General features: G+C 63.5%; 104 protein-coding genes (2 of these 104 cut by a window edge). 51 read left to right on the top strand and 53 right to left on the bottom strand.

The annotated features are described in order from the left end of the window. The 7 genes in view from IQ25_RS12555 to IQ25_RS12525 are tightly spaced (at most 55 nt apart) and all read left to right on the top strand, a layout consistent with a single transcriptional unit that may run on beyond the window. Positions 1 to 1,079, top strand: the 3' portion of a protein-coding gene (locus tag IQ25_RS12555) for an alpha/beta hydrolase (protein WP_144906306.1). The gene continues 265 nt to the left of window position 1, outside the view; the window shows 1,079 of its 1,344 coding nt (coding positions 266-1,344); its start codon lies off the left edge, out of view; the stop codon is at positions 1,077 to 1,079. Beyond that, positions 1,076 to 2,446 carry a 3-isopropylmalate dehydratase large subunit gene (locus tag IQ25_RS12550; protein WP_144906304.1) on the top strand — a complete coding sequence of 457 codons (1,371 nt, stop codon included), beginning with the start codon at positions 1,076 to 1,078 and terminating at the stop codon, positions 2,444 to 2,446. The genes IQ25_RS12555 and IQ25_RS12550 overlap by 4 nt, the downstream gene beginning before the upstream one ends. Then, the gene (gene leuD / locus IQ25_RS12545; protein WP_144906302.1) at positions 2,443 to 3,048 is read left to right on the top strand and encodes a 3-isopropylmalate dehydratase small subunit; all 606 of its coding nucleotides are present in this window, start codon (positions 2,443 to 2,445) and stop codon (positions 3,046 to 3,048) included. Before IQ25_RS12550 ends, leuD (IQ25_RS12545) begins: the two co-directional genes overlap by 4 nt. Then, positions 3,045 to 3,962, top strand: coding sequence for a hydroxymethylglutaryl-CoA lyase (locus IQ25_RS12540; RefSeq protein ID WP_144906300.1), 918 nt, complete (start codon positions 3,045 to 3,047; stop codon positions 3,960 to 3,962). Before leuD (IQ25_RS12545) ends, IQ25_RS12540 begins: the two co-directional genes overlap by 4 nt. Next, positions 3,959 to 5,152, top strand: coding sequence for a CaiB/BaiF CoA transferase family protein (locus IQ25_RS12535; RefSeq protein WP_144906298.1), 1,194 nt, complete (start codon positions 3,959 to 3,961; stop codon positions 5,150 to 5,152). Before IQ25_RS12540 ends, IQ25_RS12535 begins: the two co-directional genes overlap by 4 nt. A gap of 15 nt (positions 5,153 to 5,167) precedes the next feature. Then, positions 5,168 to 6,073, top strand: a complete 906-nt coding sequence (locus IQ25_RS12530) for a hypothetical protein (RefSeq protein ID WP_144906296.1) — start codon at positions 5,168 to 5,170, stop codon at positions 6,071 to 6,073. Between the two features lie 55 nt (positions 6,074 to 6,128). Next, a complete protein-coding gene (locus tag IQ25_RS12525; protein WP_144906294.1) occupies positions 6,129 to 6,950 on the top strand; it encodes a kinase in 822 nt (273 codons plus the stop codon). Here IQ25_RS12525 and IQ25_RS12520 read toward each other — a convergent pair. The 5 genes from IQ25_RS12520 to IQ25_RS12500 form a co-directional block, all read right to left on the bottom strand. Then, positions 6,937 to 7,614, bottom strand: coding sequence for a hypothetical protein (locus IQ25_RS12520; protein WP_144906292.1), 678 nt, complete (start codon positions 7,612 to 7,614; stop codon positions 6,937 to 6,939). The two genes, IQ25_RS12525 and IQ25_RS12520, sit on opposite strands and share 14 nt — an antisense overlap. Before the next feature lie 71 nt (positions 7,615 to 7,685). Beyond that, the gene (locus IQ25_RS12515) at positions 7,686 to 8,045 is read right to left on the bottom strand and encodes a hypothetical protein (RefSeq protein WP_144906290.1); all 360 of its coding nucleotides are present in this window, start codon (positions 8,043 to 8,045) and stop codon (positions 7,686 to 7,688) included. After that, the gene (locus IQ25_RS12510; RefSeq protein ID WP_144906288.1) at positions 8,042 to 9,259 is read right to left on the bottom strand and encodes a class I SAM-dependent methyltransferase; all 1,218 of its coding nucleotides are present in this window, start codon (positions 9,257 to 9,259) and stop codon (positions 8,042 to 8,044) included. Before IQ25_RS12510 ends, IQ25_RS12515 begins: the two co-directional genes overlap by 4 nt. Before the next feature lie 211 nt (positions 9,260 to 9,470). Then, positions 9,471 to 10,217 (bottom strand): maleate cis-trans isomerase family protein, encoded by a 747-nt coding sequence (locus IQ25_RS12505; RefSeq protein WP_144906286.1) that lies wholly within the window; start codon positions 10,215 to 10,217, stop codon positions 9,471 to 9,473. Between the two features lie 58 nt (positions 10,218 to 10,275). Beyond that, complete coding sequence (locus IQ25_RS12500; protein WP_144906284.1) at positions 10,276 to 11,484, bottom strand: FAD-dependent oxidoreductase; 1,209 nt, start codon at positions 11,482 to 11,484, stop codon at positions 10,276 to 10,278. 209 nt (positions 11,485 to 11,693) lie between these two features. On the opposite strand from IQ25_RS12500, the gene IQ25_RS12495 reads away from it, so the two are divergent. Beyond that, complete coding sequence (locus tag IQ25_RS12495; protein ID WP_158637743.1) at positions 11,694 to 12,920, top strand: serine hydrolase domain-containing protein; 1,227 nt, start codon at positions 11,694 to 11,696, stop codon at positions 12,918 to 12,920. On the opposite strand, the gene IQ25_RS12490 is transcribed toward IQ25_RS12495, so the two are convergent. Both IQ25_RS12490 and IQ25_RS12485 read right to left on the bottom strand, forming a co-directional pair. After that, a complete protein-coding gene (locus tag IQ25_RS12490) occupies positions 12,910 to 14,295 on the bottom strand; it encodes an MFS transporter (RefSeq protein ID WP_144906280.1) in 1,386 nt (461 codons plus the stop codon). The two genes, IQ25_RS12495 and IQ25_RS12490, sit on opposite strands and share 11 nt — an antisense overlap. 35 nt (positions 14,296 to 14,330) lie before the next feature. Beyond that, entirely contained in the window at positions 14,331 to 15,836 is a 1,506-nt protein-coding gene (locus IQ25_RS12485) for an aldehyde dehydrogenase family protein (RefSeq protein ID WP_144906278.1), read from the bottom strand. Between the two features lie 193 nt (positions 15,837 to 16,029). Between IQ25_RS12485 and IQ25_RS12480 the strand changes: the two genes are divergently transcribed. The 5 genes from IQ25_RS12480 to IQ25_RS12460 all read left to right on the top strand — a co-directional run bounded on the left by IQ25_RS12480 (position 16,030) and on the right by IQ25_RS12460 (position 22,957). Next, positions 16,030 to 18,078, top strand: a complete 2,049-nt coding sequence (locus IQ25_RS12480; protein ID WP_144906276.1) for a hydantoinase/oxoprolinase family protein — start codon at positions 16,030 to 16,032, stop codon at positions 18,076 to 18,078. A 14-nt stretch (positions 18,079 to 18,092) separates the two neighbouring features. Continuing rightward, positions 18,093 to 19,952 carry a hydantoinase B/oxoprolinase family protein gene (locus IQ25_RS12475; protein WP_144906274.1) on the top strand — a complete coding sequence of 620 codons (1,860 nt, stop codon included), beginning with the start codon at positions 18,093 to 18,095 and terminating at the stop codon, positions 19,950 to 19,952. Positions 19,953 to 20,065: 113 nt separating this feature from the next. Then, positions 20,066 to 20,926, top strand: a complete 861-nt coding sequence (locus IQ25_RS12470; protein ID WP_144906273.1) for an isocitrate lyase/PEP mutase family protein — start codon at positions 20,066 to 20,068, stop codon at positions 20,924 to 20,926. Next, on the top strand, positions 20,926 to 22,047 hold the full coding sequence (locus tag IQ25_RS12465) for a zinc-binding dehydrogenase (protein ID WP_144906271.1): 1,122 nt from the start codon (positions 20,926 to 20,928) through the stop codon (positions 22,045 to 22,047). The genes IQ25_RS12470 and IQ25_RS12465 overlap by 1 nt, the downstream gene beginning before the upstream one ends. Before the next feature lie 118 nt (positions 22,048 to 22,165). Then, on the top strand, positions 22,166 to 22,957 hold the full coding sequence (locus IQ25_RS12460; RefSeq protein WP_144906269.1) for an IclR family transcriptional regulator: 792 nt from the start codon (positions 22,166 to 22,168) through the stop codon (positions 22,955 to 22,957). Between the two features lie 17 nt (positions 22,958 to 22,974). Here the strand turns inward: IQ25_RS12460 and IQ25_RS12455 are convergent, their stop codons facing one another. The 5 genes from IQ25_RS12455 to IQ25_RS12435 all read right to left on the bottom strand — a co-directional run bounded on the left by IQ25_RS12455 (position 22,975) and on the right by IQ25_RS12435 (position 28,469). Beyond that, a complete protein-coding gene (locus IQ25_RS12455; RefSeq protein WP_144906267.1) occupies positions 22,975 to 23,316 on the bottom strand; it encodes a hypothetical protein in 342 nt (113 codons plus the stop codon). A gap of 34 nt (positions 23,317 to 23,350) precedes the next feature. Beyond that, positions 23,351 to 24,859: an aldehyde dehydrogenase family protein gene (locus IQ25_RS12450; RefSeq protein ID WP_144906265.1), complete on the bottom strand. Its 1,509-nt coding sequence runs from the start codon at positions 24,857 to 24,859 to the stop codon at positions 23,351 to 23,353. Next, positions 24,856 to 26,007 carry an FAD-dependent monooxygenase gene (locus tag IQ25_RS12445; protein WP_144906263.1) on the bottom strand — a complete coding sequence of 384 codons (1,152 nt, stop codon included), beginning with the start codon at positions 26,005 to 26,007 and terminating at the stop codon, positions 24,856 to 24,858. The genes IQ25_RS12450 and IQ25_RS12445 overlap by 4 nt, the downstream gene beginning before the upstream one ends. After that, complete coding sequence (locus IQ25_RS12440; RefSeq protein WP_144906261.1) at positions 26,004 to 26,930, bottom strand: polysaccharide deacetylase family protein; 927 nt, start codon at positions 26,928 to 26,930, stop codon at positions 26,004 to 26,006. The genes IQ25_RS12445 and IQ25_RS12440 overlap by 4 nt, the downstream gene beginning before the upstream one ends. A gap of 63 nt (positions 26,931 to 26,993) precedes the next feature. Further along, positions 26,994 to 28,469, bottom strand: coding sequence for a flavin monoamine oxidase family protein (locus tag IQ25_RS12435; protein WP_144906259.1), 1,476 nt, complete (start codon positions 28,467 to 28,469; stop codon positions 26,994 to 26,996). 198 nt (positions 28,470 to 28,667) lie between these two features. On the opposite strand from IQ25_RS12435, the gene IQ25_RS12430 reads away from it, so the two are divergent. From IQ25_RS12430 to IQ25_RS12395, 8 genes are all read left to right on the top strand, one after another. Beyond that, the gene (locus IQ25_RS12430; protein ID WP_144906257.1) at positions 28,668 to 29,657 is read left to right on the top strand and encodes an alpha/beta fold hydrolase; all 990 of its coding nucleotides are present in this window, start codon (positions 28,668 to 28,670) and stop codon (positions 29,655 to 29,657) included. After that, on the top strand, positions 29,654 to 31,057 hold the full coding sequence (gene leuC, locus IQ25_RS12425) for a 3-isopropylmalate dehydratase large subunit (RefSeq protein ID WP_144906255.1): 1,404 nt from the start codon (positions 29,654 to 29,656) through the stop codon (positions 31,055 to 31,057). Before IQ25_RS12430 ends, leuC begins: the two co-directional genes overlap by 4 nt. Continuing rightward, positions 31,054 to 31,677, top strand: a complete 624-nt coding sequence (gene leuD, locus IQ25_RS12420) for a 3-isopropylmalate dehydratase small subunit (protein WP_144906253.1) — start codon at positions 31,054 to 31,056, stop codon at positions 31,675 to 31,677. Before leuC ends, leuD (IQ25_RS12420) begins: the two co-directional genes overlap by 4 nt. Further along, positions 31,674 to 32,309: an isochorismatase family protein gene (locus IQ25_RS12415; protein ID WP_144906251.1), complete on the top strand. Its 636-nt coding sequence runs from the start codon at positions 31,674 to 31,676 to the stop codon at positions 32,307 to 32,309. The genes leuD (IQ25_RS12420) and IQ25_RS12415 overlap by 4 nt, the downstream gene beginning before the upstream one ends. Then, a complete protein-coding gene (locus IQ25_RS12410) occupies positions 32,309 to 33,070 on the top strand; it encodes an SDR family NAD(P)-dependent oxidoreductase (RefSeq protein WP_144906249.1) in 762 nt (253 codons plus the stop codon). The genes IQ25_RS12415 and IQ25_RS12410 overlap by 1 nt, the downstream gene beginning before the upstream one ends. A 144-nt stretch (positions 33,071 to 33,214) precedes the next feature. Further along, entirely contained in the window at positions 33,215 to 34,138 is a 924-nt protein-coding gene (locus tag IQ25_RS12405) for a DUF1838 family protein (protein WP_144906247.1), read from the top strand. A 138-nt stretch (positions 34,139 to 34,276) separates the two neighbouring features. Next, positions 34,277 to 36,697 (top strand): TonB-dependent receptor, encoded by a 2,421-nt coding sequence (locus tag IQ25_RS12400; RefSeq protein WP_144906245.1) that lies wholly within the window; start codon positions 34,277 to 34,279, stop codon positions 36,695 to 36,697. Between the two features lie 94 nt (positions 36,698 to 36,791). After that, positions 36,792 to 38,342: a carboxylesterase/lipase family protein gene (locus IQ25_RS12395; protein ID WP_144906243.1), complete on the top strand. Its 1,551-nt coding sequence runs from the start codon at positions 36,792 to 36,794 to the stop codon at positions 38,340 to 38,342. Here IQ25_RS12395 and IQ25_RS12390 read toward each other — a convergent pair. The 3 genes from IQ25_RS12390 to IQ25_RS12380 are packed head-to-tail and all read right to left on the bottom strand — an operon-like array spanning position 38,339 to position 41,581. Beyond that, on the bottom strand, positions 38,339 to 39,196 hold the full coding sequence (locus IQ25_RS12390; protein WP_144906241.1) for a formylglycine-generating enzyme family protein: 858 nt from the start codon (positions 39,194 to 39,196) through the stop codon (positions 38,339 to 38,341). The genes IQ25_RS12395 and IQ25_RS12390 overlap by 4 nt on opposite strands. Continuing rightward, positions 39,193 to 40,218 carry a Gfo/Idh/MocA family protein gene (locus tag IQ25_RS12385; protein WP_144906239.1) on the bottom strand — a complete coding sequence of 342 codons (1,026 nt, stop codon included), beginning with the start codon at positions 40,216 to 40,218 and terminating at the stop codon, positions 39,193 to 39,195. The genes IQ25_RS12390 and IQ25_RS12385 overlap by 4 nt, the downstream gene beginning before the upstream one ends. Beyond that, positions 40,211 to 41,581, bottom strand: coding sequence for an MFS transporter (locus tag IQ25_RS12380; protein WP_158637742.1), 1,371 nt, complete (start codon positions 41,579 to 41,581; stop codon positions 40,211 to 40,213). The genes IQ25_RS12385 and IQ25_RS12380 overlap by 8 nt, the downstream gene beginning before the upstream one ends. 319 nt (positions 41,582 to 41,900) lie before the next feature. Here IQ25_RS12380 and IQ25_RS12375 point away from each other — a divergent pair, with 319 nt between their 5' ends. The 6 genes from IQ25_RS12375 (at position 41,901) to IQ25_RS12350 (ending at position 49,935) form a co-directional block, all read left to right on the top strand. After that, complete coding sequence (locus IQ25_RS12375; protein ID WP_144906235.1) at positions 41,901 to 44,465, top strand: TonB-dependent receptor; 2,565 nt, start codon at positions 41,901 to 41,903, stop codon at positions 44,463 to 44,465. Between the two features lie 139 nt (positions 44,466 to 44,604). Further along, a complete protein-coding gene (locus IQ25_RS12370; RefSeq protein WP_144906233.1) occupies positions 44,605 to 45,453 on the top strand; it encodes an alpha/beta fold hydrolase in 849 nt (282 codons plus the stop codon). Further along, positions 45,428 to 46,444, top strand: coding sequence for a phosphotransferase enzyme family protein (locus tag IQ25_RS12365; RefSeq protein ID WP_144906231.1), 1,017 nt, complete (start codon positions 45,428 to 45,430; stop codon positions 46,442 to 46,444). The genes IQ25_RS12370 and IQ25_RS12365 overlap by 26 nt, the downstream gene beginning before the upstream one ends. Before the next feature lie 47 nt (positions 46,445 to 46,491). Continuing rightward, a complete protein-coding gene (locus IQ25_RS12360) occupies positions 46,492 to 47,766 on the top strand; it encodes an MFS transporter (protein ID WP_144906229.1) in 1,275 nt (424 codons plus the stop codon). Between the two features lie 277 nt (positions 47,767 to 48,043). Next, entirely contained in the window at positions 48,044 to 48,994 is a 951-nt protein-coding gene (locus IQ25_RS12355; protein ID WP_144906227.1) for a sugar phosphate isomerase/epimerase family protein, read from the top strand. Positions 48,995 to 49,011: 17 nt separating this feature from the next. Beyond that, positions 49,012 to 49,935: a sugar phosphate isomerase/epimerase family protein gene (locus IQ25_RS12350; RefSeq protein WP_144906225.1), complete on the top strand. Its 924-nt coding sequence runs from the start codon at positions 49,012 to 49,014 to the stop codon at positions 49,933 to 49,935. A gap of 51 nt (positions 49,936 to 49,986) precedes the next feature. Here the strand turns inward: IQ25_RS12350 and IQ25_RS12345 are convergent, their stop codons facing one another. The 5 genes from IQ25_RS12345 to IQ25_RS12325 form a co-directional block, all read right to left on the bottom strand. Beyond that, positions 49,987 to 50,844: a DUF1838 family protein gene (locus IQ25_RS12345; RefSeq protein ID WP_144906223.1), complete on the bottom strand. Its 858-nt coding sequence runs from the start codon at positions 50,842 to 50,844 to the stop codon at positions 49,987 to 49,989. A gap of 231 nt (positions 50,845 to 51,075) precedes the next feature. Continuing rightward, a complete protein-coding gene (locus IQ25_RS12340) occupies positions 51,076 to 52,083 on the bottom strand; it encodes a DUF1838 family protein (RefSeq protein WP_144906221.1) in 1,008 nt (335 codons plus the stop codon). A gap of 1 nt (position 52,084) precedes the next feature. Continuing rightward, positions 52,085 to 53,269, bottom strand: coding sequence for a class I SAM-dependent methyltransferase (locus tag IQ25_RS12335; protein ID WP_144906219.1), 1,185 nt, complete (start codon positions 53,267 to 53,269; stop codon positions 52,085 to 52,087). Between the two features lie 19 nt (positions 53,270 to 53,288). Then, on the bottom strand, positions 53,289 to 53,645 hold the full coding sequence (locus IQ25_RS12330) for a hypothetical protein (RefSeq protein WP_144906217.1): 357 nt from the start codon (positions 53,643 to 53,645) through the stop codon (positions 53,289 to 53,291). After that, a complete protein-coding gene (locus tag IQ25_RS12325; protein WP_246415735.1) occupies positions 53,638 to 54,198 on the bottom strand; it encodes an ureidoglycolate lyase in 561 nt (186 codons plus the stop codon). Before IQ25_RS12325 ends, IQ25_RS12330 begins: the two co-directional genes overlap by 8 nt. 159 nt (positions 54,199 to 54,357) lie before the next feature. Between IQ25_RS12325 and IQ25_RS12320 the strand changes: the two genes are divergently transcribed. Then, entirely contained in the window at positions 54,358 to 55,926 is a 1,569-nt protein-coding gene (locus IQ25_RS12320; RefSeq protein ID WP_258537022.1) for an FAD-binding oxidoreductase, read from the top strand. Here the strand turns inward: IQ25_RS12320 and IQ25_RS12315 are convergent. Together IQ25_RS12315 and IQ25_RS12310 are read right to left on the bottom strand one after the other, a co-directional pair. Continuing rightward, entirely contained in the window at positions 55,915 to 57,102 is a 1,188-nt protein-coding gene (locus IQ25_RS12315) for an MFS transporter (protein ID WP_144906213.1), read from the bottom strand. The genes IQ25_RS12320 and IQ25_RS12315 overlap by 12 nt on opposite strands. 93 nt (positions 57,103 to 57,195) lie before the next feature. Next, the gene (locus IQ25_RS12310; protein WP_144906211.1) at positions 57,196 to 58,239 is read right to left on the bottom strand and encodes a DUF1838 family protein; all 1,044 of its coding nucleotides are present in this window, start codon (positions 58,237 to 58,239) and stop codon (positions 57,196 to 57,198) included. A gap of 180 nt (positions 58,240 to 58,419) precedes the next feature. Between IQ25_RS12310 and IQ25_RS12305 the strand changes: the two genes are divergently transcribed. Continuing rightward, positions 58,420 to 59,649: a class I SAM-dependent methyltransferase gene (locus IQ25_RS12305; protein WP_144906209.1), complete on the top strand. Its 1,230-nt coding sequence runs from the start codon at positions 58,420 to 58,422 to the stop codon at positions 59,647 to 59,649. Positions 59,650 to 59,663: 14 nt separating this feature from the next. Next, entirely contained in the window at positions 59,664 to 60,023 is a 360-nt protein-coding gene (locus IQ25_RS12300) for a hypothetical protein (RefSeq protein WP_246415737.1), read from the top strand. A 96-nt stretch (positions 60,024 to 60,119) separates the two neighbouring features. Here IQ25_RS12300 and IQ25_RS12295 read toward each other — a convergent pair whose 3' ends face one another. Genes IQ25_RS12295 through IQ25_RS12265 form a run of 7 tightly spaced genes read right to left on the bottom strand, consistent with a single transcriptional unit; the run spans position 60,120 to position 66,391 of the window. After that, entirely contained in the window at positions 60,120 to 60,632 is a 513-nt protein-coding gene (locus IQ25_RS12295; RefSeq protein ID WP_144906205.1) for a DUF3237 domain-containing protein, read from the bottom strand. A gap of 19 nt (positions 60,633 to 60,651) precedes the next feature. After that, complete coding sequence (locus IQ25_RS12290) at positions 60,652 to 61,557, bottom strand: alpha/beta hydrolase family protein (protein WP_144906203.1); 906 nt, start codon at positions 61,555 to 61,557, stop codon at positions 60,652 to 60,654. Then, entirely contained in the window at positions 61,557 to 61,931 is a 375-nt protein-coding gene (locus IQ25_RS12285) for a c-type cytochrome (RefSeq protein WP_144906201.1), read from the bottom strand. The genes IQ25_RS12290 and IQ25_RS12285 overlap by 1 nt, the downstream gene beginning before the upstream one ends. A 32-nt stretch (positions 61,932 to 61,963) precedes the next feature. After that, positions 61,964 to 62,980 carry a DUF3089 domain-containing protein gene (locus IQ25_RS12280; protein ID WP_158637741.1) on the bottom strand — a complete coding sequence of 339 codons (1,017 nt, stop codon included), beginning with the start codon at positions 62,978 to 62,980 and terminating at the stop codon, positions 61,964 to 61,966. Between the two features lie 8 nt (positions 62,981 to 62,988). After that, entirely contained in the window at positions 62,989 to 63,948 is a 960-nt protein-coding gene (locus IQ25_RS12275; RefSeq protein ID WP_144906197.1) for a VOC family protein, read from the bottom strand. Next, positions 63,945 to 65,471, bottom strand: coding sequence for a flavin monoamine oxidase family protein (locus IQ25_RS12270; protein ID WP_144906195.1), 1,527 nt, complete (start codon positions 65,469 to 65,471; stop codon positions 63,945 to 63,947). The genes IQ25_RS12275 and IQ25_RS12270 overlap by 4 nt, the downstream gene beginning before the upstream one ends. Next, positions 65,441 to 66,391, bottom strand: a complete 951-nt coding sequence (locus tag IQ25_RS12265) for an alpha/beta hydrolase (protein ID WP_246415739.1) — start codon at positions 66,389 to 66,391, stop codon at positions 65,441 to 65,443. Before IQ25_RS12265 ends, IQ25_RS12270 begins: the two co-directional genes overlap by 31 nt. A gap of 161 nt (positions 66,392 to 66,552) precedes the next feature. Here IQ25_RS12265 and IQ25_RS12260 point away from each other — a divergent pair, with 161 nt between their 5' ends. After that, positions 66,553 to 67,530 (top strand): quinone oxidoreductase family protein, encoded by a 978-nt coding sequence (locus IQ25_RS12260; protein ID WP_144906191.1) that lies wholly within the window; start codon positions 66,553 to 66,555, stop codon positions 67,528 to 67,530. A gap of 47 nt (positions 67,531 to 67,577) precedes the next feature. Here IQ25_RS12260 and IQ25_RS12255 read toward each other — a convergent pair whose 3' ends face one another. Genes IQ25_RS12255 through IQ25_RS12220 form a run of 8 tightly spaced genes read right to left on the bottom strand, consistent with a single transcriptional unit; the run spans position 67,578 to position 75,045 of the window. Next, a complete protein-coding gene (locus IQ25_RS12255; protein ID WP_144906190.1) occupies positions 67,578 to 68,477 on the bottom strand; it encodes a VOC family protein in 900 nt (299 codons plus the stop codon). Next, the gene (locus tag IQ25_RS12250; protein ID WP_144906188.1) at positions 68,474 to 69,229 is read right to left on the bottom strand and encodes an enoyl-CoA hydratase/isomerase family protein; all 756 of its coding nucleotides are present in this window, start codon (positions 69,227 to 69,229) and stop codon (positions 68,474 to 68,476) included. The genes IQ25_RS12255 and IQ25_RS12250 overlap by 4 nt, the downstream gene beginning before the upstream one ends. Next, positions 69,226 to 70,098 carry a polysaccharide deacetylase family protein gene (locus tag IQ25_RS12245; RefSeq protein WP_181447236.1) on the bottom strand — a complete coding sequence of 291 codons (873 nt, stop codon included), beginning with the start codon at positions 70,096 to 70,098 and terminating at the stop codon, positions 69,226 to 69,228. Before IQ25_RS12245 ends, IQ25_RS12250 begins: the two co-directional genes overlap by 4 nt. After that, positions 70,098 to 70,895: an SDR family NAD(P)-dependent oxidoreductase gene (locus IQ25_RS12240; protein ID WP_144906185.1), complete on the bottom strand. Its 798-nt coding sequence runs from the start codon at positions 70,893 to 70,895 to the stop codon at positions 70,098 to 70,100. The genes IQ25_RS12245 and IQ25_RS12240 overlap by 1 nt, the downstream gene beginning before the upstream one ends. 1 nt (position 70,896) lies before the next feature. After that, positions 70,897 to 71,202: an EthD domain-containing protein gene (locus IQ25_RS12235; protein WP_144906183.1), complete on the bottom strand. Its 306-nt coding sequence runs from the start codon at positions 71,200 to 71,202 to the stop codon at positions 70,897 to 70,899. A gap of 13 nt (positions 71,203 to 71,215) precedes the next feature. After that, positions 71,216 to 72,382, bottom strand: a complete 1,167-nt coding sequence (locus tag IQ25_RS12230) for an amidase (RefSeq protein WP_144906181.1) — start codon at positions 72,380 to 72,382, stop codon at positions 71,216 to 71,218. Then, entirely contained in the window at positions 72,383 to 73,759 is a 1,377-nt protein-coding gene (locus IQ25_RS12225) for a phenylacetate--CoA ligase family protein (RefSeq protein WP_144906179.1), read from the bottom strand. It abuts the gene before it with no gap. Further along, positions 73,756 to 75,045 (bottom strand): MmgE/PrpD family protein, encoded by a 1,290-nt coding sequence (locus tag IQ25_RS12220; RefSeq protein WP_144906177.1) that lies wholly within the window; start codon positions 75,043 to 75,045, stop codon positions 73,756 to 73,758. Before IQ25_RS12220 ends, IQ25_RS12225 begins: the two co-directional genes overlap by 4 nt. A 128-nt stretch (positions 75,046 to 75,173) precedes the next feature. Between IQ25_RS12220 and IQ25_RS12215 the strand changes: the two genes are divergently transcribed. Next, positions 75,174 to 75,926 carry a GntR family transcriptional regulator gene (locus IQ25_RS12215; RefSeq protein ID WP_246415740.1) on the top strand — a complete coding sequence of 251 codons (753 nt, stop codon included), beginning with the start codon at positions 75,174 to 75,176 and terminating at the stop codon, positions 75,924 to 75,926. 18 nt (positions 75,927 to 75,944) lie between these two features. Here IQ25_RS12215 and IQ25_RS12210 read toward each other — a convergent pair whose 3' ends face one another. From IQ25_RS12210 to IQ25_RS12190, 5 genes are read right to left on the bottom strand one after another with little or no spacing between them, the layout of a single operon-like run. Then, positions 75,945 to 77,024, bottom strand: coding sequence for a CaiB/BaiF CoA transferase family protein (locus IQ25_RS12210; RefSeq protein ID WP_144906175.1), 1,080 nt, complete (start codon positions 77,022 to 77,024; stop codon positions 75,945 to 75,947). Next, complete coding sequence (locus IQ25_RS12205) at positions 77,024 to 78,232, bottom strand: CaiB/BaiF CoA transferase family protein (protein WP_144906173.1); 1,209 nt, start codon at positions 78,230 to 78,232, stop codon at positions 77,024 to 77,026. The genes IQ25_RS12210 and IQ25_RS12205 overlap by 1 nt, the downstream gene beginning before the upstream one ends. After that, positions 78,229 to 79,419, bottom strand: a complete 1,191-nt coding sequence (locus IQ25_RS12200) for an acyl-CoA dehydrogenase family protein (protein ID WP_144906171.1) — start codon at positions 79,417 to 79,419, stop codon at positions 78,229 to 78,231. Before IQ25_RS12200 ends, IQ25_RS12205 begins: the two co-directional genes overlap by 4 nt. A gap of 12 nt (positions 79,420 to 79,431) precedes the next feature. Continuing rightward, entirely contained in the window at positions 79,432 to 79,941 is a 510-nt protein-coding gene (locus IQ25_RS12195; protein ID WP_144906169.1) for a MaoC family dehydratase, read from the bottom strand. Beyond that, positions 79,934 to 80,758 carry an HpcH/HpaI aldolase/citrate lyase family protein gene (locus tag IQ25_RS12190; RefSeq protein ID WP_144906167.1) on the bottom strand — a complete coding sequence of 275 codons (825 nt, stop codon included), beginning with the start codon at positions 80,756 to 80,758 and terminating at the stop codon, positions 79,934 to 79,936. The genes IQ25_RS12195 and IQ25_RS12190 overlap by 8 nt, the downstream gene beginning before the upstream one ends. Before the next feature lie 270 nt (positions 80,759 to 81,028). Between IQ25_RS12190 and IQ25_RS12185 the strand changes: the two genes are divergently transcribed. Genes IQ25_RS12185 through IQ25_RS12175 form a run of 3 tightly spaced genes read left to right on the top strand, consistent with a single transcriptional unit; the run spans position 81,029 to position 84,543 of the window. After that, complete coding sequence (locus tag IQ25_RS12185) at positions 81,029 to 82,273, top strand: MFS transporter (RefSeq protein ID WP_144906165.1); 1,245 nt, start codon at positions 81,029 to 81,031, stop codon at positions 82,271 to 82,273. Further along, positions 82,270 to 83,799 carry an FAD-binding oxidoreductase gene (locus tag IQ25_RS12180; protein WP_144906163.1) on the top strand — a complete coding sequence of 510 codons (1,530 nt, stop codon included), beginning with the start codon at positions 82,270 to 82,272 and terminating at the stop codon, positions 83,797 to 83,799. The genes IQ25_RS12185 and IQ25_RS12180 overlap by 4 nt, the downstream gene beginning before the upstream one ends. 18 nt (positions 83,800 to 83,817) lie before the next feature. Further along, on the top strand, positions 83,818 to 84,543 hold the full coding sequence (locus tag IQ25_RS12175; RefSeq protein WP_144906161.1) for a hypothetical protein: 726 nt from the start codon (positions 83,818 to 83,820) through the stop codon (positions 84,541 to 84,543). Between the two features lie 91 nt (positions 84,544 to 84,634). On the opposite strand, the gene IQ25_RS12170 is transcribed toward IQ25_RS12175, so the two are convergent. After that, complete coding sequence (locus tag IQ25_RS12170) at positions 84,635 to 87,208, bottom strand: TonB-dependent receptor (protein ID WP_246415741.1); 2,574 nt, start codon at positions 87,206 to 87,208, stop codon at positions 84,635 to 84,637. 209 nt (positions 87,209 to 87,417) lie between these two features. Here IQ25_RS12170 and IQ25_RS12165 point away from each other — a divergent pair, with 209 nt between their 5' ends. Continuing rightward, the gene (locus IQ25_RS12165) at positions 87,418 to 87,825 is read left to right on the top strand and encodes a MarR family winged helix-turn-helix transcriptional regulator (protein WP_144906157.1); all 408 of its coding nucleotides are present in this window, start codon (positions 87,418 to 87,420) and stop codon (positions 87,823 to 87,825) included. Between the two features lie 10 nt (positions 87,826 to 87,835). Here IQ25_RS12165 and IQ25_RS12160 read toward each other — a convergent pair whose 3' ends face one another. After that, positions 87,836 to 89,269 (bottom strand): methyl-accepting chemotaxis protein, encoded by a 1,434-nt coding sequence (locus tag IQ25_RS12160; protein WP_144906155.1) that lies wholly within the window; start codon positions 89,267 to 89,269, stop codon positions 87,836 to 87,838. 170 nt (positions 89,270 to 89,439) lie between these two features. Then, complete coding sequence (locus IQ25_RS12155) at positions 89,440 to 89,850, bottom strand: nuclear transport factor 2 family protein (protein WP_144906153.1); 411 nt, start codon at positions 89,848 to 89,850, stop codon at positions 89,440 to 89,442. A gap of 107 nt (positions 89,851 to 89,957) precedes the next feature. Here IQ25_RS12155 and IQ25_RS12150 point away from each other — a divergent pair, with 107 nt between their 5' ends. The 5 genes from IQ25_RS12150 (at position 89,958) to IQ25_RS12130 (ending at position 93,115) form a co-directional block, all read left to right on the top strand. Next, on the top strand, positions 89,958 to 90,977 hold the full coding sequence (locus IQ25_RS12150) for an NADP-dependent oxidoreductase (protein WP_144906151.1): 1,020 nt from the start codon (positions 89,958 to 89,960) through the stop codon (positions 90,975 to 90,977). After that, a complete protein-coding gene (locus tag IQ25_RS12145; protein WP_144906150.1) occupies positions 90,977 to 91,714 on the top strand; it encodes an SDR family NAD(P)-dependent oxidoreductase in 738 nt (245 codons plus the stop codon). The genes IQ25_RS12150 and IQ25_RS12145 overlap by 1 nt, the downstream gene beginning before the upstream one ends. Then, a complete protein-coding gene (locus tag IQ25_RS12140; protein WP_144906148.1) occupies positions 91,711 to 92,244 on the top strand; it encodes a VOC family protein in 534 nt (177 codons plus the stop codon). Before IQ25_RS12145 ends, IQ25_RS12140 begins: the two co-directional genes overlap by 4 nt. A gap of 10 nt (positions 92,245 to 92,254) precedes the next feature. After that, a complete protein-coding gene (locus IQ25_RS12135; protein ID WP_144906145.1) occupies positions 92,255 to 92,605 on the top strand; it encodes a Rieske (2Fe-2S) protein in 351 nt (116 codons plus the stop codon). A gap of 81 nt (positions 92,606 to 92,686) precedes the next feature. Continuing rightward, positions 92,687 to 93,115 carry a nuclear transport factor 2 family protein gene (locus IQ25_RS12130; RefSeq protein WP_144906143.1) on the top strand — a complete coding sequence of 143 codons (429 nt, stop codon included), beginning with the start codon at positions 92,687 to 92,689 and terminating at the stop codon, positions 93,113 to 93,115. A 123-nt stretch (positions 93,116 to 93,238) separates the two neighbouring features. Here IQ25_RS12130 and IQ25_RS12125 read toward each other — a convergent pair whose 3' ends face one another. Further along, positions 93,239 to 95,725, bottom strand: a complete 2,487-nt coding sequence (locus IQ25_RS12125) for a TonB-dependent receptor (RefSeq protein ID WP_144906141.1) — start codon at positions 95,723 to 95,725, stop codon at positions 93,239 to 93,241. Between the two features lie 148 nt (positions 95,726 to 95,873). Here IQ25_RS12125 and IQ25_RS12120 point away from each other — a divergent pair, with 148 nt between their 5' ends. Continuing rightward, entirely contained in the window at positions 95,874 to 96,881 is a 1,008-nt protein-coding gene (locus IQ25_RS12120) for an NADP-dependent oxidoreductase (protein WP_144906139.1), read from the top strand. Continuing rightward, complete coding sequence (locus tag IQ25_RS12115; protein WP_144906138.1) at positions 96,881 to 97,675, top strand: ThuA domain-containing protein; 795 nt, start codon at positions 96,881 to 96,883, stop codon at positions 97,673 to 97,675. Before IQ25_RS12120 ends, IQ25_RS12115 begins: the two co-directional genes overlap by 1 nt. A gap of 120 nt (positions 97,676 to 97,795) precedes the next feature. Here the strand turns inward: IQ25_RS12115 and IQ25_RS12110 are convergent, their stop codons facing one another. Both IQ25_RS12110 and IQ25_RS12105 read right to left on the bottom strand, forming a co-directional pair. After that, entirely contained in the window at positions 97,796 to 98,560 is a 765-nt protein-coding gene (locus IQ25_RS12110) for an SDR family NAD(P)-dependent oxidoreductase (protein WP_144906136.1), read from the bottom strand. 103 nt (positions 98,561 to 98,663) lie between these two features. Then, positions 98,664 to 101,027 (bottom strand): TonB-dependent receptor, encoded by a 2,364-nt coding sequence (locus IQ25_RS12105; protein WP_144906134.1) that lies wholly within the window; start codon positions 101,025 to 101,027, stop codon positions 98,664 to 98,666. 165 nt (positions 101,028 to 101,192) lie between these two features. Here IQ25_RS12105 and IQ25_RS12100 point away from each other — a divergent pair, with 165 nt between their 5' ends. From IQ25_RS12100 to IQ25_RS12090, 3 genes are read left to right on the top strand one after another with little or no spacing between them, the layout of a single operon-like run. Next, positions 101,193 to 102,215 (top strand): NADP-dependent oxidoreductase, encoded by a 1,023-nt coding sequence (locus IQ25_RS12100; protein ID WP_144906132.1) that lies wholly within the window; start codon positions 101,193 to 101,195, stop codon positions 102,213 to 102,215. After that, positions 102,205 to 102,921: an SDR family NAD(P)-dependent oxidoreductase gene (locus IQ25_RS12095; protein WP_144906130.1), complete on the top strand. Its 717-nt coding sequence runs from the start codon at positions 102,205 to 102,207 to the stop codon at positions 102,919 to 102,921. Before IQ25_RS12100 ends, IQ25_RS12095 begins: the two co-directional genes overlap by 11 nt. After that, the gene (locus tag IQ25_RS12090) at positions 102,896 to 103,900 is read left to right on the top strand and encodes a helix-turn-helix domain-containing protein (protein ID WP_144906128.1); all 1,005 of its coding nucleotides are present in this window, start codon (positions 102,896 to 102,898) and stop codon (positions 103,898 to 103,900) included. The genes IQ25_RS12095 and IQ25_RS12090 overlap by 26 nt, the downstream gene beginning before the upstream one ends. A gap of 214 nt (positions 103,901 to 104,114) precedes the next feature. Here the strand turns inward: IQ25_RS12090 and IQ25_RS12085 are convergent, their stop codons facing one another. Both IQ25_RS12085 and IQ25_RS12080 read right to left on the bottom strand, forming a co-directional pair. Further along, a complete protein-coding gene (locus IQ25_RS12085; RefSeq protein ID WP_144906126.1) occupies positions 104,115 to 104,294 on the bottom strand; it encodes a hypothetical protein in 180 nt (59 codons plus the stop codon). Between the two features lie 118 nt (positions 104,295 to 104,412). Beyond that, positions 104,413 to 105,171, bottom strand: coding sequence for an SDR family NAD(P)-dependent oxidoreductase (locus tag IQ25_RS12080; RefSeq protein ID WP_144906125.1), 759 nt, complete (start codon positions 105,169 to 105,171; stop codon positions 104,413 to 104,415). A 141-nt stretch (positions 105,172 to 105,312) separates the two neighbouring features. Between IQ25_RS12080 and IQ25_RS12075 the strand changes: the two genes are divergently transcribed. Next, positions 105,313 to 106,131 carry an SDR family oxidoreductase gene (locus IQ25_RS12075; RefSeq protein ID WP_144906123.1) on the top strand — a complete coding sequence of 273 codons (819 nt, stop codon included), beginning with the start codon at positions 105,313 to 105,315 and terminating at the stop codon, positions 106,129 to 106,131. A 2-nt stretch (positions 106,132 to 106,133) separates the two neighbouring features. Here IQ25_RS12075 and IQ25_RS12070 read toward each other — a convergent pair whose 3' ends face one another. After that, on the bottom strand, positions 106,134 to 106,754 hold the full coding sequence (locus IQ25_RS12070; RefSeq protein WP_144906121.1) for a TetR/AcrR family transcriptional regulator: 621 nt from the start codon (positions 106,752 to 106,754) through the stop codon (positions 106,134 to 106,136). An 87-nt stretch (positions 106,755 to 106,841) separates the two neighbouring features. Between IQ25_RS12070 and IQ25_RS12065 the strand changes: the two genes are divergently transcribed. Further along, positions 106,842 to 108,173 (top strand): aromatic ring-hydroxylating dioxygenase subunit alpha, encoded by a 1,332-nt coding sequence (locus tag IQ25_RS12065; protein WP_158637740.1) that lies wholly within the window; start codon positions 106,842 to 106,844, stop codon positions 108,171 to 108,173. Positions 108,174 to 108,192: 19 nt separating this feature from the next. On the opposite strand, the gene IQ25_RS12060 is transcribed toward IQ25_RS12065, so the two are convergent. Continuing rightward, positions 108,193 to 109,815 carry an AMP-binding protein gene (locus IQ25_RS12060; RefSeq protein ID WP_144906117.1) on the bottom strand — a complete coding sequence of 541 codons (1,623 nt, stop codon included), beginning with the start codon at positions 109,813 to 109,815 and terminating at the stop codon, positions 108,193 to 108,195. A gap of 148 nt (positions 109,816 to 109,963) precedes the next feature. Here IQ25_RS12060 and IQ25_RS12055 point away from each other — a divergent pair, with 148 nt between their 5' ends. The 3 genes from IQ25_RS12055 to IQ25_RS12045 are packed head-to-tail and all read left to right on the top strand — an operon-like array spanning position 109,964 to position 112,291. Continuing rightward, a complete protein-coding gene (locus tag IQ25_RS12055; protein WP_144906115.1) occupies positions 109,964 to 111,142 on the top strand; it encodes an aromatic ring-hydroxylating oxygenase subunit alpha in 1,179 nt (392 codons plus the stop codon). A gap of 13 nt (positions 111,143 to 111,155) precedes the next feature. Continuing rightward, the gene (locus IQ25_RS12050) at positions 111,156 to 111,947 is read left to right on the top strand and encodes a sugar phosphate isomerase/epimerase family protein (protein ID WP_144906113.1); all 792 of its coding nucleotides are present in this window, start codon (positions 111,156 to 111,158) and stop codon (positions 111,945 to 111,947) included. Further along, the gene (locus tag IQ25_RS12045) at positions 111,944 to 112,291 is read left to right on the top strand and encodes an EthD domain-containing protein (RefSeq protein ID WP_144906111.1); all 348 of its coding nucleotides are present in this window, start codon (positions 111,944 to 111,946) and stop codon (positions 112,289 to 112,291) included. Before IQ25_RS12050 ends, IQ25_RS12045 begins: the two co-directional genes overlap by 4 nt. A 15-nt stretch (positions 112,292 to 112,306) precedes the next feature. Here the strand turns inward: IQ25_RS12045 and IQ25_RS12040 are convergent, their stop codons facing one another. Further along, positions 112,307 to 113,061, bottom strand: partial view of an NAD(P)/FAD-dependent oxidoreductase gene (locus IQ25_RS12040; protein WP_144906109.1) — the 3' portion only. Its footprint extends 160 nt past the window's final position; 755 of the gene's 915 nt are visible here — the last part of the coding sequence; the start codon falls outside the window, past its right edge — the gene reads right to left on this strand; its stop codon occupies positions 112,307 to 112,309.

Below are 113,061 nucleotides of genomic sequence, written 5' to 3'. Positions count from 1 at the left end.
AGGTTCTTGGTTTAAACCATTGTCATGCGTACGGTTTTCACTCAGGCGGGATCATCCTTGCACATGCAATGAAGCAGCGGCCGAGCCGCTTCATTGCGCTCGCCATCGGCGGCTATCCGGTATGGACTGCGGCAGAGATGGAGTTGTTCGGCGAACGCTACACGGTGCCGTTCAATCCCAGTGCCTTTGGCGAGCACCTGACCTGGCTGTGGAACCGGGTTATGGAACAATCCTGGTTCTTCCCATGGTTCGACGTGCGCGACGAGACGCGCATGAGCGTGGCGCACGCCGATCTGGCAAGGGTGCAGGCCATCGTCATGGAAATGCTTGATGCGGGCGACGCCTACCGCTCAGGCTATCGTGCGGCGCTGTCGGCTGCGCCATGGATTGCCCCTGAGCACGTAGCAACAGGGCCCGTCCTCATCAGTGCCTACAATGGCGATCCGCTGCAAGGCCACATCGATCGACTGCCTCCGCTTCCCGCAGGCTGGCGGACCAACAAGGCGACGAGCCCAGCGGCCCATCATGCGGATTGCCTTGCCTTCCTTCTTTCGCATGCCGGCGAGGCTTGCCCGAACCTAGCCGAAGACGACAGCGAGGGTTTCATTGTCGCAGGCGGCGGGCTGGTTCACTGGCGCGGGAAGATCGGGGCAACACACCTCGTGCTTCACGACCCCGGCGCAGAGCTCTCCAATCCTGGCCCAGGTGGCATTGCCATCGACGTACCGGGCCACGGCCTCTCCGATGCCGCAGACAATCTTGCCATCGTGGTTGAAGAGGCTGCATGCAAGCTCGGGACCCACGAGATAATCTGGCCGGAAGTTCCCATAGGCGACCCCGTGCTGCTCAATCCCGATCTGGCACCGCAGCGCTTTGGCGAACATCTCCAGCGCGCATGGGGGATCTCGCGCGCCGAAGCGTTCTTCCGGCCATGGTACGATGCGCGAGCGGCAGCCGCCATTCCAGTCGTCCAATCCGAAATCACCCCCGAAGCTATCGCTCTTCGGACACGCGCACGGTTGCGGGCTGGCAACGCGGCACGGCAGTGGCACGAGGCCTTGGTGAAAGCCAGAGCATGACCCAACCCCGCACACTCCTTGCCAAGATCTGGGACGCCCACCATGTTGCCGATACGGCAGCAGGCGCAACGCTTATCGCCATAGACCGCGTCTTTCTGCACGAGCGCACCGGTGCCTCGGCGCTCAAGTCGCTGGCTGCCGCCGGGCGCCCCGTGCTCGATCCGGCGCGGGTCTTTGCCGTGATGGACCACATCGTCGATACCCGCCCAGGACGCGGCGACCAGACGCTGATGCAAGGTGGGCAGGCTTTCATCACCGAAACCCGCGAAGCCGCGCTGGCCGCCGGGATCAGGCTGTTCGATGTAACCGACCGCGATCAGGGCATCACGCATGTCATTTCGCCCGAGCTGGGCATCGTACTGCCCGGCGTCACGCTCGTCGCGCCCGACAGTCACACCTGCACGCAAGGAGCGCTTGGCGCACTGGCCTGGGGCATCGGCTCCAGCGAGGCCGAGCATGCGATGGCAACCGGTGTGCTGCGCCTTGCCCGCCCGAAAACGATGCGAGTGACTTTCAAAGGGCGGCTCTCCCCAGGCGTCACCCCGAAAGACATGGCGCTGACCCTGCTCGCCACGCACGGCGCAGCTGGCGGCTCAGGCTATGTGGTGGAGTTTGCCGGAGAGGCTGTAGGCGCGCTCGATATCGAAGGGCGCATGACGCTGTGCAACATGGCGACGGAGTTTGCCGCCATGACCGGCATCATTGCTCCGGACGAAAAGACCTACGCCTACCTCGCCGGTCGCCGCTACGCGCCTGCGACGTTCGACGATCCCTACTGGCAGACACTGCGCACCGATGCCGGGGCGGTCTTTGACAGGGAAATCATCATAGACGCCAGCACTATCGCTCCGATGGTCAGCTGGGGCACCAGCCCGGAACACTGCGTCGCCATTGACGGAACTGTGCCGCAAGGACCGGCCCGCGCCCATGAGTACATTGCATTGGACGCAGGTGCGCCGATCAAGGGCACGCCCATCGATGCCGCCTTCATAGGGTCCTGCACGAACGCCCGCCTGTCAGACCTGCGCCGCGCGGCGGCAATTCTCAGGGGCAGGCGAGTTTCCCCCGCAATCCGCAAGGCGCTTGTCGTCCCCGGCAGCATGGCTGTGAAACGCGCAGCCGAAGCTGAGGGATTGGACAAGGTGTTCATCGACGCAGGCTTCGAATGGCGGATGAGCGGCTGTTCGCTGTGCTTCTACGCCGGTGGCGAAGGGTTCGAACCAGGCAGCCGGACGATCAGCAGCACCAATCGCAACTTCGAAGGCCGCCAGGGCCCCGGCATTCGCACCCACATCGCCAGCCCCGAAACGGTGGCCGCCAGCGCGCTGGCCGGAGCCATCGCCGATCCACGGGAACGGCTGGCGTGACCCCGTTCATCACCCTCGCATCGCGCGCAATTCCGCTGCTGCGCGACAACATCGACACCGATGCCGTGATCCCAAGCCGCGAGATGAAGACCACCGGGCGCACCGGCCTTGCAGACGGTCTGTTCGCACCCTGGCGCTATGGCGATGCAGCGGCCCGCACACCTGATCCAACCTTCGCACTTAACCAATCCCAAGCAGTCGGCCAGCGCATCCTGCTGGCTGGCGAAAACTTCGGCTGCGGGTCCAGTCGTGAGCACGCCGTCTGGGCGCTGATGGAATGGGGCATCGCCTGCGTGATCGCACCCAGCTTCGCGCCGATTTTCAAGGCCAATGCCCTGCGCAATGGGCTGTTGCCCGTGGCACTGTCTGGCGAATTGATCGCGCCGCTCGCGTGGGAAGAGATCACCGTCGACCTCCCCTCGCAGACAGTGACCTGCGGCGATGCAATCCACCGCTTCGAAATCGAAACAGAGCCCAAGGAAATGCTGATCGAAGGCCTCGACGCCATCGACCTGACCCTGAAATCGCGCCCCGAAATCGATGCCTGGACGGAGGCCGACAAGGCGCTTCGCCCGTGGATCTATCTGGAGAAGCACGCTTGACCCGAATTCTCGTTTCCGAAGTCGGCCCGCGCGATGGGCTGCAATCGATCAAGCAAGTCATGCCGCTGGAAGCCAAGAAGGCCTGGATCGCGGCCGAGGCCGCTGCAGGCGTGCAGGAGATCGAAGTGGGCAGCTTCGTGCCCCCTGCCCTGTTGCCGCAGATGGCCGATACCGCTGAACTCGTCGCCTTTGCCCGCACCCTGCCGGGCCTGAACGTGGTGGCGCTGGTGCCCAATGCCAAGGGTGCCGCCCGCGCGGTGGAAGCGGGCGTCCACGGCATGTCGATCCCCTTTTCGATGAGCGAGACCCATTCGATCCGAAATGTGCGCAAGGATCACCCCGCGATGCTCGCAGAAATCCGGGCGGTGGCCGAAATCGCGAGCGCGGGCGGCGTCCACTTTGCCGTAGGCCTGTCGACAGCCTTCGGCTGCACGCTGGAAGGCGCGGTGAGCGAGGATGCAGTCGTTCACCTTGCCGAAGCAGCGGCAGAAGCTGGTGCGCAAGAGTTCAGCCTGTCCGACACCACCGGCTATGCCGATCCCGCACAGGTCCGCCGCCTGATCCGCAAGGTGCGCGGCGCGGTGGGCGATATGCTGACCTCGCTCCATCTCCACAACACCCGCGGCCTTGGCCTTGCCAATGCGCTTGCCGGGCTGGACGAGGGCATCACCACGCTTGATGCGTCGCTCGGCGGACTTGGCGGCTGCCCCTACGCGCCAGGGGCTTCGGGCAATCTGGTGACCGAAGATCTGGTGCTGATGCTCAATGCCATGGGCTTGGATACCGGGATCAACCTCGAAAAGCTGCTCGAAGTGCGCACCATCCTAAGGGACGCGCTGCCGGACGAGCCGCTCTACGGCTTCACGCCCGACGCCGGGCCTATGCTCGATTACAACGAAAGGATCGCGAAGTGAGCGCGGCTGAACCGACAACACCGCAACCCCTGGCCGGCATCAGGGTCGTCGAGTTCACGCACATGGTCATGGGGCCGGCAGTGGGCCACATCCTTGCAGGCCTCGGCGCAGAGGTCGTGCGAATTGAACCCATCGGCGGCGATCAGACGCGGCGGCTGCTGGGTTCAGGCGCAGGCTATTTCCCCATGTACAACCGCGGAAAACAGTCGATCTGCCTCAACCTCAAGTCCGCTGAAGGTTTGGCCGTAGCGCGCGATCTGGCCGCGAATGCCGATGTCCTGATCGAGAACTTCCGCCCCGGCGCGCTTGATCGGCTCGGCCTGTCGTATGATGCGCTGAGTTCTGAAAATCCCCGACTTATCTATTGTTCTGAAAAAGGATTTCTTCCGGGTCCTTACGCGGATCGCACCGCGCTGGATGAGGTAGCGCAGATGATGGGCGGCCTTGCCTACATGACCGGTCCCCCTGGCCGCCCCCTGCGTGCAGGATCCAGCGTTATCGACGTGACCGGTGGCATGTTCGGCGTGATCGGGATTCTGGCGGCGCTGGAGGAACGCCACCGCACAGGGCGCGGCCAGAAGGTCGTCGCCAGCCTGTTCGAGACGACGGTCTATCTCGTCGGCCAGCACATGGCGCAGTACGCGGTGACCGGCAAAGCCGCGTCACCAATGCCCGCCCGCATTTCGGCCTGGGCAATCTACGACGTGTTCGAAACGCAGGACGAGCCGGTGTTCATCGGCGTCGTTTCAGACAGTTTGTGGGAAAAGTTCTGCAAGCTATTCGAACTGCACGATCTTTGGGCTGATGAAGCATTGCGCGCCAACAATCAGCGCGTGCTCGCACGTGACCGCATCCTGCCGCAGATCCGCGCCCTGATCGGCGGAATGACCCGCGCCGAGGTGATTTCGAAGCTTGAGGGCACGGGACTTCCCTTCGCGCCGATCGGCCGTCCGGAAGACATGTTCGACGACCCGCAGCTTGCCGATGGCGGGCTGGAACCCGTCACGCTGGATAACGGCGGCGAGACCCGCCTGCCGACGATCCCGCTGCAGTTGGATGGCAAGCGCCCCGGCGCACCGGTTGTCCTGCCGCAGCCGGGTGCAGACACCCGCACCGTGCTGGAAGCTCTCGGCTACGAAGCCGTGCAGATCGATCAATTGTTTGAAGCAGGGGCTGTGGGTGCTGCCTGACGTGAAAGGATGACCATGGCTGGAGATTCCACCGACGAGATGGCATTGTTGAGCCGACGCATGCTGCTTGGTGGAGGCATGGCCATGGGTGCGGCAGCCGCGCTGCCCGCCTTCGCCGCGTCCACGACCAGCGCTTCAAGCCTGCCACGTGAGACCGGAATCCCGGCCGACGAGAAAAGCCGCATCGACATCATCCGCCGCGTTCGTCTGCGCACGGATCCCGGATTGGTCTGCTGGTTTTTTCGTGGCCGGAACTATGCGCAGCAAGGTGCAAACCTGATCCCGTTGTGCGAACTGAACTTCGGCGCGGTCATGATGGTTCAGCCCAATGCCGATGGCACAATGGACGTCACCCAGTATGAACTGGGTTTTCGCACGGCACCGGGCAGCGCCACGTTCGCCGAAAAGCTGCACAATCCGATTACCGGTGAGATGGTCGATACCTCGTTTGCGCCTGTCGGCCCTACCTCGGTGCATTACGATGCTCACAACGTCCTGCAACTGCCTGAAACCATCGGCGGCAGCAGCTTCACGCTCGAGCATGTGCCGGAACTGTTCTACCACGTTGGCGATACCATCGCCTTCCAGACCCACAGCCGCGCCCGAGCGGTAACGCCGGGCAAGCCCGACCGGGTGCTCAACGACATGAGCATGATCTGCAGTCCGGCAGTCGAGGCGCTGAACCCGAAGGTGCACTTCGCCAGCGCCAACGCCCACGGTACCGATGTGACCGACTATGCCCGCTGGTGGAAGATGCCCCCAGGATCGGGCACGCAGACGCTGCGTTCGTTCGGCCAGAAGGTCGCAAGCTTTGCCGAAATGCCCGAGGACTGGCGCACGATGCTGGCCCGCTTCGATCCGGTCATGGCCGCTGATCCCGTCGCCGGGCTGAAACGCAAGGCGCTTGAGTACCGCAACTGAAGATTGCGCTGCCGCTTGCCTCACCTGATAACAAAGGTCCGCACAAGGACCTTCGATGGCAAGCACCACAGAAACGATCGCCAACCATCTGCTGCCTCGCATTGGCAAGGCGCAACGCCATCCGTTCGTTCTTGGCCTTTGTGGTGCGCAAGGCAGCGGCAAGACATGGACGACTCGCGCCCTTGCCCGCCGGCTGGAAATCGAGGGCCTGCGCGTGGCGTCGCTGTCTCTTGACGATCTCTATCTATCGAAAGCTCATCGGCAGGCCCTTGCCCGGGATGTGCATCCCCTGTTCGCCGTGCGTGGTGTTCCGGGAACGCATGACGTTCAGCTTGGCCTCTCGCTCTTCGATGATCTGCGCCATGAAGGCGAAGTAAGGATCCCCGCGTTCGACAAGGCAACGGATGACCTTGTGCCGCAGGATGCCTGGCACCGCATTCCCGCCCCGGTCGATGTGGTGCTGTTCGAAGGCTGGTGTGTTGGAGCAAAGCCGCAGGCCGATTCCGACCTGGTTAAACCCGTCAATGCGCTCGAACGAACCGAGGATACCGATACCAAATGGAGGGCTTACGCGAATGCCTGCCTTGCCGGAGAGTACAGCAGACTTTTCGCCCGAATCGACATGCTCGTCCTGCTGCAGGCACCGGTCTTCGAAGTCGTGGCAGATTGGCGATTCCAGCAGGAAGAAGCCCTGCGCCGTGAGCTTGAGCAAAAGGGCGAGGAAGCCCCCGCCCTGATGGATCGTGCAGCGATCCGGCGCTTCGTGATGTTCTACGAACGCCTTACGCGCCACATTCTGGCAGAAATGCCATCGAGGGCAGACCTTTCGATCGCCCTCGATGCGAAGCGCCATCCGGTTTCGTTCAGAACGGCTTGACCGTGCCGAGGAAACAGATTCCCGAGATCGTGATCCAGTAGACATAGGCCAGGCAGCGGCCGATCACGATCTCACGTTCCAGCGCGGCCTCCTGAACCGGATCGGGCCCGGCTGCCAGTGCGCGGAAACGCATCGTCCAGAGCCGCATGATCCAGCGCAGGCCAAGGCCGATGCACAGCGTAAAGCCATAGAGCGTGAACTTCGTGGCGTACCAGCGCGAACCCTCGCTGGCTTCGAAGGGGCCATTGCCGAGCAGGGAGGAGATACCGAGGACGAAGATGGTTGGGATCAGCACATAGCGGATCGCCTCATCCAGCTTGGTCAGGCGGATACCGAGGTCGGTTTCGCGGGTGAAGAACGCGCCCCAGCAAAGGCCGAGCCATCCAGCCACAAATACCCACATCGCGGTCAGGTAGCCATCGCCATAAGGCTGAAGGCCATAGATATTGCCCATGTGGAGGCCCAGCGGCAGCAGCATGATAATGCCGGTGCGCGCAAGGATATCAATGCGGTAGGCGGTTTCCATGTGCCGCTTGCGCTCTTCGAGCGAAAGGTTGCGATTGATGATGTTGTAACTTGACTGGAAAACGCCCCATTCACCGCCAAGCCAGTAGACCATGGCAATAATGTGGACCCAGCGCAGGACGAGCACTTCTTCGATCATTGTTTCCCCCCGGGGATTCTTGTGCTGCCGGTCAGGGCCGGGCCTTTGCAGCTCCGGCCCCACAGGCAACGTCAGGGCGTTGACAGTTTCTCGACCCAGTCCATGATCGGCGGGTCGGGGTTTTCCATGGCTTCGACTTCCTGCTGGAAGCCGCGCATGATGCGGGCGATGTAGGCGCGGGTGCTTTCCCCGCGCTCCTCGCCCGCCGCACGATCAGGAGCGTAGGCTTCGATGTCTTCGCGGCGCAGTGTGCCACCGGTTTCGAGCAGGCGCTCCACCGTATCGAGACGTTCCCGCGTGGCGGACAATTCCGATGCCAGCGCCAGCGTCAGCGAATAGAGCCGGTCGAGCGCAGGCTCATCGAAGAAGGCGGGGCGACGGCCCTTGGCGCGTGCTCCCGAGCGGGCGATCCAGTCGATACCCTCGGTCATGCTGCGATCTCCTTAGCGGGCGCGACTTTCCATGCGCCATAGGCGTTCCACACCGCAGCGCGGCCAAAGTCCTCAGCCTCACCTTCCGGCGATGGCGGGAAAATCGTCGGGTCAACCACCGCGCGCACACCGACGACGAACTGTTCGGCATGGGTGAAGCCGGCATCGGCCATCACGTCTTCCAGCTCGACGCCGTGCATGGCCGACCAGAATGGCTCGTTGTTGTTGAAGGCATCCCAATCGCGCATGAACTGTTCGAACAGCGGCATGTCGGGGCCGTACTGCGGCTGTTCGACGTGAAGGATCAGCCCGCCCGGTTTGAGCACGCGGTGCGCCTCGCGCAGGATCCTCGGCATGGACGAGGCCGACAGTTCGTGCAGGAACATCGTGGTCTGCACCCAGTCGAAGTGGTTGTCGGGGAAGCGCGAGAGATCTTCGCCATTGGCCTGAACAAACTTGATGTTCTTCACGCCAAGCCCGGCGGCACGCGCGGCGGCATAGCGTAGTGTTGCGCCTGCGGTGTCTATGGCGATTACCTCGGCATCGGGGAACCCCTGCGCCAGCGGCACCGCATTGTGACCCACCGTGCAGCCGATATCGAGAATGCGCTTCGGCTTCCAATCAGGCTTGTTCGCCTTGGCCCAGGCGACCAGCGCCTGCCCGCCGCCATCGTTCAGCGCGCCAAGCGCACCGCCAACCGTAGCGAAGAGGCCGACATCGTAGTTGGCACCTACCGTGACATCGCCCGGGCGCTCCTCGGAATGATAGCCGCCGGGCTGGCAATGGATATCGACGCAGGTCTGGTAAAGCGGTTGTTCGATGCTGGCATCAAGCTCCAGCAGGCCGGAATGTTCATTGAACTGACGGGCCTGTGCATCCAGTTCGTCGAGCTGGCGCAGCACCGCCTGCCGCCCGTTCATCTGGCGCATTTCCATCGAATTGCGCTTCAGCGCAGACCACATGCGGTGGAACGGATCACGGTTCATCGCATCGCGGATTTCGTAGCGATGCTCCGGATCGCGGCCATGCTCGGCACGGAAGGCCGGCAGCACGCGGGTCTCATAGGCAAGCTTGTTGCCCGCGCCGAGGGTGCCCGAGAGATAGCGGTTGAAGTGCGTCAGGAAATTGAACCGCGCGGATTCATCATGTTTGGTGCGCGGCATCATCGGATGGCGCGTCAGCGCGGTGTAGGGCGGTGGCAGGTCTTTCTTCATGCGTTTCGTCCTCTAGCGCGCTGCAGGCGGGATTCGGCCGATCTAAATGTCCGGACAAATTTTCAGACCTGCTGCGACACTGTCAAGCCGGGGTGGCGGTATATTTGTATGGACAAATGTGCTGTGCATCCCTTGATGCAGGTCAACCCCGGCTGAAAAATCGAAGAGGGTGCGCACTAACGGGGGGAGGACCGTGCACGCACCCACGGCCTCAGTACTCCGAAAGGAGTCGACCGAGGCCTTCGATCCGGTCAGTGATTCCCAGCGTTCGCAGCGCGTGCCAGTAAGTCGCGGTGTTGATCGCGATAACCGGCTTGTCGAGCTTGAGCTCATACTCGGCTGCAAGGCTGACCATCGAGAGATTGGTGCCGACCTGCACGATTGCGTCGACTTCGCTACCGTTGAGATGGTCGATCACCTCGCGCAGTTGCTGGGGCGTTACCTTCGCGATGTCGGTCCAGCGCTTGCACTGCAACGGCACATCGCGGACGACCGAGAAGCCCGACTCCTCAAGGAACCGCCGCACTTCGGCGTTTGCGACCGGGTAATAGGGCGAAACGAAGCTGACGGTCTTGATGTTGCCATAGGCGTGCAGCGCGGCAGCGACCGATTCCGAGCCCGTGGAAGCGCCTACCCCTGCCAGTGCCTCGACCTCGGCCTTGAACTTCTTGCCGCCTTCGACCCCGCCATAGAACGTGATCGCTGACATGCCGAGCACGAGATACTCCGGCCGCAGCGTCATCGCCGAACGCACAGCGTCCATGGTGTTCTCGGCAATCGCCGTGGTGCCGGCAATGAAATCCTCGTTCGACAGTGCCACCGGGTCTTCCACGAAGATGCGCGAAAAGTGGTTGGTCACGCCGGCGGGGCGCATGCGCTCCATGTCGGGCTGGACAGTGGTGTTGGTGGAAGGGGCAATCACGCCAAGACAGGCGCGGTAACCCTGGACGTCAACCATCGGACTTATCTCCAGAAGAAGCCGCGCCGCAGTCCCACCACCACGGCGCCACTTCGGATCAAACGATCGCAGCCGCCTGGGCGAGGCTGTCGAACATGGCTTGCCGCATCAGGTAGTTGCGACGGGTTTCATCGTTATTCTTGATTTCCAGCATCTTGGCGCGGCGCGCTTCATGTGCGCCGTCTTGCCCGCCCTTGATGAAGGCCATGTTTTCCTTGGTCTGCATCTGGGTGAAGCTGTGTGTCACCTCGCGACGCTGGCGATCGTAGAGCGCGAGGTTTGGCTCCATCGCCGCCTTGCCCTTGAGCACCGGTTCGAGTTTTTCGAACAGGTTGAAGGCATCGTGCACGCCGGAATTCATGCCAAAGCCGCCAAGCGGGTTGTTCAGGTGAGCAGCATCGCCGACGAGCATGACCCGCCCTTCGCGGAACGACTTGGCCACGCGCTGGTGCACACGATAAAGCGTGCGGTGCTCGGTCTTGACGGCAGCGCCATCGCCCACCAGCCGGTCGAAAATGCCGTTCTTGATCTTGTCTGACCGCAGTTCGTCATCGCTTAGCGAACCATCTGTCGGCACCAGGACGCGCCAGAGCGAGGGCACGCGCAGCAGGACAAGCCACTCCTTCGGATCGGAGACATAATTCACATAAGCCAGGTTCGGCAGGTGATCGGCCAACTCAAGATCGGTCGAGAGACACAGGAAGCGTTCGGGGTAGGTAAACCCGTCAAACTCGATGCCCAGCCACTTGCGGACGATGGAATTGGCACCATCGGCCCCAATGAGAAATTCCGCGCGAAGCTGATTGACGCCGTAAGGTGTCTCTGCCCAAAGATCGACACCACTCTCGTCCTGCTTGAAGGTCAGCAGGCGCGTGCTGAAGTGCATCTTCGCGTTCGAGAACTTCTCCAGACCCGCTGCCAGCGCCCGCGACAGATGATACTGTTCGCACTGGATGCGGAAGGGATAGCGCGTGACATCGTCAATCTCGCTCAGGTCGAAATCAATGACTTCGCCACTGGTACGGTCACGCCAATGGTAAACCGGTGCCTTTAGGCCCTTTTCCAACAGCATCGGCGTAATGCCGATAGTGTCGAGCATTTCGAGCGTCGGCGGATGAAAGGTCGAGGCGCGCAGATCCTGTGCGCAATCCTCGCCTGCTTCCAGCACGACGACATCCACCCCCGCCTGGGCCAGCAGCGTGGCCAGAACCGTCCCTACGGGACCGGCTCCGACAATCGCCACCTGGCACCGATCAACCCCTGTCATATCCAGCGGACTCCAATGTAACTTCTGTTACAGGATATGGACTGGGTAACTGTTCGAGTTGGGCAAAGCCGCCAAACTATCCGCCTTGCGGTGATAAAGGGCTCGGAGGCAGGAAAACGGGTGAGGCTGCCGCACAAATTCGGGCAGCAATGACCATGACCGAACCGGCAGCAGCCTTCGTGGCTGACCGTCAGGCGGGGAGAACAGCAATGAATTCTATCCGTGGCGCGCTTTGCTTCACGCAAACCAGCCTGCTTGCCATCCTTCTGTCCACGAATGCGGTTGCGCAGACCGATTGGTCGGATCCGCGCAGGGTCTTCGAAGAGCGGCTTGCGACCTTCATCAAGGACCCCGGCAACTTCCCATATGCACCGATGGAGCCGATTGCCGGCGCATCGAAATGGAAGCCCCTGCCCCTTGCCCGACCGGCAAAGCGCGGCGTTTCTGCAGATGCGCTAGAGAAGGCGCGTGCCTATGCCGAGATGATGAACAGTAGCGCGTTCATCGTCTGGCGCGATGGGCGCATCCAAAGCGAATGGCACGGCAAGGGTGTCGATGCGCGGAAGCCGCTCGTTTCCAAATCGCTGTCAAAGCCGCTGTCTGCCATCGTCATTGGCCGTGCGCTGGCACTAGGCAAGATCCGGTCGCTTGACCAGTCGATCGCCGATTACGTTCCGGCAGCCAAGGGTACGCCCAAGGAAAAGATCAGGATCCGTCATATCCTCGACATGCGCTCGGGCATGCTCGACCAAGGCTTCAGCACCGATCCTGCCCATCCCTATAACGCGGCGCTGCTCGATGCCGATTTTGGCCAGAAGATCATTGAGAGCTACCCGATGCCTTACGAGCCAGGCGCGCGCTATTCCTATGCGCAGGCGCCAAGCGACATTGTCGCCATGGTAATCGAAGGCGCAACGGGCATGCGCTATGGCGATTTCGTCAGCCGCGAGGTCTTGAAACCACTGGGTGCGCAGGGTGGGACGATCTGGGTCGGGAAACCCGGCGGCCTCGCACACTCGGGTTGCTGCGCGACCTTCCCCGCCGAGACTTACCTCCGTTTCGCAGTGCTGTTGCTGGAAGACGGCAAGTGGCAGGGCAAGCGCCTGCTCCCCAACGGCTATGTTTCCGAAATGCGAAAGGGCACGGTGCAAAACCCAAATTTCGGCCTCGGCGTCTGGCTGGGGGAACCCTACCATCAGCGCCGTGGCTTCGGCGCTCCTGGGACGGCCGGCCCGCAGGTCCTCCACTCGGAACCCTTTATCGACCCTGACCTGTTCATGTTCGACGGCAATTCCAACCAGCAGGTTGCGATCAGCCCTAAGCACCGGCTGATCGTGCTGCGCTTGGGACCGACCCCTCCAGCGCCCAAGGATGGCAAGCCCGAATGGGACAACGCCTTCCTGCCCAACACGCTGATCCGCGGGATCAGGAAGTAGCGGGCAACCGATAACGGCTGAAGATCGCCAGCGCCGCAAGCTGCAGCGCTGCCGGGATTGCACTGTAGAGCAGGACGATCCCGGTAATGGCGCTGGCGCTTTGCGCGGCGGCCCCGCCGGTGGAGGATACGAAGCCAAACGCGCTCATCACGATCCCGGCGATGACTGGCCCCAGTGCGAAGGCCAGCTTCTCCATCGCCGAGAACAGTCCGGCAAAGACGCCCTCGTTCGCGACGCCCTGCGTGCGGCGCTGGTAGTCTACAGTGTCGGTCATCATCGAAAGCGCAAGGAGGATGAAGCCGCCGTTGACCGATCCGATAACCACGGCGCGCAGCAGGATCAGCAAGTGCTCGGTGTTGACCGGCTGTCCGCCCGGAAGCGTGGCGACATCGGCGCCGCCCTTGCCGACCCACAGCCATGTCACGGTCACCGCTGCCCATATGACCGACGCCAGGACATATGCGCGGGGCTTGCCGATGCGGCGCGGCAGCCAGAGCCACAGCGGCTGGGCGGCAAGGCTTGCTGCAGACATGCACAGGATGAACACCGGAATCAGCCAGATCGCCTGCACCACATAGAGGAACACGAAGCCGATCACGGTATAACTCGCTGCCTGCCCGATGTTCGAGGCGAAGCTGGTAGCAAGCAGCATCAGAAACGGACGGTTGCGCGATACGACCTTGAGCTGCTCGCGCAATGACCCGGCGACTGCACCTGCCTGAATCAGTGGCACCTTGCGCAAACCGCTGGCCGTGGTGAGCATCGAGACAAGGCAAAGCGCGCCGAACAGCCAGCTCATTGCGTGCCAGCCTGCAGCACCCCCGCCGAAATGCAGGATGACAGGCTGCGCAAGACCTACGCCTACCAGCACGCCCAGAGTCGCAAAGAACATCCGCAACACCATGATGCGGTTGCGCTGGTGCGGATCACCTGAAAGTTCGGCGGCAATGGCGAGGTAGGGCACCGAGTAGATGCTGAACGCGGTCGATGCGAGGAAGAACAACGCGCAGATGGCCGCTGCCGCGATGTAGGGGCTTGGGTAGCTGGTAACGGCAAAGAGCGCGATGAAGCCCAGCGTCGTCCCCACTGCACCGCCGATCAGGAATGGCGTGCGACCGATGGCGGCCTTCATCCTGTCCGACCACGCGCCCACCAGGGGATCGCAGACGATCAGCCACAGCTTCGGCACGAGCACGACCAGTCCCGCCAGCCATGCCGGAACGCCCAGCATGGTCGTCATGAACAGGGGCAACAGGACTGCAGGCGTATCGCGGAATACCTGCGCGCCAAGCTGGCCCACGCCATAGCGCAGGACGACCCCGGTCGGCACCTCGTCGGGAATGGTGGCGGATGCGGCAGCAGCGGTTGCGGTCATGATGGTTCCGGGGATCGAGGAATGCGTTTAGACGATCAGACGCAGGCGCAGATGGTCTTCCATTCGAGGTAGTTGTCCATCGCCTGCCGACCGCTGTCGCGGCCCCAACCCGATTGCTTCACCCCGCCAATGGCGAGGCTGGCATCGTACATTGCGTGGCAGTTGATCCACACCGTGCCCGCGCGGATATCGGCCGACATGCGGTGCGCGGTGGACAGGCTTTCGGTCCAAACGCTGGCAGCCAAGCCATATTCGCTGGCGTTGGCTGCGGCGATGACTTCTTCCTCGTCCTCGAACGACTGGACAACGAGAACCGGCCCGAACACCTCCTCGCGCACGATTTCCATGTCGGGCTTCACATCCACCACCACGGTCGGCGTGATGAATGTTCCTGCATCGCCCATGCGCTCGCCGCCGGTCAGCATGGTTGCGCCTTCGGCCTTCGCTCTCTGGAGAAACCCCTCAACCCGCTCGGCATGGCGGGCAGAAACGACCGGGCCCATCTGCGTGTCGGGCAGCAGGCCATGGCCAATCTTCAGGCCCTTGGCATAGGCAGCCACGCCTTCGACCACCTGGTCGTGGACCGAGCGATGCACATAGAGCCGCGACCCGGCAATGCAGACCTGCCCCCCGTTGAAGAAGATAGCGTTGGCAACGCCCGGCACCGTGATTCCCATGTCGGCATCGGGAAACACGATCGAAGGCGATTTGCCGCCCAGTTCCAGAGTGACCCGCTTGAAATTCGTCTTGGCCGCATCGAGCACTGCACGGCCGGTCGCGGTCGATCCGGTAAAGGCGATCTTGTCGACATGGGGATGGGCAGCCAGCGTCGCCCCTGTCTGCCCGCCGAGGCCGGTGACGACATTGAGCACGCCTGCTGGGACGCCCGCCTCCACCATCAGTTCGGCAAGGCGCAAGGCCGTAAGCGAGGTATCCTCGGCCGGCTTCAGTACCACGGTGCAGCCCGCCGCCAGTGCAGGCGCAAGCTTCATCGCGGTCAGCACCAGTGGCGAGTTCCATGGCACGATCGCCGCCACCACGCCAACCGGCTCACGCACCGTCCACGTGCGCATCTGGCGGCCTGCGGGCTGGTAGTTGATCGAGCTTTCGAGCGAATTGCCCTCGATCGCCATGGCCTGTCCGGCGAAGAAGCGGAACTGGTTGACCGCGCCCGGAATCTCCGCCCAGCGGCCAACGAACAGCGGCTTGCCCTGATCAAGCGTTTCGAGTTCGGCCAGATCGTCGATATTGGCTTCGATCAGGTCGGCAACCTTCCACAGGATGCGTGCGCGTTCGACCGGTACGGTCGCCTTCCAGCGGCCCAGCGCGATTCTTGCCGCTTCGACTGCAGCGTCGACGTCAACAGGACTCGCCGCCGCTATTTGCCCGATTTCCTTCCCGGTCGCAGGATCGAGCGTCGCGAAATCTGCGGCTCCTTCCGCCTTGCGCCATTCCCCACCGATCAGCAGACCCTCCCCCCGCGCACGGCGAGCCAGGAATTCGATGTTGCCAGGGCGAAGGGTAACGGGATCAAAAGCCATGAGTCCGGGATGCTCCTTTGGATGCGGCCTGACTGCCCCTTGGACCTTGCCTCAGCCAGAGCGCCATACGCGAAAAGCCGCTTGGCGGATAAGTCTGTCCGAAAACGACCGTGCGGCGATCGTCGCGAATAGCAATCACCCTCGCAATCCAAGACGGCGATTCCGCCGCAAGATAGAAGCGATCGGGGTAGACATGACCTATCGACTGGGCGTGGACGTGGGTGGCACGTTCACCGACCTCCTGCTGTTCAACCAGAGCACTGGCGAATTCTGGCGCAACAAGACGCCGTCGACCCCGCACGACAGTTCGGAAGGTATTCTGAACGGCGTCACCGCGATCTGCGAGAAGGCCGGGATCAGCCCGTCCGACGTCGAATTCTTCCTCCATGGCACGACCGTGGCAACCAACGCCGTGCTCGAAGGCAAGGGCGCCCGCGTCGGCCTCGTCACCACCGACGGCTATCGCCAGGTCATGCAGATCGCGCGTTCGTTCGTGCCGGGCGGGCTTGCCGGATGGATCGTCTGGCCAAAGCCGGTGCCGCTGGCAGCGCTGGAAGACACCGTCGAAGTGCGCGGCCGCATGGATGCACAGGGCAACGAGCTTGAACCGCTCGACGAAGCGCAGGTCCGCGAAGCGCTCGTCGCCCTGCGCGACAGCGGCGTCGAAGCGCTGACCGTCAGCCTCGTCAACGCCTACCTCAACGGCGCGCACGAGAAGCGCATCGGCGAACTCGCGGCAGAGATCATGCCGGGTATCCCGATGTCGCTGTCCCACGAAGTCCTGCCCGAGATGCAGGAATACGAACGGACGCTGACCACGGTGGCCAATGCCGCGGTGCGCCCGGTGATGCGCAAGTATATCCACAACCTGCGCGATAGCCTGCGCGGCGCCGGCATGGCCGGATCGCTCTCGCTGCTGCGCTCCGACGGCGGCCTCATGTCTTCGGAAAAGTCCGAAGAGCATCCCGTTTCGCTGCTGATGTCCGGCCCGGCGGGCGGCGTCACCGGCGCGATCTGGGTGGGCCGCAACGCGGGCATCAAGAACATCCTGACGCTCGACGTCGGCGGCACGTCGACCGACGTTGCCCTGATCGAGAACCTCGAGGCCCGCCGCCAGCGCACCACCGAAGTCGGCCACCTCTCGGTCCGCGCCTCAGCGCTTGACGTGAAGACGGTTGGCGCGGGCGGTGGCTCGATCGCCTATGTCCCGGAACTCACCGGCGCGCTGCGTGTCGGCCCGCAGTCGGCAGGCGCGGTCCCCGGCCCGGTGGCCTACAGCAAGGGCGGCACCCTGCCGACCGTGACCGACGCCAACGTGGTGCTCGGCTATCTCCCTGAGAACCTGCTCGGCGGCACCTTCAAGCTTGACCGCGATGGCGCGAAGAAGGCCGTGCAGACCATTGCCGACGCACTCGGCATCGGCCTGATGGAAGCGGCGCGCGGCATCATCGACATCGTCAACGAGAACATGTTCGGTGCGCTGCGCATGATCTCGGTCCAGCAGGGCTATGACCCGCGTGACTTTGCAGTGATGGGCTTTGGCGGGGCGGGTCCGCTCCACGTGAACGCTGTCGCCAGGCTGATGGGTTCGTGGCCTGCCGTCTCCCCGGTCAGTCCCGGCGTGCTTTGCGCACTGGGCGATGCCACCACGCGGATGCGCACCGAGACTGCCCGCTCGTTCAGCCGCCGCGTTGACGAGACCGACGAAGCCGAAGTGCTGGCGCTGCTCGATGACATGGCCGCGCAGACCCGCGCCGAACTGACCGCCGAAGGCATCAGCGAGGCCGACGTCACCAGCCTGTTCGAACTCGACATCCGCTATGAAGGCCAGGCCTTCGAAGTGCCGCTGTCGATCGACGCCGAAGTGCTGCGCCGCGATGGCCTGAAGGGCGTGACCGACCGCTTCGATGCCGAGCACAAGCGCCTGTTCACCTTCAACATGGACTCCGCGCACGAACTGGTGAACCTGCGCGCCGTGGCCATGGGCCCCGCGCTCGATCTGCCCGCCCCGCCGCTCGAGCAGGGCAACGGCGATCCGATCGCCGCCAAGGTGCGCGACCACGAACTCTGGGCCGATGGCGCCATGGTCCCGGCGGTGATCTATGACCGATCCAGGCTGCGCGCAGGGGACGTGATCCCCGGCCCTGCCATCGTGACGGAAATGGATTCCACCACGCTGATCGAGGCCGGCTGCACCGGCAAAGTCGACCATGTCGGCAACATCCTGATCAATCTTGCCTGAGAACGGATAAGCACATGCCCGCACAGATCATCCAGGCCAACACCACCCCCTTCACCGCCGTGGCCGTAGATCCGGTCACGCTCGACATCATCGAGAACGCGCTGCGCAACGCGCGCATCGAGATGGACGCAACGCTTGTCCGCACCGCCATGTCTCCGGGCATCCGCGAGCAGGGCGATGCCTTCCCGCTCATCGCCGATCACACCGGCAAGATGATCGTCGGCCAGTTCGGATCGTACATCGGCCCGTTCCTCGATGGCTATGACGGCACGGTCGAGGACGGCGACCTGATCTTCCTGTCCGATCCCTATTCGGTGCAGGGCGCAATCAGCCACTCCAACGACTGGCTGGTGCTGCTGCCCGTGTTCAAGGACGGGCGCCTGATCGCCTATACCTCGATGTTCGGTCACCAGAGCGACATCGGCGGCATGGTCCCCGGATCGATGCCGATCCACGCCACCTCGATCTTCCAGGAAGGCGTGCGCATCCCGCCGGTCAAGATCTGGAAGAAGGGCGAATACAACGAGGACCTGATCAAGCTGGTCATGCACCAGACCCGCACGCCGGACTGGTGCAAGGCCGACCTCAACGCCCTGATCGCCTCGTGCCGCGTCGCCGCGCGCCGCGTTTATGAAATGGCCGAGCGCTTTGGCGACGACGTGTTCACCTCGGCCACGACCATGCTGCTCGAACGCAACCACCGCGCGATGAAGCAGTTGATCCAGACCTCGATCAGCGAAGAGCGCGTCAGCTTCGAGGACTACATCTGCGACGATGGCATGGGCTTCGGGCCCTACAAGATCAAATGCACGATGTGGCGCGAAGATGGTCGCGTCGTGCTCGACTTTGCCGGCACCGACCCGCAGAGCCAAGCCTCGATCAACATGCTGCTGAACGAGAACATGATGCGCATGTTCTTCGGCATCTACATGATCATGATCTTCGATCCGCAGATCCTGTTCAACGATGGCTACTATGACCTGATCGACGTGCGCATCCCCGAAGGTTCGCTGCTCAAGCCGAAGTTCCCCGCAGCGCTCTCGGGCCGCACCCACGTGCTCGGCCGCCTGTTCGATATCCTCGGCGGGTTGCTTGGCCAGAAGACGCCCGAGTTCCTCAATGCCGCCGGGTTCTCGTCCAGCCCTCACCTGTTCTACGCGGGCACCGACAAGGCCGGAAAGTGGTTCCAGCTCTTCCAAATCGGCTTTGGCGGCATCCCCGGACGCCCCTTGGGCGATGGTCCCGATGGCCACTCGCTGTTCCCCGGCTTCACCAACGTGCCCAACGAGTTCCTCGAACGCTACTTCCCGCTGGTGATCGAACGCTACGAGACCGTTCCCGATAGCGGCGGCGCGGGCCTGCACCGTGGCGGTAACGGCATCGACATGGTCTACAGGTTCCTCGAGCCCGGCACCATCGCCATCCACGACGACCGCTGGTTCGTGCCGCCCTGGGGCGTCAACGGCGGCGAGCCCGGTGCCCGCGCCCGCAAGGTGCTGGTCAAGGCCGATGGCACCGAAATCGTCGTCGGCAACAAGATCGAGGACTATCCGGTCGAACCCGGCGATCGCCTGCACTTCGTCACCTGGGGTGGCGGTGGCTGGGGCGATCCGCTGGAGCGCGATCCCGAACTGCTGGCCATTGAGCTGGCACAGGGCCTCGTCACCGAAAAGGGCGCGCTGCGTTATGGCGTGGTGCTGAAGGACGGCGCGGTCGATGCCGCCGCCACCGAGGCGCTGCGCACGAAGATGCGCGCCGAACGCGGCGAAATCGGCGTCTTCAACTTCGGCCCCGACATCGAGACCCTACGCGCCAACTGCCTCGCCGAGACGGGCCTCCCCGCTCCCAAGGCGCCGCGCTGGGCGAACGTTTAACAGGAACCCACCCCCAACCCCTCCCGCTTGCGGGAGGGGAGCGAGACTTACGGTGCCGAAGGCGGAGTTAGTCGCAGCGGGGTGGGCATGCACAACGCATAAGGACCAAAACAGTGGCCAATCCCATTCTCCGCGAGAAGCTGAACTCCGGAAAGTTCTTCGTCGTCCCCGGCATTCAGGACATGATCACCGCGGTGATCGCCAACAAGGTCGGCTTCGATATCGTCTATGGCACGGGCTACTGGCTCACCGCCTCGGCCTGGGGCCTGCCCGATGCCGGCATCGCCACCTACACGGAAATGCGCAACCGCATGGAGACGCTGGCGCGCACCAGCAATGCTGCCGTCATCGCCGATGGCGATACTGGCTATGGCGGGCTGCTCAACGTCCATCACACCGTGAAGGGCTATGAAGCGTCGGGCGTCACCGCGATCCAGATCGAGGATCAGGAATTCCCCAAGAAGTGCGGCCACACGCCGTTCAAGCGCCTGATCTCGACCGAGGACATGGTCGAGAAGATCCAGGTCGCCGTGGACTCGCGGACAAGCGAGGATTTCGTCGTCATCGCCCGCACCGATGCGCGTGAAAGCGAAGGCCTTGATGGCGTGCTTCGCCGCCTCGAAGCCTATTCGAAGGCGGGTGCCGACGTGCTCTTCCCCGAAGCGCTGCACAGTGAAGAGGAGATGCGCAAGGCCTGCGCCGTGCTCGACAAGCCCTGCATGGCCAACATGTCGAACCACGGCAAAACGCCGGTGCCACCCGCCGAGGTGCTGGCCGAGATCGGCTATGCCTATGCCATCTACCCCTCGCTCACCAGCCTTGCCGCCTGTGCCGCGATGGAAAAGGTCCTGCGTGATCTCAAGGACAACGGCGTGGGCCAGCCCGATGGTCTTTTCGATTTTTCCGAATTCTGCTCGCTGATCGGCTTTGAGGACGTGTGGGCGTTCGAAAAGAAGTGGGGCAAGGCTGGCTGATGACCACACGCCGCATTGCCGCCGCCGTCCTCAGCCAGAGCGGCAACAACCCTGCACCCTATGCGGTGAACAAGCCGCTCGAGGTCAAGACGCTCGAACTCGCCGATCCCAAACCCGGCGAAGTGCTGGTGCGGATTGACGCTGCGGGCCTGTGCCACTCCGATCTCTCGGTCATCAACGGCGACCGACCGCGCCCGATGCCGATGGCGCTGGGCCACGAAGCTGCCGCCACCGTGCTGGCGCTGGGCGACGAAGGCGATGGCAGCCTTGCCGTGGGTGACCGCGTCGTGCTGGTATTCCTGCCCTCGTGCGGGCACTGCGTCGCCTGTGCCTCGGGCCAGGGCTATCTCTGCGCCAACGCCGCTGCCGCCAACGGCAAGGGCGAACTGATGCAGGGCGGCTCGCGCCTTTCCTGCGAGGACGGCCCGGTGCATCACCACCTCGGCGTGTCGGCCTTCGCCACGCAGGCCGTGGTTGATCGCCGCTCACTGGTGAAGATCGACAAGGACATCCCGCCCGAAACCGCCGCCCTGTTCGGCTGCGCGGTGCTGACCGGCGTCGGGGCGGTAATGAACACGGCGCAGGTCCGCCCCGGCGAATCGGTGCTGATCTACGGCCTTGGCGGGGTCGGCCTCGCCGCGCTGCTCGGTGCTCTGGCGGCAGGGGCACAGCCGGTTGTCGCGGTCGATCCCTTCCCCGAGAAACGCGCTCTCGCGCTTGAACTCGGTGCGGCGGCAGCGGTGGCGCCGGGTGAGGATGCAGACCTGTTTGGCGCCGATGTTGTGATCGAAACGGTGGGCAAAGCCGCAGTTCTTGCCCACGCCTACAAGGCGGCCAAGCGTGGCGGGCGGATAGTTACCGTGGGCCTACCCAACCCGGCAGAAACACTTGAAATCAATGCCTTGTCTCTCGTCGCCGAAGGCAAGACGCTGATGGGCAGCTACATGGGTTCGTCAATCCCGGCGCGCGACATCCCACGCTACATCGCCCTTTGGAAGTCCGGCCGGATGCCAGTGGAGAAGCTGCTGACCTCGGTCAGTCCACTCGAGGAAATCAACGACCTGATGGACAAGCTCGCGCAGGGCAAGGCGGTGCGGCAGGTCATCGTTCCCGGCTGGTAATTGTTCCGAATTGCGGACAGGTTTATCCGACAGGCGGATAATCTCTTGAACAATTCGGTCATATGACATTCTCTTGTCACTCTGCGGCCAACCACAGAGTGACAAGGGGAGTCGTACAATGGAAAAAGGCGTTCCTATCCGGTCGATCACGCGATCCATCGCCGCGCTGAAGGCGATCAATCGCCACGGCTCCCTGTCGATGATGGAAATCGCCAAGTCGGCCGAAGTCCCCTACCCCACCGCCTGCCGCATCGTGCAGACCCTGCTCTACGAAGGCCTGATCGAGCAGGAGCCCGCCCGCAAGCGCTACCGGGCAACCGCCCTGGTCCAGACGCTGGCCACCGGCTTCCAGCACGATGACGAACTTGTCCGCATCGCCCGCCCACATATCGTCGCATTCACCGCCCGCGCCGGCTGGCCGGTATCGATCGCCATCCGCGTTGGCCGTGAGATGATGCTGCGTGACAGCACGCACGCCAATTCGTCGCTCACTTTCGAACACTACTATCCCGGCTTCACCCTGCCGATCCTCGACAGCGCCTCGGGCAAGGTTTCGATGGCCTTCGCCGATCCCGAGGAGCGCGAGATGATCCTGCGCTTTATGCGCGTGTCGCAAGACATCGACCTCAACTACCTCGCCACCGCCGAAGTCAGCCTCGATGTCGAACGCATCCGCGCCGATGGCTATGCCGTGCAGGGCCGTAACCACTTCAACCTGACGCCGGGCAAGACCTCGTCGATCGCCGTCCCGATCTTCCGCAATGGCCACTTCGAAGCGGCTATGACGATGGTGTTCTTCGTCGCCGCGATGAAGCTCTCGACCGCGCTCGAAACCTATCTCGACGACCTCAAGGCAACCGCCGCAGCGATCAGCCACGATCTGTCAAACGTACCGATGGGCAATGCGTAAGGTTTAAGAGGCCCCGCTTACCGCTGCTTCTTGGCAATCGTCGCGGTGAAGTCGGGGTCCTTGTTGGCGACCCAATCAACGAACTTGCGAACGGCAGGATCAGCCAAGAGCTTGTCGACATCCATGCCGATGCGCTGAAGTTCGGAATTGGTGAAGTTCACAGTCAGCGTCTGCTGGCAAATGCCGTGCATCGGCACCACGTCGCGCCCTCCCCGGCTCTTCGGGATCGGATGATGCCACACGATGGTGCTGCCGGTCGGGCGGCCGCAGAGCCAGCAGGGCACCGGCGGGGGCGCCTCTTCCTCTTCGGGGGTGTCAAAGTCGTCGTAGCGACCGTGCTTTGAATGCTTGCGGGCCATGGCGCTGCCTTACAGCAACCACGCCCGCACGCAATCAGAGCCGCGCCGTTACGGCCTTCGTTTCGAGATAGGCGTCCAGCCCCTCCTGCCCGAACTCGCGGCCCCAGCCCGACTGGCCATAGCCGCCGAACGGGATGTTGGTGCCAACCGCGCCGTGGCAGTTAATCGAGACGTGTCCGGCACGGATACGCTTGACCAGGCGGTGCGCGGTCGAAAGATCGCGCGTCCACACGCTGCCCGACAGGCCATAGGGCGTGTCGTTGGCAAGGGCGGCAATGGCGTCCAGATCGTCGCTCTCGAACTTCTGCACGGCCATGACCGGGCCGAAGATCTCCTCGCGCATCAGCGGCATGGCGTTGTCGCAGCCGCTGAACACCGTGGGCTGGATGAAGTTGCCCGGCCGGTCGAGCTTTTCGCCCCCGACAACCAAGGTCACGCCATCGGCCTTGGCCCGCTCGATATAGCCCATGACCTTGGCCGCGTGCCCGTCCGAGATCATCGGCCCCTGCGTGGTTGCGGGGTCAAGGCCGTGGCCCAGCGTCATCACCTTGCAGAACGCCGTGACGCCTTCCATCAGCGCATCATGGATTGCGGCATGCGCGAAGATGCGCGTTCCGGCCATGCAGTTCTGCCCCTGCAGGAAGAACGTCGCCATCGCAACGCCGGGCACGGCCAGCGCCAGATCGGCATCGGGCATGACCACGACCGGGCTCTTGCCGCCAAGTTCGAGGCTGACCTTCTTGAGATTGCCGAGCGCCGCCTGGATGATGCGCTTGCCGGTCGCGGTCGATCCGGTGAACGAGATCTTGTCGACGCCGGGATGCTCGGCCAGCGCCTGCCCCGCCTCGGCACCAAGCCCGTTGACGATGTTGACCACGCCCGCCGGGATGCCCGCTTCAAGGATCATGCCCCCCAGCGCCAGGGCCGAAAGCGGCGTTTCTTCCGATGGCTTCATCACCACCGTGCAACCCGCAGCCAGTGCGGGGGCCAGCTTGAGAATCGCGGTGGAAAGCGGCACGTTCCAGGGCACGATCTGGCCCGCCACGCCCACCGGCTCACGCAGGGTATAGGTCAGCGCTTCGGTCTCGGCGGCGATGTGGCGCGGCGGGGCGATAATCGTGCCTTCGATCCGCATCACTGCGCCCGCGTAGTAGTCGATCATCTCGACACAATTCGCGGTGGTCAGCCCGGCGATGAAGCGCGGCATGCCGTTGTCGATCACGTCGAGCTCGGTCAGCAGCGTGGCATTGGCGTCCATCACCCGCGCCAATTTGTGCAGCAGCGCGGTCCGCTCGGCCACGGTCATCCGGCCCCACGGCCCTTCGAACGCGGCGCGCGCGGCCTTGACTGCGCGGTCCACTTCCGCCGCGCCGCCCGTCTGGAACCTTGCCAGCACAAGGCCCGTCGCCGGATCACGCGTTTCCAGTTCGCCTGAACCTTCGACCCATTGCCCGCCGATCAGCAGGCGGTGCGTTTCCTTCAGGAAACGCTCCGTCTCCGGCGCGATCGGATTGCCGTCAAAGGGAACTGGCGAAACGCTCATACTTCGACGGTCCTCGGGTCATAGGTAAACAGGCCGAGCGATTCCTCGTCCTTCATCTCGCCAAGGCCGAACAGGTCGGTGTCCTGGCCCTGCATGCGATCGGCGTTGGCGTTCGATTCCTGCTGGATGAAGGTCGCGCGTTCGTGCCGCGCCTTCTCATAGCGGGCAAGGCCCTCTGCCGCAGAATCCGATGCCGCCAGCGCACGCGCCAGCACCACCGCATCCTCGATCCCGCAAGCCGCGCCATGGCCGAGGAACGGTGTCATCGCGTGCGCCGCATCGCCGATCAGCGTGACATTGCCACCCTGCACCCAGGTATCCATCGGCTGCCTCGCATTGATCGCCCACTTGAACAGCGGCTGCGCCACGGCGGCCTTCAACAGCCGCTGCGCATCTTCGCACCAGTGGCCGTAGATCGATTGCAGTTCCGCAGGATCGGCAGGCGTCGTCCAGCCTTCCTCGTTCCAGCCATCCTGCCGCGCAAAGAACACGAAGTTCATCACCTTGGACCCGCGCACGTTGTAGCGGTTCATCATCGCGCCGGGGCCGATGATGATGCCGGGGAAGTCGGAGAGGTCCTGAATCTCTTTGGTCACCGGCACCAGGCAGCGCCAGGCGACGTGCCCGGTGAAGTGCGGCGCATCATCGCCAAAACGCTGGCGGATCACGCTTTTCACGCCATCGGCGCCAATCAGCACATCCGCGCTGAACTGCCGGCCATCGGCCAGCGTCACCGTCGTGCCTTCGCTGGAGACGACTTGCGCTCCCGCCACCATCTCCACGCCCGAACGCTCGGCCGCGCGGGTCATCACGCCATGCAGGTCGGCGCGGTGGACGGTAATGTAGGGCGCGCCATACTTTTCGCGCTGGGTCGAACGGTCCATCGCCACCAGCGTGCGCCCATCCTGCCAGTGCTGGATCCGCTGGCGCGTCGGCTCGACCGCAACCGCCGCCGCTTCCTCGCAGATGCCGATGAAATCGAGGCCCTTCATCGCGTTCGGCGTCAGCGTCAGTCCGGCGCCGATCTCGCCGAACTGCGGCGCGCTTTCCAGCAGCGTCACCTTGAAGCCCTGCTGGGCCAGCGCGGCAGAAGCGGTCATGCCCGCCACGCCACCGCCGACGATCAGGATGGTTTCGGGCTTGCTCACTTGGCGCCGCCTTCCAACTGGCCCGAAATGTGGCTTTCATGGTTGGCGAGATACCACTCGGCGATTTCCTCGCGCGTCGCCCACCACACGCCGGGCAGGCTCTTGGCGTGTTCGATGAACTCGCGCAACGCACGTACACGATGGGCGCGGCCCGAAACGTGCGGATGCAGCCCGAGGTTCATGATCCGCCCGGTCTTCGCCCCTTCGGCATAAAGGACGTCAAGTTCCTCGATCAGCGCATCGCGGTATTCGTTGGTGGTGTAGTTCTTGCGGGTGATGAAGGTGAAATCATTGATTTCGTTGGAATAGGGCACTGAAACGATCGGCCCGTGCGGCGTACGCAGCAGATAGGGCTGATCGTCGTTCATGATGTCGCAGTAGAAGGTGCAGCCATATTCGGCGAGGATGTCGGCCGTCTGCATCGTGCCGCGCAAGGAGGACGACAGCCAGCCCTTGCTCTTGCGCCCGGTGAACTTCTCGAACTGGTCAAGGCTGCGCAGGATGATGTCGCGCTCCTTGGCCGGTTCATGCGCAAAGCTCGAAAGCAGTTCGCCCTGCTCCCAGTTGTGGGTCAGCAGTTCCCAGCCGCGCTCCAGCACGGCATCGGTCATCGCCTTGCGCCGCTCGAACGTGACGGCATTGGTGGTGCAGCTGGCTTTCACGCCCAGTTCGTCGAACAGCTCGATCAGCCGCCACAGGCCGACGCGCTGGCCATATTCGCGCCAGGTGAAGTTCGGGAAGTCGGGCGTGTTGCCGGGCAGCACGTCGGGCAGGATCGCCGGGCCGCCTGCATAATAGGGCTTGTCGGTGTCCTTGGTCAGATCCCACGTTTCAAGATTGAACGTGAGGATGAGAGCGACGCGCGCACCGTGCGGCCAGACCAGCGGCTTGCGCTGCGGCAGCGGGATGTAATCGTATTCCATCAGTGACTTACCCCTGAACTCAAATGCCGCCGTGTCAGGCGGTCAGAACCTCACCCGACCGCTTCAGGCGGTCAAAACCTCAAGCGCCACACGCTCGGCCGATTCCAGCGCGCCTTCCAGCCCGCGTGCGCCCTGTGCGGTATGTTCCCCGCAGAAGTGGACGCGGCCGGCCGGCTTGATCATCTCGTCGAGCCACTTCACCTGACCGGGTCCGAAGAACGAAACGTCGCCGCCGTTGAACCGTTCGCCCGCCCAGCTGAAATAGCTGTGCGCGGCGATCTTGCCCTTGGCCGCAGGGCGTAGCGTCTCGATCTGGCGGACGATCATGGCCTTGGCCGCTTCGGGCCCCATACGGTCCCAGTACAACGCAAGATTTCCGCGCGCCTGGACCACGAAGCCGGTGATTTCCTCGGGCGTCGCGCCATAGCGCTGTGGCATGACATTGCCCAAGGGCCCGTCGGTCCACATCCCCGGCGCCAGCTTGTCCTCATCCCAGAAAGGCGCACTGGCCGTGACGAAAGCCATCGAGATAGGCTGATAGCCGAGTTGCCCCACAGCTTGCGCCTGCAAGCCTTCGAGAGCTGGCAGCACCTTGACGTTGCGCAGGGCAGAAAACGGCAGCGAACAGATCACGTGGGGCGCGGTGAACGTTGCCCCATCGGCACAGTGGACCGTAGCAGTGCCACCCTCATGCGTGATCGCCACGACCTCGCGCCCCAGCAGCACATCGCCCTTCAGCAGGTTGGCCATTCCCGTGGCGAGATGGATGTTGCCACCCTTGACCGACAGCGACCCCGTGCCCGCTGCCATCTGGCCTTTGATGAAGCCGTCGTTGTACTCCATCATCAGCGTGGAGACGTCCCACGAATTGATGCCGTAATAGGGCGAGATGTCCCAGCACAAGTGGATTGCCGCATCGGACAGCCCCTGCGCCTTGAGGAATTCATGTAGCGAGATGTCGAGCGCCGCATTGGCCGGATCGTGCCAGCTAGACCAGTCGGCCAGCCGGTTGTTGTCAGCAACCAGCTTGCCCACCACTTCGCCCGGCATCAGCATTTTCAGCTTGTCAGGCAAGGGATTGCCCGGAAACGCTGCCCATTCTGCGCGCGTCAGCGGCTTGCCATTGATCCACAGCAGCGGCGGCGCACCGAAGCGATAGCGTGCGCCGACCTCGACCATCTCCACCCCGGCCCGCTGGGCGGCATCCAGCCCCCGGCCATAGCCTTCAGCCATCGAATTGAAGCCCATTTCCGGGTAGCCGGGCTGATCGAGCAGGGTCCAGATCCGCCCGCCCACACGCTCGCGCGCTTCGAGCACGGTGACGGTCTTGCCCTCCTGCTCGAGCATCCACGCCGCCTGCAGCCCGGAAACGCCCGCCCCCAGTACGATGACATCGCTCTGCCCCGGCTTGCGCGGAGCAACGGCGGGAGCCGCCTTTGCCTTTGGCTTCGCCTTGCGCGCAGCCAGAACCGGTTGGCTTGCCGCAAGTGCTGCAAGACCGAAGCCCCCAAGCGAAAATGTGCGCCGGTCCATCGTCATGTTTTTCACGTTCCCTTGGGCGCCATCCATAGGACAGGCATGTTCACGCTGCCAATCGCCACAAGCGAGAGGGTAATGTCGATTGTGCGAGTGGTGCTCACCACCTGTCGGATAGACAAGCATGGCTTTCGGAAAATACGCCAATCACGGATAGGCGAGTGCCATAGCTTCATGCGAAACGTCCGCACCGGAGGCCCCATGAAATCCTTGAAAGTGCTGCTCTCGGCGCTGATCCTCGTGCCCTTGGCCATTCCTTCGTCAGCCATGGCACAAATGGCCGCCAATGCGCCTGATTCGCCTGCCACACCAAGGCTGACCGTGGCCCAGCTGCGTGCCAAGTACGCTGACCGGCAAAGCCGCTACATGACCCTCAAGGGCATGGAGATCCACTACAAGGACGAAGGCCCGCGCAAGGCCCCGGTCCTGCTGATGATCCATGGTTCGCAAAGCAGCCTGCGCACGTGGGACCGGATCACGGTGCTGCTCAAGAAGCGCTACCGCGTGATCCGCTTTGACATTCCGGGTTACGGCCTGTCCTCTCCGGCAACCGACGAAGCGGCGGCGAACGTCAAGCCGGTAGAGATCACCGAAGGCCTGCTGGAAGGGTTGGGCGTCAGGAAGCTCGCCGCTGCGGTCGGCGTATCGAGCGGCGGGACCATGGCCATGTATCTCGCCGCAAAGCGCCCCGAACTGGTCGAGCGGCTGATCCTGTCGAATACCCCGTCCGATCCGGTCGATACCAGCCACATGGTCCAGACCCCGGCCTTTCTGGCCGCGCAGGACAGGGCCCGCAAGACCGGCTATCAGGACTTCGATTTCTGGGACCAGTACCTTTCGTTCTTCGCTGGCGATGCCGGGCGCATCAGCAAGCACACGCGCATGGAATACTGGGACTTCAACCGCCGCAGCCCGGAAAAGTACCCCATAGCCATGGTCGCCCGCATCGGTGACGGGAAGCAGGCCACCGTCGAAATGGCAAAGATCACGACGCCCACATTCCTCGTCTGGGGCAGCGGCGATCCGCTCCTGCCCGAAGCGGCGGTCAACGCGATCACCCGCTACCTGAAGAACGCCACGATCTCGAAAGTGCTGATGCCCGATGTCGGCCACTACCCGCCATTGGAAGTGCCAGACCGCTTCGCCCGCTGGATCGAGACTTACGTGGAAGCCGGAGTGCCCAAAACGTGAAACCGCGTACCCTCTATGAAAAGCTGTGGGACGCCCACGTGGTTGCCGATCTGGGCGCAGGAGAAGCTCTGCTCTACATAGACCGGCACATCGTCCACGAGGTCTCCAGCCCGCAGTCGTTCGTGGCCATGCGCGCCAAGGGCCGCGCGCTGCGCCGCCCCGAAACGCATCTTGCCGTCGCCGATCACGCCATCCCCACGCGCCAGCGCGGGACGATCGACGATCCGCTGGCCGCCTCGCAGATTGCCGAGCTTGAGGCCAACGTGCGCGAGTTCGCCGTGCCCTATGCCGAGGTGAACGGCCCTGAGCAGGGCATCGTCCACGTCATCGGCCCGGAAACGGGGTTCACCCTGCCCGGTACGACCATTGTCTGCGGTGACAGCCACACCACCACGCATGGCGCGTTCGGCGCGCTTGCCTTTGGCATCGGGGCCAGCGAGCAGTCGACGGTCATGGCCGCACAATCCCTGCGCCAGACACGCGCCAAGACCATGAAGGTCGAACTGGTCGGCACCCGTCATCCACTGGTCTTTGCCAAGGACATCGCCCTTGCCCTGATAGCCAAGATCGGCGCGAACGGCGCGGTTGGCCACGCGGTCGAATATGTCGGACCTGCCATCAGCGCCATGTCGATGGCCGAGCGCATGACCCTGTGCAACATGACCATCGAAGCGGGCAGCCGCATCGGCCTCGTCGCTCCGGATGAGGCGACTTACGCTTTCATCAAGGGCCGTCGCCTTGCCCCCAAGGGTGATCTGTTTGCGCAGGCCTGCAAATACTGGGACACGCTTCGCAGCGATCCCGATGCAACCTACGACAAAGTCGTGACTCTCGACCTTGCCGAAATCGTCCCGCAAGTCAGCTGGGGTACCAGCCCCAACCAGACCTTGCCGATCAGCGCATCCTTGCCCGACCCGGCCGAGATCACCGATCACTCCGAACGGCGGGAGACGGAAAAGGCGCTGGCCTACATGGGCCTTGAACCCGGCGCACCGCTGCTCGGCACTCCGGTCAGCCATGTGTTCATCGGATCGTGCACCAATGGCCGGATCGAGGACCTGCGCGCCGCTGCCGCCATCGCGCTGGGCCGCAAGGTTGCGCCGGGCGTCAAAGCCATCGTCGTTCCCGGCAGCATGGCCACGCGCAAGGTGGCCGAGTTCGAAGGGCTCGACCGCATCCTGACCGAAGCCGGCTTCGAATGGCGCTTTGCGGGATGTTCGATGTGCGTCGCCATGAACGATGACCGGCTTTCCCCCGGAGATCGCTGCGCTTCTACCAGTAACCGCAATTTCGAAGGCCGCCAGGGCCCTGGCGGACGCACGCACCTGATGAGCCCGGCCATGGCCGCTGCCGCTGCCATCGCAGGCCATATCGCCGATGCGCGGGAGTACGTGGCATGACTTCGTTCACGACTGTTACCGGCCCTGCCGCCGCGATGCCGGAAGAGAACATCGATACCGACATCATCTTCCCGGCGCGCTTCCTGTTGCTCACCGCGCGCGAAGGCCTTGGCGCACATGCCTTCCATGATCGACGCTATCACGCTGATGGCAGCGAAGTGGCAGGCTACGTTCTCAACACCGAACCCTTCCGCGCTCCCCCCGTGATCGTGACTGGCGCGAACTTCGGATCAGGATCAAGCCGCGAGCAGGCGGTCTGGGCGCTCCACGGCCTTGGCGTGCGTGCCGTGATTGCACCTGCGCTGGGCGAGATCTTCCACAACAACTGCCTGCGCAACGGCATCGTGCCGATCATACTCCCACCCGAACAGGTGGCAGACATGCTGGCATCCGCCGCCGCCGGCATCTCCTTCACCGTCAATCTCGAAGCGCAGACCGTCACCGTCGGCAATGCCGCCCCCGTCCCGTTCGACATCCAGCCCGAAAGACGGCTTGCCCTGCTCAACGGTTGGGACGAAACCGACCTCGTACTGGCCCGCTTCGCCGATGACATCGCTACGTTCGAAGCCGGACAGCGCAAGATCCAGCCCTGGCTTTACCCTGAGGACATTGAAGCATGAGCGAGAACGACGACCTGCTGGCCAATTACAAGAAGGCTTATGACCGGCGGGTGGGCTTTGGCACGCGGCCTGCGCTGATCCTGATCGACTTCTGCATGGGCTACTTCGATGAGACCTGCGAACTCTACGCAGGCGTGGACGACGCGCTCGCTTCGGCCTTGCGCGTGCGCGAGGCGGCGCGGGCCGCAGGCGTCCCGGTGATCCTGACCAACGTGGTCTATCACCCCAGCGCCATCGACGGCGGCCGCTTCTTCGAAAAGGCCGCGCCGCTGAAGAACTTCCTCAAGGGCAGCCCGATGGGCGCCTGGGGTCCGGGTCTTGAACCGTTCGAAGACGAACTGGTCATCTCAAAGCAGTATCCCAGCGCCTTCTTCGGCACCTCGCTTGCCTCGACACTTACGGCGATGGGCGTGGACTCGGTCCTGCTCACCGGCCTGACAACATCTGGCTGCGTTCGTGCATCGTGCGTCGATGCCATGAGCCACGGCTTCCGCACGGCGGTGATCGCCGAGGCCTGCGGCGATCGCCACAGCGCCCCGCATGAAGCCAACCTGTTCGACATGAACGCCAAGTACGCCGATGTCGTCAGTGAGGCAGAGGCTGTGGCTTTCCTCGGTACGCTCAAGGCCTGATGCGGCTCGAGGGGCGCATTGCGGTCGTCACCGGTGCGGGTCTCGGCATCGGCAAGGCCACCGCGCTGCGCTTCGCCGAAGAGGGTGCAAGGCTGGTGCTGGCAGAGCGCGACGACGGACGGCTGACCGAAGTCACTGAACTCGTCCGCGACCTTGGCGCCGAAGCTCTCGCTGTCCCCTGCGATGTGACCGACGAAGCAAGCGTCACCCATCTCGCGCAGGAGGCGGCAAAGCTCGGCCCGGTCTCGATCCTCGTCAACAATGTCGGCGGCGGGCGCAGCGGGCGGATCACCAATCTGTCGGTGGCAGACTGGGACCATACCATGGCGCTGTCGCTGCGCTCGATGTTCCTGTGCACCCGCGCCTTTGTTCCCGCCATGCAGGCGCAGGGCTATGGCCGCATCGTCTGCCTCTCGTCCGGCGCTCGCAACGGCACAGTATGGAACGCCTTTCACACTGGCGCGAGCGGCTATTCCACTGCCAAGGCCGGCGTCACCGGCTTCATCCGCGCCCTAGCCATCGAATTGGCGGACGATGGCATAACCGTCAACGCCGTTGCCCCCGGTCCGATCGACACCGAACTGGCAGGCCCCTACCTGCGCAAGATGCACGAGGACGGGCTCGAATATTCCCCGATCCGCATGACGCCGCTGCACCGTCTTGGCACCCCGCGCGAAGTGGCGGATGCCGTGCTGTTTCTGGCTTCGGACGAGGCCAGCTACATCACCGGGACCACGCTCGATGTTACGGGCGGGCGCTGAGACATTGCTTGCAGCCATGTCAATTTGTCCGGACTAATCCGACAGGCGAACACGGCTGCATTCCGTTCAACACTGTCATTCAACTGCAGCCATCTTGTCCGGACAACAAAGGCAGCGAGTCCTGCTGCAAGGGGAATTCGCCAGATGACCGCCGAACTGAGTCGTCGTTCCGTAATGGCCGCGCTACCGCTCGCTGCCGGTCTAGCTGCTGTTCCTGCCATGGCCGCTTCCGGAAGAGCCAAGGCGTCTCCCGCCATCTCCGACGCAGAAGCCATGGAACGCCTGCGCGATCCTGCCACGCGCGCGCGGGTGCGCGCCCGCGTTGCCGGATCGTGCGAGGCAGAGACGGTCAACATCTTCTATCGCTTGAACATCTACGGCTTCACCGGTGACGGCAACCTCGTGCCCTTCTACACGCTCAATCACTTGAGCGTGAACGAATGGACCCCGCTTTCCGGCAACCGCTATCAGGCAAAGACCTTTGAATGCGGCGTCTATTGCGCGTTCGATACCGACGATGTGCTGGAGGACTGGAAGAACCCGCTGACCGGCGAGGTGCGTAAGCCATTCCAGTTCCTCGGCGGTCCTTTTACCGTAACTCACGGTCCCGATGGCATGGTTGCGATGGGCGCAGAACTGTCGCCCAGGCCGATGCGCATGGAAGCCTATGGCGGCACGCTGTTCGTCAGCTCCATGGCAGACATGGCACGTCCCAACCCGGTCAGTCCTGAGAAATTTCCGAAGTTCTCTTCCGGACCGATCGCCTATTGGGACACCGTGTCCACCAATGGCGCGCCAGTGGCACAGGCTTTAGACGATAGCCTCAGTTCGGCAGACGCCTTTCACCACTTCCAGAACATGGGATCGTGGCATCCCTGGATGGCCATGGGATCGCGCCCCGGACGAACCTATGGCCGCGCTGCGGGAGTTAAAGTCCGCTCGCTCGACCAGATTCCAGCCAAGGCACTCAAGGGCCTGCAGAACCACACGCCGGAAATTTTCGATCGCAAGGCCTGGACTGCACCGCGCTTCGATATTCTCGAATACATGGCTGGCAATCCGGCCTGATGACCTAACGCACGGGAGAGGCTATAAACTAGAACAATCAAAATATTTTTGGCGAGATCACGCAACGCGGGCACGCCACAGCAGGGACGAACCGGGTCGGCACATTGCCAGCCCGATCCAATTTACCGAGGGGTACAGATGAACACGAAATCCTTTGCGAAGCGCTCTGCCGCTTCGCTGACCGTCATGGCACTAGTCGCGACCATGGGCTTTGCCGCGCCTGCCCTTGCGCAGGATGCACCGCAGGCCGCTGAAGAAAATGAGCCGGGCGCCATCGTCGTCACAGCCCGCAAGCGCGAAGAAAGCCTGCTCAAGACGCCGGTGACGGTGACCGCCATGACCGGCGAAACCCTCGCAGTGCGCGGCGTTGTCTCGATGCAAAGCCTTGCCAACAACACGCCTGGCATCAACATCAACAACAACTCGTCGGGCCACGCCGACCGTTCGTTCCAGCAGATCAGCCTGCGCGGGTTCACGCCGGTCTCGACGCTCGCCACCACGACCTCGCTGTTCATCGACGGCGTGCCGATTGCTTCGCCTTCGCCGTTCACCGCAATCTCGAACCCCGAACGGATCGAAATCCTCAAAGGTCCGCAAAGCGCCTACTTCGGCCGCAACACCTTTGCCGGCGCGATCAATGTGGTGAACAAGAACCCGTCGAGCGAGTGGACCGCCAGCATCCTCGGCATGGCCGGCACGCGTGACAACTATCGTGTCCAGGGCTCGGTCGAAGGTCCGATCATCGGTGAAGCACTGACCTTCCGCATCAGCGGCGATTACTTCACCAAGAACGGTTCCTACACGAACCCGGTTGACGGCAAGACGCTGGGCGATGAATCCTCGCGCACTGTCACCGCGCTCGTCGTTGCCAAGCCCACCGAACGCCTGACGATCAAGGCATTCGGCATGGTCGCCCGCGATCACGACGGCGCATCGGCCTCGGCCCGCATCCAGGCCCGCGACATCAAGAAGTCCGACGGCACCGTGCTCTACGCCAGCCAGTCGAACTGCACTGTCAACGGCAACCCGTACCTTTGCGGCACCCTGCCCGGTCTCGTGAACCCGGTCAGCGCCAACACCACCGTCAACAGCGCGCTGCGCGACTGGCTCGCCAATCCGCAGGGCCGCCTTGTCTCGCCAAAGGACGGCGTGCAGGACTATGGCCTGCTGCGCAACACGCGCCATCTCCACCTTGTCGCCGACTACGAAGTCACCGACGAACTGACCGCGTCGCTGCTCGGCGGATACAACACCGAAGAGTGGACTACGCTCATCGACCTCGACGGGCTCGACACCCGCGCGCTTACCAACGCGGCCTATCCCAACGGCTACTTCGATTTCCCCTTCCTGATCGAACGCAAGACCCAGGACTTCTCGATCGAAGGTCGCCTTGCCTATGATAGCGGCCCGTTCCGTGCCGTCACCGGCGTCAGCTTCCTCAAGGCCCAGCTGCGTGCAGGCCAGGGTTCGCAGATCTTCGGCGGTCGCCCGGCATTCGGCGGCAAGAGCCAGAGCGAAACGCTCGGCGCCTTCTTCGGCCTGACCTACGATTTCACCGATCGTCTGTCGGCGAGCGTCGAGGGCCGTTACCAGGAAGACAAGATCTCCTCGTTCGTCGGCCCGAACGGCCAGACCGTGGTCAGCCCCGTCTATGTTCCGGCAGGCACTTATGCGCCCTATTCGCTGCTGGCGCAGAAGACCTTCAAGAACTTCACCCCGCGCGTGATCGTGAACTTCCAGGCGACGCCTGACTTCATGGTCTATGGCTCGGTGGCGAAGGGCGTGAACCCGTCGCAGTTCAACACCTTCATCGTCTCGCAAAGCGATGCGATCCAGCAGCTTGCCAAGGACAACGGCATTCCGCTGGCGGTCGATCCGGAAAAGATCACCAATTTCGAACTGGGCGTGAAGGGCCGCGCGCTGGATGGCGCGATGCGCTATACAGTTGCGGGCTACTATTCGCTGTGGCGTGACCAGATCACCAGCTACCTGTTCACGGTCGGCACCGGCCTGTTCAGCGGCTCGGCCAATGCCGGATCGACCGACGTCTACGGCATCGAGACCGAAGTGTTCTGGAAGGCAAGCGACCTCATCACCATCGATGCGGCAGCGGCCTACAACCAGACCCACATCAACTCGTTCGTCGCGCCTGCGGTCACCGTGCTCAGCGGCGTTACCGACTTCCGCGGCAAGGAACTGCCCAACACCTCGAAGTGGTCGGCCAACGTCGGCCTCACCTTCAACGGCGATCTCAAGGGCATCGACGATGGCCGCTGGTTCGTGCGCGGCGACTGGAACTTCAAGTCGGGCATGTGGTCGAACCAGGCGAACATCGTGAAGACCCCGGATCTCCATCTGTTCAACGCCCGCATCGGCGTGAGCAAGGGCGATACCAGCCTCGAGCTGTTCGTGACCAACGTGTTCAACACGAAGACCTACACCAGCATCGCCGACAACTGGGTGATCGATCCGGCGCTGTCGTTTGCCAAGTACAATGCGGTCCAGGTCGGCCTGCCCGAACTGCGCACCGCTGGCATCCAGATCCGCACCAAGTTCTGACGTGAACTTGACGGTCTGACTGTCACCGAAAGGGGCCGGGCGTTGCAATCGCGTCCGGCCCTTTTCATTTCACTTCAACGAAAGACGTTTTCCGATGCGCACGCTCCTGCTCCTTGCTGCCGCCAGCCTCCTGCCGACAGCACTCGCCGCCAGGGCGCCAGAAGCCAGCATCGCCACTGGCAAGGTTGCCGGCACGCACGAAGGCGCCGTCGATGTGTTCCGTGGCATACCTTACGCCGCACCACCGGTGGGTGAGCGCCGCTGGCGTTCCCCGCAACCCGCCGCACCCTGGCAGGGCGTGCGCAATGCCAGCGCCTTTGGTCACGATTGCATGCAGACCCCATTCCCGTTCGATGAAGCGCCCTTGCGCACGACACCAGCCGAGGACTGCCTCTATCTGAACGTCTGGAAGCCCGCTTCCGCGCAAAAGGGTGCCAGACTGCCTGTCCTCGTCTGGATCTACGGCGGTGCGTTCATCACCGGCGGCACGTCGCCTGCGATCTACGATGGCTCAGCCTTTGCAAGGGCCGGCGTGGTCTTCGTCAGCTTCAACTATCGTCTGGGGCGTTTCGGCTTCTTCTCCCACCCTGCACTCACCGCAGAGGCAGGCAAGCCTGTGGGCAACTTCGCGATGGAGGACCAGGTTGCGGCCCTAAAGTGGGTCAAGGCCAACATCGCCGCGTTCGGGGGCGATCCCGCCAAGGTCACGATCATGGGCGAAAGCGCAGGCGGCACGGCCGTCGTCAACCTCCTTACCATGCCCTCGGCACGCGGCCTGTTTCGCGGCGCCATCTCGATGTCAGGCGGCGGACGCTCGCTGCTGCCGACGGCGACGATGGAGAAAGGAGAGCAGGTTGGCGTGGATTTCGCCGCAAGGCAGGGCGTGACCGACAGGGGCGCAGCGGGCCTTGCCGCCATTCGTGCGCTTCCTGCCGCGACGGTTCAAGGCACCAACCTCTTTGCCGACCGCTTTGCCAATCCCGCCACTTATGTCGGCGGCCTCGTTGCCGAAGGATCGGTCATCACGGCACCGAGCGACATGCTGATGGACCAAGGCAAGATCGCGCCCGTGCCGGTGATGATCGGCATGACCAGCGCCGACGGCGGCATTTCGTTCGCGCAGGACAAGGACGCCCTCTTCGCCAGCTTTGGCGCGCAAGGGCCCGCTTTGCGCCGAGCTTACGACCCTGATGGTGCCGCCGAGTTCCGTGACTTGTCGCGCCGCCTCACCGGCGATCAATACATGGCCGAACCTGCGCGCTTCGTCGCTCGCCATGTCGTTGGCGCGGGCAAGCAAGCCTTCGTCTATCGCTTCGGCTATGTCGCGCAAGGCAAACGTGGCGAGTGGCAAGCCGGAGCACCGCACGCAACCGACATTCCCTATTTCTTCAACACGGTCGAAGCGCGCTATGGTGCTGCGACCACCGATCAGGACCGCAGGGCAGCTTGGCTCGCACATGCCTATTTGGTGAATTTTGTGAGATCAGGGAACCCCAACGGCAAGGGATTGCCTGCATGGCCTGCCTATGACCGCAAGGACGAAGCCCTGCTCCAGCACACCATGGACGCCTCCGCCACGGCCAGCTTCGATCCCTTCAAGAACAAACTTGATCTGATCGAGGCCTTCGCAAACTCACGGCCCTAATCCTGCGGCATGTCGCGGGCCACGCGAAAGCCCAGGTGATCGTTGCGCGCACCCGGCGGATCGCCGATCCGTTGCGCCACCCGCACGCTCCAGCCTGAAAGGCTCCACCCGCCGCCGCGCACGTTGCGCAAGGTGCACGGCCCGCTGAGCCAGGCAGAACCGTCTGTCGGCGCTCCCACGTAGTCATCGTGGTGACAATCCTGCACCCACTGCGCCACGTTCGCCGTCATGTCGTGCAGTCCGAACCCGTTGGGCGGATATGAGCCCACCGGGGTCGTCCGATCGTGGTGATTGCCGTAGTTGGCCTTCGTCGCGTCGATAAAATTGCCGAACGGATACCACGTTTCGGTGCCGCCCCGCCCGGCATATTCCCACTCGGCCTCGGACAGCAGCCGATACCGCTGACCCGTCCGCTTCGAAAGCCACGCGACATAGCCCTGCGCATCGGCGAAGTTCACGTTGATCACCGGCCTGCGTCCGCGACCCCAACCGGCATCATCGGGCCGATAGCCATTGCACCCGCCATCGGCCACGCAGGCATCCCATTCGTCGAACGTCACGGAATAGCGCGCTACCGCAAAGCGATAGCCGATCGTCACGCGGTGACGCGGCTCCTCCATCCTGTCGAACATCGCCAGCACGCCCAGCGCCTTGCGCTCCTGCGCGCTCGATCCCATCACGAATGTGCCTGGCGCGATGACCACCATCTCCGGGCAATCCCTGCAGTCTGTAAAAGCCGCGCCCGCCACCACAGGCGGAAAGCGCGGCGGCGGTGCAGCCACCTTTGGCGGCACATAGCCATTGGCAGGCAGGGCCTCGGCAGCGGCGGCTGCCAGCAGCAACAGCACGCTCATGCGGCGAAATCCGGATCGATGGCGTCTGCGCACGTGCGGCGCGCCGCCGCCTTCACCCGGTCGATCAGATCGATCAATCGCGCCGCATCATGTCCTGTCGGCAAGCGATGCTCCTCGCCACGCACGGCAGCTGCAAATCCAAGCAATTGTTGCGCAAAAAAGTGGCCTAGCTTGCGCCCGCCCATCGCTCGCGGATTTGCCAGAACACCCTCCGGCGGCGCAACCAGAACCTCCCCGTTCCACTTCAGCACCTCGCCATCCTCGATCTCGGCCACCCCTCCTGCAAAATGCAGAACCTTGCGATCGAACACGCTGGCTTGGTTGTAGGAAATGTGCACGCTTGCCATCCGGCGCCCCGGATAGCCGAGGAGGATCATCGCCTCGTCCTCGCCCTGCCAGCCGGGCTGCCACCGCGCCGCCTCAACCTGCACCCGCAACGGATCGTCGGCACCCATGACCAGCTGCACGAAGTCCAGCGAATGCGGCGCAAACAGCGAGATGATCAGCCCTTCCTCCGGCTGGCGCGTCGCCCACCATGGCGCCTGGGGCCCATCCCAGAACACGCAGGACGAAACCTCCACCGCGCGCAGGCGCCCCCACTGTGGCATCATGTCGACTAGCTTGGAGACCGCAGCATTGTGCCGGTAGGTATGCCCCGCCGCCAGCACCAGCCCCCGCCGCTCTGCCGTCGCGGCCAGTTCGCGCGCTTGTGCTCCCGTCTCGGCCAGCGGCTTTTCCACCAGCACGTGCTTTCCTGCCGCCAGCGCCATCGCCGCCTGCGCGGCATGAAGCGAATTGGGACTGGCGATCAACACCGCGTCGACCCCCGGAGCCGCAAGCCCCTCGGCCAGATCGACAAAGCCGGCCACGCCATGAAATGCCGCCATCCGCCCCGCCGTTTCGGCGTCGGAATCAACCACGCCGACAAGCCTGATCTGCTTCTCCTGTCCGGCCAGCGCCGCAACATGCGCGCCCGAAATCCGTCCGCAGCCGACCAGCAGCAGCCCCACCGGCTCACGCATGGGCCAATGTTCCTTCTTCTGTTTGCGGCTTTTCATGCACGAAGCGCCAGATGATCAGCGCAGCGATCAGCTTGGTCACGCCCGGCACCACCGAATAGGCCATGACCGTCCCCGCAATCGCTTCGGCAGATTGTGCCACCCCGGCCCGCGCCGCAGCCGCATCGAATCCCCATGCCGAGAGGATAGCGCCAACCACCAGCGTCCCGCCCAGTGCGATCCCGGCTTTCTCGATCACCGACCAGATCGCGGAATAGGTGCCCGCCCGATTCTCGCCGTGTTCGTCGCGTGCATGTGCAATGCAGTCCGAAAGCAGCGATAGCACAATGGTCCCCCATCCCGCGTTGCACGCAGCCATGATAGCTGCCAACGCCCACGCAACTGGCATCGGCACGTGCGCCATCTGCCCCCACAGCAGCGTAACCAGACCGTGCCCGCTCGCCGCGATCACGTATGTCTGCTTCTTGCCTATGCGTTTGGCCACCATCACCCACAGCGGCGATCCCGCCATGACCGCCACCGCCATGATTGCCGACATCACGCCGATGTCGTGCAAGGGCTCGGGCCGTGCCATCGCGTACTTCACGAAGAAGGGAAACCCGGCATAGGAGATCCCGGCCCCCACCGTCATCACCACCGCTGAAAGGCACAGCACGGCAAAGCGCCTGTCGGCAAAGGCACGCGGCAGGTCACGTATGGCAAAGGCCTTTGCCGCGCCTCCGGGCTCGCGGATCCGCGCCGCAAAGCGCCACGCAACCAGCAGGCAGGTCATCGCGATCAGTCCGAGGACGACCATCGTGATCAGATGCCCCTGCCGGTCCATGCCCAGCCGGTTGACCAGCATCGGTGCGAACGAGGACGAGAGAAGCACACCCAGACCGGTGAACCCGTGCTTCCACCCCATCAGTTCGGTACGTTCCACCGGGTCGGACGACATTTCGGCAAACTGCGCAAGATACGGCACCGAAAACGTCGAATAGACTGCCATGTACGCGCTGAACGTGACAAAGACCCACGCTACCTGCACCATCATTGCCGCCTCGGGCACGGCAAAGGGCCCGAGCATGGCAAATGGCGCGGCAATGCCGCCAACCAGCAGCCACTGGCGCCGGGGAAAGCGCGCGGCCATGCGGTCGGATGCGACTCCGATCCACAAGTCGAAGATTACGCCGAACACCACCTTCGGCACGAAAATCGCCGCCCCGGCGATGGCGGGCGCGATGCCCATCACATTCGTCAGGTAAAAAAGAAGCAACAGCGACGGCGCATCGCGAAACAGCTGTCCCGCCACTTGCCCCAAGGCAAACCCGGCCTTCGTCGCCCGGCCAAGTCCTGACGCACCATCCGATTGATTCGCAAGCAGCATTATGCCGAACTCCCCATCCGCAAGGCCTGCATCGGAAGGGGCTTCCGCGTGACAATGCCCTTGGTCAGACGGAGCCTGCCGTGCCTTTCCCGCCACCGGCAATCGTAAGGCGGAGTCTCCGATTGGCGGATATTCGCTACGCTCGGCGTTGTGAATGGGCTTGATAGGATGAAGCCTGCGTATCCGAAAGCAGCCTGCCATCGTCGCGGCTCAATATAGTCGTTCGGCATCTATACTGCTTCACTACAGGGAAAAACCGGGACTTTCCGGTACGAATTCACGCGGCAATGAATCATATCTTTGCCGGACAGGGGGAAATATGAAGCGTTACTTGAAGTCGCCTTCGCTGACCGTAATGTCCATTGCACTTGCCAGCACGGCGATCGCCTTGCCGCAGGTCACCTTCGCCGCAGAATCCGAGCCGCAGGCCGCCGAAGAGGATGGTGGCCTCAGCGTGATCACGGTCACCGCGCGCAAGCGTGAGGAAAGCCTGCTGGAAACGCCGATCGCCATCTCCGCCCTGAGCAGTCAGGACATCGAGAAGCGCGGTATCACCTCGGTCAACGACGTCGTTCTCAACACGCCCGGCATCAACGTCTCGAACGTAAACTCGGGCCGCAATGACCGCTCGTTCCAGCAGATCTCGCTACGCGGCATGACCCCGTCGACAACCACCTCGACGCTTACCGCCAGCTTCATCGATGGTGTGCCCGTCGCATCGTCCACCGCGCTCAATGCGGTGATCGATCCTGCCCGCATCGAACTGCTGAAGGGGCCGCAGAACGCCTATTTCGGCCGAAATGCATTTGCCGGCGCCATCAACGTTGTCACCAAGTCGCCGGGTAAGGATTTTGGCGGTTCGATCTCGGCCATGGGCGGCACTCGCAGCAACTTCGACGTGTCTGCCGCACTCGAAGGCCCGATTGTGCGCGATCTGTTGAGCTTCCGCATCACCGGCCGTGCCTTCTCGAAGGATGGCTCCTATCGCAACGCTGCCAATCGGAACCAGACCCTGGGCGACCAGCAGACCCACACCGGAACCTTGCAGCTCGAGTTGACACCGTCTTCGCAGCTGACGATCAAGGCGATGGGCATGTATTCCGAGGATGATGATGGCCCCTCGGCACAGGGCATGCTCTCGGCCTACGAAATCCGCGCCAACAACGGCAGCGTCAACATACCGTTCCGCAGTGGCAACACCAACGGCACGGTGATCGTGCCAGGCCTTGCCAACTGCACGCTCAACGGCGCCAATCCGTTCATCTGCGGCGCGGCTCCGGCCTTGCCCGCTGGCTTCAGCCCGGCACAGAACACGCTTGAGGATGCGCTGCTCGCGCGCATTCTTGATCGCACCGATCTGCGCATCATCGATCCGAAGAAGGGCGCTCGCGGTTACGGCCTCGTCCGCCAGTATTACCACCTCCACCTCAACGTCGACTACGAGCTGGGCGACACCGGCCTGACCCTGTCTTCCCTCACGGGCTACAACAACGAGGTCTATTCGCAGCTCGCCGATCTCGACAACTACGACAGTTCGGCACTGCGTAACCCGGTTGCTACCCCGACCAACGGCCTGCGCACCTACTGGACCTTCCCGTTCCTTGTGGAGCGCCGCAACAAGGACTTCTCGCAGGAAATGCGCGTGTCCTACGACAAGGGCGGTGCGTTGAAGGCGATGCTCGGTGGCAGCTACCTCGATACGAAATCGAACGGCGCCCTGCTGAGCGTCTTCAACGAAGAGCAGTTCAACGGCACGCGCTCGGCAGGCACGCTCACACCGCCCGCCCGCGCAGAAACCTGGGGCATCTTTGGCAGCGTCAGCTATGACGTGACCGAGGCGCTGAACATCAGTGCAGAAGGTCGATGGCAGCGTGACAAGGTCTATGCTGCCGTCGGCGGTCGCCCGCTGACCATCGGTGCGGCTGCAGCCAGCACCTATGGCCTGCCCTCGGGCACGTTTGCCCCGCTCTCTACCTTCTTCGCCAAGACGTTCGACAATTTCATGCCGCGCGTCATCGTCAACTATGACGTGACGCCCGACGTGATGGTCTATGCCTCGTGGTCGAAGGCCGCAAACGTCTCGCTCAGCTCATTCAACACGCAGTTCCTGTCGGGCTCGCCGGGTGAATTCGCTGCGGCACAGGGCATCGGTCTTGGCGTAATCGTGAAGCCTGAAAAGCTTACCAACTACGAAGTGGGTCTGAAGGGCAAGTTCCTCGACGGCCGGCTCTATGTGACTGCAGCCGCCTATGTCGCGGACTGGACGGACCAGCACAACAACCGTTCGGTCATCTTCCTCGATACCACCGTTCCCAACGCCGTGCCCTCGATCGTCAGCGGCGTGGCCAACACCGGCAAGACGCAGGTGCGCGGCTTCGAGCTCGACATCAATGCCGAACCGGTCGACGGCCTCACCATCAACGCCTCGGGCGCGATCAACGACAGTGCGATCCGCTCCTTCGCCGACCCCGCGATCACGCGCCTCACCGGCGTGACCGGCGATGGCTTCAAGGGCAACCAGTTGCCGCTGACCTCGAAGTACTCGGCAAACCTCGGCGCGCAGTACACCGGCAATCTTGGCGATGACAGCACGTGGTTCATGCGCGCCGACTTCTCCTACAAGTCACGCCAGTTCGTCGATCCGGCGAACCTCACCTGGATCAAGGGCCGCACGCAGGTGAATGCCCGCATCGGCTTCACCAAGGGGGATTTCGGGCTGGAAGGCTTCGTCACCAACCTGTTCAACGACAAGAACTATACCTCGGTCGCGCAGAACAACTTCCTCGAACCCTCGTTTGCCCTGTCGAGCGCAGCGTTCGGCTATCTCAACGTAGGTCTGCCTGAACTTCGCACCTTCGGCATTCGCGGACACTACAAGTTCTGATCATCCCGGCCATCCGGCCCGGCTTTCATCAGGGGCGGCGCATCATCTGCGCCGCCCCTTTTGCTGTGCGCTCTCCGCCCTGCGGACAAAACGCGGATGGGCTGCGCTGCCACGCACAAGGCAGGCATCCTCATCAGCGATGATGCAAGGTCCCGCCTCGAAACCGCCGAACCCGCGCTTCATCAGGCGCGGCTATACTGCCTGCCGGTTCGGCCACATGCATTTCCGCACCGCAGGACCTGATGATGAGACGATCCTCTCGGGCAAGCCTGCCATCGTCCTGCTGCACCAGAACCCGTCCTCAAGCTTCGAGTACGAACAGCTGATCGCCCACCTCGCCACCACCCACAGGGTCTATGCCTTCGATACGCCGGGATACGGCATGTCGGATGCGCCCCCTGCACCGGCGGGCATGGCAGGTTATGCGGCGGCGTTCAGCGATGCTCTGGATGCGCTCGGGCTGGAAACCGTCGATCTCTACGGCTTCCACACCGGCGCCCTGCTTGCAGCGGAACTCGCCATCCTGCGCCCAGAGACGGTGCGCAAGACGGTGATGACCGGCATCCCGATGTACGATGCGCCAACCCGCGCGGCAAAGCTGGCCCAGGCCGAGGAATTCCCCGCCCCGGATGAGGAAGGAAAGGTCATCATTGACCTGCTCCAGCGCCTGTGGACCTATGTCGTCACCTCGCGTGACAAACAGGTGCCGCTGGCCAAGGCCGTGCTGAACTTTGCCGACAAGGCCGGCGTACTCGATCGCTTCTCATGGGCATACAAGGGCGTGTGGGGGTGGGATTTTGCCCGCCTGTCTCTCGTCCCCTGCCCGGTCCTGGTCCTGCAACCCGCCGAGGATCTGCGCGCCGTCTCGCTCGAGGCCGCGCAGCTCCTGTCCGATGCGGTCGTGCGGGAATTGCCCGATCTCGACCGCGACATATTCGATATCGCGCCGGAGATACTGGCCCATGAAATACGCTCTTTTCTCGACTGAAACCCACCTGCCGACCGCGCAGGTGTCCCACTCCGTCCTCCACCCGGACTGGATCGCGGCACAGGTCCGCGCCCGCTATCCTGTCAGCGGCGATGTCACTTGCTTCCTGCTCTATCGCGGGATGAACGATGTCTATCTCGTGCAGGACGAGATCGCGAAGTACGCCCTGCGCGTCTGGCGCAAGACGTACCGCGATCCCGATGACGTCGCCTATGAGCTGGGCTTTCTCGATTTCCTGCGCAGCCGCAGCTTCCCCGCCTCGGTCGCCGTGCCGCAGCACGATGGCGCCCTGTACTTCAGGGCCGATACCCCCGAAGGCGTCCGGGCTGTTGCCATGTACGACTGGGCACCCGGCGTAAAATTCGGTGAGCGCCTCTCCACCGAAACCGCCCACCGCATCGGCGCGGCCTTCGCCCGCATGCACCTTGCCGGTTACGAATGGGCGGGATCTGACCACCGCTTCACCACCAAAACGGCGAAGGACTACAACATCTGCATGCCCGCGCTGGTCGACTTCGTCTATGACCGGCCAGACGACCTGCACGACTACCCGATCATTGCCGCCAACCTCGACAAGCGGCTCGACGAGCTTGCCGCCTCGGGCAAAGTCCCGCTCGGCGTATGCCACCGTGATTTCCACCCCTCCAACGTCCACGTGGCAGACGATGGCGCGATCACCCTGCTCGATTTCGATGCAGCCGGTGAAGACTTCCTGATGCAGGACGTGAAGAACTTCGTCTGGGGCAACCTGTTCTACGGCTTCGACCCGGCCAATGGCACTGCGTTCGAGGACGGCTACCAGTCGGTGCGCCCCTTTACCCCGGAAGAGGTCGAGGCGGGCGAGCTGTTCCTCATGGCAAAGGCCCTGCGGCTTGTCGCCGGAATGGCGCACAGCTCCACCGCCGTCGGGCGCGGCACGCTGCGCTTCCGCAATCTCGATTGGCTGGGCGATTACATCAAGACCCGAGCCCGCACCGCAGGCCTCCTGTGAGCGCGCCCGATCAGACCCGTTGGCCATCCCCTGCGCATGCGTGGGGGATGGTCACCTTGCTGTTCCTTGCGGGCGTGTTCTCGGTGATCGACCGTGGCGTGCTCGCCATCGTCGTCGATCCGGTGCGGCAGGACATCGGCATCGGCGATGAACAGGTCGCCCTGCTGCAGGGGCTCGCATTCGGCCTGTTCTACGCGATCATGGGCATGCCGATGGGCCTGCTGGCAGACCGCGTCTCGCGCAAGCATCTCGTCGCCACCGGCATCGGGTTGTGGAGCCTTGCCACCATCGCCAGCGGCCTTGCCCAGGGGTTCGGCTCGCTCTTCGCCGCGCGGCTGATGGTCGGCCTTGGCGAAGCCGCGCTCGGTCCGTGCGCCATCTCGTTGATCGCGGACCTGTTCCCGCCAGAGCGGCGGGGCCGTCCGATCAGCCTCTACATGATGGGACAGGGCCTTGCGAACGGCCTTGCCATTGTGCTCACCGGCCTAGTCCTGACCCACGCTGCGCAAGGTGCCTTCACAGGGCTGCCATTGCTCGAGGCGCTGGCCCCGTGGCGCGTCGCTTTCGTCCTGTTCGGTGCAGGCGGCATCGGCGTCGCCGCGGCGATGGCGCTCCTCACCCGCGAACCCGAACGCAAGGGCGCATCCATTCCAGCTTCGGCCAAGGGCGTGGCGGGCAAGGCCGAACTGCAATGGCTATGGGCCAATCGCGGGCTCACCGTGCCGCTCTACCTGGCTTTCGCGATCTGCTTCACCGCCGCCTATGGAGCGGGCGCATGGACGCCAACCCTGCTCCTGCGCGGCTATGGCGTCAGCCCGGCCTTCCTCGGCACATGGCTCGGCCCCTTCGCGATGGCCTTTTCAGCGACCGGCCCGTTGCTCGGCGGCTACCTGCTCGATCGCGCCATGCAACGCGGCAGAACCGGTGCCCGCTTTACCATCCTCACCCTCGCCCCGTTATGCGCGATCCCTTCGGCACTCGCCGTGCTGGCCCCCGATCCGCGCCTGGCAGCCGTCCTCGTAGCCTCGTCCAATGCGGTCTTCGCCTGCGTCGGCACGGTCATGTTCGCCACCTTGCAGACGCTGGTCCCGGCCAACATGCGCGGCAGCGCCATCTCGTTGACGCTGGTGCTCAACACCCTGCTCGGCGCAACGCTGGGCCCCCTCCTCGTCGCTACGATCACCGAACGGCTGTTTGGCAACCCTGCCATGGTGGGCTGGTCCATCGCACTGGTCGCGATCCCCTGTGTGCTGATATCAAGCCTGCTCTATGCCATTGCGGGTAAAAGCACACACGCTGCATTCCACAGCCGCACCGGTTGATCTCCCCGCGCCAATATGCGAATGATGATTCCATAAAGTAGCGAAGACGAACTTCGCCAGGCAAACGAGCGCGCGTGCGCGTCGGGGCCGTGGAATGGGAAACGGATCCTGTGTCTGCGGCGTCAAGGTCAGCATCTTTGATGGCATCATGCGTCAGCGTATTTGCTGGCATGGACGGCTGCGCCTCGCCCTCGGCCCCCCGCTTCCCGTTTCTGCACGAACGCCGCTGCCGCGACTGCGGCCCAGGAACGCCAGAAGCACGCCAGAAGGTTGACCCATGAATCCCAAAGACTTCGCGATAAGCCTCGACCTTATCAATCGCCACTATCAGGAGCCGAACCGCAACCGGTTCGAAAGCAAATACTTCTGGGAGGAACTCTACCCGCTGATCGCCACGGCAGGGTTCTCCTCGATCGAGATCCCCTATGAGCCGGTGTGGCAGTTCGGCGGGCGCAGTGGCGTGCCGATGAACCGCTATTGCATCAACACCAAATACACCAGCGCCGCCCAGTACCGCGAAGTGCTGTCGAGGAGCGGGATCGAGCGCGTCAGCGGCGTGACCTTCGATCCCAACCTGTTCATGCGCAACGACAACATCCACTTCTACTTCGGCGCATCGGGACACTTCGCCGGTGAAGCGCTGGCCCATGCGGCAGACCTTGGCGCGGACTACTTCGCGATCAGCCCCTCGCCCTACTACGGGCGCATCAGGCAGTATCACCCCGATATCGACGCGCAGATCGACATGTTCACCGATCGCACGGTTGAACTGTTGAGCGGCCTTGCGACCAAGGCCGAAGAGCTTGGCGTCAAGCTCGTCCTGCGCAACGAATACTGGAGCCTGTTCGGCGGTGAACGGGTGCTGCCGCTGCTCGCGCGCCTGCGGGAAAGCGTCGGCCTTGATGTCGATACCGCCAGCCTTACCGTCGCCGGGATCGACCCGGTCCAGTTCATCACCGCCAACATCGCCCGGATCGGCTGCGTCCACCTTACCGACACCAGCTTTGCCGACAGCGCAGATGTCTGGAAGACGCCGAACCCCGAGCATCCGCAGCCCCAGGCCACGCAGGTGTTCCGCGATCCCGGCACCGGCTCGGTCGATTTCGCCGCGATCGCCGCAACGCTCGATAGGCTGGGCTATTCAGGCCCCGTCACATGCAGCGCCCGCCAGACGCGTGATCCGTTCCGCGCCCTGCTGCGCACGCGCGCCATGCTTAACCAGCTTTGATTCCGGAGCCTTCCGAAATGCCCAACATCCAATACGCCAACATGAGCCACTGGAAGTCGATCCCATTCAAGAAGATCGATAACTTCCGCGACTTCTACTACGAGGACAAGACCAACAGCGCCTACTACTCTGACTGGGACAACATCCTGAAGTACCAGTCGGCGCTCGGCTTCAACGGCATCGAGATCGCGCCGTGGGACATGGCCGACATCCTGCCGCTGTTTGGTTCGCCCGAAAACTTCACCGCCTTTGCCAAGGATCGCGGCGTCGAAGTGATCGGCATGTTCCATGGCGCCCACGCCTCGCACGATGCCGGCCACTTCGATGAAGCCGTGCAGTCAGGCCGCGAGGCGGTGGACACCATCGTGCGCTTCGGCGGCACTTACATGAACACCTGCCCCACGCAGAACTACTTCGGCTGCGGCCCATTGAGCCGCGAGGAAGTGCAGCAGTGCGCCAAGGTGATGAACGAGATCGGCCGCTATGCCACCGACAAGGGCGTGAAGATCGGCCTGCACAACGAATTCTTCTGCGCGATCAACCTGCCCAACCACCGCGAACTGATCGAATCCACTGATCCGAAGCTGGTACATTATTGCATCGACACCGCCCAGATCTCGATCATGGGCGAGGACTTGGTGACCTTCTACAACGACTATCACGACCGGATCAGCACGTTCCACCTGAAGGACACCGCATCGTCCGCCCAGCCCGACAGCCTGCGCTATTCGCAAGACCCGGAAATCACCGACGACGGCACGCGCTGGTTCTGGGAGCCGGGCATGGGCAACCTCGATCTCAAGGGCCTTTACCACGCGCTCAAGGAGCACGGGTTCAAGGGCTGGATGTCGATCGAGTATGACGGTTCGCCCGATCTTCTCGCCTCAATGGCGATGACCCGGTACTACCTCGATAACGAACTGCGCCCGATCTACGATTGAGGCTGGACGCGGGGGCTGGCCGCGCGGTCAGCCCCTTTTCCCATCTGTGGCTCAGCGCTTGGCATCCCACAGTGGCTGCAGGATCGCGCCGGGGTTCTTCAGTATCTCGGGCCGCCGCGCCATGGTCGCTTCGACAAAGGCGGGAGGCAATGAATTCGGGGTGGCGTTCTGGCGGCCGATGCCGGTGGCGGTCAGGTGGCCGGGACGGTCGCCCATTTCCATCCATGGGCGCCATGAACAGACATTGGTAAAACTCACCTCGCTCGTCACCCTCGTGGCACCGGGGCGGATCAGGTCGTGTCGCTTGGCATGGAACGTGTTGCTTTCCGAATAGCGGAACGCCCTGGGCGCGCCGGGGAAAGTCATCGCCGTGCGCGAACGTTCGGTCACCCACACATCATCGCCGCGCACGTCGAACGGCAGCACGTCATGCTCCATCTGCAGCCCCGGAATTTCGCGCGCGATATGGAACGAAAGATCCTTGCCGAAGCGGATTTTCGAAGGCTGCATGCCGCCGGTCGGCACCTTGCAGCTCTTTCCGATATAGGGATTGTCCCAAGTATCCAAGGCCTTGCCGGTAACGGGATCCGTAAACCAGGCGAGTTCGAAACTCACCGCCTCGTACCCGTCGGCCACTTGCCGGAACCGTGACCATACCGCCGAGACGACCGCGAACAGCGGGTCCATCCGATCTTCCACCACGCCATAATACCGCGCCGAAACCCAGCTGGTGATCAGTCCCTCGTCCAGCGCGCCGCGCATCATGATGAAGGCGCGCAGACGCCCCTCGGCGCTGGTCACGTCCAGCTTCCCGCCCGCCTTCGCACCCTTGGCCATGGCAGGCAGACCCGAGGCGATCATCGCTCCGGTAACGGAAAGGCCGGTCATGAGATTGCGGCGATCGATCATATGGTCCTCATGCTGGGTCTGGTGTCGATGGAAGGGTGTGGCGCACTGCCATGCCCGACCATGCCAACGGGCGGATTATCCGAAGCGCGGACAGCCAGCAAAGCGCATCTTCGATCTGCAGCCCGCAGTTGCCCTTTTGCCTGCGAGAGTTCCGCCAGAGTTGCCACTTTGCCCCCGCTCTGCCTCAAAGAGTTGGAAACGCGAGCATGACCCAATCAACACATTGAAATATCATTTTTTTCCATGTCCGGAAACCTCCGGAGGGACATCACGGGCATATTTGCCGAAGGTATCGACCACGCCCGCATCCGGCCCATCTGTCGGGTCGGTCAAAAGGTCAGGCCGATCCTTCACCACGCGGTCCAGCACCACGCGGGGGATATCGTCATGCGTCCCGGTAATCTTGTAGGAGTGCATCCGGCCCATCAGCACGCCATCGACGCCCGATTGCCCCATCTTCATCCACGGCCACCACGGCCCCTGCCGCATGAAGCCACCGTGATAGCGGGCGGATTCGACTGAGCGATCGTCGATCTCGGCCCGCGGGGTATATAAAACAAAGTGTTCCGAAGGGTTTACCATGCGACCGGACGAGGCCTTGGGCCAGCCTTCGGGCGTTACCGGGTTGACGTATTCGTGAGCATAGTCCCACCCGAGCAGATACTGGTCGCCGATCGCCTGCCAAGGCAGCCGGAAAGGTTCGGCATCACTGCCACCCTTGGCATCGTTGTTCACCGTCTTGCTGCCGTTGACCTCATAGACCTTGCGGGTGAGGCCAAGCGTGCCGCGGAACTTGTCGTTGAGGAAGGGCCAGGTCTCCACCTTCTCTCCAGTCCACGGATTATCCCACGTATCCAGTATCTTGCCGCTGGCAAGATCGACGAAGTAGCCGCATTCCTTGCCCATGACCTTCACGCTGCCATCAGGCTGGATCGCGTTGCGGATGTTGGCAAAGCCATAGAACCCGAACAGCGGCGTGGCGCGCTTCTTGCCGACGACGGCATATTGCACGCCCTGATAGGCGCTGATCACCGGCCTGGCGCCGATGGTGCCCCACATCTTGGCAAAGCCATAGAGGTTCTCGCGCGGATCGTTCACGTCGAGCGCGCGGATCGGCCCCTTGCCAGCAGCGGCCAGCGAAGGCGTTGCTGCAAGGGCAACGCCCGCGCCCATGCCGCCCAGCAGGCCTCGGCGGGTGACTGCACCGGTCTGAATGCCCGTCATCGTATCGATCAACATGTCACTTCACCGCCGAACATGCATACCAGGAACCGAGCAGGGTGCGCCCATCGGGATCGCCTGCCGTGAAAAAGTCCGCCCGATCAGGCTTCAGGAAGAAAGTGCCCTTGCGATAGCCCGCCTCCACGTCCTCGCGCGCGAAGCCGGCGTTCTCGGCCACGGCCACCCAGTCCGTCCGCGCCAGCGAGGTCATGAACGGTTCGTTGTTGTAGTGGCTTTCGAAATCGCAGCGCATCTGGTCCCACAGCGAAAGATGTTCGTGCCGGGGCGGTACGTCGACATGGCACATCACCCCGCCGGGTCGGAGCAGACGGAAACACTCCTTCATGATCGCGCGCATCCCCTTGGCCGAGGTTTCGTGCATCAGGGCCGAGGACGTGACGAGATCGAACGAGCCATCGGCAAAGTCGGTGGATTCGGCGTTCTGCTGGCTGAAATGAATGGCAACGCCCATCGCCTCGGCGCGGGCATGGCCATAGCGCAGCATCGGCGCGCCGACGTCGATCGCGTGAATTTCCGCGTTCGGGAAGGCTTGGGCAATGGCGACGGTGGAATGGCCGACCGAGCAGCCGAGATCGAGAATGCGCCTCACTTCAAGGTCTGGGTAGAAATCATGGACGTGGCTGGCCAGCGTGTGACCGCGCCCGTCATTCTTCCAGCCGCCGTTGAGATTGCGCAGGTATGTCGAGGCGAAGCGATCGTAGAGCGCCCCTGCGCGAAAGTCCTTGTCTGCCGTATCGACAGTGTAGCTACCCGGCATCCGGTGGTGGTCAATGGCCGAGATGTAGCGCGGGATCTCGATATCCGGGTTCAGGCGCAGCGAGCCTTTGGGCGCGGCGACCTGTTCATCGACCTTGGCCGCCAGTTCATCGAACTGCCGGTCGATCGCGCCATCAAGCACCTGCCAGATGCGATCCTGATAGAACAGCGAGAGCGTCAGCCAGAGCTGGTGCAGCGGGTGCGCTTCCAGCGCCTGGCGCACCTGCGCGCTGGACTTCGGTGCCGTGCCGGTCTTTGCGGTAACCTGCGGCACGATCACTTCATCGAGCAGGCGACGGTCGAGCGGATCGAGGTTGCGGTTGGTCCACATCCGCATGCTGAGGAAGTGGTCTTCCATCGCCTGTTCATCGTGGGTGGCCTGCGGCATGACCGCGTGGCCGAAGTGCTGGTGGTTCATCTCGGACATGGGGACCTGCTCCTTGACTTCAGTCTGCGGCGACGCGGGCGACTTCGCCCTCGTAAGCCTGCTGTTCCGCCAGCGCTTCGGGCAGGAGGCGGTCACGCGCCACGCCCAGCACTCGGTCGTAGATGGCCTGCCGATATGCCCCGCGATGGGCACGCACTTCGGCATCGGGGTTGAAGACATCGACATCAGCCGGGCCGTGCAGCCCCGCTGCCTTGAGCAGCCGTTCATTGGCATCAAGCCGGTCCTTCAGCACGACGACTTCGCCCAGCAGGGCGAGGACCATCCCGGCGAGTGCATCGGTCGTCTGATCGCCGAAGACGACGGGCTGGCTGCCCTTGGGAAAGACCTTGCGGTCAAGGTTCATGCGTTCAGGCATCACATTGCTCCGGAAGATGGAAGCGGAAGACGTGGCCGGTGCGGGCAACGATGTCCTTCTTGTCGAGGTCAGGCCCATGGGCCTCTTCGGTCAGGGCGTCCTTGGCCTTGAGGTCATAGCCGGTCTGACTGGAGAGGAGCACGACAAGGTCGGTGCCGTCCTCGATCGCAAAGGGAAATTCGTGCCAGGTGCCAAGGTGCATGACGAACCCGGCGCTGCCATCGAAGCGGAAGGCGCGGACCTGCGAAAGATCTGGCAGAGCGTTATCGCAAGGCGGTGCCATCACCGCGATGAACGGCTTGCCTGCCAGTGGCAGGAAGGCCTGGGTGTGCTGGAAGTGCCGCTCCATGTAGCGCACCTCGCCGGGGCGGCGGTCCATGTGGGCAACCGTGATCTCGACCGGGTGATCGCACGAAAAGCGCGCCGGGTAGCTCATCTTCACGGCGCCCTTGTAGAAATCGACCGAGACCGGCTCTACGCCGCCCACGCGGCCGATGACCTGCCCGAAGGGCGCTAGCGCCTCGGGCGTCGCCTCCTCGATGGTCAACTCCATGATTTGTGGTGCAGTTTGCATGTGATTCCGGCCGGTGGGATTGCCGGGGATCATGCTTGAGCCTTTCCGATCCCCACATGCCGCGATGCGTCTGTCCGCAGGCCGGATAGACCGCGCCGCCGGTTTCGCCGCAGAGCAGGGCGTGGCAAGAGAGCGGCGATGAATTTGACGTGGGGCGCAATGGCAATGACCGATCTTCTCGACTCCCTGAGGCAGGCACTGGGCGCCGATGCGGTGGAGACCGGAACGGATCGGCTGCGCTATTTCGCCAACGATGTTTACCGGACCGGCGGTTTGCCGCTGGCGGCGGTGCGGCCAGCCACGGTCGAGGCCATGCAGGAAGCGGTGCGGCTGTGCAGCGCAGCGGGCGTGGCCATGGTCCCGCGCGGCGGCGGCGCATCCTACACCGATGGTTACATCCGGCCCGAAGGCGGGCACGTGCTGATCGATGCGGGCGCGCTTGACGACATCGCGATCGACGAGGCCAACGCCGTCGTTTCCGTGGGAGCAGGTGTAACCTGGGCCAATCTCAAGAATGCGCTGGATGCCAAGGGGCTCCGCACGCCATTCTGGGGGCCGTTCTCCGGCCTTGTCGCCACTGTTGGCGGATCGATGAGCCAGAATACCCTCAGCCACGGCAGCACCGCGCACGGCATTTCCGCGCAATCGGTGATCGGGTTTGACGTGGTGCTGGCCGATGGCAGCCTGCTGACGACCAATGCCTGCGACGCCATGCGCTGGTACGGGCCGGACCTGACCGGCCTGTTCACCGGCGATTGCGGCGTGTTCGGGATCAAGGCGCGCATTCGCATGCCGTTGTTGCCGGTGCTGAAGGATGCCGAGGCGGTCTCTTTTGCATTCGACAGCTTTGCCGATTACCATGCGGGCGTGCGTTTGGCGCAGATCGCGAAGCTGGACGACAGCCACTTCGGCCTGGATCTTGCCCTGTCGCAGGGGCAGATCGCGCGGCAGGAAGGCGTGGGCGCGCGGCTGAAGATCGCGCTGCAGGTGATGCAGAAGGCGCCGAACAAGCTGAAAGGCCTCGCCACGCTGGTGAAGATGGCGATTGCCGGCGAAAACCCGATGCGCGCCGGGCAATACATGTGCCACTTCATTGTCGAAGGCTTCGATGCCGAAGACGCCGCGCACAAGGCCAGGCAACTGCGCCGCGTGGTGAGCCAGCACGGTCGCGAGATTGCCAATACCGTGCCGACGTTCGTGCGATCGGTCCCGTTCGCGCCGCTGTTCAACATCCTCGGCCCCGGTGGCGAGCGCTGGGTGCCGATCCACGGCGTCCTGGCGCATGACCGGGCGGTGCCGTTCAACGATGCGTTCCAGGCGCTTCTGGCAGAGCGCAAGGCCGACATGGAGCGGCTGGGCGTGTGGACCGGCACGATGTTCTCGCCCGTCGGGCCTTCGGGCTTCCTTTACGAAATCGCGCTCTACTGGCCCGATGCGCGGACGAGCTATCACCTGACCACGCTGGATTCCGATTACATCAAGGGGCTCAAGGACTTTCCCGCCAACCCGGAAGCCAAGGCCTATGCCGACGATCTCAAGGAAGCGATCGTTGCCCTGTTCCAGCATTTTGGCGCAGGCCATTTCCAGATCGGGCGCGCATATCCCTACCAGTCGCGCCTGTCGGAGCGGGCAAGAAGCTTGCTTGGCGCGGTGAAGCGCGAATTGGACCCCAAGGGTTTGATGAATCCGGGTGCGCTAGGACTCTGAGCGATACCGCCCCAGCGAGGCGATCAGGACCACGACCAGCGCCAGTACGACCGCCGATCCAAGCAGCGCCGCGTCGTACCCGCCCAGCGCGTCGTAGGCTTGGCCGAACAGCATCGGACCAAGGCCGGCACCGAGGCAGAACACGCCGAGAACTCCGCCATACGTCGCGCCGTAGTTGGCGAGCGCGGCGTAGCGGCCGGTGAAGTAGGCCAGCATGTCGACCTCGGCCCCGGCGGCAAGGCCGAGCATGAGTGCGGCGATCACCACTGGCTCGCCTCCGTAGAGCAGCAGCGCCGCGACGACTGGCGACAGCAGGAACAGCGCGGCAACGTAGGGCGCATGGAAACGGTCGAAAAGGTAGCCCACGACCAGACGCGCCACCAGCACGGCAACGCCGACGCCAGCGGCCACTTGCGCCGCATCAGCCGCCGCCATGCCGCGATCGACCAGCATCGGCACGAGATGCACGATCAACCCGGCCACGATCAGGCCGAGCAGGAAGGCAATCAGCAGGAGCATCAGCGTCTGCCGGTTGGCCTCGAAGCGGCCCCTGGTGCGGGTGCCGGGTGCGGGCCGGTCTGCCGTGCCGACAAGCAGGCTGGCGGGCAGGCCGATCATGAGCGTTGCGCCTGCCATGACCATGACCGCCGTGCGCCAGCCGCTCGTGGCGAAGACCGGACCGAGCAGTGCCGGCGCGAGGATCGCTGCCGTGCCGGTACCCATCAGCATCAGGCCGAGCGCCAGTCCGCGCGCATGATCGAAGCGCAGCGAGACGATCCGGGCCCAGATCGCCGGCGTGGTGCCTGCGCCTGCCAGCGAGACGAGCAGCCACAGCGCGTCCCATGCCACAACCGAATTGCCGGTACGCGACAGGGCAAGCAGCGCGAGCGGAGTGGCGATGAAGCTGGCGAGCGCTATCGGCCTTGCGCCCCAGCGATCCGCCAGCCAGCCGACGAGCGGCGCGGAGAGAAAAATGCCGAACTGCTGGAACGTCGCCGCGCCTGACACCGCCGCACGGCTCCACCCGAATTCCGCCTGCAGCGGCTTCACGAAGAGGCCGAGCGAGTAGAACCCGATGCCCATCGTGCCCACGCCGATGGCCAGCGCAGCGGCGAGGACCAGCGGCCATCCCCGGCCAAGTTCTGCCTTCGCTTCGGGCGTCAATCCATGGGCCATTGCAGTTCCTCGAAGGCACGAAAACCCCCGCGCGGCACAAACCACGCGGGGGCAGATTGAGCAACGGTTGAGAGGGCGCTGCTCAGGACAAGGTTACTCCGGCTTCTTCACCGGAAAGGGCATGGCGGGTGCAGGAGCCTTGGGCGGGCTCCAGCCTGCCGGAACTGGCGCGGGCTTCTGCTCGCGCGCGTAGTTCTCAAGGCTCGACAGCGATGGGCCGTAATCCTCGGTCGGTGCGTGGAGCCACTTCTCGTCCATGGCGCGGGCCGCGGCGACGAGATCGGCTGGCAGGCCCTTTTCGCCTTCGGGAATGGTCTGGAAGTGGGTGAAGTAGCTGACGTGGCCTTCAGCCTGCCCCATCAGCATCCATGGCAGCCACGGGGTGATGCGGCTCCATGCGCCGATGTGCGGGATGTGCGTCAGATAGGGATTCTCGACGTCTTCCTGCTTCACCACGTAGATGAAGTGTTCCGAAACGCGGTTCATCACGCCCGAGCTTTCGCGCACCCACTTGTCGGGCTGGAGCGCGTTGGGATACTGCATGTCGATCCCGGTGTGCAGCAGCATCGTGCCGTTGGGACCGTATTCCCAGTCCTGCAGGAACGGGATTTTCTTCGGCTCGCTTTTCTGCAACCCGCCATAGGACGGCGCTTCGGGCTGGAATTCGCTGATCGTGAAGTTGAACGGATCGTTGGCGATCGGCACAACCTTCACGCGTTCACCGGTATAGGGGTTGTCCCATTCGGTCATGATCTGCTTGGTCACCGGATCGCGATAGAACACCACTTCGCGCAGCATGCGCCGATAGGACCCGTCTTCGAGCCGCTTTGTGCGAACGAAGCTGAAGCCTTCGACGTCGAACAGCGTGCGCACCTTCTCGTTCGGGCGCACGCCATAGGCCTTGCCCTTGATCCAGCCGCACTTTTCCTTGGTCGGATCGATGTCGGCATCGAGGCGAGCATACGTGTCGCGCGTCCACTTCGGGTCCTTGAAATCGATCTTGGTGATGAAATCGACCTTGGGCTTGCCCTTGGCCTTTTTCGCCGCAGCCGATGCCGTGGCGGGCAAAGCCACCATGCCGGCCATCAGGGCAGCAAAGCCCATGCTTTCGCGACGGGAAAAATTCTGGTCGTCCATCGGTACCCATTCCTTGGCGTTCGGGGATTCTGTATGGTCGAATTTGCCTTGAATCAAAACGGCTGCATGATCGCCTCCTATGCTATCCGCCACGCGGACAGCACTTTGGGGCAGGCCTTGCCCGATGGGGCCTAAACGCCTCATGCATGGCCTGCGCAAGTGCGAAGCGGAGTCGCTCAGATGCTCAATACGTTCCAGCAGGCCGATCATCCCGCCCTGCCCAAGGCCACAGCCGACGAAGCCGCAAGGCAGGAGTTCACCAAGAGCTTCAAGGGCTTCATCCAGTCCACCCTGCTGCCCGGACTGACCCCGATCTACCAGACGCGCGTCGCCCGCAAGTTCGAGAAGGACCATGGCCGCGCGCCCGCCGATCGCCGTGATATTCGCAGCGGCATGGTCGGCGACATCTATTTCCAGCACTATGCCGCCGCCAACCGCATCGCGCAGGAACTGCTGTGGGAATCGGTCAACGGCTCTGTCGATCGGCAGCTTCCCGAACTGATCGCGCAGGCCAAGGCGCTCTCGGCCTCGACCAAGGCCCAGCTGGTCATCCCCGAAGGCTTCACCCCGCCGCGCTATGTCACCGCGCTCGATATCCACTGCATGCCCGGCGGCTATTGCAGCGAGGTGTGCGAGGACGACGTCTCGGTCGGCGCGCTCTACGATCGCGGGGTCTATCTCTATTCGATGGGCTACACCGGCCCGAACAATGACGACATGGGCCGCTCGGTGGTGAACTACATCAAGCGCCACATGCCCGACTTCAAGCCCCGTCGCATTCTCGACATGGGTTGCACGGTCGGCCACTCCACCCTGCCCTACAAGGAACTGTTCCCCGAAGCGGAAGTGTGGGGCATCGATGTTGGCGGGCCCTGCGTGCGCTATGCCCATGCCCGCGCCGCTGGGTTTGGGCTGGAGGTCAACTACGCGCAGATGAGCGCGGAGGAAACCACCTTCCCCGATGCACACTTCGATCTCGTCGTCAGCCACATCCTGCTGCACGAAACCAGCGGCAAGGCCATGCCGAAGATCTTTGCCGAAGCGCACCGCGTCCTCGCCCCCGGTGGCCTCATGATCCACGCTGACCTGCCCCCGTTCGACCTGATGGACCCCTTCACCCAGTTCATTCTCGACAACGAGACCTGGTACAACAACGAGCCGTTCTGGGGCGCGATGCGCGACATGGACCAGATCGCGCTGGCCGAAAAGGCCGGGTTCAATCGTGCCGACGTGAAGTTCGATACCGCGCCGATGGCGGTGATGGAGTTCGCCGCCGCCGCCGAAGGCTACAGCCAGGAAGCGAGCGAGGCGGTGGCCGAGCGCGAGTTTACTGCGGGCGAATTTGCGCCGGGCGGCGGCTGGGAAGTGCTGATCGCGCGCAAGCCCCTCGCCCAGAAGATCGCGGCATGACTGGAGCCGAAGCCATGAGTGAAGAACGACCCCACGTCATCCGCCACGCGCGCGGAAAGCGCCCGGAATTCTATGAAACGCCGGGTTTGGATCACGTCATCTCGATGGTCATGGTGTTGGCCAACGAAGTCTCGGTGCTGCGTGACCGGATGGATAGCGCAGAACGCGTTTCCAAGGCGCACGGCATCGATCTTGCTGCCGGCATTGAGACGCTCGAGCTTGACCAGACCGCGCTGGAGGAGCGCGAGGAGCGTCGTCAGGACTTCCTGCGCCGCCTGTTCTACCTCCAGCTGAAAGACGCCGACGAAGCCGCACAGGCGCAGACCGCAGACGGCTTCAACGCCACGATCGCGGAAATTGCGCTGCAGGATTGAGCGGGGTGAGCCCCATATCTCCCAACACATCAGCGTCGCCCCGGGCCTGACCCGGGTCATGCCCGGGGCGACGAGGAGAATCGGCTAACGAAGCCCTCAATTCACCCGGTAGAACCTGATCCGCACCGACTTCAGGCTGGCATCGCCCGGTACTAGCGAGCCGATGAACGTCTCGCGGTTCAGCCAATCGTACTTGCCGTTCGGCGCCTCGAACACGGCATGGGTGCGCACCGGGCCAGGCTTGCCTTGTCCATCGCGGCAGGCGACTGCAGTGTTGACGATGTTGATCACCACGCCGTCATCGGTTTTGATGAAGTAATCGGCCTTCAGCTGTACGCAGCCATCGGGACGGATCAGCTGCCAGTCCCACCCGCCGGGCATGACCGTTCCCCGAATGGCCGGCCCGCTGAACGTGCCCCCGGTGATCGGAATGATGTTGCGCCCACCCAGCGGGGTCGTGCCCGGCGCGATGCCGGAAGCCAGCATCACCTCTTCCTCGAACACGAATTCCAGCGAAGGATCGGGGGGATTCGGCTTCTCCTCCGCCTGTGCCGTGCCTGTCAGGCCAAGGGCCGTGGCCAACGCCAGCCCTGCAATGCCACGCTTCATGCTCTCTCCCGCCGCAAATCTACTTGCGCAGAAGCATCACCGGCAGGCGGTCTGTCAACATCGCATCGAGCTGCTTTCTTGCAACCTTGTCCGCCCGCCCATGGGCATCGACAAACAGGGTGGAGACGCGCGCCGCATCGGCAAGCCGGTCAAGCTGCTTCGGTCCTGGCAGGTCATAGCGGCAGATCGCCCCGCCGAAGTAGTGGTCCACACCTTCCAGCACGAGGCCGTAGCGATTGCCGCCCGGCGCAGCGGCCTCATATGGCACAAGATGGCCGCGCCAGCCTTCGCCATCGGTCGTCGTGATGCCGGGGACGATGTCCTTGGTACCGGTCTGGATCAGAGCGGGCACGGCAAGCTTGCCATAGCCTTCTGTCGTGCACAGCACAGGGATGGGGGCAGGCGGGCTGAAGGCCAGCACTGCACATGCATTCAGATCGGACAGCGGGTCGCCCCAGCCTTCCGGTGGAATTGCCGCCGCGCCGCCCATTGTCAGCGCGACGAGGCCGCCATACGAATGCCCAGCCGCGATCCAAGGCCGCCTGCCGACGTGGGCAGACAGCGCGCGCATGTCCTCAAGCCGGGCTTTCCAGCTGGCAAGGCCGGGGAAGTCCCTGGTCCGCGGATGCTCGCTGGAATCGACGTGGAGCGGGGCCAGGATGTGGAATCCTGCCGCCAGCCAGGGGCCGAACAGTGCCTCGTAAAAGCGGGGCGAGGATGCCGCGCCGTGACTGAACAGTACCAGCGCCTTGGCCTTCCCACGCGGCTTCCATTCGCTCACCCGGATCTCGCGGCCACCGGGGCCGGTGAGGCCGAACTGGCGTTCGGTGACGGGTTTGGCCGCCATCGCGCCCAGCCGAGCCGAGGCGATGAGCGCCCCGGCTCCAACGAGTAGGCCGCGCCGGCCGACCGAAAATCCTGCCATCAGGGCACCGGCTTCTTGAGGTAGGCGATGATCGAGGCGCGCTCGGCCGCGTTGGGCACGCCGGCAAAGGCCATCGAGGTGCCGGGGATCACCGCCGAGGGACGTGCCAGCCACTTGTCGAGCGTGGCAGGGTTCCACACGATCGCTGCGCCCTTGGCCTTCATCGCCGCCGAATAGCGGAAACCGGGAGCTGTGCCCGCCTTGCGACCGACGACGCCGAACAGGTTCGGGCCGATCTTGTTAGGCGCGCCCTTGGCGACCGAATGGCACGCCACGCATTTGAGAAACGCCCGTTTCCCGGCAGCGGCATCCTGCGCCTGAGCAGGGCTGGCCAGAACGACCGCGGCAACGATTGGGGCAAGAACTTTCAGCATTGCAGGCTTTTCCATGGTTTAGCGGCGCGCGATCAACGTGAACCGTGCGCCTTGAGCCAGGCCTGCGCACGCAGCGCGGCATTGGCGGATATGTCGGCCCAGAACAGGCCGACGTCGTGATAATGCATAGAACCACCGGGCAGCGGCTTGAGGCCGAGCGCGGGCGTGGTCCACACCGTGAGCAGGCCATCGCGGCACTCGGCTGCCACCGCCCCTGTCTTCAACGGTCCCATTGCCCCGAAGCCGGGATCGCCCGTTACTGTTCCCCTGGCCTCGGACGATAGCGAAAGCGGGCGGCGTGTATGAAAGGTTACGGGGTTCACGCAGAGCGGCTTGCCGCCGTTCTTTCCGCCGTTCTCGGCGGCAAAGGCTGCGGCATAGGCCTTGAGCGTAGGGCCATTGTCGCTGCCGGCCAGCACCGAATTCCATTGCACGAAGCACCCGGTCTGCGCTGGGGTATCGCAGAACGGGATACCGGCAAGGCGCGGGGCAAGATCGCCCTCCATCAGGTTGATGCCGATGATGTAGGCCGCGACCATCCGCCCCTGAAGCTTCGTGCCCTTGATCCGCTTCTCCAGCAGCGAAGCAGTATGCGCCCCCCCTTGGCTGTGCCCGGCGATGATGAAAGGACGGCCCTTGTTCTCGTGCGCCAGATACCAGTCGAACGCCCGCTCGACATCGGCATAGGCCAGCGCAAAGGCCTTGTCGCGATTGACTGGGTCCATAAGCGCCTTGCTTGTGGCAGCACGATAGCGCGGCGCAAACACGCGGCAGCACGCGGAAAACGCGCTCGCCTGCCGCTGCACCGCGCTCTCCTCGGTCCATTTGAGCACCGCGGGATCGAGTGGATCGTGGTTCAGATCGGTGGGCGAGCGTGTTGTCGTCGGGTGGATCCAGAACACGTCGACATTGCGCAGGGCCCTGGCGGCACTTGCGCCCTGCGGCAGGCTTTCAACCGTGCTCCAGTAGCGCGCCTGCGCGTAATCGGGCGCAGGCGTATCGGACAGTGCGGGCGCGGCAATCGCGGTCAGCGCTGCTGCAAGTGCCAATCGAAGTTTCATCCCTGCCCCTCGAAGAATACCAGCCGTGCCGCCCACGGCGTCATCACCCAGCCAGCTCGGACCATGCCCCGCGCGCCCCAGTTGACCTCCCGCGCCGCGCCGGTTTCGGCACCGTGATCGTGAGCCCGGCGAAGCACCGCGTCCAGATCGCTCACCGGAAAACATAGCGAAGCGATGCCGCGCCAGCCCGGCCGGTCGCTCCGGAAATCGAGCGGCTCGCATGGGTAATGGATCAGTTCGACCGAACCTTCCATCGCGCCTTGTGCCTGCGCGATCAGGACCGCAACGTCCTTTTCACGCGCAAGGTCAAGCGGCAGGCCCATGACGTTGCGCCCGTCTTCATGGGTCAGTGCCGTATCGACCAGCACTTTCCAGCCGAGCACTTCGGTCATGAAGCGGCGGCCAGCTTCCATGTCGTCGACCACGATAACGGAGTTGAAGGGATTGCTGGCGGGTCCATCGACATGGTCCCATCCCGTGAGCGGGGGAGAAAGTCGCTCGATCATGGCAAAGCAGAGGCCATCTGCATCGCGGGCCAGTGCTTCCAGAACTTCGGTTCCACCCATGGCAAAGCGCGTGACCGGTGCTTCGGCTGCAAAACCGTTGCGACAGAAAGCGGCCAGAAGATCGTCGATCGGTCCCAGTGACCGTAGCGAAACGTCGAAGAATCCGCCCATATCCCACGGCCGCGCGCCCATGCGCCGGACGGGTGGCACAGCTCCCGGCGCCTGCAGCAGGCGCAGCCTTCCGCGTCCGGCCTGTGGCTGGGCCACGGTTATCTCGGTCCACCCGTCCTGCGGCGCGATATCGTGAAGCGCAAGGAAGCCTGCCTCCGGAATGTCGCACCATTCCACGTGAAAGCCCAGCACATCGCAAAGCCGCTGCGCCGTGCCTTCTGCATCGGCGACAATGCAGACGATCTCGTCATAACCGTTATCGAGCGCAGATTGCTTCATGCGGTCCGCTCGAGCACTTCGATCGCGGCGCGTTCAGCACTTTCCATTGCCGATTCCATGCCGAAATCTGTGCGGCGGGTGTGTTCGCCGGCAAAGTGCATGACCTGCCAGGGCTTGATCATGTCCCGAGCGAAGGCGTTGACCTGGCCCGGAGCAAGGCTGAAGCCGCAGCCGCGCTGCAACGGATCGCGCAGCCAGTCCTTCCACGTCGCCACCCGGACCGCGCCTTTCGATGCCGGTCGCAGCCGCGCCAGTTCGCCCAGCAGCATCGCCTCTGCCTCCGCCCGGTCAAGCGCCGAAACAGCTTGCGCCGTTCGCCCGACGAGAACGAACATGCCCCGGTGCGCGCCTTCTCCGGTGTGATTGTCCACCGCCCAGAACATGCCCATCGGCCCGTCGCTGGAGATAGAAGGCGGAAGCCCATCCTCCTTCCAGAACGGTCGTTCGATGGTGACATAGAGCCGCGCCGTGTTGGCATAGGGCATCGTGGTGATCGCCTGGCGCGTCACCGGATTGGCGCTGCCGGTGATTTCCACCTCGCGCAGCATCGAGAAGGGCAGCGTGCAGATCAGGAAGCGGCCCGAAAAGGCAGTGCCATCGGAGCAGGCAATGGTGCCGCCGGTATCGCTGAGGGCAATGCTTACCGCCCGCTTCCCCAGCCGCACCCTGTCCCCCAGCTTCGCCGCCATCGCCAGCGGCAGCGCGCTGCATCCGCCGACGATGTTGTTGATCGCAGCCAGCCCGCCGACATCGCGGTGGTCGTTAGCCTCGCCGAAAGGATGCTCCCGCTTCGGGCCGTTTTCGGCCGTAGCGGCTGCCTCGCCCATGCGCCGCTCGATCCGCGCGCGCACTTCTTCCTGCCACATGCGCAGGACCGAGGTTTCATCAATGCCGATGCCGGGCGCGGAGTACCCGGCAAGCTCCACAGCCTGCGCGCTGTGGCCCTTGCGCCTGAGCAATTCCCGCAAGGAAATGTCATACTCCGCAAAGCGCGGGTCAAGCCAGTCGTCCAGTTCCTGCAGCGGATTGTACTTCGAGCATAGTGCCTGCCCGATCAGGTTGGGCGGGATTTGGCGCTCGTCTCCTTCGCACAGATTGAGCGGATTGCTTCCCCATGTCTTGCCGTCGATCCATTCGCCCGAAAAGTGCGATCCGAACGGCAGCAGATCGCGATCCTCGCTGACGAGCTTGAGCCCATGGCGCTGGCATGCATCGATTACGCGAGCATAGCCGCGGCCCACCTGGCTGGCGCCCACATCGAGCGGACCATCGACGGTCTGCACCGTCTGCACACGCCCACCGACTCGACTGTTCGCGTCCATCACCAGCACCTTGAGGCCCTGCTCTTGCAGGATCTCGGCAGAACGCAGGCCGGACAGCCCGGCACCGATTATCACGACATCGGCCTTCTCCGCAGCAAAGGCCATGCGCGGCAGACCGATGGTGGCCGAGGCAGCAAGCCCGGAGCCGAGGAAATTGCGACGGTTCAGGCTCATTTCCGGGTAATCTCGGTATCGAGCCATGCCCCGAACTGCTCGATCCAGCGGTCCGCCGTCGTGCCGCGCGTGGCCATGCCGAAACCATGGTTGCCGCGCTCATAGAGGTGAACTTCGGGGCGATAGCCGGCGGCAAAGAGCTGTTCATAGAAACTGCGGAAACCGACGCCCACGGCCAGATCGTCCTGCGCCATGGCCAGGAACATCGGCGGCAGTCGCCCCGGCGCAGGGGTGGGCCTGGGCTGGAGCCACGGTTCCTTCGGCGTGCCTTCCGCGTAGGGCAGGTTGGCGGGCGGAATGGCCGGACCGGGCGATCCGAAAGGGAAACCATAGATCAACCCGGCAAAGTCCGGACGGTCGGCCGGATCGTTCGCGAACATCGTCATCCCGGCAACGTGCCCGCCTGCGGAAAAGCCCATGATGCCCACGCGATGCGGATCGACCTTCCACTTTGCGGCGTTGGCCCGGACGATACGCAGCGCCTGCGTCCCGTCCTCCACCCCGGGGATGCCACCGACACCGGGCGCAAGCGTTTCTAGGACGCGTTTGCGCATGGCCTCGTTGCTTTCGCCCGGAGGAGACTGGATCAGCCGGTACTTGAGCACGAATGCCGCCACGCCCCGTGACGCCAGCCAGCGCGCCACGCGCGTGCCTTCATGATTCATGCCGAGCAGGCGGAAGCCGCCCCCCGGTGCAATCACCACGGCGGTTCCAGTCGACCTTGCCGGATCAGGCAGGAACGGCTGCAACGTGGGCACGGTGACGTTCCAGACCGTCTCGCCGCTGTCGCGCCAGTCTTCCTTTACGGGCACCTTGGCCAAGCCTGGCCAACCCTTCATCGAAGGCACGCCATCCGGCCAGACCGGCATTGGCGCGAGTTCTCCCTCCTGCGCCACGGCGGGCGGGCAGAAGAGCAGCATCAGCGCAGCAAGCACAAATCGGATCATTGCGACCTCCAGTTCGAACGGAGTTTGTCCGGACAGCAATGGTGCTTGCATTGTCGCTCGGCAAACTGTCCGACTGGCGGATCATGCCCGACCGGGCCGGTTTGCGAGAGTGAGGTGCGGCGGCTAGAGCCATGCGGAGTCCAAGATTTCAGGAGTATCCCATGCAAGCAAAGGTCGTCCGCCTCACAACCACCGGAGGCCCGGAAGTGATCGAATGGACCACGGTCGACCTTCCCGCCCCTGCTGCGGGTGAAGTCATGGTCGAACACACGGCGGTAGGCCTCAACATGATCGACACATACCACCGCCGCGGGATCTATCCGATGGCGCTGCCCAGCGGGCTCGGCGTGGAAGCGGCAGGCCGCGTGGTGGCCGTGGGCGCGGGCGTCCGCGAACTTGCCGTAGGCGATCGCGTCGCCAGCTTCGGGCCTGATCTTGGCGCCTATGCCACGGCTCGGCTCTACAAGGCCGCCAGCCTGTTCAAGCTGCCGGACGCGATTCCGGACGACATTGCCGCTGCCGCAATCCTCAAGGCCTGTACGGTCGAGTTCCTGGTGGAGCGCTGCGCCCATGTGCAGGCGGGAATGCCCGTGCTGGTCCATGCGGCGGCAGGTGGAGTGGGCTTGTTGCTGGTGCAGTGGCTCAAGCATGTTGGCGCTACGGTCATCGGCACCGTTTCGACGGAGGCCAAGGCCGAAGCCGCGCGCGCGGCAGGTGCCGATCACGTCATCAACTACGCTGCCGATCCGGTCGCACCCAAGGTTCGCGAATTGACCGATGGCGCGGGCGTGCGTGTCACTTTCGACGGTGTCGGCATGGATACGTGGGAGGCGAGCCTCGATTCCACCGGCAAGCGCGGGTTGATCGTGAACTACGGCAATGCCTCGGCCCCGGTTTCAGGGATCAGTCTTGGCGTGCTCGCGCAGAAGGGCTCGCTCTACAACACGCGGCCTATGCTCTATCATTACTATGAAGACCCTGCCGAGCGTGCTGCAGGCGCAGCGCGCGTCTGGGAGCTGATTGCCGACGGCACCCTCGACGTGACGATCGGCCAGACTTACGCACTGAGCGACGTTGCGCAGGCGCACCGCGATCTGGAAGGCCGCAAGACGACGGGTTCGACCGTACTGTCCGTGTGAGGCAGGTTGTGTTGAATGTACACAACCTGAGGGACTTCGCCTGAAGCCTACGAACCGACCTCCACCAGTTCCACCAGTTCCCCCGCCGCGCCCCGCACGGTGCCGCTGCGGCGACCCCGACTGATTGCGCCCGCGCGCACCACGGGCGGCGCGATCCAGTCCACCTTGCAGGAATCGAGGTCCGGCATGGCCAGCGTCACCATGGCATTGCCCGGCGGGAGCATCCCGTCGTGGCAGGGACGCTCGGTCACAGCTGCCGGGTAGTCGTCCACTTCCACCACCGGCATTGCGCCGCTGGCGATCATGGTCAACGTGGTGAGGTGATCGGCAGGCAGTTCGAACGCGCGGTTGATCATGGTATACGGGATGGTGAAGGTTGCGCTCTCCTCGAGCCCCAGCGCATCGACGTACCAGCGCACCGAGGCCGCGCGGTCCTTCGCTGCAAGCACGACGATGAACGCCTTGTCCACGGCGCAAGCGGCGCGGGGCAGGTCGAACCCCGGCATCGTGCCGACAACCTCGTTCAGATAGACCATCTCCCGCCCCGGCCCGAGCACTTGCATCGGGATGAATGCGGGCTCCATGTTGGCGATGGCCCTGGGCGGTCCGATGATCTCGAAGGCGGTGCCGGCGAGCCGTTCGGGCCAGCCGAACACGTCCTGCACGGTCAGCTCGTAAGCGGCCCAGCCATAGGACGTTGTCGGCAGAAAGTCCGGGTGCGAGGGCTGCTCGACAAGTCTGATCCAGAATGGCGCGCCACTTTTCGGGCGCAAAGTGGCGAAGGGCAAGCCCGCGCAGGCAGGCGCCCCCCAGCTCGACGCCAGATCCGCGGCAACCTCACCTTCTTCGCAAAGCTCGAGCCCGAGCACGTCGTGCCAGGCTGCAATGGCGTCGGCCAACACCGGCACCGTGATCGTGCCGCCCAGAATCGTGCCCTTCCCGATCATTGCCCGAAGACCGGCTTGCGCTTATCCACGAAGGCGCGCGTTCCCTCGCGGAAGTCCGGACCCTCGAAGGCCGAGGCAAAAACGCGCAGCGATTCAGCGTCGTCTGCCACCTGTCCGTCCAGCACCTTGCGAACGAAGCCCTTTATCGCCTGTGTCGAAAACGGCGATGCGGCAAGAAGCTGCGCCACCAGCGCGTCCTCGCTCTCGGCCAGCTCCTCGACCAGTCCCACCGCCTTGGCTTCCCCGGCGTCCAGCAACATGCCGGTGTAAAGCATCCGCCTGGCCTGCCCCGGTCCCACCAAGTCGACCAGCAGCTTCACATCGTGCAGCGGATAGACAAGGCCAAGCTTGGCAGGCGTGATGCCCAGCCGCGCCTTCGTCCCCGCCACGCGCATGTCGCAGGCCAGCGCAATGCCGCAGCCCCCGCCCACGCAATCACCCTCGATCATCGCCACTGTCGGCAGGCGAAAGCGGGTAAGTTCGTACTGGGCGCGATTTATGGCCTTCTGGTTTTCGGCCCTCCAGGCGGCATCGTCCTTGTTGGCCAGCAGTTCGGAAATGTCCGCGCCGGCACAGAACGCCCCTCCGTGCGCCGATTTCACCACCAGCACCCGGCACGCCTCATCCGCGGATGCATGTTCGAGCAATTCAGGCAGAAGCTGCCACATCTCGATGGTGAAGGCATTGCGCTTGTCCGCGCGGTCGATCAGCAGGCGCGTGATCGCACCGTCCTTTTCCAGACGCAGCGTCATGCCGGTTGGGCCGCCGCCAGTGCTTGCGCGATCTGGTGGCGCGTTGCCACCCACACGCCTTCATGCTTGCGCACGTGACGGAAGAATTCCTCCAGTGCCCAGATCCGGCCAGGACGGCCGATGATCCGCAAATGCAACCCTAGGCTCATCATCTTGGGGCATCCCTCCAATCCTTCGCGATAGACCTGATCGAAGTTCCGCACGGCATAGGCAAGCCATTGTTCGGGACCAAGCGCGGGGTCGGTCCACATCTTCATGTCGTTGGAATCGAGCTGATAGGGCACGACGGCGATGGGCTTGCCCGGAACGGTCTTGCGGTCCCAGAAGGGCACGTCGCCCGAATAGTCGTCCATCGTATAGGCAAAGCCCTCTTCGATCAGCAACCGCCGGGTGTTCTCGGTGTGGAGATAGCGCGAAAGCCAGCCGTGGGGACGGACGCCGCAGGACTTCTCTATGGAAGTGACGGCGTTGCGGATGAAGGCACGCTCTGCCTCCTCGTCCATGCGGAACTGGTGCACCCAGCGCCAGCCGTGGCTCACCGGTTCGTGGCTCAGTTCGACGATCGCCTCGGCCAGTTCGGGATGCGTCTCGAGGCTCATCGCCGCCACGGTCCAGCTCGCCGCGATCTCGTACTGCCTCAGCAGCTTCACCACGCGCGGCGCGCCTGCCTTCACGCCGTAGAGATAATTGGATTCGTTCGCATGATTGCGCAGCGATCCCTTCACGAACATGCCCAGTTCGTCGACCGGCTCCATCCCCTTGTCACCGCGGACAAGGCTCTGCTCCGAACCTTCCTCGACATTGACCACGACAGACAGTGCCATGACCGCGCCACCCGGCCAGTCCATCCGTTCCTCCCGCAGGGCCATCAGTGCATTTCCTCCCCACCCGAAACGTTGATCGCCTCGCCGGTGACATAGAAAGCATCGTCAGAGGCAAGCCAGGCACAGGCCGCTGCCGTATCCGAAGGCAGGCCGGGGCGGCCCATCGGATTCTTGGCCGCTATGTTGGCCAGATAGGCATCGACGTTTTGGAAGCCGAGCAACTTCGAGAAGTACGCGTTCTGCTCTGCCCCCAGCGCTGTCGTGACATGATTAGGGCAAACGGCGTTCACGGTGATCCCGAGCGCGCCAAGCTCCACCGCGCTGGCGCGCGTCAGGCCGATCATGCCATGCTTGGAGCTGACATAGGCGGCCAGATGCGGAAAGCCGGTCTTGGCCGCCTGACTGGCGATGTTGATGATCCGCCCGCCATTTCCGGCGTTCGCCATCGCACGGGCGGCAGCCTGCGTGCAGTAGAACGCGCCCGAAAGGTTGACGCCGATAACCCTGGCCCAATCGTCTGCCACCACATCAAGCAGCGGCTTCATCATGAAACCGATCCCGGCGTTGTTGACCATCACGTCGATCCCGCCGAACGCGGCGACGGTCTGTTGCACCAGCGCATCGCACTGCGTGGGGTCGGATACGTCACAAGCGATGGCGGCAACTTGCGCGCCACGGCTGCGCAGGTCTGCTGCAACGGCTTGTGCCTCGTCGCCGATCGCCACATCGGACACGACGCAGTTGGCGCCCTCGTCGGCAAAGCGCTGGAGAATGCCCTGCCCCAGTCCCTTCTGCCGCCCAGAGCCGGTGACGACGACGGTCTTTCCGGCAAATCGCGCCATTTCAGAGATCCTCGGTCAGGATAAACTGCGGATTGTCGGCAAATTCACCGAACGCCGCCGCGACCTTCTGGAACTCGGGGTTTGAAATGTCTGCCACGAAGGCATCCATGGCAGGCAGATCGATGATTTCGACATACTGGTATGGCGATGGCGCATCCGTTCCGAACAGGCCGGTGGCCTTGTGCACGGTAAACCGATGGACCGATGCCAGCGCATTCACGCCCGGAATATCCGTCCCGCGCGCCCATGCCTCGTAAGCTTCAGGATCGACACCGGGCTTCAGGTTGAACAGCACGACGATACGCATGGGACTTCTCCTCTCAGGAACTCGGGAAAATGGCCCCGCCGAGCGCGGGCTCGATCCGGCGGGCAAGGGCAATCAGGCGCATTTCCGACCCGCGCGGGCCGACAAGCTGGACTGAAACCGGCAGTCCATCGGCGTCGCGGCCTGCCGGCACGGCCAGAGCAGGCAGGCCCGCAACGGAGGCGGGCGCGGTGAAATCGGCCTGTGACGCGGGTGGGCGCGTGCCGTGGAGAAAGGCCGCGTGTGGGGTCGTCGGCGTGAGCAGAACGGCGTCTTCACCCAGGGCGCGATGCAACATGGCCGCCATGCTCTGCAGCAGCTCCTGATCGGGCTGATGCTTTTCAACAGCGGTCATCACGCTGCGCAACTCTGCCGATGCAGCGTCCAGCGATTCCCGCATTGTCAGCCTGAGATATTCAACCGCAAGGGTCAGCGCGCTTACCCGCAACGCAGTCAGCGCACCGGGCAATTGCAGGCCTTGCAGGGGGAGGCCGATCGCAGCCCTGGCCCGATCATACCCCGCCAGCACGCCGGACTGGCACTGCACCCCGCAAAGGCCATCGAGCACCAGCAACCGCTCGAACGGCCGGGTATCGGTGGACGACCCCGGCGACATCACCCGCCAGACCCGCTCCAGCTTGCCAAGATCCATCGCCAGCGGGCCGATCACGTCCCATTCCGGGCGCAGGAACAGCAGGCCTTCGTCTGGCACCGCGCCATGTGTGGGCTTGAGGCCATAGGCCCCGCAATACGCCGCCGGGATGCGGATCGAGCCCAGCGTATCGGTGCCCAGCGCCACGTCGCACAGGCCCGCCGCCGCCGCAGCGCCACTGCCTCCGGACGAACCGCCGGGTGTGCAGCCATCGCGATGCGGGTTCAGGGTGCGACCATAGAAGGCATTGTCGGTCGTCGCCCCTAGCGCCGCCTCGTGCATGTTGAGCGTGCCCAGCACTGCCATGCCTGCGGCGCGCAGTGCCGCCACCACCGGGGCATCGGCACCGGCCCTCACCTCTCGCCGATGCCCCATGCCACCCGTCCACTTCAGCCCCCGGACGGCGACATTGGCCTTTACCCCCAGCGTCAGGTCATCAAGCGGCCCTTCGCCGTATCGCGCGCCCTCGTCGAACTCGACGAAAGCGTGAACCTTGGCGTTCACCGCTTCGAGGCGCGCCCGGTCGATCATTCAGGCGCGCTCGTCGATCAGGCGGATCGGCTTCTGCCGCGTGTCGACCTGCGTGGCCGCCGCCGTCCCGCCCGGCCCGCACAGTGCAACACCAACCTCCACGCCCAGCCCCCGCCGCAGCAGCCCGGCCAGCGCGCTCGCATCGGTCCCGCCCCGGCTTTCGAGCGTGACTTCCATCTCATCGCGCCCGGTCGCGTCGCGGCGCAGGCGGCAGATATATTCGCCGGTAAGGTCACCCCGCCCCTCGATCAGGCCGGCAATGGCATGTGGGAACAGGTTGATCCCGCGCAGCTTTACCATGTTGTCGCTGCGGCCCCGGAATCCCGCGATGCGCCTGAAGGCGATCTCGCCCTTGCCGCCGATTTCGTGCGTCACATCATGCGTGTTGAACCGGATGCAGGGCGCGATATCGTCCTTGAACAGGCAGGTGACGACCATGTCACCAGTGCCGCCCGCCTCAACCGTCGCCCCGCTGTCGATGTCGAGCAATTCGAGGAAGTGCGCATCCTCCCACACGTACATGCCATCGCGGTCCGGCCCTTCGGCGGCGATCGGCCCGGTGTCGCCCACGCCGTACCAGTCATAGGCCTTGGCCCCGCCCCATGCCGCCTCGATGGCACAGCGGTCCTCTGTGCCGAGATGGCCGATGATCAGCCGCGCCGGAATTCGTTCGAAAACGCCTTCGGACTTGGCCACCTCGGCCAGCTTGCGGATATAGTCGACGAAGCCGACGACCACGCTCGCGCCGAAATCGGCCATGAGGTGGACCTGCTGCACCGAACGCGTCTCGATCCCCGTCCCCGCCGAAAGGAACAGCGCGTTGGTAAAGTGGGTCACGGCCTCGCGGATGAAGTGGCCGCCGTTGATCATGCCGTGGCCGTAGACCGAATGGACCACGTCTTCCGAATGAATCCCGAGCCAGCGGTACAGCCGGCCAACCAGAAGGTTGATCACCTCGCGCCCCTTTGGCCCGAACATCAGCGGCTGCGGACGCCCGGTCGTGCCGCTGGTGGTGTGCAGGATCACCGGAGGCCGCCCCGCGCCACCCGCTCCGAACGTGTCCAGCCCGCCGAAATCGCCAAGCGGGGGATGCTCTGCGATCGAGGTCATCAGGTGCTGCTTGTCATAGACCGGCAGCTTGCCGATGTCCGCCAGGCCCCTGATGTCGCCCGGCTCGATCCCCTGCTCGCCCCACAGCCTTTGGTAGAACGGTATCTGCCAGCCCCGCGCCAGAACCTTGCGGAACTGCGCATCCTGCAGGCTGAACAGCTCGTCCCGGCTGATCGAGTGGAACTTGGTCAGAAAGGCATCGCCCACCGGGTGGTCGGCAAGGATCTGCTTGATGTCCAGCGTTTCGAAGTAGGTCGGAAAGGTCATGAAGGTTCCGTGATGTAGGCAAGCGGATCAGCGAACAGGCGCGGGTCTGGTTCGGAAACGGCAAGGCGGCGGCACAGGTCACGCTTGGCAAAGGCCTGTTCGGCCGAAAGCGGTGCATCCGGCGCGCCGAGCGTTGCAGGCACCGGGCATTCCACGTGCGGTCCATCGGCCAGCACCACGATCAACCGCTGCGGCGAAAGCGCGTTGGGATCGGCATTGCCGTCATCATGGTGCGAGAACTTCGCGGCCAGCGCGGTGATCGCTGGATCGGCAAATGTTTCGGCCGTGAACCGGCGCGGATCGATCTCGCCATCGCGCAGCATCAGCGCGGCAAGGAACGGCAGGCACAGCCGCGCATAGGCGGGCGTCATCGCCGGATCGTATGGCCGCCCGACAAGGTGCCGGATCAGCGGCGGCACGTGAGCCTCCACCCGCTCCACCGGCTGCCCGGCAAAGCCTTGGAGCGTGCCCAGCACGGCATGGCTGGCGCGGCCCGAGGGGAACGGCTTGGTGCTAACTTCCGAGATCAGCCAGCGCGAACCCAGCGTGCGGGTGTAGGTTTCGAGATTGCCCTTGTCGAACAACCGCAAGTGCCCGAACGGCCCTTCGATAACGTCATGCGCCGCCGTCAGGCCATGGCGCACAAGGTCCACCGCATGGATCGCTCCGCGGGCGGCATTTGCGAACTGCAGCGGCAGGGCGATGGAACCCTCGGTATGTGCCTGCATAGTGCCTGAGGCATGGGCATGGGCCATGCCCAGCACATCGGCGAAGGCGCTTTCCGACAAACCCTCTATCCGCGCCACGGCCAGCGCCGCGCCGAAGATGCCTGCGGTTGCCGGCCGGAAGAACGTCAGCGCCGTTTCCGCCGCGAGGCCCAGGCCAGCGGCCACATCGACGCCTATGGCAATTGCTGCCAGCACGTCTTCCGCATCAGCCCCGCCCTTGCGGTCCACAGCGGCCATGACAGCCGGGACGACAGCCGACATGGCATGAACCACCGCGCCTTCGTGCACCGCGTCCCATTCCAGTGCATGGATCGCAAAGCAGTTGGCATAGGCCGCGCCCATCGCGGGCAGGCGCTCGCCCCGCGCGATGAGCCGCGCTTCATTGCCTTGGCCCCACGATCGCGCAACGGCGAGAACGCCATCCATGCCCGGCGAAGTTGATCCCGCCGCACCCACCGCCAGCGTATCGGCAACCAGCCGTAGCGTATCGGTGCGCACGTCTGGCGGCAGCGCATGGGGCGCCGCTGCAAAGGCCAGCAGGTGTTCGGTCGGTGTCATGCAGCCCTTTGCGGCCCCCTTCGCGGCGCCAGTTTCCGATGGGCGATAATCGTCGCACGCCGCGCTTGGCTTTTCCCGTTGTCCGGACATAATGACCGGAGAATGGATAGTCGGTGCCGGAGAGTGATTTGACCGAGAGCGTTACGCTGGTGAAAGACCGCGAACCGCCGCGTTACATGCAGTTGGCGGGAGAGCTTCGCCGCAAGGTCCTGTCGGGCAATTTCGCCGCCGAATTCCCGACCGAGGCGGAGCTCTGCGCGCAGTACAACGTCAGCCGTTTTACCGTGCGCGAGGCGCTGCGCCGCCTGCAAGCCGAAGGGCTGATCGCCCGCCGCCGGGGTTCCGGCACCACGGTCCAGCCTGCAGCCGCGCGCGGCAATGCGCTGCACCAGCCGATCTCCAACGTGGGCGAACTGCTGCAATATGCGCTCGGATCGCGCATCGCCTACCAGTCGCTGGGCCGGGTGGACCTGCCGGGCCTTGCCGTGAGCCATCTTGGAGAGACCAAGGCGGCTGAACAATGGATCGGCTTTTCCGGGCTGCGCCGGGTAGATGGCGACCCGCGCCCGCTGGCGATGACAGAGGTGTTCTTCGCGCCACGCCTCGAAGCGGTGTGCGCCGCGCTCGATCTGTCGAGCGGCACGCTTTTCGCCCAGCTCGACGATCTGGCCGGCATCAATGTCGGCAAGGTCACGCAGGATATTCAGGCGATCCCAGCCAGCACCGAAGTGGCGCGGCTGCTTGGGCTGCGGCGCGGCAACCCGGTGCTGCGCGTCATCCGCTGCTACCACGATCTTGAAGGGCGGCTGTTCGAGATTTCCGTCAGCCACCATCCCGGTGACCGCTTCGTCTATTCGATGCACATCGACGTCGAGGACTAGGGCCGGGAGCCAAAGCGCCTACCGGCTCAGCTCGGGCACCTCGCCGGGTTGCCATGTTTCCCCGGGGAAACGGATCGGCGGCGCGATGTGATGCCGCCCGCCCGATTCCACCAGCAAGCCGCGATGCGCCACATGCGGTTGATCGAAGGCTTCACGGAAGTCGAGCACAGGGGCAAACGCCACATCGATCTCCTCCATCCAGTGCGCCCAATCGTCCCGCGTGCGGGTAAGGAAGGTTTCGCGCAGGAAGGCTATGGCAGCGTCCTGCGTCTCACCCGCCTCGGACATGGCCGAGGCCAGCAGGTCTTCGCGCCCCAACGCCGTCAGCAGGTTGCGCGCAAATTTCTCTTCGCGCCCACCCAGCACCACATGCTTGGCATCGGCCGTCTCGTAAACCTGATAGAACGCAGAGCCCCCGAGCGAACGCTGCGTGGCGGAACGCGGGGCCTCGCCCCCGGCAATCGCATCGCTGGCCATGTGCACGCACCAAGGGAGCATTGCATCGAACATCGCGATGTCGAGGTAATCGCCCTTGCCTGTCTTCTCCCGCCCGATCAGCGCCATCAGCACTGCGGAAAGCGCGGTAAGGCCCGCGCCCATGTCAGCCGCCGGGACGGCGGGGATCACAGGCTTCCCGTCTGGCCCATCGTTGACGGACAGGAACCCGGCCAGCGCCTCGACCGCCACATCATGCGCGGCGTGGCTTGCCAGCGGCCCGTCCTGCCCGAAGGCCGAGATCGAGCAATAGACGATGCGCGGGTTGACCGCCTTCACCGTGGCATAATCGAAGCCCAGCCGCGCCATCACGCCGGGGCGGAAGCTTTCGGCAAAGACATCGGCCTGCGCGATCAGGCCCCAGAGCCGCGCCTTGCCGTCATCGCTCTTGAGATCGAGCGCAACCGATTCCTTGCCCCGGTTGAGGTTGGCAAACCACACCGATTGCCCGTTCTCGAACGGGGCCATGCCGCGCACGGGATCGCCAGCTGGTGGCTCCACCTTGATCACCCGCGCGCCATGATCGGCCATCATTCCGGTCATCGCGGGACCGGGGAAGAACTGCGTCAGGTCAAGCACGGTGATGCCGGAAAGCTTGCCCATCAGATGATGCCCTTTGCCTTCAGCGCCTGTGCCTCGTCGGTGGAGAACCCAAGCTCGCCGAGGATTGCATCGCTGTCAGCCCCAAGCAGCGGTCCGGCGCGGTTGGGCAGGCGCTGGCCATCAAGCTTGATCGGGCTGGCCAGCACATGAAGTCCGGCGCGGTCCGGATGATCGACCGTATCGCGCAGACCGATCTCCTCCAGCCACGGATTATCCATCGCCTGATCGAGCCCATAGACCGGGGAGACCGGCAGATGCCCTTCGAGAAGCGCCAGCCAGTGCGCCACGGGCTGCGATCCGAATGCCGCGTCGAGCACTTGCGTCAATGCTTCCCTGTTCGCAAGACGATCAGGGTTGGTGCGGAAACGCGGGTCGTTCGCGATGTCCGTCCACCCGGTCCGCGCCATCAGCACGTCCCAGAACTTTGGCAGCTGGCACATCACGAATAGCCAGCCGTCTTGTGCCTTGACCATCTGGCTCGGCGTGGCCGTGGGGTGGGCAGAGCGCGGGGTCCTGCCGGTCACGTCGCCCTCGTTCATGTACCACAGCGCGGGGTAGCTGGTCTGGTGCACGGCGGCAGAGAGCAGGTCGGTATCGACATCGCGCCCAAGGCCTGAGCGCTGCGCATCGACCAGCGCGGCCAGAAGCCCCACCGCCATGATCGTCCCGGTCATGAAATCTACCATCGACAGGCCCATGCGTTGTGGCTCGCCATCGGGATCGCCGGTCAGCATGCAGTACCCGGCTTCAGCCTGCATCAGATAGTCATAGCCCGGCCACTTGGCCCGCGCATTGTCGCGCCCATAGGCCGAAAGGTGGGCGCAGACCACGGCAGGGTTGATCGCCTTCAGCGCGTCATAGGTGACGCCCATCTTGGCTGGCAGATCGCCGCGCATGTTGTTGGCAACGGCGTGCGCGGTCTTCACCAGACGGTGCAGCACCTCCTGCCCCTCGGGTGTGGCAAGGTCCAGAGTCAGCGAGCGCTTGTTGAGGTTGAAGGCCTGGAAATAGAGGCTTTCATCCTTGCGCAGAAAGTGCGGCCCCACCGCACGCGCGGTATCGCCTCCCCCCTTCCCGTCCTTCCGCGGCGGCTCGATCTTGATGACCTCTGCACCCAGTTGCGCAAGGTGCATCGTGCCATAGGGGCCTGCGCCGTACTGCTCGATCGAGACGATGCGGAAGCCCGCCAGGGGGAGTGATCTGGTCATGCCAGGTTCCGCTTTACCCACTGCTTTGAGATTATGATGCGCTGCATCTCGTTGGTGCCTTCGCCGATGCACATCAGCATGGCATCGCGATAGAAACGCTCGATCTCGTACTCCTTTGAATAGGAATAGCCGCCGAAGATACGCATCGCTTCCTGCGCGTTCTGGAAACCGGCCTCGCTGGCGAAGTACTTGGCCATGCCTGCTTCCATGTCGCACCGCTCGCCCCGGTCATAGGCGGCTGCGGCATCGAGCGTAAGCAGACGGGCGGCACGGGCACGCGTCACCATTTCGCCGATCTTCAACTGGATCGCCTGATGATCGGCAATCGGCTTGCCCATCGTCTGGCGCTCCTGCGCGTATTGGGTGGCGAGGCGCAGTGCGCCCTCGGCAATGCCGACGCCGCGTGCCGCCACATTGATGCGGCCCAGTTCAAGCCCGCCGGTTGCCTGGAAGAAGCCCTGCCCTTCCACGCCGCCGATCAGCTGGTCTGCGGGAACGCGATAGTCGTCGAACACCAGTTCGGCGCTGTCGATCGCCTTGTAGCCCAGCTTGTCGAACTTCTTGCCGATGGTGAAGCCCTCGCCGCCGTCCGGGCGCTTGTCGCACAGGAAGAAGCTCATGCCCTTGTAGCGCGGATTGGCTTCAGGATCGGTCTTGGCGATCACGGCATAGCACGATCCGTTGATCGAATTGGTGATCCAAGTCTTCGTGCCGTTGAGCACGTAGTGATCGCCATCGCGCCGCGCGGTGGTGCGGATCGCCTGCAGGTCGGTCCCGGCGTTGGGCTCGGTCAGGCCAAGCCCGCCGCGGATCTCGCCGGTGGCGAACTTCGGCAGCCATTTCTGCTTCTGCTCTTCTGTGCCGAAGCGTTCGACCGCCGCTGCCATGATCAGGTGCGAATTGAAGATGCCGGTCAGCGCCATCCAGTGCGAGGCAACCTTCATCACGATCTTGGCATAAGTCGACGAAGGCAGGCCGAGGCCGCCGTATTCGCTGCCGATGGTCGCGCCGAACAGGCCCATCTCGGCCATCTGGCTGACGAGCTTCTCGGGCCAGACGTCCTTGTGATCGTGCTCCATCACGACCTGTGGCGTCACTTCTCCTGCCACCCACTTGTCGATGGCATCGAGCAGCGCGGCTTCCTCATCGGGGTCCATCGGCGGGCGGGCGGTGCTGGGTCCGGTCATCGCGTGAACTCCTTATTCGTCCATCGGGCCGAAGCCGCGCTTCCAGATGAGCATGACGCGGACGAAATCGCACACCACGTCGCCGTGCTGGTTCTTGCCTACGGTCTTGATCGTGACGATCCCCTGCGTCGGGCGCTTTTCGGACTCGCGCTTTTCCAGCACTTCGGTTTCCGAATAGATCGTGTCGCCTGCGAACACCGGCTTGAGCAGGCGGATTTCCTTCCAGCCGAGGTTCGCCACGGCCTTCTGCGAAACGTCGGACACGCTCTGCCCGGTCATGATCGCAACCGTCAGCGGGCTGGCCACGAGCGGCTTGCCGAACTCGGTCTTGGCAGCAAAGGCGTGGTCGCAGTGCGAAGGGTGCTGGTTCATCGTCAGAAGCGAGAACCAGATGTTGTCGTTGTCGGTGATCGTACGGCCGGGACGATGCTCGTAGATGTCCCCGACGTTGAACTCCTCGAAATAGCGGCCATAGGTTTCCCGGTAACGGCCGGGGGCGACTTCGACGGCGCCTTCACGCATTGCTCTTGCTTCCTTTCCGCTCGAGAACGGCGCGGTACTTTCGGATTACCGGCGCTTCGAGCATTCTGCCCTTGAAACGGATTACCTTGCCGCCAGCGGCGTCATAGGCGGCGATGGCTTCCTCGGCCGCGGCCACGTCCCTGTCGGACGGTGCGAACGCCGCTTCGATGGCGGCGACCTGGCTGGGATGGATGGCGGCCTTGGCGGTAAAGCCCAGCGCCCTCGCCTTGGCGCATTCGGCCTGAAGGCCTTCTGCATCTTCAAGGCCGATGAACGGCACGTCGATGGTCGGAACCCTGGCTTCGGCACAGGCGATGATGAAGGCCCCGCGCGCGGCCAGAAGCGGCTCCCACGCCAGCGCAACGCCAAGCTCGCCCGAGAAATCACCGCCTCCGAACATCATCGCGGCAACGCCCGGTGCACTGGCGATCTGGTGGGCATGACGCAGGCCCCGCGGCGTTTCGACCAGCGGCACGAGGGCCGGGCAACGATCGCCCAGCACGCGCGCCACGATTTCCACCTCGACCGGGCTTTCCACCATCGGCACCAGCAGCGTGGCGGGCATGACCTCCACCGCAGCCAGCGCGTGGAGATCGGCGATCCCTGCAGCCGTGGTCACTGCATTGATGCGCACACCCCAGCCAGCCTCGCCAAGGGCGACCTGCGCCAGAGCCGCATCGCGCGCGGCCGCCTTGTCTGCCGCCGGCACCGCGTCTTCAAGGTCGATCACGGTCAGGCCCGCACCCGCCGCCTTCGCCTTGGCAAAGCGATCGGGACGCGATCCCGGCACGAAGATCAGGCTGTTTGCTGCGAACACTCTAAAACGCCCCGTCTGAAAACCTCGTCCGGTGATTTGTCCGGACAACTTGAAAGTCAATCGTGCGACTCCATTTGGCCTCAGCCCTATCCGACAGTCGGACAGAGCTGACCGGACCACGGTCACACTTCATAGGCGCTATCATCGGAAGCGATCTGGCGGCGCCAGCCCACAGGTTCATCCGGTGTGCGGATAGATTCGTGTGCGCAGCGGCCATCCGCCTGCCCGCCCGTAAACCTCATGTCCGGACAAACCGGAGACCCGTGCCGCATGGCCCAATCGCAGACCAAAGCCGAATTCCGCGCCGGGTGGAAAGTGCTCGTCGCAGGGCTTGTCGGCGTCGCCTGCGGTGCATCGCCGGTGCCATTCAACGTGATCGGCTTCACCATCGATCCGATACATCAGGAAACAGGCTGGACCACGGCCCAGATCAGCCTTGGCATCACCATCTTCGGTATCGTCGCCGCACTGATGGCCCCTGCCTTCGGGTGGATGGCAGACCGCTTCGGCGTGCGCCGCGTAGCCATCGGATCGACTGTGGCCTTTGCGGTGTCGCTTGCCATCCTTGGCGTGATCCCCAGCAGTTCCATCGGCTGGTACTTCGGCGCGTGGTTCCTGATCGGCCTCGTCGGCATTGGCTCGACGCCCGTGACCTGGAGCCGCGCCACCAACATGTGGTTCCACAAGTCCCGTGGCCTTGCGCTTGGGCTGCTGCTGATGGGCACCAGCATCTGCGCACTCACCGTGCCGCGCCTTGCCGTCTGGATGATCGGGCAATGGGGCTGGCGCGGCATGTACATCGGACTTTCGCTGCTGCCGCTGCTGATCGCCGCACCGCTGGCCTTCGCATGGTTCCGCGAACCGAGGCCGGAGGAACTGCCCGCGCGCGATGGCGAAGCCGCGATCCTCACCGGCGTCACCGTCGGAGGGGCCCTGCGCGACCGGCGCTTCTGGACGCTGTGGATCTCCATCGCGCTGGTCGCCGTGGCCTATGGCGGGGCGCACGTGCACATGCCCAGAATCATCGGCCAGCATGGCCTTCCGCCTGAAACGGCGGCAGGAGTGATGGGCATGATCGGCGTTGCGGTCATGGCCGGACGCATCATCACCGGAATGTTGTTCGATCGGTTCTGGGCGCCGCTGGTGTGCCTGCCGATTCTGCTGATCCCGGCGCTCGCCTGCTGGCTGCTGACCGGCACGGCCACCAGCGAGCCGACCATCCTTGCCGCCGCCTTCATGCTCGGCTTTGCAGCCGGGGCCGAGGCAGACGTGATCGCCTTCCTTGCCAGCCGCTATTTCGGAATGGCGCATTACGGCAAGATCTACGGGTTGCTCTACATGCCCTTCGCCATGCTCTCGGGCCTTTCGCCTGCAATCTACGGCGCAATGCGCGATGCTTCGGGCAGCTATGACAGCGTGCTGCAGCTCGCCGCGGCGCTCTTTGCCACCGGCTCTGTCCTGCTGCTCACGCTTGGCCGCTACCCCACCTTCAGATCTTCAGAGACCACCGCATGACCACTGCCCTCCTTTCCGCAATTCCCGCAGCCGAACTGCTGACGGATGCGGCGCAGACCGACCTTTTCCGCCACGATGTCTATGCCACAGGCCCCGCACCCGTGGGCGTGTTCCGGCCGGCCACGGTGGAGAGCCTCGCCGCTGGAATCGGCGCCGCCACCCGCGAAGGCGTGGCAATCGTCCCGCGCGGCGGCGGCATGAGCTATACCGGGGGCTACCTCGGCCCTGATCGGCCGTTCCTGCTGGTCGACACTTCGGCGCTGACGCAGATCGTCGAGATCAACGAGACCGACATGACCGTGACGGTCGAATGCGGGATCACTTGGAAGGACCTTGCCGCCGTGCTGCGGCCAAAGGGCTTGCGTGTGAAATCGTGGGGCACGCTTTCGGGCATAAGCGCCACTGTCGGCGGGGGGATGAGCCAGAACGGGGTGTTCTGGGGCGCTTCGGGTGGCAGCCTTGTCGATGCGGCGCTCTCTTTCGACGTGGTGCTGGCCGATGGCACTCTGCTGACGACCGGAAGCCCGTTCTTCCGCCCCTATGGTCCTGATCTTACCGGCCTGTTCACTGCCGATTGCGGCGCGTTCGGCGTGAAAGCGCGGGCGACCTTGCGCCTCGTGCGCGAAGGGGCCGCCTTTGCCTATGGCAGCTTTGCCTTCGAAACGCCTGAGGCCGTATTCGGCGCGATGGCGGCGGTGGGCCGCGAGGGGCTTGCGGCGGAGTGCTTCGGCTTCGATCCGTTCCTGCAATCGCAGCGCATGAAGCGCGACAGCCTGGCGTCTGACGTCAAGAGCCTTGCCAACATGATGAAGGCGCAAGGTTCGGTGTTCAAGGCGCTGAAAGAAGGCGCGAAAGTTGCTCTTGCAGGCCGCTCGTTCCTTGATGACGTGCCCTTCTCGCTCCACATCATCGCCGAACGCCGCCGCCAGAACGAGGCCGATGCCGACATGGCCGAGATCGTGCGCATTGTCGAAGGCCTTGGCGGAAAGGCGATCGAGAACACCATTCCCAAGATCCTGCGCGCCAATTCCTTTCCACCGGTCAACTCCATGGTCGGCCCGGCGGGCGAACGCTGGGTGCCGGTTCATGGCTTTCTGCCCAACAGCAAGCTGGTGGAAGGCTGGCACGCGATCCAGCAACTGTTCGCCGACAATGGCGCGGAAATGGCAGAGCATGGCGTGCAGACCGGGGCGCTGCTCGCTGTCGTCAGCCCACAGGCATCGCTGATCGAGCCGGTGTTCTTCTGGCCAGAGGAACTCAATCCCCTGCATCGCCACGCGGTGGAGCCGGGGCATCTCTCGAAGCTCAAGGGTTTTCCCGCGAACCCTGCCAGCACGGCCCTTGTCGCCCGCTTGCGCAAGGACCTGATTGCCCTGTTCCAGCGCCTCGGCGCTATCCACGTGCAGGTTGCGCGGACCTATCCGCTGAAGGCCGCGCATCATCCGGAGGGCTGGACCGCATTGGAGGCGCTGAAGGCACAGCTAGACCCGAAAGGCCTGATGAACCCCGGCGTTCTCGGCCTCTGACCAATCCAAGGACCCCAGATGAAACACCGCAGCGTCACCGGCAAGATCGTCTACACTTCGGCCAAGCCCGGCATGGAAGGCAAGGAGCGGGGGCGTGAATGGTTCGCCTTCACGCACCACGGTGACGGGAGCTCCATCGTTCGCGCCCGTTGCGAGATCGAGGAGCCCGATCCCACGGTCCTGCGCGACGTGACCTATCACCTCGGGCCCGACATGGTGCCGCTGAACCTCCACGTTCACCTGACCATCGGGGACGCGTTCATGGGATCGGGCTGGCTTCGCCACGATCCGGCAAGCGCGGCCATCGAATGCGAGAGCTTCGGCCCGTCCATCGGGCGCCTCTCGCAGACCATGCCTGCCAACGGCGCTTTCGATGGCTTCGGGACCCACCCGATCGTCGGCGACGGTTATCTGACAAAAGTGCTCGACGTCACCAAAGGCCCGCACCGCCGCCTGCTCCGCGTGTTCATGCCAAGCCCCGACCACCGCGGTGCCACCCCGCCGATGATCAGCGAATTCTCGATCTTCTGCGATTACGTGGGTGATGAGGAAAAGACCGTTGCCGCTGGCACATTTGCCTGCCGCCACTTCCGCTTCGTCGACGAAAGCAGTGCGGGCATGGGCGGCAAGACCCACCCTGCCTACGACATGTGGGTCACAGCCGACGAAGACTCAATCCTCGTCTATGGTTCCATCGACGGATACATGATGAACAGGTACGAGCTGGTCGAACTCGACCGTTGACGCATGACCGCCGCCTGCACGGGGGTGCAGACGGCGGTCAGCATTGGGTCAAGAAGCGCCGGGGGTCGGTGCGTTCCGCCCACTTGCTCCCTCAGAACGCGCGGCGAACAGAGACCGACCAAGTGCGCGGACGGCCAGGAGCACCCGATGCGGTGCCAGCGCCGAACGCTTCCTGCAGCAGCGTGGTGAAGTAGTACTTGTTGGTCAGGTTCTGGACCTCGAGCGTGACGCCCCAATCCTTGTCATCCGATTGCCAGCCAACCCGCGCATTGGCGAGGAAGTAGGCGTCGATGCGGTTCGACAGGCGCAGCGTCGTGATCGGACCGCCGCCACCGGCATTGCTGAACGGCGAAGGCGTTACCGGGCTGTTCGCCGCCACAGTGCTGCTGACTGCAAGGCTGTCGAGATTGGCGGCCTCGGTATAGATCTTCGACTGATAGGCTCCGTCAACGCGCAAGGTGAGCATACCCTTGAGCACATCGGGAATGTCGTACTGGATGCCGAATGCCGCCTTCCACTTCGGCGTATAGGGCGTCACGTCCTTCTTGGTCACGCCGGTCGAGAGCGTATCGACGTTCTGGTACTGGAAATCGAGATAGCTGACCGAACCGTCGATGGTGAAGTTGTCGATCGGGCGGATCAGGGTTTCGACTTCGAAGCCCTTCACATGCGCCGAACCGACGTTCGACGGGCGAAGGCACGGCGTCGCCTGTGAGGAGCCGCCCGGGCCTGCGGTAGCAAGATCGAGGCAGTTCACGCTCGACAGGATGATGTTCTTGTAGTCGTTGAAGAACGCAGAGACGTTGAGGCGCAGCTTGCGGTCGAACAGGTCAGACTTGAAGCCCGCTTCGTAGGCGGTGATCGTCTCGGGCTTGAAGGCGGTTGCCTGGCTCGGGAAGAACGGACGCGGGTTGACGCCGCCTGCGCGATACCCGGTCGAGACCTGCGCATAGAACAGGAATTCGGGGCTGAAGCGGTAGTCCGCTGCAACGCGCCAGTCGACGCGGTTGTCACGGAACTTCGCGGTCAGCCCGTCAAGCCCGAAGAGCAGGCAGTTGGGCTGGTTGCCGATGCCCGTAGGACCTGCGGTCGGTGCGCCGAGGAAGAAGTTGCACGGCCCCTGGATGTTGGTGCCGTCCGGATTCTTGCGAACGTAACCGTAATCCTTCTCGTCCCACGACTGGCGGATGCCGCCGGTCAGGTTGGCCGCATCGGTCAGGGCATAGGTGAAGTTGGCGAAGATCGCCTTGTTCTTGGCAGGCGTCGGATCAGGCCCGTGGCGGAAGTCGATACCGGCATAGTTCAGGTTGATGCGCCCGGTGAAGGTACCGCGCGTATCGAAGTAGAAGCCGCCGACCGTGAAATCGAGCTTGTCGTCCAGCACCTTGCCCGACAGGCGCAGTTCCTGGCTCCACTGGCGGTTCTTCTGGGTCTGGTTGAGGTTGTTGTTGGCAATCGGCGAACCATCGGAGTCATAGGACCAGTCGGCGGTGTATTTGCGCCATGACGTGATAGACTTGAGCTTGAGCTGGTCCGAAACGTCGACGTCGATGGTCAACGCCGCGCCGTAGTTGTCCAGGTCCGAGTGCGGATCGGTGAACGTCGGCTTGTAGGGCATCTGGCTGTCGGGCCGCGCCGGGTCCGCATAGGTCGCATAGGAGATGAAGCGGCGGTCATAGCCCGTGATCGTGTCGCAGCTGTTCACACCGTTGGGCACGAACGCGCAGTTGAGCGGGATGCCCGCACCGTTGGTACCCTGCAGGAAGGGCCGACCGCCGGTGAAGGTGGCGTTGGGTCCGTCGAACACTGCCGAAGTATTGGCATAGAGCAGGACGTTGGCGCCCGGCTCGTTGCGTTCGCGGGTGTAGTCGCCCGACAGGTTGATATCCACCGTCTCGGTCGGCTGCCAGCGCAGCGAAACCTTGCCGGCTGCATAGGACTGGCCGCCAAGCTTGCCGAGTACGGGGTCGGCACCCTTGGCAAAGGTCGGCACGTTGGTGCCGGGGTGCGTCAGGTTGTAGTCCAGCCGCTTCACGTAGCCGTCGCTGTTCTTGGTGACGCCTGCGACGCGCATGAACAGGTTGTCCGAAAGCTTCAGATCGAACAGGCCGCGCACGTCGAGCCGGTTGAACCGACCGTAGGTCGCTTCGATCGAGCCGGTGTTCGACCCGGTCGGCTTCTTCGAATAGAGCTTGATCGAGCCACCCAGCGAGTTGCGCCCGGCCAGCGTGCCCTGCGGACCGCGCAGCACTTCGACGCGATCGAGGTCGGTCAGGTCGAGCAGCGAGCCGGTCAGCGTCGGCAGGTACACATCATCGATGTACATGCCCACGCCGGGCTCCAGCGCGAAGTTCGGGTCCGTCTGGCCGACGCCGCGGATGAACGCGATGATGCCGGGGCCCAATTCCTGGCCCTGCGGTTTGAGCGTGACGTTAGGCGCCTGTGCGGCGATTTCCGAAACGTTGGTCTGGCCGCGGGAGGCAAGCAATTCACCACTTACAGCGGTGATGGCGAGCGGCGTATCCTGAAGGTTCTGAGCGCGGAACTGCGCGGTAACGACGATTTCGTCGATGCTCGGGGTTTTCTCTTCGGCGGCATCTTGCGCAAACGCCGTACCGGAAATCGTGAGGGCAAGCAGGCTCGCGCCCGCAGTAAGCAGTTTCATCATCCTGTCCTCCCAACGCCAGGGCCCGGTTCTGCTGAACCTGTTTCACCTGACGGCACGCTCCGCTTTTCGGAGAGCGGCCATCTTCTGCGGCCCTTGCAATTACGAGTGTATGCATGACACTGTGTTATGGTCAATAGCATAATTTGTTAGAATATGATCAGCCCCGCAGTGATGCATGTTTGCAACGCTGCTGTTAGAGGAGCGTGATGCGAAACCCCCTTGAAGACCTTGTCGGCTTCCATCTCGTGCGCACCGCCAGCTTCGGCTTGCGTGTGGTGAACGAGGCTTACGGCGATCTCGGCGTTCGCCATCCTGACGCCGCCGTGATGATGGTGATCGAAGCCAATCCGGGCATTACCCAAAGCTCGATCGGTCGCATGCTCAAGATCCAGCGATCGAACATGGTACCGATCATCGGTCGCCTGGCCGAACGGGGCTGGATCGAACGAGAGCAGGGCAAGGGGAAAAGAATCGGCATTTCCCTCTCTCCTGAAGGTGTTCAGATCATGGGAACCTTGCGCGCAGCATCGCAAGCAGGTGAAGATGCCATCGCTTCCCGCCTGGGAACCGAAGGTTACTCGACGCTTCACGATCTACTGCGGCAGATCAGCTGACCTGTTGCGATCACGCAACCCGTTGCAAGTACGTATGCTTGCGAATCTGGCCATGGTCGAAGACTGCAACCGCAGCCGCCAGTCGCGACGAAGTGCCGGCCATGCTGCGCGTTGCAGCCGCGCTCTGCTCGACCATTGCGGCATTCTGCTGGGTGGCGAGGTCGATCTCGGCAATTGAACTGTTTACGAGCGCGGCATTCTTCGCCTGATCTTCGGTCAGATGGGCGGCGGCGCCAACGCCCCTGCTGATCTCGGTCACTTTACCGATGATCGCATGCAGCATCCCGCCAGCGCCTTTCACCAGACCCGCCCCACGATCGACCTGCGCTCGGCTTTCCGACAGCAACTTCTTGATATCGTCGGCTGCATCAGACGAGCGTTGCGCCAAGGCACGGACCTCATTGGCCACAACGGCGAAGCCTCGCCCCATTTCCCCCACGCGGGCAGCTTCCACCCCGGCGTTCAAGGCGAGCAGATTCGTCTGGAATGCGATTCCGTCGATGATTTCGGCAATCTGCACGACCTCCTGCGCGCTCTGTTGTGCATCATCCATGGCATTAATTGCCTGTGCGACCGCCTCTCGCCCTTGGATCGCCTCGTTTTCAGTCTCCTGCGCAGATACTCGAAGCTCGGCCATCGATCTGGAGGTCTTGTCCAGCCCAACGGTCAACTCATTCATCGCATGCGCGCATTCCTGCACGTTGTTGGCCTGCCGCTCTGTCCGCGATGCGAGATTTTCGGTGGCGGCGCGGATCTCTTCAGTCGAGGTGCTGATCTGCGAGCTGCTTTCCGCCACCAGCCCGACCGTGCCTGACAACTTGTCGATCGCGCGATTGAAATCGTCTTCCACCTGCCCGAAGCTCGCCGGAAGGTCGCTCATTCGTGCGGTCAGGTCGCCTTCGGCCAAGGCACTGAGTGCAGTTCCCATTTTGCCCAGAACGATGTCTCGCGTGTTCTTCTCTGCCATCTCGAAATAGGTCGATAGCGCCATGTCCATGTCGATCATGGCGACCTTGACCAGCGCGGCAATATCCCGCGCCATCCTGCGGCGGCCGGGCATGAAGCGCCCCGCACCCTGCATCATCATGGATTCGATAAGATGCTCGGCAATCAGTGCATACCCACCGATATACCATTTGGGTTCCAGACCGATGCGGGCATGGGTGTTACCGATCTTGAGTGCACGCTCGTAATACGATTGATCCAGGCCCTTCTCGAACAACTGGACCCAATGGTCTCGTTGCGCAGTGCGGGCATGGCGAACGCGGTCGTCGGACGAGAAGAACCCGCCAAGCGCAGGGGTCGCTGACAGCTTGGCATAGAATTTTGCTAGCCCGGCATCGACCGAGCGCCCGATCAATCGGGAGAGCCTGCCGAAACTCTCACGATTTCGTCCAAGCTCGTAAAAGCTTATGCGCTCTTCAAGCTTCCCATGATCTGCCATTGCAATATCTCCGCCCGATTGTCGGACGGCGTGGTAGGTTATTCAGACTGAAACAGTCTTAAATGCCGAATTACGGCAATCGCCTTATACCCAAAAGGGCAGGATATCTTTAGTTTTCAAACACAAAGTGGACATCGTTCAGCAATGTTGCGCCGAGCAGAAGCTAAGTGTCACACGCTCTGGCTCTTCGCTGTCGCTGCCGCACGGAAGACTTCGTGGTCGAAGTAGAACGGCTTGATCTCGCAGCACTTTCCATCACGGAAGCGGAACAGTTCGCACAGTTCGGCAGGCGGCAGCGAAGGATCGGCGAACTGGAACGACAGGATCGTGACAGCATGATCCTTGCCAGCGGTGGTCTCGACCCGGTTCAGGCCGACCACATCGACCAGACCCATGACCTTGACATAGAGGTCCTGCAGCGCGTTCCTGCCGCGATAGATACCCTCCATCGGCAGGCCTGGCGCTTCACTCACGATAAAATCGTCGGTCAGCATCGAGGCGGCCTTTTCCCAGTTGCCCGTGCCGGTTGCCTCGTAGAGGTCATCGACGAACTGGATCATCTCTTGTGCAGTCATGGTCATTGGAATTGTCCTCTCACATTTGCCCAAGGATCGTTCATACCGGGACGGGCCGAAACCTAGCGATATGGCTAGCGATGCCTCGCCGCTGCCCGCGCTAAGGATGGCATATGGAGAGAGATAACCAGATCACGCGCCAGATCACACTGGCCCGCCGCCCCGTCGGCATCCCCGTCCCCGACGATTTCGCCCTGACCGAGGCACCGCGCCCCGTGCCCGGCCCCGGCGAGATCCTCGTGAAGATGCGGGTCTGCTCCTGCGATCCGGCAATCCGGGGCTTCCTTGATGACCGGCCGAGCTACCTTCCGCCCGTGGCCCTTGGCGCTCCGATCAACGGCATGTCTTTGGGCGAGGTAGTCGAATCGAACGATCCCGCCTTCCCCATCGGCACGCTGCTGCGCACCTTTGCGGTTTGGTCGGAGTATTACGTGGTCAAGGGCGATGCGCTGGGCATCGAGAAGGTCGAAGCCGCAGCAGACGTGCCGTTACAGCACTACATGGGCGCTCTTGGGCCCGTCGGCCTGACCGCATGGGTCGGCCTGTTCGAGATCGGCAAGGCCAAGGCAGGCGAGACGGTCCTCGTCAGCGCCGCCGCGGGCGCCACCGGCAGCACCGTTGTTCAACTCGCCAAAGCCGCCGGATGCCGGGTCATCGGTCTTGCCGGCGGTCCAGCGAAGGCGCAGATCGTCCGCGATCTCGGGGCTGACGTCGCCATCGATTATCGCGCCGCGCCCGATCTTGCCGCTGCTATCAGTCAGGCCGCTCCCGATGGCATCGATGTCTATTTCGACAATGTGGGTGGCGAGACGCTCGACGCGGTATTGCCGCTGATGCGCCTGCATGGGCGGGTCGCGGTCTGCGGGATGATCGCGCAGTACAACGATGCCGACAATCCCCACGGCAACCGCAACCTGTGGCAACTGGTCGTCAACCGCCTGACCATGCGCGGTTTCATCACCTACGATCACCCTGAAGTCTTGGGCGAGGCACAGGCCATGCTCGACCGCCTCTTTGCCGAGGGCAGTCTGAAGCCGCTTGAGAATGTACGTGAGGGACTCGAAAAACTGCCCGGGGCGTTCATCGAGCTGATGAGCGGGCGCACCACCGGCAAGACGCTGGTGCTGATCTGATGGGCGCGCTTGCTGGCAGGGTCGCCTTTGTCACCGGCGGCGCATCGGGTCTGGGTGAAGCGATTGCCCGCGCCTATGTGGCGGAGGGCGCTTCGGTCATCATCGCCGACATCGACGCGACGGCTGGTGAAGCGTTGGCGCAGGAAATCGGAGCACGGTTCGTGGCTCTGGACGTCACGCAGGAAGCATCGTGGGCGCAGGCCGTCGCGCCGTTTGAGCGGATCGACGTGCTGGTCAACAATGCCGGCATCACAACGCTCGGCTCGATCGAGGAGATCACTCTCGACCAGTTCCGCCACGAGCTCAACATCGACGTGCTCGGTGTGTTCATGGGCACGCAGGCGGTGCTGCCGAAGATGAAGGCCAACGGCGGATCGATCATCAACATGTCCTCGCTCTCGGGCGTGAAGGCCTCGTCCAACCTCGTCGCCTACAATGCGGCCAAGGCGGCGGTGACACTGATGACCAAGTCCTGCGCGCTGCACTTTGCCGAAAAAGGTTACGGCATCCGCTGCAACTCGATCCACCCCGGCGCGATCCACACCCCGATCATCGACAAGGTGCTGGCGCAGTCGGACAACCCGGAAGCGCTGTACCAGAGCTTCGTCGACGTCCATCCGGTGAAGCGCCTGGGCAAGCCGGAAGAAATCGCGGCCATGGCCGTGTTCCTTGCCAGCGATGCCAGTGCCTTTGCCACAGGTGCCGAGTTCCGCGTCGACGGCGGTGCCTCGATTTGACCGGTGGGCTTCCGATCCGTCAGGTCGCCTTCTTCGTCGAGGATGTGCGCGCCGCCGCGCGCGCTCATCACGAAGCGTTCGGATCAGGGCCGTTCTTCGTTGCCGACAATATCCCGCTCGCCCGCGCCGTTCATCGCGGGGTCGAGCGCGAGCTGGATCATACTTCCGCCTACGGCCAATGGGGCGAGGTAATGGTGGAGTTCGTCGCGCAGAACAATCCCGGCCCCTCGCCATTCCGCGATCTTTACCCTGAAGGCTCCGGTCGCTGGGGCATGCACCACCTCGCAGTGTTCGTGGACGACGTTGATGCCGAAATCGCGAAGTTTGCCGCACGCAGTGCGCCATGTGCCTTGCGTGCCGAGATGAACGACGGGTTCGTCTTCGCTTTTGCCGATACCACAGCCACGCTGGGCCTGTTCACCGAACTCTACGCCCCCACCAAAACGCTGGTTGATTTCTACGCGATGGTCGCGCAGGCGGCGCAGGATTATCGCGGATCGGACCCAATCCACACCATCCGCATGACTTGAGGACCCGACGTTGACCGACTCCTGGCATACCCTGATCTCCGAGAGCGAGTTCCCCGCAGAAGGCAAGATCGCCACGAAGATCGGCGGCTGGCACGTGCTGGTGGCCAAGACCGACGAAGGCCTGTTCGCCGTCAACGACCGTTGCACTCATCAGGCCGCGCTGATTTCTACCGGCCGCATCCGGCGCGGCGCGGTGATGTGCCCGCTTCATGGCGCCCGGTTTGAAATGAACTCGGGCCGCTGCATCGGCGGGGCCTACAAGGACTTGCGCACTTTCCCGGTGCGGGTCGAAGGCGGCCAGATCGAAGTCTGCGTTCCCGATGCCGCCCCCGGCATGGACGAGCTGCCCATCGTTCTTTGAACTCACTCAAAGCGCAGGTTCACTGAATGCCGTACAAGGTTAGGTTCTCTCCAGTTACGAACAATCGGGAGAGATAAGACAATGCCCTTCACCGGCCCCGCCGAAGACCGCCTCGCCATCCGCGAACTGCTCGAGACCTATGCCGACGCCGTCACTCGCGTCGATGCCGACGATTGGGCCGCGACATGGGCCGAGGACGCCGAATGGTCGCTGCCCGACTATCCCGAACTTGGCACCACGCGGGGCCGCGCCGCGATCAAGGCGATGTGGATCGAGGCAATGAAGAACTATCCCGGCATCATGTTCGAAGCCTGGCCCGGCTCGATCGAGGTGACCGGCGATACCGCCGCGATGCGCAGCTACACCAGTGAGGTCTATGACCAGAACGGCACAACGATGCGCGATCGCGGCGTCTATGAGGACACCTGCGTCAAGATCGATGGACGGTGGCTGTTCAAGACCCGCTCCTTCCGCAACATCCACCGACAGCACGCCCCCAAAGGCTGCTGACACCCAGTTCAAAAAGACAACGAAAAAGGGTGCGGGGAGCTTTGCTCTCTGCGCCTTTGCTTTGCCCAAGGAAAAGGGCCCCGTCCGCATCCGGACGAGGCCCCTTCCATTTCGATCGGACGATCAGAAGCGCTTGGTCACCGTGACCTGCACCGTGCGCGGCAGGTTGCCGAAGCCGAGCTGGTCGGCGTGGACGCCTGCGGCCGTTCCGGTGCCTCCGCCGGTCGAAGGACCATCGACAACGCCGCTCACGTAGAACGTGTTGGTCAGGTTCTTGCCGATAAGCGAGATCTGCCAGTTGTCATCTTCGGCACCGAAGCGGATTCCAGCGTCGAGCGTGGCATATTTGCCCTGGCGCGATTGCTCCGCACCAAAGCCCGAAGCGAGGTAGCTCGACGAGAAGCGCGCATCGAAATTGATGCCGAACTTGTAGCCATCGCCCGCCGCAGCATCGTAACCCACGCCGAAAGCGCCGGTCCATTCAGGCGCCACCGAAAGCGGACGGCCCGATAGGTTCTGACGCACGCCCGTGCCACCTGCGCCGATCACCGCACCGGCAGCCGTCAGATTGCAGCCCTGCGCCGGGGTCTGGCCGGCGTAGCATGGACCGAGCGGGAAGCTGGTGTAGCGGGCACGGGTGTAGTTGATCGAACCGTGGACGTTGAGGCCGTCAAGCGAGCGCGGCGCAAACTCGAACTCGGCTTCCACGCCCTTGGTGCGGGCGTCTGCCGTCAGCGTCTGGAAGGCGAAGATCGGCGAGTTGAAGAAGTCGACCTGCAGGTCGGCGTACTTGTATGTGAACGCGGTCAGATTCAGGCGCAGCTGGTTGTCGGCCAGCGTCGTCTTGATGCCGGCTTCGAAACCACGTGCCTTTTCCGGGTTGAAGGTCAGGTCGCCGAGAGGATCGTTCGACAGAAGCGAGTTGATGCCGCCGTTCGAGAACCCGCCCGACTTGTAGGCGGTCTTGTAGGCACCATAGACGAGGATGCCCTGCTGCGGCTTCCACGTCAGCGTCACTTCCGGCGACCAGTCGTCGAAGACCTGACGCGCGTTGATCACGCCAAGACCATCTGGCGAATCTGCGCCGCGGAAGATCGGCAACCCGCCGCCCGTGGTCAGGAACGGGTTGTTATAGGGCTGAACGAAAAAGCTCTTCTTCGTTTCGTGCGTATAGCGCACACCACCCGCCAGCTCGACCGTCGGCACAACCTTCCACGTGACCTGGCCGAACAGCGCGCTGGTCTCGCCATCGGTGAAGCTCGACTTGCTGCCGGCAAGATAACGGTTCGACGCCGAGGCAGCACTGTTTTCCAGTCCCGCGAACATGACGAACTGGTCGAACAGGCGCTTGGTCTTCTGGTACAGGCCGCCGACCATCAGGTTCACCGGACCGTCGAACGCGGTCTGCGCACGCAGTTCCTGGCTGAACGCGCGCCAGGTCGAGTTCTCGGTCGCCCAAGTGCCGCTGTTGCTCGACTGGAAGTCGCAGGCGCAGGCCCAGCGGTTATTGTTGGTGTTGTAGTTGGTGACCGAGCTGATCGTCACGTCGCCCACGTTATAGACGACGTTGCCGTTGATCGCCCACGAACGATAGCGGTTGTAGAGCGCGCCATCCTCCTGCGAGAACGGGAAGGTCTTGGCGATGTCGGTCGGGATGTTGTTCTGGTGCGTGACGAAGTCCGTGCCGCACTTATAGCCCGAAAGCTGGCTTACGCCTGAGGCAAGGCCGCAATTGTAGGCGACATAGTTCCACGAGCTGTTCTTCGTCTTGTTGTAATCAAAGTTGCCCTTGAGCGTGACGGTCAGATCGTCGGTCGGCGTGTACTTGAGCGTCAGGCGACCAAGGAACTCTCGCTCACCGGGGCCATCAGACGCGACCGTGGCGGTGTGCGGGGTCGCGGCAAAGCCGTTGGCAACGTCAGCCGTGGTGTAGGTGCGCGGAACCGAAATGTTGTCGTAATAGGCGCCATCCATCAGCGAGCCGCGCAGAGCGAGGCGCACGCCGAAAGTGTCGGAAAGCGGCACCGAAGCGATGAATTCGCCGAGGTACTGCTTGGCCTTGAACTCGTACCCGGCGCGGGCGATGAACTCGCGTTCGTTGCCAGGATCGTTGGTGGTCAGGCTGATCACGCCGGCAGTGGCGTTCTTGCCGAAGAACAGTGCCTGCGGACCTTTCAGCACTTCAACCCGCTTGAGGTCGAAGAAACCTTCCTGAATGACGCGGCCCTGCCCGTAATAGGCTCCGTCGACGACCACGGCGACCGACTGCTCGATGCCGATAGATGTCGATGACGAGCCGATGCCGCGCATGGTCAACTGCGCGCCCGAGCCGTTCGAAGCACGGCCGACGCTGAGGTTGGGCGTGGCGGCAGCAATCTTCTCGATCGAGGTGATGTCGCGCTGCTGGATGGTCTTTTCCGAAATCGCGGTCACGGCAACAGGAACCGTCTGAACCGACTCTTCGCGCTTGCGAGCGGTGACGATGATTTCCTCGAGGCCACCAGCGCTGGCGGCCTCCTGAGCGCCTGCCTGCGGCGCGTCCTGAGCGTATGCCGGAACGGCCGCGCCGAATGCGCAGGTCGCCAGAAGAAGTCCCTTAAAGGTGTGCATGCCGCATCCTCCCAATTTTGTTTATGCCTGTCGCGCGTCTAATCCCGTGAAGCGGTCTTCACCGCCTCGCCAATACGTTAGCCTCATCCTTTGGCTAGGTGCCGCGATGCCGTAGCGTCGGCACCTCAGTCGCCTGAGAGGAAACGCCGTGACTGAAACCCGCTTCTGGCGACTGGACCGCCACCCCGAAGGCTCCGATTTCGATAGCGCGCTGAGCCTGCAAACCGACACACTCGGGGACCTTGGTGAGGGCGAGGTGCGCATAAAGGTGGGCTGGCTGTCGATGGACGCAGGCACGCGCATGTGGATGAGCCCGCGCACCGATGGCTATCAGCCCCCGCTGCCGCTGGGCTCCAAAATGGCAGGCCTGGTGCTGGGCCATGTCAGCGAAAGCCGCGATGCGGCATTCCCGGTCGGCACGCTGGTGCGCGGCTTCGGCCAGTGGGCCGAATATGCGACTGTCGTTCCGGCACTATCCGGTCTCGAGATTGTCGACGAAACCCTCGGCGATATCCGCCACCATTTTGGCGCGCTCGGCATGAATGCCTGGACGGCCTATGTTGGCGTGAAGGAAGTGGCGGCGATCAAGTCGGGCGAATGGCTGGTCGTTTCCGCTGCTGCCGGTGCCACCGGTTCGATGGCCTGCCAGGTCGGCCGCAATCTTGGCGCGAATGTCATCGGCATAGCCGGTGGGCCGGAGAAATGCCGCTACCTCACCGAACAGCTCGGCGTCGATATCGCCATCGACTACAAGAACGAGAACGTCGAAGCCCGCCTTGCCGCCATCGAAGGTGGCGTCCATGCCTATTTCGACAATGTGGGCGGGCCGTTGCTCGATGCGGTTCTGCCCAACATGGCGCACTATGGCCGCGTCGCGGTCTGCGGCATGGTTGCGGCTTACGACAACGACGCGCCCCTGCCCGGCCCCGCGCGGTTCGATCAGGTGCTGATGCGGCGGTTGCGGATCGAAGGCTTCTTCATCCCTGATTTCCTCCATCGCGGCGCAGAGTTTCTGCCGACCTTACGCGAATGGGTCGATGCCGGAACGCTGACGGTGAACCTCGACGAGACGCGAGGGCTGGAGAACACGCTCGTCGCCTATGACCGGATGCTTTCGGGCAAGGCCATCGGCAAAGTCATCGTGAAGGTTGCCTGATGCCGATCATCAAACACCGCGCCCCGCTGCAATGCCTCGTCGCCGTGCGCGGGCACCCGTTCGATCGCACTGCCTTCGATGCGATGTTTCAGGCCATGGACGGCATTTCGGCCACGATGGTCGATCAGCCCGCCGCCGCCCTGCTGATGAACCCAGAAGCGATGCGCGGTTTCGACGCGCTGGTGCTCTACGACATGCCCGGGCTCGATTTTGAAGCGCCCGAGAACGCCCCGCTGTATCGTGACCCGTCCGCCGAATTGAAGGCGGGTTTTCGCGCCCTGCTCGAACAGGGCAAGGGCGTGGTCGCGCTCCATCATGCGCTGGCGGGCTGGCCGACCTGGGTTGACTATCACGAATGGGTCGGCGGTCAGTTCTTCTACCATCCCGGCGCATGGCGGGAGCAAGCGGTGCCCGACAGCGGCTATTGCCACGATGTGACACACGAGATCGCCGTAGTCGCCGACCATCCTGTAACGGCAGGGCTGCCCGCAAGCTTCACACTGACCGACGAACTATACCTGAGCCAGATCAACGAAAGCGACGTGACCCCGCTCCTGCGCTCCAACGCCGCCTTCGACCGCGATCACTTCTGGTCAGCCGATCTTGCCGTGAAGGGCGAGATGTTCAGCCGCGAAGGCTGGGATCATCCTTCCGGCTCGAACCTCGTGGGATGGACGAAACAGGCCCTGAACAGCCGCCTCGTCTATCTGCAACCCGGTGATGGCCCTTCGGCCTACGACAATCCGCATTACCGGCGTCTGGTGGAGAACGCGATCCGCTGGGTGGCCGCTTGATAACGAAGCGTCCCCGCGCAGGCGGGGAGCTCGATGTTCTTACGGAGCCTTTCAGTAAACCGCACGAGGCCCCCGCCCCCCGGATCTCTTCAGGCGCGGGGGGCAACTGTCAGTCTAGCCTCAGAGCGCCGTCATCCCCCCATCGACCACCAGTTCCGTGCCCGTCACATAGCGGCTCTCGTCCGAGGCAAGGAACAGGTTCATGTTGGCGATGTCGAGCGGCGCGCCCATGTAGCCCATCGGCACCAGCGCCAGCGTGGCGTCATAGTTGGCCGCGTTGTCCTCCTGCGCCACGCCCTGGATGTTGGTCAGGATCATGCCGGGGTGAACCGAATTGACGCGAATGCCGTCCTTGGCCGTCTCGACCGCAATGGTCTTCGAGAACAGGCGAACGCCGCCCTTGGCCGCAGCATAGGCACCGCACGCTGGCACGCCGATCAGACCTGCCACCGATGAGATGTTGATGATCGAACCCTTGGTGCCGGTCTTGCGCATCAGCACTACCGCACGCTTGGTGCCTTGGAACACGCTGTCGAGGTTGACCGAGTTCTGCAGGTTCCAGTCCGCTGTGGTCATGTCCTCGATCGGCCGCAGCACCGCGATGCCAGCGTTGTTCACGCAAACGTCGAGCTTGCCGTCTTCTGCTTCGATCGCGGCGAAGACTTCGTCCCACTGCGCCTCGTTGGTCACGTCATGCAGCATGGCCTTGGCCTGCCCACCGGCGGCGCGGATGCCTTCGGCCACCTTCTCGGCCCCTGCCAGATCGCGATCGGTCAGCCACACCTTCGCGCCCTCTTCGGCAAAGCGTTGCGCGGTGGCACTGCCCAGACCCGGCACTGAGGCTCCGCCCGTTATCAACGCGATTTTTCCGTCAAGACGGCCCATGTGAAACTCTCCCAAAAGAAAACCGGAGGGACGGAAAGGAACGTCGCCGGAGCGACCCTCCCCCGCCCCCCCGGCAAGGTGGATCAGGTTATATGCGCCAGCTTCAGAACTTGAAGCCTGCAGTCACGCCGTAAGTGCGCGGTTCGAGCGCCATGCCGAACGACCAGAGCCCGGCGACGGTGAACGCGTGGGTCGTGGTCTTCTCGTTCAGCAGGTTGCGGGTGAATACGCGCAGATAAGCCTTGGTGTCCTTCAGGTCGAAGTTGAAGGTCATCGACGCGTCGACCAGATCCTGCGTGGTGGTGCGCACGCGCGGATCGTTGCCGTTGACGGTTACTCCGGTGGCCTCGCCCGCACCGTTCGTTGCGACAGTCAGCGAAGCAGCCGAGAGTTGCTCATCGTAAGGCGAGATATGGCGCCAGCCGACGTTGGTGGTGATGTCGCCGAAGCCGGTGGGCTGGACATATTCCGCACCCAGCGACGCCGTAAAGTCCGGCGCGTAAATCAGGCGGTTGGCCGAATAGTTGAACGGCACCAGCCCGGCACCGCAGGCATTCGTCGCCACCGGACCACCGGCATAGGCACCGCAGGTCACGAAGTTTCGGAAGTGCGAGTCCATGATCGCGATCGAGCCGGTGATCTTGAAGTTGTCGGTCACGCGCAGCGTGCCATCAGCTTCGATGCCCTTGATCAGCGCGCCGCCCGGCACGTTGCCGGTGATCGTCTGGTTGCCGGTTGGGCCACCCGGAACGGTCAGGTTCTGCTGCATGTCCTTGTAGTCGGACACGAAGCCGGCCAGGTTGATCTCGAGCTTGCGATCGAACGCTGCCAGCTTCACGCCGACTTCATAGGCATCGACGGTTTCGGGCTGGAACGGCGTGCTCGCGGTGGCAGCGGTAGCGGCGCGCGGGCTGAAGCCGCCCGAACGATAACCGCGCGACCACGAAGCATAGACCATCACGTCCTGGTTCGGACGCCAGTCGATGCCGACCTTCGGCGTGAACTTGTTGAAGCTCGCCTTGCCCTTGCCGACCAGCGCGATCTTGGTCAGATCGATATTGTCGGGATCGAGCAGGGTGTTGGCGGCAAAGCCGTTGCTCAACTCCTTCTTGTCGTGGCTGTAACGGCCACCGAACGACAGGCGGAAACCTTCGGCAAAGGCCCAGTTGAAATCGCCGAACACGGCATAGCTCTCGGTCTTGCCTTCGACGCGCTGGGCGTTGCGGTCAAAAAGTGTCGGCGGAGTGCTGGGGCTGAAACCGAACACGCGCGACCACTGGGTCAGGTCGTAGTCAGACTTGAAGTAGAAGCCGCCGACGACGTAATCGAAACCTTCGAAAAGGTTGCCGGCCGCGCGCAGTTCCTGGCTCCACTGCTCATAGTGCTGGCGGCGATCGACATAGTAGAGGTCGGTCGAAGAACCGTCGAAGTCCTGTGTCTGTGCTTCTGTGCTCTTGCGCCAGCCGGTGATCGAGGTCAGCTTCACGCCACCCGCATCGTAATTCATTTCCAGTGTGGCTTCGGGTGCCTTGTAGTTGCTCGAAGCTGCATCGCCGAATGTGGTGTAGAGATCGGTCGTCGTGTTGCGATTGCATTCGCGCGTCGGAATGAAGGCGCAGAAAACTTCGCTGCTATTGGTAATGTTGCTGACAACCGGGTCGAAAACCTGCTCGACCTGCGCCACCGTCAACTGCGCATCAAAGCCTGAACCGGTCGGCTTGAACAGCAGGCTTGCACCGTAGTTCTCGCCGTTGCTCCAGCCAGCGCTGACGTTGCGCACGACGTTTTTGTAAAAACCGTCAGTCTCGTTGTGGAAATACCACGCCTTTACGCCCCAGCTTTCCTCGTTGCCATAGTTGGCAAGGAGCTTGGTCGAGAAGGTTGCAAACTTGCCGTAGGTCACCTCGGCCTTCAGGCCCGGCTTCATCGTTGGCTTGGTGCGCTGGATGTTGATCACGCCGCCGATGGTGTTCGCCCCGAACAGCGTACCCTGTGGACCGCGCAGGACTTCGAGCTGCGCAATGTCGAAGGCATCCTGCAACTGGCCGGTGTTGGTGCCGATCACCACGCCGTCGACCAGCACGCCGACGGTTGGGGTCTGCGATTTTTCGATGTCGGCATAGGTCAGGCCGCGGATCGAGATATTGGCCGCCTGTGCGCCTGAATTCTGCTGAGTGATCAGCAGGCCCGGAGCCGCGCCCTGCAGGTCGCCGATGTTCACGGCGGCCTTGCTTTCGAGGAAGGCGGTATTCACGGCGGTGATTGCAACCGGGGTGCTCTGCAGCGTTTCCGAACGACGACGGGCGGTCACGATGATCGCTCCCGTGTCGCCTTCGTCAGCCGCCTGCGCGCCGTCGTCGGCCTGTGCGGCCTGCGGCTCGTCGGCGGCGTACGCCGGAAGCGAGAAACCGATTGCAGTCGTGGTCAGGGCAGCGGCGATCAGGCGCCGCGCGGCAGTGCGTCTCATGAGTATCCTCCCTCAAGGGTGACCTCGCCCGCTAGGTGGCGATGGCTCTCCTCTTTCATCCACTGCTGCGCTCCGCGAACCAACTGCGACTTGTTACAGGTGCCTCTGACGGTGCATGTTCCATGCTTGTCGCAACGTTCGGACGACACTCCGGGAGAGATCATAATGACCGTCAATCGCCGATTCCTGCTTGCGCGCCGTCCCCACGGAACCCCGGTGCCCGAAGATTTTTCGCTTGTAGAAGAAGCGGTTCCATTGGCTCCCGAAGGCGGCTTCGTCGTGCGCAATTGCTATGCTTCCCTCGACCCGGCCCAGCGCGGCTGGATGGACGACGCGCCAAGCTACATGCCGCCGATCCCGCTTGGTGACCCGGTGCGCGCCTCGACGATCGGCGTCGTCGCCGCTTCGAACACCCCCGATTTCGCCGTGGGCGACTGGGTCATGGGCCTCAATGCGCTCGAGGACTACTCGGTCAACGTTGCTGGAGGATTTACCATGAAGGTTGATACAGGCCTGGTAGATTCGCCATCGCGGTTCCTCTCCGCGATGGGTGCTGTCGGCCTTACCGCCTATTTCGGCCTGATCGACGTTGCCAAGCCCAAGCCGGGCGAAACCCTGCTCGTCTCGGGCGCTGCGGGGGCTGTCGGCTCGGCAGTCGGCCAGATTGGCAAGATCCTTGGCTGCCGGGTGATCGGCATTGCCGGCGGGCCAGACAAGTGCCGGCGCTTGATCGACGACTACGGCTTCGACGCCGCCATCGATTACAAGGGCAAGTCGGTCACCCAGCTTGCCGCAGAGATTCGCCAGGCCGCGCCCGACGGTGCCGATGTGATCTTCGAGAATGTCGGCGGCGATGTGTTTGATGCCGAATTGCTCAACCTCGCCAAGCACGCGCGCATCGTTCTGTGCGGGCTGATCAGCGAGTACAATTCGCCTGAAAAGGTCGGCGCGCGCAACCTCTGGTCGATCCTCACCCAGCAGGCCACGCTCTACGGCTACCTGATCATGGACTACGCCCCGCGCTTTGCCGAAGGCGGCGCGATCATGGCCGAATGGATGGCACAGGGCCGCCTGCGCATCGACGAAGACGTCCAGACAGGGCTGGAGAACGCCTACGACGCCTTCATGCGCCTGTTCACGGGTGCCAACACCGGCAAGCTCGTACTGAAGATCGCCGATGGCCTCTGATCGCCTCGACGGCAGGAAAGCCATTGTCACCGGCGCAGCCTCGGGCATCGGCGCTGCCACCGCTGCGCGCCTGCGCGCGGACGGAGCGCAGGTCTTCACCGCCGACGTGCAGGGCGAGGTCGATTTCATCGCCGACCTGACCCGGCCCGACGCCAATGCCCGCCTTGTCGAACAGGCCATAGCAAAGATGGGTGGACTCGATACGCTGGTCCCCTGCGCGGGAATCAGCGCTTTCCATCCGCTCGAAGGCCACGACGATGCCTATTTCCTGCGCGTGCTGGAAGTGAACCTTGTCGCGGTCTTCCGCCTCGTCCGCGATGCGACGCCGCACCTCAAGGCTGCTGGCAACGGCCGCATCGTCACCATCGGCTCAACCACCTCGAGCCACGGCGACGAAGGCCTTGCCGCCTATTCCGCGTCAAAGCACGCAGTCCTCGGCTTCACCAAATCGGTCGCGGCCGAGCTTGGACCGTTTGGCGTCACCGTCAATTGCGTGCAGCCCGGCGCCATCGCCACGCCGATGACGGCGCCCGCCTTTACCGACATGCCCGAATTCCGCACCTTCTGGGAAAACAAAGCCCCCTTGCGCCGCCTCGGCCAGCCGGAGGACATTGCTGATGTAATCGCCTTCCTGTGCAGCGACGATGCCCGTTTCATGTCAGGGCACGGCGTCTGGGTAGATGGCGGAGCAATGGTGCGGCACTAAAGCCCGCGCCAACCGTTGGATGTCGCGTCCAGAACCTGTCTGGCACGGGGCATTCTTGCAATTCATGTCGATCGCAACACACTCTCACGCCGATGGCGCAAAGCTGTCATCCGCCCTGCAAATGGAATATTGGAAGCCGACGGCGCAACTGGAAGGGTTGATCAGCGGCTACCACCTCTATTCTGTCAAACCACCCGAGGGCAGAACCCATCGCGACGTGTTCCAGCCAGCTTGGTTCAATCTTCGCATCCTGATCGATCCGGACACGCATTGGCAAGTCCAGTTCGACAAGCACGAGGCGCAGCGCGTACCCAGCGTATCGCTTTTCGGCCCCTCTTCCACAGTCTGCTGGTCGGAAAGCTACGGTGGAGCAGTAGTCGGCGCAGGCATCACGCCTGCAGGATGGGCGCGTCTTAGCAGGAGTTCCGCAGCCGGCCTCGCGAACAGGGTCGTCGCTGCACGCGAGGTTCTTGGCACCTCGGTCGATGCCCTTGCACAGCAACTGCGGAGTTACGCCGAACCACAAGACATCCCTCAGATCTTTGACCAATGGTTCCTCAAGCACATGGACGAACCGCATCGGGACGAGCAGTTGATCAAACAGCTCCTGTCTGCTCTGCTCTCCCCGAACCTGCGTTCGGTCAGCCAGTTGGCTGACGAGCTTGGCCTCATGTCTCGCACCCTTGAGAGGTTCTGCCTCAAGGCCTTCGGCTTCCCGCCGAAGGTTCTTATCCGGCGCACGCGATTTCTTCGCTCTCTTCACGCATTGATCCGCGGTGGTCCTGGCAGACGTGCACTTGCCATCGATGCAGGGTACACCGATTACTCGCACTTCATCCGTGAAGCACACCAGTTTCTCGGCATGAAGCCGACGCAGTTCCTCGAAGAATGCGGGCCGATGTTCTTGCGTTCGCTCGATCTCCGTCAGGCCGTGCTCGGCGCACCGGCACAGGCGCTCGCGGAGGGCACGAAAACCTAGGCGGCCAGGAAGCAGGGCCGCGTCATTTGACCGAAGGCGAGAAAGATGGCGCAGCCACCCACTGTGGTCGTGGCTTGTTCCAGCCTGTTTCCCTGGGGAAACAATCCAACCTGCCGGTTTTTCAAAATGCCCCGTCATTCACACGACAGGGGGATTCCATGGAGCGCAAAAAGTGCCGCCGGGATGCGGCGGCCCTTTCATCGCTGGATTTGCGTTAGCGCGGAAACGACGAAACGGGGAGGCACTCTCTGTTCGGCGCAATCACGCCCTCGCCTGCAGGCCAAATGGGGTGGATGCACGGATCATCACAAATCTCCATGATCTCGAACACGTTGCCGAGCAAGTCCCGGTAATAGGTCGCGGCATAGCCATGCTTGCGGCCCTGTTCGTCCACCGCGATGCCCTCCACCGCTACCAGCAGTTAGAGGCAGAACGCGCGCGCCTTGTAGAGATCGGGGACAGAGAACCTGATGTGCTGGATCCCCCTACCCCCGATGCTCTTGGCCTGTTCCTCAGAACTGGACCCGCTTGGTGTACCCGCCGTCGATCACCACATTGGTGCCGGTGGTATATGACGATGCCGGGCTGGCAAGGAACACGATCGTCTTGGCCACTTCTTCCGGTCCGCCCCAGCGCCCAAGTGCGAACTGTGCTTCTGTCGCGTTGTAGAGTTCGGGTGCTGCAGCTTTGATCGCTTCCCAGTTTCCACCTGGGAATGCGATTGGCCCCGGCGATACGGCGTTGACGCGGATACCCTTGGGTCCAAGCGCCTGACCGAGTTGCTTCGAGTAGGTCAGCAGAGCGCCCTTGATGGTATTGAAAGCCTGCGGAACGACGAACGTCTCGACACCAGCCGTGCTCGACATGATCACGATCGCGCCCGCACCGCTCTTCTCCAGCCAGGGTTCGAGCACTTCGCAGCCGATCACGGTGCCTTTGATGTCGGCGTTGAAGCAGGCGTCCCAGTCGCCCGTCGCGCCCGAACCGGATGCGCTTGCGCCGGGGACGAAGATGTCGCAGCCGCCAAGTTTTTCGGCGGCCGATGTCAGCCAGGACCGGTAAGCATCGTGGTCAGTCATGTCGAACGCTTCGCCGATGACCTTGCCTCCATGGCGGGAAAGCGATTCGACGGTGGCTGCAACCTGTTCCGGGTTGCGTGAGAAGAAAGCCACATCGCAGCCCTCTTCTGCAAAGATTTCAAGTGCGGCGCGGCCGATGCCACGGCTGCCGCCGGTCAGGATGACCTTTTTGCCCTTGAGTCCGAGATCCATCTTGTTGCTCCTCTATCCCGTGCAGAATCCGTTGCAGCGTTCTTGAAGGGGGCAGCCATGCCAAGCCACTCCCCTTTTGAACAGGAAATGCCTGACGCCCTGTGGTGGTAGCCAGTCGCAAACATGATTGGGAGCAAGGACATGACCAAGGCTTTTGGGCGTCTCGAAGGCAAGACTGCCGTGGTGCTCGGTGCCAGCAGCGAAGGCAACATGGGCCAGGTCATCGCGCAGCGCCTGTTGGACGAAGGCGCGAAAGTGCTCGTCGCAGGCCGCAAGGAAGCGGTGCTCAAGGACTTTGCCACCCGCACCGGCTGCGAATGGACCGCCTGCGACATTACCGAAGAAGCCAGCGTCACCGCCCTTGCCGAAAGCGCAGCAGAAAGGCTCGGCGGCATCGACATCGCGATCAATGCCACCGGCTGGGGACTGCTCAAGCCCTTCCTCGAAGTCACCCGCGCGGAGCTTGACGCAATGAGCGCGCTGCAGTTGGTCGGCCCGCACCAGTTTTTCCAGGCAATGATCCGCAAGATGGCAAGGTCGCTCGGCGGTCGCGGCGGTTCGCTGATGACGATCAGTTCAGCCACTGCCACTATCATGCTCAACGATCACGCGATCTACATGGGCACCAAGGCCGGCACCGATCACATCGTGCGCTGCATCGCCCATGAATTCGGGCACGAAGGCATCCGCGCCAATTCGATCTCCCCCGGCCTCACCGACACGCCGATGAACGCCGATGCCAAACAGGTCCCCGGCCTGTTCGAGAGCTTCCGCAAGTCCTACCCGCTCGGCCGTTGGGGCACCTCGGAAGACGTTGCCGCCGCCGTAGTCTTCCTCGCCAGCGACGAATGCTTCATGACGGGCGAGAACCTGCAGGTAAACGGCGGCCTGACCTTGCGCCGGAATCCCATGCGTGAGGAAATCAACGCGGCGGTGGCAAAGGCTATGGCGGAGGGCTGAATTCAGGCCTTTTGCAGCAAGGGTCGCAAAAGCAGATCAATGTAGCGTGACAGCTCTGGCTCGCTAGTGGGATCGCAACCACTGAGCCCGAGGAAATAGTCGCGCGTGCCGAACGCCAGCAAGGCGCCGCCAAGGAGGCTCATGTAAGCTGCCGCCGCATTGGCGCCCGAGAGCAGACCTTCGCTTTCCAGCTCGGCAAAGAGTGGGTGCAGGATTTCCCACACCGGCACGCCGAAGCTTTGCGCAACCCAGTCGTGCCGCTCGCCCGAGACCGAGAATTCCTGCAGCATCAGGCGTGTAAGCCGGGGGTTTGCCGCAAAGCTGCGCAGCAGGGCATCGAGCATCCGCGGCAGCACTTCGCGTGCGGGACGGCAGTCGTGCTGCGCGAGCACCGAGCGCAAGACGGCCTCGCCATCGCGCGCAAAAGCCTCGATCACGGCCTGCCAAAGCGCGCGTTTGGTGGGAAAGTAATAGGCCAGATGTCCCGGTTCGATCCCGGCAGCGGCAGCAATCCGGCGCGTACTCGCACCTACATAGCCTTCCTCGGCAAAGACCTCGAGCGCCGCCTCGAGAATGGCTTCGCGATTCGCGGCAGGAGCATAGCGGGCAGGTCTGGCTGACATGGCGGAGGGATGCCACGGGTTTTGGCAATTGACAAATATCTTTGGCAAATGCCAAACAACGGGCGACGAGTTACCGGGAGAAGACCAATGCACCCTCACAAGACGCGCCAGCCCTATCCACGCAACCAGTGGTGGGCTGCGGCCTATTCGTCTGAAGTCACGCGCGAATTGTTCGGCCGGACCATCCTTGGCGAGCGGGTCATCCTCTACCGCACCGAACAGGGCAATGCGGTCGTCCTCTCGGGCCTGTGCCCCCACCGGGCCTTCCCGCTCGAGAAAAGCTGCCTCGTCGGCGACAGCGTGCGCTGTGGCTATCACGGGTTCACCTTCGCCGCGTCCGGTGCGCTTGAAGCTGTGCCCTCACAGACTGCCCTCCCGACCGGCGCGGACCTTCGCCGCTATCCGGTGGCAGAACGCGGCGGCCTCGTCTGGATCTGGACCGGCCCGGAAGCGCTGGCAGACGAAGCGTTGCTGCCCGACATGGAAGCTCTGGGCCCCGACAATCCGGCATGGGCCACCGAACAGCACATGCCGGCAAGGATCGCCGCCCGCTACACCCTGCTGATCGACAACCTGCTCGACCTCAGCCACGTCAGCTTCATCCACGCCGACACCATCCCGGCGGGCGACAAGGTCGCCAGCCTCCCGGTGGAACTCGTCGAAACGCCGCAAAGCCTGAACGTCCGCCGCATCGGCAAGGCGTTGCCGTCAAACCCCTTCTTCAAGCTGATGTTTCCCGAACACGATGGCCCGCTCGACCAGTCATTTGACGCCGAATACTTTGGCCCGCACCTGATCCGCACCGGCGGCGATCTCTTCGACAGCGGCAGCGGCAAGCGACTTGGCACCCAGAACTACCTGCATGTCATCACGCCGGAAACGCCGGGATCGCTGCACTACTTCGTGATCACCTCACGCGATTTTGCCACGAGCAACCCGGCGCTAAGCAATGTTCATGTTGATATGGGCCTGCTCATCCAGCCGCAGGACAAGGCCGCGATCGAGGCGATCGAACTGGTTCTGCAAGGGCTTGAAACTCGCCGAGGGAGATATCGGCCCGCTGCGATACCGGGGCGCTCAAGGTTCGCCGTCGCCTCGAAAGCCAGATCCGCGCCGAGGAGAACGCGGCCTAGGCGGCAAGCTGGCGAGGCAGGGCAGAGTGTGCCGCGCGCTCAGTCTTCCAGCATTCTCAGCATGCGGCAAAGATCGCTAGCTGCCACTTTCATGCCAAGCTCTTCGCTGAACAGAAAAGCTTCGTTGAGATGGTGGCGCAGCATGAGCAGATTCTGCTCGCTCGAGGGGGTGATCATGTCCGCAGCCGCAGCGATTTCGTGCACTAATCCCGACATCCGCGCCTCCCTGCCTGTCACCGCTTTTCCTTCGCGATCGACAGGCGGGAAATTCCCGATCGGGGATTAGGTTCCCTGACGTTGCACGATCAGGCCTGCACCGCGCTGCGCACCATGGCGCGCAGCATGTCCTTCCGCACCTTGCCGCTGGCCGTGCGCGGAAAATCCTCGACGAATTCGAAGCGCTCCGGGATCTTCTGTTTTGCCATGCCCGAAGCGCCGACATGCGCGACCAGCGCCGCAGCATCCCCCTCGCCCTGCAGAATCACGTAGGCGCAAACGCCTTCGCCCAGGCGTTCGTGCGGCATGGCGACGACAGCGGCTTCCTTCACCGCCGGGTGCGTGTGGAGCACGTCCTCGATTTCCTTGGCCGAGATGTTCTCGCCGCCCCGGATGATAAGGTCTTTCTTCCGCCCGGTGATCGTCACCGCGCCCCGCTCGTCCAATACGCCAAGATCGCCGGTACGGAAGAACCCGTCGGGCGTGATCGCGTCGGCGGTCTGCGCGGCGTCGGCATAGCCCATCATCATGCCGGGGCCACGCGCGAGGATTTCGCCCTCGGCCCCACGCGGCAGATCGTTGTCCTCGTGGTCGACGATGCGCACTTCATAATCGACCACTTCGCCATCGGTCGTCGCCGCCAGATGCTCGTCATGCGGCCAGCCGAACGTCACCAGTGGCACTTCGGAGGCTCCGAACACGCGGAAGGCGCGGCAGTTGTCGAAGGCCGCATTGGCTGCCGGTATCAGATCCGCCGGTACCGCTGCCCCGCCACAGGCAAAGAAACGGAAGCTCGGCAATCCCGTGCCCGCCGCCCGCGCGGCTGCTGCAAGCTCCACCAGAAACGGCGTTGCCGCGACGGTGCCGACGCAGTTGTGCTGCTCGATCAGCGCGAGCGCATCGGCCGCGTTCCACGCCTCCATCAGCACCGAACGGATGCCGCAGATGAACGGCGCTTCCAGCCCGTTGGCATAGCCGGAGACATGCGTGACCGGCGAGGGCATCAGCGTCGCCTCACCCTCAGCCAGCCCCCAGTGCCGTCCGCTTGCCGCCACGATATGCGCCAGCGTGCCATGGCTGTGCAGAACGCCCTTGGGCCGCCCGGTCGTGCCCGAGGTATAGAGCACCATCTTCACGCCGAGCGGATCGACTGGCGGTGCCGCAAACGGAATGTTTCGTCCGGCCTCGACCAATGCGGCGAAGTCGTCATCCTCGCTCCCGCGCACCGTGAACACGTGCTCCAGATCGGGCAGGGACTGCTGGCAGCGCCGCGCCATTGCGGCATAGTCGACCTTGCGGAAACACTCAGGCACGAAAATCGCCTTGGCCCTGCAATCGCCGAGCATCATCGTCATTTCGGCATCGCGATAGATCGGGACGATCGGGTTGACCACGAAGCCCGAGAGCGCCGCTGCCAGATTGATCACTGCCGCCTCGCGCCAGTTCGGCACCTGAAACGCGATCACGTCCCCGGCGCGCAGGCCGCGCGCATGAAGGGAGGCCGCAAGTGCCTCCGCCTCGGCCAGCACTTGCGCAAAGGTGTACTGCCCTTCGCCATCGATGAAGCAGACGAAATCGGGACTCGCCACCGCCCGATCGCGCGCCAGATCTGCCAGCGTCTTGCCAGCCCAGGCCCCGCTTGCGGCAAAGGCCTGCTGGTGGGGGGCGGGAATCGGCAACCAGTCCCAAGGCTTTTTGCTTTTCTGATTCATGGCGTGGCTTGTTCCAAGCGTGAAGGCGCTTCAGCAATTGGCGAAAAGGCGAGTAACCTATCGCCAATCACAGCTTCCCCCATAACGCAGCCCACGGCATGGTCTTTGCAACATTCGGCCAAAAGGCCACGGAGAGGCACAGGATCAAATGGACCGTATCGAGCGCATCGGACAAGTCGCTGAAATCATGCGCGACTATGTCGAGAACAAGCAGACTTTCCTGACCGAGACGACCAAGCGCGTGCCGGTGCGCAGCTATACCGACCCGGACCAGTGGAAAGCCGAGATGGAGTTGGTGTTCAAGCGGGTTCCGCTGATGCTGGCCTTCACCGCCGAACTGCCCAATCCCGGTGATTACAAGGCGATGGACGCCGTTGGCATGCCGGTGCTGATCAACCGCGACAAGACCGGCAAGGTTCGCGCCTTCCTCAACGTCTGCTCGCACCGTGGGGCACCTGTGGCCAACGAAGGCCACGGCAATTGCCCGCGCTTCACCTGCAAGTACCATGGCTGGACCTTCGGGCAGGACGGAAAGCTGATCGGCATTTCCGAAGCCAGCAAGTTCGGCGAGGTCCACAAGTCGGAAATGGGCCTGCGCGAACTGCCATGCCAGGAAAAGGCTGGCATGATCTTCGTCGTGCTGACGCCCAATGCGCCGATTGACGTCGATGCCTTCTACCGCGGCTTCCTTGACGATTTCGAAGCGCTCGACTTCGGCAAGTGGACCTACGTGGGTAGCCGCGTGATCGAAGGCGCCAACTGGAAGATCGCCTATGACGGCTATCTCGAAGGCTATCACTTCGCCTCGCTTCACCCCGAAACGATCTTCCCGCGCACGCCGTCCAACTGCATGCACTACGAAGGCTTCGGCCCGCACCAGCGCATCGGCTTCCCCCACCACAAGATCGCCGAAGCGCTGAAGGACGTTCCGCGCGAGGAATGGGGCACCCAAGAAAACAACGGCTTCGATTTCGTGCGGATCATGTTCCCCAACGTCTCGGCCTTCATCGCGCCGGAGATCACTCAGGTCGCCCAGCTCTTCCCCGGACCGACGCCGGGTGAGAACCGCACCGTGCTCAACTACCTGCGCCGCGAACCCATCCGCGATGAGGAAGATCGTGCGAACGTGGAAGCCGCGATGAACTTCTTCCGCGACGTGACCTACACCGAGGACTACCTGATCGGTCTCGAGATCCAGAAGGGCCTCGAAACCGGCGCGCATGACGAACTGGTCTTCGGCCGCAACGAACGCGGCAACCAGTACTTCCACGAGTGGCTGGACTGGTACTTGCAGGACGATCCGGACCTCCCCGAACCGGTGATGTGAGGTTGTCGGGAACATGAATCCGATCTCCCTCGCCTCGGGCGTCGTTCCCGAATTCGGCCCGGTCGAGACCATCGAGGCCGCCCGCGCAGGCGGCTTCGACATGGTCGGCCTCTGGGTCGATCCGGCGGAGTGGACCGCAGTCCATACCCGCGATGCCCGCGCCGCGCTCGCGGCGACCGGATTGCCGCTGCTCGATGTCGAGGTGATCTGGCTCAAACCCGACGTCTCGCTCGACGCTCACCGCAAAGTGATCGACGTTGGTGCGGAGCTTGGTGCGCGCAACGTCCTGTGCGTTTCGTCCGACCCGGATCATGCCCGAACTGCCGCCCAGTTGTTCGAGCTCTGCCGCCACGCAGAAGGCAGCGGTATCCGCGTCGCGCTGGAATTCGGCATTTTCACCGAAGTGAAGAATCTCACCGCCGCCATGGCCGTGCTGGACCGGATCGGCCACCCGCTCAAGGCCCTGCTGATTGACCCGATCCACGTAGACCGTTCAGGCTCTTCCATCGCGGAAATCGCAAGGCTCGATCCTGCACTCCTCCCCTACGCCCAGTTCTGCGATGCCCCGGTCGAACGGCCCGATCCTTATGATTTCGACGCGGTGATCCACGACGCGATCAACTTGCGCGAACAGTGCGGCGAAGGCGCCCTGCCCCTCGCCGCGCTCTATCACGCCCTGCCGCCCGGCATCCCGCTCGCCATCGAGCTGCGCTCCGAAGTCTTGCGCGATGCCTTCCCGCACCCCGCCCTGCGCGCCGCGGCCGTGGCCGAAGCTACTCGCCGCTGGCTCGAAGCCCACGCATGACCGTCACCGTCCTCACCCTGCTCAAGCGGCGCAAGGGGATGAGCAAGGCTGATTTCATCGCGTACTATGAGAGCCGACACCGCCTGATTGGCGAGAAGGTGCTGAAAGGCTGGGCCACCCGCTACCAGCGCAACCACCTCCACCCGCTTGACGGTACAGATGCGCCACATGATTACGATGTCGTGCTGGAAATAGACTTCCCGGACCAGCAGACTTGCGACGCCTGCTTCGCCGCCATGGCCGATCCTGCGACCAGGCGTGAGATCATCGAAGACGAGGAGCGCCTGTTCGACCGCAGCCGCATGCGCACCTATCGCCTCGAGGCCCGTGCCTCCTCGCTCTGATCAGCGCACCTCTGATCAGCGCAAAAGGGGCGATACCTGGCACAAGTCGTTGCGGATCGCCGTCGCGGCAACGCCCGCCTGCCCCATCGCATGGCTGATCTGGTCCAGCCCTCGCGTTACGTCACCCGCCGCATAGAGGCCCTTCACACGCGTCCGCTGGTGCGCATCGATCTCGATGCACCCTTCCGCGGTCGCTCTGGCCCCGAGCGCCAGCGCCAGTTCAGACCGGATCACTGAGCCTAACGCCGGATAGGCGGTGTCGAACGCCAGCGTCTCGCGCTGCGTCGGAACGACGATAGTATCACCCTCGATCCGCAAGGGCGCGCAAGGTCCGTCGACCAGCCTCACGCCCAGTCGCTCAAGCTCTGCCCGCTCCCCGGCTTCCAGCTCGTGCTCACCCTCGGGCGCCATGAGTGTCACATCCCGCGAGAAACCGCGCATGAACAAGGCCTCGCCATGCCCGCGGCTGCCCGAGCCGATCACCCCGATGCGCTGGTCGCTCGCCTCATAGCCATCGCAGATCGGGCAATAGCGCAGCAGGCCCCGCGCCAGTGCCTCGTCGTGAACTTCGTCGGCCATCGTCGGCCGGTTATTGACCACGCCTGTCGCCAGCAGAACAGTCCTTGCCGACCACTCCTTGCCATCAGCAGAGGCGCGGAGCCCCAGCTCCTTACGCACCAGGCTCTCGACTTTCGCCTTCTGCACTTCCACGCCGAACTCCGCCGCCTGCTCGCGCATCAGCCGCAGGAGGTCTGTCCCGGCGATGCCGC

Origin of the sequence: Novosphingobium taihuense (genome assembly GCF_007830315.1) — a bacterium.
Classification (GTDB): domain Bacteria; phylum Pseudomonadota; class Alphaproteobacteria; order Sphingomonadales; family Sphingomonadaceae; genus Novosphingobium; species Novosphingobium taihuense.
This window is presented reverse-complemented; position numbering and strand designations above follow the sequence as displayed.

What these genes read in the sequence shown, in the direction of transcription:
- IQ25_RS12550 (WP_144906304.1), top strand. Translation starts at nt 1,076, where the DNA reads ATGACCCAACCCCGCACACTCCTTGCCAAGATCTGGGACGCCCACCAT.
- IQ25_RS12530 (WP_144906296.1), top strand. Translation starts at nt 5,168, where the DNA reads ATGGCTGGAGATTCCACCGACGAGATGGCATTGTTGAGCCGACGCATG.
- IQ25_RS12525 (WP_144906294.1), top strand. Translation starts at nt 6,129, where the DNA reads ATGGCAAGCACCACAGAAACGATCGCCAACCATCTGCTGCCTCGCATT.
- IQ25_RS12520 (WP_144906292.1), bottom strand. Translation starts at nt 7,614, where the DNA reads ATGATCGAAGAAGTGCTCGTCCTGCGCTGGGTCCACATTATTGCCATG.
- IQ25_RS12515 (WP_144906290.1), bottom strand. Translation starts at nt 8,045, where the DNA reads ATGACCGAGGGTATCGACTGGATCGCCCGCTCGGGAGCACGCGCCAAG.
- IQ25_RS12510 (WP_144906288.1), bottom strand. Translation starts at nt 9,259, where the DNA reads ATGAAGAAAGACCTGCCACCGCCCTACACCGCGCTGACGCGCCATCCG.
- IQ25_RS12505 (WP_144906286.1), bottom strand. Translation starts at nt 10,217, where the DNA reads ATGGTTGACGTCCAGGGTTACCGCGCCTGTCTTGGCGTGATTGCCCCT.
- IQ25_RS12500 (WP_144906284.1), bottom strand. Translation starts at nt 11,484, where the DNA reads ATGACAGGGGTTGATCGGTGCCAGGTGGCGATTGTCGGAGCCGGTCCC.
- IQ25_RS12495 (WP_158637743.1), top strand. Translation starts at nt 11,694, where the DNA reads ATGAATTCTATCCGTGGCGCGCTTTGCTTCACGCAAACCAGCCTGCTT.
- IQ25_RS12490 (WP_144906280.1), bottom strand. Translation starts at nt 14,295, where the DNA reads ATGACCGCAACCGCTGCTGCCGCATCCGCCACCATTCCCGACGAGGTG.
- IQ25_RS12485 (WP_144906278.1), bottom strand. Translation starts at nt 15,836, where the DNA reads ATGGCTTTTGATCCCGTTACCCTTCGCCCTGGCAACATCGAATTCCTG.
- IQ25_RS12480 (WP_144906276.1), top strand. Translation starts at nt 16,030, where the DNA reads ATGACCTATCGACTGGGCGTGGACGTGGGTGGCACGTTCACCGACCTC.
- IQ25_RS12475 (WP_144906274.1), top strand. Translation starts at nt 18,093, where the DNA reads ATGCCCGCACAGATCATCCAGGCCAACACCACCCCCTTCACCGCCGTG.
- IQ25_RS12465 (WP_144906271.1), top strand. Translation starts at nt 20,926, where the DNA reads ATGACCACACGCCGCATTGCCGCCGCCGTCCTCAGCCAGAGCGGCAAC.
- IQ25_RS12460 (WP_144906269.1), top strand. Translation starts at nt 22,166, where the DNA reads ATGGAAAAAGGCGTTCCTATCCGGTCGATCACGCGATCCATCGCCGCG.
- IQ25_RS12455 (WP_144906267.1), bottom strand. Translation starts at nt 23,316, where the DNA reads ATGGCCCGCAAGCATTCAAAGCACGGTCGCTACGACGACTTTGACACC.
- IQ25_RS12450 (WP_144906265.1), bottom strand. Translation starts at nt 24,859, where the DNA reads ATGAGCGTTTCGCCAGTTCCCTTTGACGGCAATCCGATCGCGCCGGAG.
- IQ25_RS12440 (WP_144906261.1), bottom strand. Translation starts at nt 26,930, where the DNA reads ATGGAATACGATTACATCCCGCTGCCGCAGCGCAAGCCGCTGGTCTGG.
- IQ25_RS12435 (WP_144906259.1), bottom strand. Translation starts at nt 28,469, where the DNA reads ATGACGATGGACCGGCGCACATTTTCGCTTGGGGGCTTCGGTCTTGCA.
- IQ25_RS12430 (WP_144906257.1), top strand. Translation starts at nt 28,668, where the DNA reads ATGAAATCCTTGAAAGTGCTGCTCTCGGCGCTGATCCTCGTGCCCTTG.
- leuD (WP_144906253.1), top strand. Translation starts at nt 31,054, where the DNA reads ATGACTTCGTTCACGACTGTTACCGGCCCTGCCGCCGCGATGCCGGAA.
- IQ25_RS12415 (WP_144906251.1), top strand. Translation starts at nt 31,674, where the DNA reads ATGAGCGAGAACGACGACCTGCTGGCCAATTACAAGAAGGCTTATGAC.
- IQ25_RS12410 (WP_144906249.1), top strand. Translation starts at nt 32,309, where the DNA reads ATGCGGCTCGAGGGGCGCATTGCGGTCGTCACCGGTGCGGGTCTCGGC.
- IQ25_RS12405 (WP_144906247.1), top strand. Translation starts at nt 33,215, where the DNA reads ATGACCGCCGAACTGAGTCGTCGTTCCGTAATGGCCGCGCTACCGCTC.
- IQ25_RS12400 (WP_144906245.1), top strand. Translation starts at nt 34,277, where the DNA reads ATGAACACGAAATCCTTTGCGAAGCGCTCTGCCGCTTCGCTGACCGTC.
- IQ25_RS12395 (WP_144906243.1), top strand. Translation starts at nt 36,792, where the DNA reads ATGCGCACGCTCCTGCTCCTTGCTGCCGCCAGCCTCCTGCCGACAGCA.
- IQ25_RS12390 (WP_144906241.1), bottom strand. Translation starts at nt 39,196, where the DNA reads ATGAGCGTGCTGTTGCTGCTGGCAGCCGCCGCTGCCGAGGCCCTGCCT.
- IQ25_RS12385 (WP_144906239.1), bottom strand. Translation starts at nt 40,218, where the DNA reads ATGCGTGAGCCGGTGGGGCTGCTGCTGGTCGGCTGCGGACGGATTTCG.
- IQ25_RS12380 (WP_158637742.1), bottom strand. Translation starts at nt 41,581, where the DNA reads ATGCTGCTTGCGAATCAATCGGATGGTGCGTCAGGACTTGGCCGGGCG.
- IQ25_RS12375 (WP_144906235.1), top strand. Translation starts at nt 41,901, where the DNA reads ATGAAGCGTTACTTGAAGTCGCCTTCGCTGACCGTAATGTCCATTGCA.
- IQ25_RS12370 (WP_144906233.1), top strand. Translation starts at nt 44,605, where the DNA reads ATGATGCAAGGTCCCGCCTCGAAACCGCCGAACCCGCGCTTCATCAGG.
- IQ25_RS12365 (WP_144906231.1), top strand. Translation starts at nt 45,428, where the DNA reads ATGAAATACGCTCTTTTCTCGACTGAAACCCACCTGCCGACCGCGCAG.
- IQ25_RS12360 (WP_144906229.1), top strand. Translation starts at nt 46,492, where the DNA reads ATGGTCACCTTGCTGTTCCTTGCGGGCGTGTTCTCGGTGATCGACCGT.
- IQ25_RS12355 (WP_144906227.1), top strand. Translation starts at nt 48,044, where the DNA reads ATGAATCCCAAAGACTTCGCGATAAGCCTCGACCTTATCAATCGCCAC.
- IQ25_RS12350 (WP_144906225.1), top strand. Translation starts at nt 49,012, where the DNA reads ATGCCCAACATCCAATACGCCAACATGAGCCACTGGAAGTCGATCCCA.
- IQ25_RS12345 (WP_144906223.1), bottom strand. Translation starts at nt 50,844, where the DNA reads ATGATCGATCGCCGCAATCTCATGACCGGCCTTTCCGTTACCGGAGCG.
- IQ25_RS12340 (WP_144906221.1), bottom strand. Translation starts at nt 52,083, where the DNA reads ATGTTGATCGATACGATGACGGGCATTCAGACCGGTGCAGTCACCCGC.
- IQ25_RS12335 (WP_144906219.1), bottom strand. Translation starts at nt 53,269, where the DNA reads ATGTCCGAGATGAACCACCAGCACTTCGGCCACGCGGTCATGCCGCAG.
- IQ25_RS12330 (WP_144906217.1), bottom strand. Translation starts at nt 53,645, where the DNA reads ATGCCTGAACGCATGAACCTTGACCGCAAGGTCTTTCCCAAGGGCAGC.
- IQ25_RS12325 (WP_246415735.1), bottom strand. Translation starts at nt 54,198, where the DNA reads ATGGAGTTGACCATCGAGGAGGCGACGCCCGAGGCGCTAGCGCCCTTC.
- IQ25_RS12320 (WP_258537022.1), top strand. Translation starts at nt 54,358, where the DNA reads ATGAATTTGACGTGGGGCGCAATGGCAATGACCGATCTTCTCGACTCC.
- IQ25_RS12315 (WP_144906213.1), bottom strand. Translation starts at nt 57,102, where the DNA reads ATGGCCCATGGATTGACGCCCGAAGCGAAGGCAGAACTTGGCCGGGGA.
- IQ25_RS12310 (WP_144906211.1), bottom strand. Translation starts at nt 58,239, where the DNA reads ATGGACGACCAGAATTTTTCCCGTCGCGAAAGCATGGGCTTTGCTGCC.
- IQ25_RS12305 (WP_144906209.1), top strand. Translation starts at nt 58,420, where the DNA reads ATGCTCAATACGTTCCAGCAGGCCGATCATCCCGCCCTGCCCAAGGCC.
- IQ25_RS12300 (WP_246415737.1), top strand. Translation starts at nt 59,664, where the DNA reads ATGAGTGAAGAACGACCCCACGTCATCCGCCACGCGCGCGGAAAGCGC.
- IQ25_RS12295 (WP_144906205.1), bottom strand. Translation starts at nt 60,632, where the DNA reads ATGAAGCGTGGCATTGCAGGGCTGGCGTTGGCCACGGCCCTTGGCCTG.
- IQ25_RS12290 (WP_144906203.1), bottom strand. Translation starts at nt 61,557, where the DNA reads ATGGCAGGATTTTCGGTCGGCCGGCGCGGCCTACTCGTTGGAGCCGGG.
- IQ25_RS12285 (WP_144906201.1), bottom strand. Translation starts at nt 61,931, where the DNA reads ATGCTGAAAGTTCTTGCCCCAATCGTTGCCGCGGTCGTTCTGGCCAGC.
- IQ25_RS12275 (WP_144906197.1), bottom strand. Translation starts at nt 63,948, where the DNA reads ATGAAGCAATCTGCGCTCGATAACGGTTATGACGAGATCGTCTGCATT.
- IQ25_RS12270 (WP_144906195.1), bottom strand. Translation starts at nt 65,471, where the DNA reads ATGGCTCGATACCGAGATTACCCGGAAATGAGCCTGAACCGTCGCAAT.
- IQ25_RS12265 (WP_246415739.1), bottom strand. Translation starts at nt 66,391, where the DNA reads ATGATCCGATTTGTGCTTGCTGCGCTGATGCTGCTCTTCTGCCCGCCC.
- IQ25_RS12260 (WP_144906191.1), top strand. Translation starts at nt 66,553, where the DNA reads ATGCAAGCAAAGGTCGTCCGCCTCACAACCACCGGAGGCCCGGAAGTG.
- IQ25_RS12255 (WP_144906190.1), bottom strand. Translation starts at nt 68,477, where the DNA reads ATGATCGGGAAGGGCACGATTCTGGGCGGCACGATCACGGTGCCGGTG.
- IQ25_RS12250 (WP_144906188.1), bottom strand. Translation starts at nt 69,229, where the DNA reads ATGACGCTGCGTCTGGAAAAGGACGGTGCGATCACGCGCCTGCTGATC.
- IQ25_RS12245 (WP_181447236.1), bottom strand. Translation starts at nt 70,098, where the DNA reads ATGGCCCTGCGGGAGGAACGGATGGACTGGCCGGGTGGCGCGGTCATG.
- IQ25_RS12240 (WP_144906185.1), bottom strand. Translation starts at nt 70,895, where the DNA reads ATGGCGCGATTTGCCGGAAAGACCGTCGTCGTCACCGGCTCTGGGCGG.
- IQ25_RS12235 (WP_144906183.1), bottom strand. Translation starts at nt 71,202, where the DNA reads ATGCGTATCGTCGTGCTGTTCAACCTGAAGCCCGGTGTCGATCCTGAA.
- IQ25_RS12230 (WP_144906181.1), bottom strand. Translation starts at nt 72,382, where the DNA reads ATGATCGACCGGGCGCGCCTCGAAGCGGTGAACGCCAAGGTTCACGCT.
- IQ25_RS12225 (WP_144906179.1), bottom strand. Translation starts at nt 73,759, where the DNA reads ATGACCTTTCCGACCTACTTCGAAACGCTGGACATCAAGCAGATCCTT.
- IQ25_RS12220 (WP_144906177.1), bottom strand. Translation starts at nt 75,045, where the DNA reads ATGACACCGACCGAACACCTGCTGGCCTTTGCAGCGGCGCCCCATGCG.
- IQ25_RS12210 (WP_144906175.1), bottom strand. Translation starts at nt 77,024, where the DNA reads ATGGGCAAGCTTTCCGGCATCACCGTGCTTGACCTGACGCAGTTCTTC.
- IQ25_RS12205 (WP_144906173.1), bottom strand. Translation starts at nt 78,232, where the DNA reads ATGACCAGATCACTCCCCCTGGCGGGCTTCCGCATCGTCTCGATCGAG.
- IQ25_RS12200 (WP_144906171.1), bottom strand. Translation starts at nt 79,419, where the DNA reads ATGACCGGACCCAGCACCGCCCGCCCGCCGATGGACCCCGATGAGGAA.
- IQ25_RS12195 (WP_144906169.1), bottom strand. Translation starts at nt 79,941, where the DNA reads ATGCGTGAAGGCGCCGTCGAAGTCGCCCCCGGCCGTTACCGGGAAACC.
- IQ25_RS12185 (WP_144906165.1), top strand. Translation starts at nt 81,029, where the DNA reads ATGGCCCAATCGCAGACCAAAGCCGAATTCCGCGCCGGGTGGAAAGTG.
- IQ25_RS12180 (WP_144906163.1), top strand. Translation starts at nt 82,270, where the DNA reads ATGACCACTGCCCTCCTTTCCGCAATTCCCGCAGCCGAACTGCTGACG.
- IQ25_RS12175 (WP_144906161.1), top strand. Translation starts at nt 83,818, where the DNA reads ATGAAACACCGCAGCGTCACCGGCAAGATCGTCTACACTTCGGCCAAG.
- IQ25_RS12170 (WP_246415741.1), bottom strand. Translation starts at nt 87,208, where the DNA reads ATGAAACTGCTTACTGCGGGCGCGAGCCTGCTTGCCCTCACGATTTCC.
- IQ25_RS12165 (WP_144906157.1), top strand. Translation starts at nt 87,418, where the DNA reads ATGCGAAACCCCCTTGAAGACCTTGTCGGCTTCCATCTCGTGCGCACC.
- IQ25_RS12160 (WP_144906155.1), bottom strand. Translation starts at nt 89,269, where the DNA reads ATGGCAGATCATGGGAAGCTTGAAGAGCGCATAAGCTTTTACGAGCTT.
- IQ25_RS12155 (WP_144906153.1), bottom strand. Translation starts at nt 89,850, where the DNA reads ATGACCATGACTGCACAAGAGATGATCCAGTTCGTCGATGACCTCTAC.
- IQ25_RS12150 (WP_144906151.1), top strand. Translation starts at nt 89,958, where the DNA reads ATGGAGAGAGATAACCAGATCACGCGCCAGATCACACTGGCCCGCCGC.
- IQ25_RS12145 (WP_144906150.1), top strand. Translation starts at nt 90,977, where the DNA reads ATGGGCGCGCTTGCTGGCAGGGTCGCCTTTGTCACCGGCGGCGCATCG.
- IQ25_RS12130 (WP_144906143.1), top strand. Translation starts at nt 92,687, where the DNA reads ATGCCCTTCACCGGCCCCGCCGAAGACCGCCTCGCCATCCGCGAACTG.
- IQ25_RS12125 (WP_144906141.1), bottom strand. Translation starts at nt 95,725, where the DNA reads ATGCACACCTTTAAGGGACTTCTTCTGGCGACCTGCGCATTCGGCGCG.
- IQ25_RS12115 (WP_144906138.1), top strand. Translation starts at nt 96,881, where the DNA reads ATGCCGATCATCAAACACCGCGCCCCGCTGCAATGCCTCGTCGCCGTG.
- IQ25_RS12110 (WP_144906136.1), bottom strand. Translation starts at nt 98,560, where the DNA reads ATGGGCCGTCTTGACGGAAAAATCGCGTTGATAACGGGCGGAGCCTCA.
- IQ25_RS12105 (WP_144906134.1), bottom strand. Translation starts at nt 101,027, where the DNA reads ATGAGACGCACTGCCGCGCGGCGCCTGATCGCCGCTGCCCTGACCACG.
- IQ25_RS12100 (WP_144906132.1), top strand. Translation starts at nt 101,193, where the DNA reads ATGACCGTCAATCGCCGATTCCTGCTTGCGCGCCGTCCCCACGGAACC.
- IQ25_RS12095 (WP_144906130.1), top strand. Translation starts at nt 102,205, where the DNA reads ATGGCCTCTGATCGCCTCGACGGCAGGAAAGCCATTGTCACCGGCGCA.
- IQ25_RS12090 (WP_144906128.1), top strand. Translation starts at nt 102,896, where the DNA reads ATGGCGGAGCAATGGTGCGGCACTAAAGCCCGCGCCAACCGTTGGATG.
- IQ25_RS12080 (WP_144906125.1), bottom strand. Translation starts at nt 105,171, where the DNA reads ATGGATCTCGGACTCAAGGGCAAAAAGGTCATCCTGACCGGCGGCAGC.
- IQ25_RS12075 (WP_144906123.1), top strand. Translation starts at nt 105,313, where the DNA reads ATGACCAAGGCTTTTGGGCGTCTCGAAGGCAAGACTGCCGTGGTGCTC.
- IQ25_RS12070 (WP_144906121.1), bottom strand. Translation starts at nt 106,754, where the DNA reads ATGTCAGCCAGACCTGCCCGCTATGCTCCTGCCGCGAATCGCGAAGCC.
- IQ25_RS12065 (WP_158637740.1), top strand. Translation starts at nt 106,842, where the DNA reads ATGCACCCTCACAAGACGCGCCAGCCCTATCCACGCAACCAGTGGTGG.
- IQ25_RS12060 (WP_144906117.1), bottom strand. Translation starts at nt 109,815, where the DNA reads ATGAATCAGAAAAGCAAAAAGCCTTGGGACTGGTTGCCGATTCCCGCC.
- IQ25_RS12055 (WP_144906115.1), top strand. Translation starts at nt 109,964, where the DNA reads ATGGACCGTATCGAGCGCATCGGACAAGTCGCTGAAATCATGCGCGAC.
- IQ25_RS12050 (WP_144906113.1), top strand. Translation starts at nt 111,156, where the DNA reads ATGAATCCGATCTCCCTCGCCTCGGGCGTCGTTCCCGAATTCGGCCCG.
- IQ25_RS12045 (WP_144906111.1), top strand. Translation starts at nt 111,944, where the DNA reads ATGACCGTCACCGTCCTCACCCTGCTCAAGCGGCGCAAGGGGATGAGC.